Raw genomic sequence first — 109,286 nt, forward strand, 5'->3', positions numbered from 1 at the left:
TGCTCGGGGTCCGGCACGGTGACGGGTGCACCGTCCGCGACGGCGGTCAGGGTGCGGGTACGGACGACGGAACCGGTGTCGAGCTGCACTGAGGTCTCCTTCGTAAGCGTATGACCTACACCTACAGCGTAAGCGTATGTCGTACGCTGTCAATCACCATGCCGCGCCCACGCTCACTCACACCGGACCAACTGGCCACCGCGGCCCTCGCCGTGATCGACCGCGAGGGTCTGCCCGGACTGTCCATGCGCGCCGTCGCCGTCGAACTCGGCATCAGCACCATGGCCCTGTACCGGTACGTCGCGGACCGCGGGGAACTCGAAGCCCTCGTCGTCGAACTCGTCCTCGGCGCCGTCGACAGCACCCCGCCGCCCCTGACCGCCGGGCCCTGGCGCGCCCGCGTCACGCTCCTCGTCGACCGGATGCGGGACACCGTCGGCGCGCACCCCGCCGTGCTGCCGCTCACCATGAGCCACCGGCACCGCTCCCTGGGCGTGATGCGCTGGGGCGAGACCGTCCTCGGCGTGCTCGGCGAGGCGGGGCTCGGGCCCGAAGAGCGGATCATCGCGCTGCGGGCCCTGCTCGCCTACGCGATCGGCGCGATCCAGCAGGAACACCTGGGCGCCCTCTCGGGCGCCGGCACCGCCGCGATCGCCGAACTCCCGGCGGAGGAGTTCCCGTACATGACCGAGGCCGCCCTCGGCGCCCGCTCGCTCACCCCGGACCGCGAGTTCCACGGCGGCCTCGCCCTGCTCCTGGACGGCCTGGGCCGCTGACCCGCCGAAGCGCCGTGTTCCCAGCCTCCGCGCCGTACGGCACACTGGAGGTTTGACCTGAATGAAACGGGGCGCCGCGCGTGAATGGTCCACTCATCGTCCAGAGCGACAAGACCCTCCTTCTCGAAGTCGACCACGAGCTCGCCGGAGCCGCCCGGCGGGCCATCGCTCCCTTCGCAGAGCTGGAGCGGGCCCCCGAGCACATCCACACCTACCGGATCACCCCGCTCGGCCTGTGGAACGCCCGCGCCGCCGGCCACGACGCCGAGCAGGTCGTCGACGCGCTCGTCGAGTACTCCCGCTACCCCGTCCCGCACGCGCTCCTCGTCGACGTCGCCGAGACCATGGCGCGCTACGGCCGCCTGACCCTCTCCAAGCACCCCGTACACGGACTGGTGCTGACGAGCACCGACCGTCCGGTGCTGGAGGAGATCCTGCGGTCCAAGAAGGTCGCCCCGCTCGTCGGCGCGCGGCTCGACGCCGACACCGTGGCCGTGCACCCCTCCGAACGCGGCCAGATCAAGCAGACCCTGCTCAAGCTGGGCTGGCCGGCCGAGGACCTCGCCGGGTACGTGGACGGCGAGGCCCACCCGATCGAACTGGCCGAGGACGGCTGGGCGCTGCGCCCGTACCAGCAGCAGGCCGTCGAGGGCTTCTGGCACGGCGGCTCCGGTGTGGTCGTACTGCCCTGCGGTGCCGGCAAGACACTGGTCGGTGCCGGGGCCATGGCGATGGCCAAGGCGACGACGCTGATCCTGGTGACGAACACCGTCTCGGCCCGCCAGTGGAAGCACGAGCTGGTCAAGCGGACCTCCCTGACCGAGGACGAGATCGGTGAGTACTCCGGCACCCGCAAGGAGATCCGGCCCGTCACCATCGCCACGTACCAGGTCCTGACGACCAAGCGGAAGGGCGTCTACCCGCACCTGGAGCTCTTCGACTCCCGGGACTGGGGCCTGATCGTCTACGACGAGGTGCACCTGCTGCCCGCGCCGGTCTTCAAGTTCACCGCCGACCTGCAGGCGCGGCGCCGGCTCGGCCTGACCGCGACGCTGGTGCGCGAGGACGGACGGGAGTCGGACGTGTTCTCGCTCATCGGGCCGAAGCGGTTCGACGCCCCGTGGAAGGAGATCGAGGCGCAGGGCTACATCGCGCCCGCCGACTGCGTGGAGGTCCGGGTCAATCTGACCGAGTCGGAGCGGCTCGCCTACGCGACCGCCGAGACCGAGGAGAAGTACCGCTTCTGCGCGACGACGGCGACCAAGCGCAAGGTCACCGAGGCGCTCGTCGCCAAGCACCGCGGCGAGCAGACCCTGGTCATCGGGCAGTACATCGACCAGCTCGACGAGCTGGGCGAGCACCTGGACGCCCCCGTCATCAAGGGCGAGACCTCCAACGCGCAGCGCGAGAAGCTCTTCAACGCCTTCCGCGAGGGCGAGATCAGCGTGCTGGTCGTCTCGAAGGTCGCGAACTTCTCCATCGACCTGCCCGAGGCCACCGTCGCCATCCAGGTGTCGGGCACCTTCGGCTCCCGCCAGGAGGAGGCCCAGCGTCTGGGCCGCGTGCTGCGGCCGAAGGCGGACGGCCACGAGGCGCGCTTCTACTCGGTCGTCGCGCGCGACACGATCGACCAGGACTTCGCGGCGCACCGCCAGCGGTTCCTCGCCGAGCAGGGGTACGCCTACCGGATCATGGACGCCGACGAGCTGCTGGCGAGCGACTGACCGCGGCAGGCCCTGGCCGTCAGGACGGCCAGTAAGGGAGCGCACCAGACCCACAGGGGCGGCCAGTCCAGCACGAGGACCCGGGCCGCCTCGGGCAGGTGCCGGGTCCAGAACTCTGCGGAGGCCTCCGGGAGGACCAGCAGCCCGAGCAGGGCGGTACCGGCCGAGGCCGCCAGCGCCGTGAGCCCGGCGCGGACGCGGCGGGTCAGCAGGAGATAGGCGGCGATGGCCGCCGGGGCGAGGGTGATCCCGGCGGCGATGCCCAGCGCGAAGCCCTTGCCGAGCGCCGAACGGGGCCGGGCGAGGTCCCACAGGACCAGGCAGGCGAGCGCCAGGTTGATCTGGCCGGCGAGCGGCCCCTGGAACAGCGGTTGCAGCCACAGTCCGGCGATGGTCGCGGCCAGCACGGGCCCGGGCCGGGACCGCAGTCCCGCGAGGCGGCAGGACAGCGTGATCAGCAGGGCGAGCAGACCGGCGTTGCCGAGGACGAGGACGGCCTTCAGCGCGCCCGTCGGCAGCCATGCGGCCGGTGTGAACAGGATCGCCGCGAAGGGCGGGTACGTGGCGGTCGGCTCCCACTCGGCGGCGGAGAACCCCTGGACCAGAGCGTCGGCCACCGGGATGCGCAGGGCAATGCAGAGCACGCCCAGCATCAGCAGCGAGCCGGTCAGCAGCGCACCGGCGAGGAACGACGGCGAGCGGCTGGGAACGGGGCTCCGGGTCACCCGCGTGACCCTAGTGGATCAGTGGATGCGCTGTGCGGGCCCGGCGGTTCAGTGACGTATGACGCCGGCGTCCTCGGCGTAGTCACCGAGGACGACGACGCTGACGGCGGTCGCCGCGAAGATTTTGACCGCGCGCAGCATGCCGCTGAGGCCGGGGCGCGGGCGTGAGTCGGAGTCGGCGCCGCTGGGACGGCTGCCCTGGGTCGGGTCGAAGGTTGCGGGGCTCATGAATCCATGGTGCGTTTTCGCGCCGGCCCGCACATCGCTCCCGGGAGGGAACTTCACGGCCTCCCGGGTCCTCCTCCCGTCGCATGACACCCCCTAAGGGCCGTACTGGGGTCTGACGCTCCGCGGTATGACACCCGTCCGGATGCATGCGGGCCGAACGGGACCGACGCTGGGAAGGTCCGCGGTACAGGCGACCACGCCGGGGAGTGATCCGCATGACCCACCGTTCCCGGACGCGGCGCCTCGCACTGCTCTGCGCGTCGACAGCCCTGGTCACAGCGGGTCTGCTGCCGTCCGCCGGTGCGTCCGCCGCCCCGGCCCCCGCCTGCGCGGCCGCCAAGCACGGGCTCGCGCTCGCGCCCCCGCCGCCCACGGAACCCGCCGGGAACTGGGTGAAGACCACCGATCCCCCCAGCGGCATCACGGCCGACCTCCCCGGAACGGCCCGGGTCCACAAGTCCTCCGTCCCCGTCGGCGACGAGACGGTCGATTTCCGCGCCTACGGCGTGGAGGTCCCGCAGGACGGCGCCGCCGGCTTCACCGTCCACGACATGCCGGGCGACCGGTTCGCCCTGGAGGACAACCTCAAGGGCTTCCTCATCGCCTACAACCAGCCCGAGGACGACGACGGCACTTTGACCAGCAGCCAGGTCCGCAGGACGACGGCCGACGGCCGCCCGGCCCTCGACGCACGCCTCTCCAGCAGCGGCGGCGGCGCCCCCGAGGCCGGCTTCATCCGCATCGTCTCCGACGACGACCATCTCGTCATGGCGATCACCATCGGTCCCGCGGAGAACCGGAAGACCGTGGAGGAGATGCACGAGCGGCTCGTCTCCTCCCTGCACATCCCGTGATCCGCGCCGCGTAATGCGTTAGCGCGGCTCCGCCCCGGTGGCTAGAATCTCCGCTCTTGCCGCCTCCCACCGTCTCACCGGGGAGAGCCGCCCTCCGGCCGGAAACCGGCGGGCCATCTGTTCCGCACCCAGCAGCTGGAGGCAGTCCCGTGCCCGCGCACGCCCCCGAGACCACGCACGACGACCCGACCGCGCCCGCCGATCCGCTGGGCCGCGAACGCGCCCACCTGACCGCCTCCCGCTCCGCCCTGCGCGCCATGCGCGAGGACGTCGAGGCCCTCGACATCCGCGACGTCACCGCGAACTGGGTCAACGCGATCGTCCTCCAGGCCCAGATCGACGACCGCATCAAGGCTCTCGCCGACCTCGCCCACACCCCGCTCTTCTTCGGCCGTCTGAACTACCTGCACGCACCCGGCGCGGAACTCGCCGAGGGCGCGGAGGGCGAGCAGTTCTACATCGGCCGCCGCCACGTCCACGACGCCGACGGCGACCCGATGGTCATCGACTGGCGCGCGCCCGTCTCCCAGCCGTTCTACCGCGCCTCCAAGACCGACCCGCAGGACATCGCACTGCGCCGCCGCTTCGGCTACACGGGCGGCGAGCTGACGGCGTACGAGGACGAGCACCTGTCCGACCCGGCCGAGGCGGCCGCGGTCAGCAAGCTGCTCCAGCAGGAGATCGAGCGCCCGCGCGTCGGCCCCATGCGGGACATCGTCGCGACGATCCAGCCCGAGCAGGACGAGATCGTGCGTTCCGGCCTGTCCGGTTCCGTCTGCGTGCAGGGCGGCCCCGGCACCGGCAAGACCGCGGTCGGCCTGCACCGCGTCGCGTACCTGCTCTACGCGCACCGCGACCGCCTCGCCCGCACGGGCACGCTCGTCATCGGGCCGAACCGTTCCTTCCTGCACTACATCGAGCAGGTCCTGCCGGCCCTGGGCGAGCTGGAGGTCAAGCAGGCCACCGTCGACGACCTGGTGGCCCAGGACGGCCTGGAGGTATGCGGCACGGATGCCGCCGAAACCGCCGTGGTCAAGGGCGACGCCCGGATGGCGGAGGTACTCGGCCGCGCGGTCCGCTCGCACGTCAGCCGTCCCACGGAGCCGCTGATGGTGGTCCGCGGCTCGCGCCGCTGGCGGGTGCCCGCGTACGAGCTGGAGGAGATGGTCGAGGAACTGCAGAAGCGCGACATCCGCTACGGCGCCGCCCGCGCGGCCCTGCCGCAGCGCATCGCGCACGCGGTGCTCGTACGGATGGAGCAGGCGGGCGAGGCTCCGGACGACCGGGTGCAGGACGCGGTGGCCCGCAACGCGGCGGTGAAGGCGGCGGTCAAGGCGATCTGGCCGGCCGTCGAACCGGCGAAGCTGGTGCTGCGCCTGCTGTCCGACCCCGAGTTCCTCGCGCTGCACGCGGCGGACGTGCTCACCGAGGACGAGCAGAAGCTCCTGCTGTGGCCGAAGCCGTTCCGCAGCGTGAAGTCGGCGAAGTGGTCGGCGGCGGACCTGGTCCTGATCGACGAGGCCACGGACCTGGTGGAGCGGACGCATTCGCTGGGCCACGTGGTCCTCGACGAGGCGCAGGACCTGTCGCCGATGCAGTACCGGGCGGTGGGGCGGCGCTGCACCACCGGCTCGGCGACGGTCCTCGGCGACCTCGCGCAGGGCACCACCCCGTGGGCCACGCGCAGCTGGGACGAGGCCCTCACGCACCTGGGCAAGCCGCAGGCGGTGCTGGAGGAGCTGACGGCGGGCTTCCGCGTGCCGCGCGAGGTGATCGCGTACGCCTCGCGGCTGCTGCCGTCGATCTCCCCGGGCCTGGCGCCGGTCTCCTCGGTCCGCGAGACGCCGGGCTCCCTGCGGATCGCGGAGGCCCGGGCGGACGGCCTGACGGCGGCGGTGGTCGCCGCGTGCCGTGACTCCTTGGCGCACGAGGGATCGATCGGGCTGATCGCGGCGGACGCGCGGATCCCGGTGCTGGCGGATGCCCTGCTGGCAGCCGGGCTGCCGTACCTGTCGCCCGGTGAGGAGACGACCGCGGAGTCCCGGCTGACGCTGGTGCCGGCGTCGCTGGCGAAGGGTCTGGAGTACGACTACGTGGTCCTGGACGAGCCCGCGGCGATCGTGGACGGCGAGCCGGACGAGCGGACGGGCCTGCGCCGCCTCTACGTCTGCCTCACCCGCGCGGTCTCGGGCCTGACGGCCCTCCACTCGGCCCCGCTCCCGACCGCCCTGTCCTGACCTGCGGCCCGCCCTCCTGGGGCTCCGCCCCAGACCCCGCGCCTCAAACGCCGGCGGGGCTGGATTTTCCAGCCCCGCCGGCGTTTGAGGCGCGGGGGTCCGGGGGCGGAGCCCCCGGCAGCGGCGGCGGCGCCGGCCGACAGCCGGACCCCCGTCAGGACAGCGCGGCTCGCCAGTCGGCGACGGCCGCCGCCGAGACCGGTCCGCCCCACCCGGAGGGACGCGCCGCGCCGCCGATGTGGAACGCGTCGATGCCACCGGCGACCAGCACCGGCAGGTGCGACAGCGTCAGCCCGCCGCCCACCAGGATCCGCGCCCCGTACCCCGGCTCACCCCGCCGCGCCGCCTCCGCGAGCAGCACCGGCAGCCCCGCCTCCACCCCGTCCGCCGCGCCCGCCGTCAGGTACGTGTCCAGCCCGGGCAGATCGGCCAGCGCCTTGCGCAGCTGGTCCCGGTCCGCCGCGCGGTCGATCGCCCGGTGGAAGGTCCACCGGCAGCCGTCCAGCTCCGCGACGACCGCCTCGACCGCGGCCAGGTCGGGGGTGCCGTCCGCGTGCAGGAAGCCGAGCACGAACTCCTGCGCGCCCTCCGCCCGCAGCTCCCGCGCCACCCGGACCAGCTCGGACACGTCCCCGGCCGCGAACCCGTCCGTCCTGCGGAGCATCACGCGCAGCGGGATGTCGACCGCCGCCCTGATCGCCGCGAAGGTCTCGCGCGGCGGGGTGAGCCCGTCGGCGGCCATGTCGGTGACCAGCTCGAGTCGGTCCGCCCCACCGGCCTGGGCCGCGACCGCATCCTCCACGTCGAGGGCGATCACCTCCAGGAGCGCACGGTTGCTCATTCGATCCCATCCTTCGAAAACCAGCTCGGGAAAACTGTGGGGAAATAGGTCTAGTCCAATATTCAGAATACGGGGCTCCACCCGCCCTTCACCAGCACAATCACGCCACCCCACAATGTGCCCATGGACACAGGCACCCACCGCAGCGACACCGCCGACCTCCGGGCCCGCTGGCGGGCGACCGTCACCGCCGCCGGCGCCCCCGCCGACCGCGATCCCGCCCCCTACGCCGAGCGCCTCCTCACCGCCTGGGCGGAGCCGCAGCGCCGCTACCACACCACCGCTCACCTGGCCGACGTACTCGCGCGGGTCGACGTACTGGCCCCGCACGCCGCCGATCCCGCCGCCGTGCAGCTCGCCGCCTGGTTCCACGACGCCGTCTACCGCCCCGACCGCTCCGAGAACGAGGAGCGCAGCGCCGCCATGGCCGAGCGCGCCCTCCCCGAGCTCGGCATCGGCCCGGCGCGCACCGCCGAGGTGGCCCGGCTGGTCCGGCTCACCGTCACCCACGACCCCGCCCCCGGTGACACCGACGGCGAGGCGCTCTGCGACGCCGACTTGGCGGTACTGGCCGGGGCCCCCGACGCCTACGCCGCGTACGTCGCCGCCGTCCGCGCCGAGTACGGCTTCGTCCCGGACGACGCCTTCCGCACCGGCCGCGCCGCCGTCCTGCGCCAGCTCCTCGACCTGCCGCGGCTCTTCCGCACCCCCTACGGAGCCGCGCACTGGGAGGCCCCGGCCCGCGCCAACCTGGCCGCCGAGCTCGCCGAGCTCACGCAACACGAATGACACACCCCGGGGAATTTGATCGCGTTCGCGCTGGTTGGTGACAGTCATGCCCGCAGTCGCAGCACGCCCCCGCATGCCCGTCGCCGTCTACGTCCTCGGACTGTCCGTGTTCGCGCTCGGCACCAGCGAATTCATGCTCTCCGGGCTGCTGCCACCCATCGCCGAGGACATGGGCGTCACCATTCCGCAGGCGGGCCTGCTCATATCCGCCTTCGCGATCGGCATGGTCGTCGGAGCCCCGCTGCTGGCCGTAGCCACCTTGCGCCTCCCCCGCCGCACCACCCTCATCTCCCTCATCAGCCTCTTCGGCCTCGGGCAGGTCGCGGGCGCGCTGGCCCCCTCCTACGAGCTCCTCTTCGCCTCCCGCGTGGTCTCCGCACTCGCCTGCGCCGGCTTCTGGGCCGTGGGCGCGGCCGTCGCCATCGCCATGGTCGACAAGGACCAGCGGGCCCGCGCGATGGCCGTCATGATCGGCGGCCTGTCGATCGCGAACGTCCTCGGCGTCCCCGCCGGCGCCTTCCTCGGCGAGCACCTGGGCTGGCGCTCCGCCTTCTGGTCGGTCGGCGCCGCCTCCGCGATCGCGCTCGTCGGCATCCTGGCGCTCATCCCGAAGATCCCGCTGCCCGCCGAGAAGCCCTCGCTCGGGCGCGAGCTGCGCATCTACCGCGACCGCCAGGTATGGCTCGCCATCGGCATCACGGCGCTGGCCGCGGGGGGCGTCTTCTGTGCCTTCAGCTACCTCTCCCCGCTGCTCACGGACGTGGCCGGGCTGGATTCGCAGTGGGTCCCGTGGATCCTCGGCCTCTTCGGCATCGGCGCGCTGGCCGGCACCACCGTCGGCGGCCGGGTCGCCGACGCGCACCTGTTCGGCGTGATGATCTGGGGCGTCACCGCCTCCACCGTCTTCCTCGCCGCGCTCGCCCTGCTGGCCTCCAGCGCCACCGCGGCGGTCGCCCTGGCCTTCCTGCTCGGCTTCTCGGCGTTCTTCACCGCCCCGGCGCTCAACGCCCGCATGTTCAACGTGGCCGGCGCCGCCCCGACCCTGGCCGGTGCCACCACCACGGCCGCGTTCAACCTCGGCAACACCGGTGGTCCCTGGCTCGGCGGCACCGTCATCGACGCGGACCTGGGCTTCGGCGCCACCGCCTGGGCGGGCGCCGCCATGACGGTCACCGCGATCGCCCTCACCGTGATCGCCCTGCGCCTGGACCGCCGTACGCCGCAGCCGGCCACCCGCGTGGTCGCCGCGGGAGGCGCCGCCGCGACCCCCGCCGGGGAACCCGCACGCGCCTGACCCCGGCCCCTGACCCCCGGTCCCGGGCCCCGGTCGCCGCCCCGGACCCGGCTTCCTACGATGGGAACGTCAGCTCGGGGACCGGGGACCGCTCGGGGAAGCGCGTCAGGGGTGATCCTTCATGGGCCGGTACCGGACGCCCACCGTCTTGGCAGCCGCCTCCCTGCTGCTGACCGCGCTGTGCGCGGGCCAGGCCCCCCCGGCCGCCCCGCCGGGCCGGGTCGACATCGACCCGGCGACCGCCGAGCAGCTCGACGACGCGATCACCGCGGCCATGCGCAAGGCCGACATCCCCGGCGTGGGTGTCGGCCTGTGGATCGACGGCGAGGACCCCTACGTGCGCGCCTTCGGCACCGCCGACAAGGCCACCGGCGTCCCCATCAAGACCGACACGCACACCCGCATCGGCAGTGTCACCAAGACCTTCACCGTCACCGCCGTCCTGCAGCTCGTCGACGACGGGAAGGTACGGCTCGACGCGCCGGTCTCGACGTACCTCGACGGCGTGCCCGGCGGCGACAAGATCACCGTCCGGCAGCTCGCCGACATGCGCAGCGGCCTCTACAACTACACCGAGGACCCGCGCCTGCTGGCCACCTACAAGGCCGACCCGCACCGCACCTGGACCCCGCAGGAGCTGCTGGACACCGCTTTCCGGCACCCTGCCAACTTCCCGGCGGGCACGCGCTGGGAGTACTCCAACACCAACACCGTCCTGCTCGGCCTGCTCGTCGAGAAGGTCGGCGGGCAGCCCCTGCACACCTACCTGCAGCAGCACGTCTTCGAACCGGCGGACCTGGGCGCGACCTCGCTGCCGACCGGCGCGGAGATCGCGTCCCCGTACGTGCACGGCTACACGAACTTCACCCCGAACGGCGCGACCGTCGACGCCTCCACCTGGAACCCGTCCTGGGCATGGGCGGCCGGAGCGACGATCTCCACCATGGACGACCTGCACTCCTGGGTCCCGACCCTGGTCACCGGGAAGCTGCCCGACGGCGACCGCCTGCTGGAGCCGGGCACCCAGGCCCAGCGGATGCGCATGCTGCCCACCGGGCACCCCGACATCGGCTACGGGCTCGGCATCGCCGAGCTCGACGGCTGGATCGGCCACAACGGCGAGCTGCCCGGCTACGAGACCATCGCCGTCCGGCTCCCGCAGGAGCGCGCCACGATGGTGATCGTGGTGAACTCCGACGTCGACGGGAAGTTCGGCAGCCTGAGCTCCCTCATCGCCAACACGGTCACCAAGATCGCGACCCCCGAGCACGTCTGGTCGCTCCCGCCTGCGGCCCAGCCCAACGCCGTCCCGGAGTCGTCCGCACCACCGACCCCGGCCCCGAGCCCCGCCCCGAGCTCCTAGGTCCTGTCGTCGAAGTAGCGCCGGTTGTGCCGGGCGCCACGGGCCAAGCGGGACTTTGACGACAGGACCACCTAGGTCGTCTCTTTCGGATCTTGTCGGGCCCGCGCTGCCCGGCACCGCACCTCGCTGCGTTGTCGGGGCTCCCGAGTACGTCCAGTACAAGGGAGCTCCTCCGCCTTGCGATGCACGGCACCGGACAACGCGGGCTCGGCCGACAAGATCCGAAAGAGGCGACCTAGGCCGCCGGCCGGCCCTTGGGGCGGCGCAGGCCCGCCGCGGTGAGGCGGCGGACGAGTTCCTTGCTGCCGATCTCCACAGCCCCCGCGCCGACCGCGTCCGCGTACCGGTACGACGGCACGTCGTAGTGGTCCCGTTCGAAGGCCCTCGGCGGGCAGCCGATGCCCGCCGCGAAGGCGTGCAGCTCCTCGTACGACACGTCGCTGACCAGGTGCGACCACATGCGGCCGTGGCCCGGCCAGGTCGGCGGGTCGATGTATACGGTCACCGGCGGCTCACCGGAGGCCGAAGACGGGACCCAGGCCGCCGATCGCGGCCACCTTCACACCCGCCTCCGAGCACACCCAGTGCGGGTCGGGTCCCAGCTCCGGCTCCACGTCGAGCGCGTGCGGCTCGCCGTGGTTGCAGACCGGGCAGAGCGGCCATCGTCCGTACTTCTCCAGCAGCGCGTCCTTCACGTCCTGGGCGACAAGTCCGGCAAGGTAGTCGACCCCCTCCGGCCACTGCTCCACCCACCACCGGCGGTGCGTGACCGAGTCCTCGACGAGGGAGACGACATCGGCATCGGCGACCTCACCGGCAGCGAGATCGGCGAGAACGAGGGCACGGGCGACGTGCAGCGCCTGTTCCAGGGGGGTCGCGTGGTCCATGCGCCCATTGTGGACCCGCAGGGGCCCGGTGATGAAGGCCCTCTTTCCGGAGGCCCAATGGCGTATTGACCGGAGCCGGCGCTGAAAATAAATTTCAGATGTGAGCCAGAACACGAAGGAAACTTCCAGCCCCGTCAACGGCCCCACCGACGGCCCCGTCAACGGCCCCGCCCCGGCTCCCCCTCCCCACGCCCTCCGGGCCCGGATCCGCAGCCTCGCCCCGTCCCTGCCCCGCTCCGTGCAGGCCGTCGCCGAAGCCGTCGCCGCCGACCCCGCCGCCTGTGCCCGGCTCACCGTCTCCGCCCTCGCCGAGCACACCGGCACCAGCGAGGCCACCGTCGTCCGCACCGCACGCCTCCTCGGCTACCCCGGCTACCGCGACCTGCGCCTCGCGCTCGCCGCCCTCGCCGCCCAGCAGGAATCCGGCACCGCCCCCGCAGTCACCGTCGACATAGCCGTCGACGACCCCCTCGCGGACGTCGTCGCCAAGCTGGCCCACGAGGAGGCGCAGACCCTCACCGACACCGCCGCCGCACTCGACCTCACCCAGCTCGCCGCCGCCGTCACCGCCCTCGCCACCGCCCGCCGCATCGACATCTACGGCGTCGGCGCCTCCGCCCTCGTCGGCCAGGACCTCGCCCAGAAGCTGCTGCGCATCGGCCTCCTCGCCCACGCGCACAGCGACCCGCACCTGGCCGTCACGGGCGCCGTGCAGCTTCGCCCCGGCGATGTCGCCGTCGCGATCACCCACTCCGGCACCACCGGCGACGTGATCGAGCCGCTGCGCGTCGCGTTCGAGCGCGGCGCCACCACCCTCGCCCTCACCGGCCGTCCCACCAGCCCCGTCACCCGCCACGCCGACCTCGTCCTGACCACCTCCGCCGCCCGCGAGACCCACCTGCGCCCGGCCGCCATGTCCAGCAGGACCAGCCAGCTGCTCGTCGTCGACTGCCTCTTCGTCGGCATCGCGCAGCAGACCTACGAGACCGCCGCACCCGCCCTCACCGCCTCCTACGAAGCCCTCGCCCACCGCCGCACGCGCCACCCGCCAGGGAGTCACCGATGACCGCCTACGCAGAACTCCGCGCCCAGCTGGAAACGCTCACCACCGAGGCCTTCCGCCCGGAGCTCGCCGAGATCGACCGGCTGTCCACCCTCGACATCGCCCGCACCATGAACGCCGAGGACGCCACCGTCCCGGCCGCCGTCGCCGGCCGGCTGCCGCAGATCGCCGCCGCCGTCGACGCGATCGCCGAGCGCATGGCCCGCGGCGGCCGGCTCGTCTACGCAGGCGCCGGCACGGCCGGCCGGATGGGCGTCCTGGACGCCAGCGAATGCCCGCCCACCTTCAACACCGACCCGTCCGAGGTCGTCGGCCTGATCGCCGGCGGCCCCTCCGCCATGGTCAAGGCCGTCGAGGGCGCCGAGGACTCCAAGGAGCTGGCCGCCGAGGACCTCACCGCACTGCGGATCGGGCCGGACGACACGGTCGTCGGCATCTCCGCCTCCGGCCGCACCCCGTACGCGATCGGCGCCGTCGAGTCCGCCCGTACCCGCGGCGCGCTCACCGTCGGGCTCTCCTGCAACGCCGGTTCCGCCCTCGCCGCGGCCGCCGACCACGGCATCGAGGTGGTCGTCGGACCCGAACTCCTCACCGGATCCACCCGCCTGAAGGCCGGCACCGCGCAGAAGCTCGTCCTCAACCTCATCTCGACCATCACGATGATCCGCCTCGGGAAGACCTACGGGAACCTCATGGTCGACATGCGCTCCTCGAACGAGAAGCTGCGCGCCCGTGCCCGACGCATCGTGGCGTTGGCCACCGGAGCGCCCGACGAGGAGATCGAGGCGGCCCTCACCGCCACCGGCGGCGAGGTCAAGAACGCCGTCCTCGTCGTCCTCGGCGGAGTCGACGGCCCCACGGCCGCCGAGCTGCTCGCCGCATCGCAGGGCCACCTGCGCGCCGCCCTCGCCCGTACCCGCTGACCCCCGACCCAAGGCGATCCCACATGTCCACTGACAAGAACCGCGCCACCGCCGCCGCGATCCTTCCGCTGGTCGGCGGCCCGGACAACATCATCTCGATCGCGCACTGCATGACCCGCCTGCGCATCTCACTGCGCGACCGCTCGCTGGTCCAGGACGAGGCCCTGCGCGCCCTGCCCGCGGTGCTCGGCGTGGTCGAGGACGACACATACCAGATCGTGCTGGGCCCAGGCGCCGTTGCCCGCGTGACCCCGGAGTTCGAGGCACTCGTCGAGGAGGCCCGTGCCGCCGCACCGGCCGCACCCCCCGCCGGCGGCACCACCGGCCCCACCCCGGCCGGGGCGATCACCGCGGACGGCCTCGCCGCCCACGGCGCGGCGCTGAAGGAGGCTCAGAAGGCGAGGAACGCGACCCCCTTCAAGCTGTTCCTGCGCCGGATCGCGAACATCTTCGTGCCGCTGATCCCGGCACTCATCGGCTGCGGCATCATCGCCGGCCTGAACGGGCTGCTGAACAATCTCGGCTGGGTGCCCGCCGTCGTACCGGCGTTGGCCGCGATCTCGGCGGGCTTCATGTCCCTGATCGCGGTCTTCGTCGGATACAACACGGCCAAGGAGTTCGGCGGCACGCCCATCCTCGGCGGCGCCGTCGCCGCCGTCATCGTCTTCCCCGGCGTCGCGAAGATCGACGCCTTCGGGCTGGAGCTGAAACCCGGCCAGGGCGGCGTCCTCGGCGCGCTCGCCGCCGCCCTCCTCGCCGTGTACGTGGAGAAGTGGTGCCGCACCTGGGTCCCCGAGGCCCTGGACGTCCTCGTCACCCCCACCCTCACCGTGCTGATCTCGGGCCTGGTCACCCTCTTCGGCCTGATGTACCTCGCCGGCGAGGCCTCCACCGCCATCGGCACCTTCGCGAACTGGCTCCTCACCGGCGGCGGCGCCTTTGCCGGCCTGGTCCTCGGCGGCCTCTTCCTCCCCCTCGTGATGCTCGGCCTGCACCAGGCCCTGATCCCCATCCACACCACCCTCATCGAGCAGGACGGCTACACCGTCCTGCTGCCCATCCTCGCCATGGCGGGCGCGGGCCAGGTCGGCGCGGCCATCGCCGTCCACTACCGGCTCCCGCGCAACGGCTCGCTCCGCGCCACCATCAGGTCCGCCCTCCCGGCCGGCTTCCTGGGCATCGGCGAACCGCTGATCTACGGCGTCTCCCTGCCGCTCGGCCGCCCCTTCGTCACCGCCTGCATCGGCGGCGCGGCCGGCGGCGCCTTCGTCGGCCTCTTCCACCAACTGGGCGTCGCCTTCGGCTCCACCGCCATCGGCCCCTCCGGCTGGGCCCTGTTCCCGCTGCTGGACGGCCGGTCGAGCGCCGGTGTCACCCTCGCGATCTACGCGGGCGGCCTGCTGGTCGGCTACCTGGTGGGCTTCGTCGCCACCTACTTCTTCGGCTTCACCCGCCGGATGCTGGCCGACCTCGACACCGACCCGGACACGAACACCGCCCCGGACACCGCGAGCTCTCCCGAAGCGCCCCCGAAGGAACACGTCCCGGCCTAGGACGGCCGCCGCGCGGAGCGCTGGGGTGGGCGGGGCGGCCGCCGCGCGGAGCGCCGGGGTGGGCGGGGCGGCCGCCGCGCGGAGCGCCGGGGTGGGCGGGGCGGCTGCCGGGCCGGTGCCGCCCACCCCCGTGGTCACTGGGCCACGATCTCGTTCACGATCCACTCCCCGAGTTCCACGGTCATGGTGGTGTGGCCCTCGTTGCGGCCGGCGCACAGGAAGGCGTCGAGCGCGCTGTCGTCCGCGGCGATCGGGCGGTACAGCGCCTTCGGGTCGTTGATGTCGCCGGACGCGACGGCGCTGATGGCGGGGATGAAACAGGACGTGGTGATGACGTCCGGGTCGACAGCGTTGCCGAGCAGGGTCATGAGGAGGGCGGCGAGGCCGAAGCTGCCGGTGTCGCCGACCGGGGACTGCATGGTGAACAGACCGCCGGGAGCGCCGTCGATGTCGGGCAGCCCGCTGGTGCGCACCATGGTCGCCTCCTCGCCGGCCTTCTGCAGCCTGGCGACGATCTGGTCACCCTGGGCCTGGATCTTCAGCCAGGTGTCCTTCAGCGTTTCACCGTCGCCCCGCACCGCGATCGCGTCGGCCTCGGCGCCGTTTCCGGCACCGGTGTCCACGCCGTTGGCGACACCGATCTTGCGGACGTTCCGCGGCCACTCCCCGATGTCGTCGAGCTTGCGGAGGAACGCGAGCCGCTCCGATGCCTGCTTCGGCTCGGCGTCGACCTTGCCGATGTGCCACCGGGCCATTTCCTTCGCCGCGGGGCTGTTGAGCAGCCCGGAGAGCTGGCGCAGCACGGGGCCCAGCGTGGGGTTGTCTCCCCACTTGTCCGTCGCGTAGTGGGTGAAGGCCTGGAGGGAGACCGGGAACCACGCTCCCTGGTGGGGGGTGTCGTAGGAGAGGTAGGTGCCGGTCTCGTGGTCCGGGAGGCCGGGGTCGTTCTCCATCCTGGCCAGCGCGTAGCGGGTGATGAGCCCACCCATGCTGAAGCCGCCCACGACCAGCTTCGCGCGACCCACCCGCTCGGCGACGGCCCTGCTGATGCACTCGATCGCGGTCTCGGCGTTGGCCGTGATCGAGGCCGTCCGGTCGTGGTAGCCGAGGATGATCACATCGCGGCCGGTGGCGTGCAGCTCACTGATGAAGCGGTAGTTCCCGTTCTCCTCCAGCCCGTGCCAGAGCTGGTCGATGTTGGTCGATCCACCCGAGAAGCCGTCGGAGAGGATGACGGGCCGAATGAGCTGCCGGCGGTTCAGCGGGCTGTAGTACACCCAGGCCGTGCCGCCCTCCAGGGGCCACTCGTCGTGCGCTTCCGGCGCGGGAGGAAAGGAGGAACGGGCGTGCGGGGAGGCAGGCCCCCAGATGTCAACGACGGTGTTGGACATACTCGGTCGGCTCCTTGCGTAGTCATGGAACCACCGCACGCAGGCACGGTGATCCGGGGCGGGCCGGGAGTTCCTGAGGCCCAGCAGCTCCCTGCCGCCCGGCATCCTCACACCAGGTCACCGACCGCTCCCCGCGCCTCTGACCAGGGAAACCATCCCTCCGAGTGATCATCTTCAGCATTCGGGCGAGGCCCAGAGCACCAAAATCGTTTCGCCATCGGGGAGTTGCCGACCGCCGGAGAGACCCCGAACCCCGGCTGCCATGCTGTGCGGATGCTGCTCCCCGCCGAAGCCGTCGCCGCCACGACCCGCATCGACGTCGTACGCATCACCGCCGGTCCCGAGCACCACGGCGGCCCGATGACCGGGCCCGTCGTGGGGCACTGGGAGGGGCCCGCCGTCGCGGAGATGCTCACGGCCGTACGGAAGATCCCCGCCGCCGACCTCACCCTGTGCGGGTTCGCCCCCGGCTGGGGCCTGCGCGCGTACGCCGACCCGGCCGAGCCGCCCCTGTACGAAGCGGCGTTCTGCTACGGCTGCGACATGGCCTGGCTCTGGGGCCCCCGGGTCCCGGAGCCGCTGCACCGCCAGACCTTCGCCTCGGACTCGCCGTACGCCTTGTTCCTGCGCATGCGCATGCGCGCCGCGGGTCCGCAATGATGCCGACATGATCAACTCCATACCTCCCGTGGTCCCCGCCGGTCGGATGCGCGCCCTGCCGCAGCCCGAGTTCGAGTTGCCGGGCGGCATGCTGCTGCGCCCCTGGGCGGCGTACGACATTCCCGCGCTCGTCGAGTCCTGCCTCGACCCTGACATCCGGCACTGGAACCGGCCCGCCCTCCTCACCCCCGCCGAGGCCGAGGAACGGATCGCCCGCTGGCACGCCCGCTGGCAGGCCGAGGAGGCCGCGATCTGGGCCGTCGCCCCCGCCGCCGGAGGCCCGGCGGTCGGCCTCATCGGCGTCGGCGACCTCGACCTCGCGGGCGGCAGCGGCGAGATCCTCTACTGGCTGCTGCCCGCCGGACGCGGCCGCGGGGTCATGGTGCCGGCCACCGAACGCGTCAGCCGCTGGGCCTTCGAGGACCTGGGCCTGCAGCGCGTACGGATCACCCATTCCGTGGCCAACCCGGCCTCCTGCGCCATCGCGACCAAGGCCGGCTTTCCCCTGGAGGGCACCATGCGCGGAGCCCTCCTGCACGCGGACGGCTGGCACGACGAGCACCTGCACGCCCGCCTGCGCACCGACGCTCCGGCGTAGACCGGTCACTTGGGCGGACTCACGGTCTTCACCGTGGCGCGGGCCTTCTCCAGCAGCTCCTGATAGGGCGTCTGCGCCATGATTCCGCGCACCTGCGAGAGGCCGTACCGCTTGATGGCGTCTTCGTTCGAGAAGGGTTCGTTCGGGTCGAACTCGATCCGCTGCCCGGGTGGTGACACATCCACATTGATGCGCGGCCATTCCTTGTTGGCGACCCTCCACACGGTCACACGCTGCGGACCGCGGGTCGCGTTCAGGATTTCGCTGCTGTTCTCGATCTGCGACCGGTACCGGTACTTCGCACCCGCCGGAGTCCCCTTCTCCGCATCCTTCCTGATCGTCTCGGCTCCCACCCTGGTACGCGCGAAGCCGGCGGACATCGTCATCCTGTCCTTTCTGATCACGTACACCTCGGTCTGGGCCCTGAGCGCCTCGTAGGGACGCTTCTCGGCATTTTCGGGATCCGTGATCTCGACCACGGCGTCCTGCGCCACTTCCTCCCCCGGATTCAGCACTCGGCCGACAGGTGTGACGAACTCTCCGTCGTAGATCAGGTCGAAGGCGGTGGGCTTGATTTCGGGCGGACTGGCCGGCGCACCATGAATCCAGTAGATGCTGCCGAGAACGTAGACGGGCACCTGGCCGGCGTTCTTCACGTACAGATGTACCGTCACGTACATCGGCGCTCCGCTCCTGGCCAGATTCGCCTCCCTGAACTCGGCCCCGCTCTGTATCAGAGGGGTCGTCATATAGGGAACGTAGACTTGCGAATACGCCAGGTTGGAGGCGGCGAGAAGGCTGGAGACGATCACCCCGATCGCGATCGACCTGGGAATGGAGAGGCCCATCCACGCCCGGCACACGTGGAGTTCGGACAGGGCCGCCAAGGACCAGACGCAGAGGGCTATCCCGATCGTGGTGTACCGGTTGAAGTGCTCGCCGATCTGCAGCAGCAGGAGGGAGACGCTGCAGAAGAGGGCGATCAGGACGCCGACCAGAACGGCCACCCCCGAGTAGCACCACCGCCGCTTGCCCCAGTAGTCGACAGCGGCGACGGCGGTACCCAGCTCCACCAACGCCACCGCGACAATGGTGCATCCCGCGATGCGTCCGCCGTAGGTCAGAGCATCGCCGCTGTCCGCGTATCCGATCTTGAAGAGCGGATACGCGGTGGCGAGGAGACCGAGGACCATGAAGAGGCCGGTCGCCCTCCGCAACCCCGCTCGATCCGGCCAGACGGTTCCGTCCTCACCGAGCCAGCGGACGGGATGTCCGTCGGGCACGCCATCACGCCTCAGCACTCTTCGGAGTTCCTTGTCCGACCAGACCTTGCCCGCGAAAATGCCGTCGATCAGAACCTTCCGCAGACCACGGTCATCAGGCGCCCCCACGGTGACCACGGGTGTGTTCGCCATGACACCAGCCTGCCGCTCCTGCGCGGGAAGTGCCTCCGGAGCGCGGACCCGTGAGCACCGCCGCGCCGGGGTGCGCCCCACGCGGCGCAGGGTGAAGCTGGAATCGAGGTGTCGGTGCCCCTCGTCCCCACGGGAGCTTTCATGCGTACACGACTTCTCGGCTTCACCACCGCGGTCGTACTGGCCGTTTTCGGGGCCGCGGTCCCCGCCGCGCAGGCCGCCGTCGTACCGGCGGTCACCGGACCCACTTGCATAAAAGGCCAAGGAACGGTGGAGTACGACTCCACCACGGGCCTGTACACCTGCATAGGCGGCACCTACGACAGCGAGCTCATCACAGCGAAGTGAACACGGGCCGGCCGCGCCTGCGCAGAGGGGATGTCGTCCCCGACCGGGAGCCTCAGGATCCCGCCGACGTGTCCGCCCGGGTCCAGAACTGACGCGGCGCGAACCCGTCGCGCCGCAGCCAGTGCTCGGTATAGACGATCCGCTCGGCCTCGATCACGACGAGCGGCCCCGACTGCGGTTCGTCGAGAGAACGCGACCGCTCGACATGGTCGGACTGCCAGCGGAAGGCCGGCCAGTAGTGCTCGAAATCCGCGTCGCTCTCGGACAGGACGCGAGCCCGGCCGAAGAGCTGGGCGCCTCGGCTGCTGGCCTGCCCGACCAGCGGAGCGAAGATCCCCACCGACACCCTGGGATCCGCGGCAAGGTTCCTCATCTTCGGCGAACCTGCGGCCGTGGAGAACATCACCGCGAAGTCGAGGTGGAAGTACCGCACGGGCGTCGCGAGCGGCCCCTCCGGTCCCGCCGTCGCGAGCACGCACATGTTCTGCGACGACAGCAGGTTGAGTATCCGCTCTTCCAGCCGCTCGCGATCGAGCCGCTGCTTCGGTGACGGGCCGGCCAGCCACGGATTGGTCACAGGCATGATCAATTGTTCCACGCCCTGCTCCGGGGCCCCCGAGCCGGGCGGCCGTGACCGTCGGCAGTGCCGTCGGAACCCGGCGACGAGCACTGCCACGTGAGGTCGGCGAGGTCCCGCCTCCCGCACCGGCTCAGCCGGCGGCGGTCCGCAAGAACCCCTCCAGGTCATCGACGCCGTAGCCGAGCCTCGGCCCCCGCTCGGCGGCCATCAGCAGCAGCTGCCCCACGATCTCGGCGCCCCAGCCGTCGGTACCGTCCTCGGACCACTCCCACAGCTTGTCGATGCCGAGGCCGGTCATGAGCAGGCCGTGTCCGGTACGGATCTCCGCGCACAGCTCCGCCACCGCGTCGAGCAGCTGCCCGCCCGGCCGCTCGCACCGCAGCCCGAAGCACCCGCCGAAGTCCTCGACCGTGCACCCCTGCGGGGGGCTCGCCCGGAGCCCCTCGTACCGCGGATCGTCGAACCCCGGATACCCCTCCAGCGGGCAGTGCACCAGCGTGAACCGCTGCCGCCCGGGCGGTGGAGGAGGCTTCGGATCGCCCGCCTCCGGCCCGCACACCCCGCGCGGCGCGAGTGCCGTCTCCAGGCCCCGCAGCTTCCAGCCGAGCTCGAAGGCGAACTCCGCGGCCGCAACCGACTCGCTCACGCGCCCGCCGCCCGCTCGTGCAGCACGGCGGCGAGCCGGAGCGCGGTGTCCAGGTTGCAGCGGCCGAGGTCGACCAGCGGCAGGCCGTAGGTACCGGCCGCCGAGACCCGCTCCACGTCCAGCGAGGGGAACAGCACCCCGACCCCGGCGAGCGATTCCCGCAGCTGCCGGACGGCCTCCTCGGCCGCCTGCATGCGCTCCTGTGGGGAGAGCACCATGACATGTCACCTTTCCACTCTGAGTACTCGACTTCTCCACACAGAGTGGCGACGCGCTCACTAGCCTTTCAAGTGCGGACCCCGCAACAACCGCACATGTTGCTCAGGGAGTTGCCATGCCACGAAAGAACCTCGACCCCTCCTCGTCACCCCGCGCCCTGTTGGGCGCGGAGCTGCGCGTAGCGCGCGAACGCGTGGGCCTGAGCCAGGCCGAACTCGGCGAACGCCTCTTCGTGAGCGGCTCGTTCATCGGCCAGCTCGAAGCGGGCACCCGACGGATGCACCTCGACTTCGCCCGCCAGATCGACGAGATCCTCGATACGGGAGGCTTCTTCCTCCGCAACTGCGAGGCAGCGGCCGAGTCGAAGTACCCGGACCACTTCGCGGAGGCAGCCGAAGCTGAGGCTCGGGCAAGGGAAATCCGGGAGTACGCCCCGCAGCTGATCCCTGGACTGCTCCAGACGGAGGCTTACGCGCGGGAGGTGTTCCAGGCCGGGCATCCGACTGCAACAGAGGAGAAGATCGACGAACTCGTCACGAACCGACTGGCCCGCGCGGCACTGCTCAACCAGCCAACAACCCCTTTGTTGTGGTGCGTCCTCGACGAGGCGGTGCTGCGCCGCGCCGGGGGCAACCCAGCCGTCCGGGTCGAGGCCCTGCGCCACATCGCAAGTCTGATGCGGGCCCGCCGCATCATCGTTCAGGTATTGCCCTTCAGTGCTGGCTTGCATGCGGCCATGGGGGGCGCCATCAAGTTGATGTCGTTCGACGACGCTCCCCCGCTCTCCTACGTCGAAGGCATGGGAACAGGGCTCCTTTTCGACGATCCGGCGACAGTCGCTCATCACACGCTGACCTACGATCTCCTCACGGCCAACGCGCTTTCCCCGCGGAAGTCCCTGGCCTTGATCGAGTCCGTGGCGGAGGATTACGAACATGACCAGCACGCCTGACTACGACCTGACGACGGCCATCTGGCGCAAATCCAGCTACAGCGACGCAAGCGGCGGCAACTGCCTCGAGGTGGCCGAGGGCCACCCCGACCTCGTGCCCGTCCGGGACTCCAAGCAGCCCGAAGGCCCGCACGTGGTGTTCCACGCGCAGGCCTGGGCCCGGTTCGTCGGGTCGCTCAGAGACCGTTGGTGAACAGCAGCTTGTCGGGGCCGTTGTCGCTGAGGTTCTGGATGACGTCCTCCGTGGCCCCGTTCTTCAGGAAGTCCGCCACCTCGGTCGGGCTCGCCGTGGGGTGCGCGGCCTTGTAGAGGGCCGCCACCCGGCGACGTGCGGCGCGGCCATGGAGGTGCCGCTCAGCGATACGCTGCCGCCGCCCATCCGCGCGGAGATGATGTCCTGGCCGGGGGCGTAGAAGTCGAGGACCTCGCCCCAGTTGGAGAAGTCGGTCTCCTGGTCGAAGCGGTTGGTCGCACCGACCGTCACGACGTTGGAGGTGGACGCCGGCGAGACGCGGCGGGCGTCGATGTTGTCGTTCCCCGCCGCGACGATCGGCAGCACACCCCGGTTGAACAGCGCGTTCGTGGCGGTGTTGACCGGCTCGAACCGGTCGCCGCCGAGCGAGGCGTTCAGGACGGCCGGCTGCCGGGCGTTGTCGGCCACCCACTCCAGACCCGCGATGATCCCCGACCACGGGCCCCGGCCGTCGCAGCCGAGCACCCGGACGCTGACCAGGCTCACCTTGTGCGCCACACCGAAGGTCTCGCCGCCGACCGTACCCGCGACGTGCGTGCCGTGGCCGTTGCAGTCCGCGCCGTTGCGGCCGTCGCCGATCGCGTCGAAGCCGGCACGTGCGCGGCCCCCGAACTCGGTGTGCCTGAAGTCGATGCCGCTGTCGAGGATGTACGCCGTCACGCCCTGGCCGTTGGTGTTGGTGTTGGTGTTGGGGGCTGAACTCGTTGTCGAGCGGCAGGAAGTTCTGGTCGATCCGGTCCAGTCCCCAGGAGTTCGAGGGCGCCTTGGTCGCAACGCCGCTCGCGGGTACCGGCGGGGCGGTCACCAGCACGTCCTGTGCCACGGACTGCACGCCGGCCGTCTGCCGGGCGACCTGCAGCTGCTTCTCGGTGAGCTTCGCGTCGAAGCCGTTCAGCGTCGTCCTGTAGGTGAACTTCGCCTTCACACCGATGGCCGCCGCGACCCTCGCCGGGCTCGCGGTCCTGTCGAGGGTGACGATGCAGCTCTCGGGGATCGCGTTGGAGGACGTGAGCAGCGGCGCCGGGGTCGGTTCCGGGGTGAGGCGAAGGCGGAGGCGGAGGCGAAGGCGGCCGCGACAGGGGTGACGGTGAGGAGAACGCCCGTGGCCGGACGGGCGAGCAGACGCATGGAAGGAGCTCCCTGACGTCCTTCTTGAAAGTCGGCGTGGAGGAGCCGCCCCCGCGACCTGGATTCCTCCGCGGGTGCGGCCCTCCCGTACATCGGATCCGTCCCGGAGAGAACTTGAGCCGCCCGCCCCCGCCTGGCGGACAGTGTGTTGCTTCCGTTGGGGGCGCGTCTCGGACGCTGCAGAAAGGGTCATTCCGTGGTGCCGCCGGGGGTGACGTCCCGAACGGACGACCGCAGGAAGAGCACCCGTACGGGCGGCCCGGGGCCGCCCGTACGGAAGCGGGTCAGAGACCGGCGGTGTAGAGCAGCTTGTTCGGGCTGGCCGGGCTGAGCTTGCTCAGGACGTCCTTGCTGGACTCCTGCTCGATGAACTCGTTGATGTCCTCGGGCGTCGCGGCCGGGTTCTTGGCCTTGTAGAGGACCGCGACACCAGTGACGTGCGGGGCAGCCATCGAGGTGCCGTCGAGGGCCACGCTGCCGCCGCCGAGCTTCGCGGAGACGATGGCGCCGCCGGGCGCGTAGAGGGTCAGGCAACTGCCGTAGTTGGAGAAGTCGCTCTCCTCGTCGTACCGGGTGACCGCCCCGACGGTCAGGACGCGCGAGGCGGACGCCGGCGAGACGTTGCAGGCGTCGCTGGCGGAATTGCCCGCCGCGACGACCGGCAGCACGCCCGCGTCCGTGACCGCGTCGGCGGCGGCGTTCACCGCATCGGACCTTTCACCGCCCAGGGAGGCGTTCAGCACGGCCGGCCGCTTGGCGTTCTTGGCCACCCAGTCCAGCCCCGCGATGATGCCCGACCAGGTGCCCTTGCCGTCACAGCCGAGGACGCGGACGCTGACGAGCTTCGCCTTGCTCGCGACCCCGTACGTCTTGCCCGCCACCGTGCCCGCGACGTGCGTGCCGTGGCCCTGGCAGTCCTGGCCGTTGCGGCCGTCGCCCACGGCGTCGAAGCCGAAGGTGGCACGGCTGGCGTCGGGCCCGCCGAACTCGGTGTGGGCGTAGTCGATGCCCGTGTCGAGGATGTACGCGGTCACCCCGGCGCCATTCCCCTCGGGGGTGAAGTTGTCGTCGAGCGGCAGTTCCTTCTGGTCGATGCGGTCCAGCCCCCACGAGTTCGAGGGTGCACGGGTACCCGGCGCGGTGGCCGGACGCGGCACCGACTGCACCTTCGCGTCCTCCTCGACCGACTTCACCCCCAGGCTGTTGCGGACGATCGTCAGCTGGAGCGGGGTCAGCGGGACGGCGAAGCCGTTGAGCGCCGCGGTGTAGATGAACGTCGCCTTCAGACCCAGCCGCTGGACGACCTTCGCCGCGTCCTGACCCTTCTCCAAGGTCACGATGTACTGACCGGGCACCGCGTTGGCGGCCGTCTTCAGCGGGGCCGGGGTCGGCTCCGGGGCGGCGGCCGAGGCACTACCCGCCGCGAGCGGAGTGACGGTGAGGAGCGCGGCGGCGGCCACACGTGCGAGCAGGCGCATGGAGAGAACTCCCTGACGGGGTGGAGGTTCGGCATGGGGGAGCCGCCCCGCGGCAACGAATGCTCCTGCGGAAGCGGCCCTCACCTCCCATCGGTGCCACCGCTCGGCGGGTTGAATCACCGGCTTCACCTGGATGCCCGTCCGGCAGGCGTCGACGCGCCGTGGCGCGCGCACGGCGCAGAAAGGGTTATCCCGCTGTGCCGTACAGGGCCCGCGCGGCCGGCGGCCCGGTCAGCAAGATCACCCGTACGGTCCGCCCCCGGATCAGGGGGCGCACGGCCGGTGCGCCGCCCGTACCCCCGCCACACCCGCGGGCGTCGTTGACCCGCCCTGCCGCGCGTGATGGCCTCGGGCCATGCGCATCCGTCTGAGCCGAACCCTGACCGTGGCCGTCGCCGTACTGGCCGCCGTCGCCGCCCTGCCGGTGGCCGCGGCCACCGCCGACGTACCGGAACCCGTACCGCACACGGCTCCCGCCGACCACGCCACGTACATCGTCACCGTGCGGGAGGAGGTCGACCCGGCCGAGGTGGCGGACCGGGTCGGTGCCACCCCCGTACACGTCTACCGCATCGTCCTGCACGGCTTCTCCGCCCGGCTGAGCCACGCCCAGGTCAAGGCCCTGCGGGAGATGCAGGACGTCGAGTCCGTGGAGGAGGACGGCCGGGCCATCGGCTTCGGCACCGGCTTCTGAGTCCCCCGCCCTCCTCGCCCGCTTCCCCACCACGGGTCCGTGACCGGGGCCGACCCGAAGGGCGTACTGATGGTCCTGGAGGTGACCTCCCACGACGCGGACACCGACCGGCGGGACCGGGAGGGGAAGCGGGAGGGGTATGCGGCGGCCGGGATCCCGGTCCACCTGCTGATCGACCGGGAGAACTGCACGCTGACGGTCCACAGCGATCCCGACGCCGGCTCGTACCGCCACGGTCCCTCCCTGCCGTACGGGGCCTCCGTGAGCATCCCCGACCCGGTGGACATCACCCTCGACACCGAGCCCCTCAAGGAATTCGCCCGGTGATGGCGCCCGTGAGCAGCGCCGGCCTGCTCACGGAGTCCCGTCAAGCCCCGAATATCCGCGCCGTGACGCGGGCGCCCGCGCGGGGCGCAATGGAGGTCGGCCCCTTCCCCGAAACCGCCAAGGACCGCCCTCATGACCCTCGCCAGGACCCGTCGCATGGCCTTCGTGATCGTCGCCCTGTTCGCCGGTCGACGCGTGGCCGCGTACGCCGACGGCTCGTCGTCAGCCGCCCAGGAACAGGGGGTGTCCGGCTAGGCCGTCTCTTTCGGCTCTTGCCGGGCCTGCGTCGCCCGGCCCGACCGACAAGATCCGAAAGAGACGACCTAGCCCCTGGCCGCCTCGATGAAGGCGCGGATCAGCTCCGGCGACTTCACGCCGCGCTCCCGCTCCACCCCGCTGGACACGTCCACGCCCCAGGCGCCGGTCACCTGGACCGCCTCCCGCACGTTGCCCGGGTTCAGCCCGCCGGCCAGCAGCCAGCGCCCCTCGGGGGCGGTGAAGTCGGCCGATCCCCAGTTCCACGGCTTGCCGGAGCCCGGGTCGGGTGCGTCCAGCAGCAGCAGGTCCTCGCCGTACTCACCGCAGCGCTTCACGTGCTCGGCGGTGGCCCGCAGCAGGGTCCGACCCCCGGCGCGCAGCGCCGCGAAGTCCTCGGGGCCCTCCTCGCCGTGCAGCTGGACGCCCCGCACCCCGCTCTCCTCGGTGAACCGCCGCACCTCGTCGACGGCCTGCCCCCGGAACACCCCGACGGTGAGCACCCCTTCGGGCACCCGCGCGGCCAGCTCACGCGCGGTGGCGGCGTCGACCGTCCGCGGACTCCCGGGCGCGAAGACGAACCCGACGGCATCGGCCCCGGCGGCCACGGCCACGTCGACGTCGTGCGCGGTCTTCAGACCGCAGATCTTGATGAACACGCCAGCCGCATCAGTCATGCGACCAGTCAACCACCCGGGTCACCGTCAATGGCACGGGCTCTTTCATCCCATGGTGTGCAACACGCACCATGCTCGCATTATGTCGTTGACGACATAATGCGGTCCGCCATATGACCGATCTGTACGCCATTGAGGTGGAGCCTGAAGTGCGCACCTGGCTGGAAGGCCTGACCGACAAGCAAAGGTGGAGGAGTACGCGGAACTCCTGGCCAGCTGCGGGACCCGCACTCCCATGCCATTCGCTCGCCCACTCCGCGACGGGGTGTACGAGCTACGGCCCACGCTCGACGGGGTAGCAACACGCATCACCTATTGGTTCGCGCCCGGGCGCCGAATCGTACTGCTCACCGTCCTACAGCCGCGGCAAGGAAGGGAACGCGTCATGAACCACACCCGCTGGAAGCTGGCCCGCGAGAGGACGGCCGCAAAGGGGTACGTCGAGTCGGCCGAGGTGCGGGCCGAGCGGGCGGAGATCCGGCTCGCCATGGCCTTCGCCAGGGCCGTGTACGAGCGGCGCAAGGCCTTGGGGCTGTCCCAGGCACAACTGGCCGAACGGGCCGGGCTCACCCAGGCAAAGATCTCCCGGGTGGAGGGCGCCGACGGGGTGCCGACACTGCCCCTGCTGCGCCGCCTCGCGCACGCACTGGACGCCGGCCTGAGCATCGCCCTCGACGAGGACCACGAAGAGGTCACCTTCGTCGCTCGCCCCGCCGCCTGAGCACGCGCCGCGGAAACGCCCGAGGGCGGCACCCCCGTCGGGGTGCCGCCCTCGTTCGAGAACAGCCGATCAACCAGTGGCCGGAGCCGGGGTCGATCAGAAGTCCATGTCACCACCCGGCATGCCGCCGCCCGCGGGGGCACCGGCCTTCTCGGGCTTGTCGGCGATGACGGCCTCGGTCGTCAGGAACAGCGCGGCGATCGACGCGGCGTTCTGCAGCGCGGAGCGCGTGACCTTCGCCGGGTCGATGATGCCCTCGGCGATCATGTCGACGTACTCGCCGGTCGCGGCGTTGAGGCCGTGACCGATCGGCAGGTTGCGCACCTTCTCGACGACGACGCCACCCTCGAGACCACCGTTGACGGCGATCTGCTTGAGCGGGGCCTCCAGCGCGAGCTTCACGGCGTTGGCGCCGGTCGCCTCGTCACCCTCGAGCTCCAGCTTCTCGAAGACCGCGGAGGCCTGCAGCAGCGCCACGCCACCACCGGCGACGATGCCCTCCTCGACGGCCGCCTTCGCGTTGCGAACGGCGTCCTCGATGCGGTGCTTGCGCTCCTTGAGCTCGACCTCGGTCGCGGCGCCGGCCTTGATGACGGCCACGCCGCCGGCCAGCTTCGCGAGGCGCTCCTGGAGCTTCTCGCGGTCGTAGTCCGAGTCGGAGTTCTCGATCTCGGCGCGGATCTGGTTCACGCGACCGGCGACCTGGTCGCTGTCACCGGCACCGTCGACGATGGTGGTCTCGTCCTTGGTGATGACGACCTTGCGGGCGCGGCCGAGCAGGTCGAGACCGGCGTTCTCCAGCTTGAGGCCGACCTCCTCGGAGATGACCGTGCCGCCCGTGAGGATGGCGATGTCGCCGAGCATGGCCTTGCGGCGGTCACCGAAGCCCGGGGCCTTGACGGCGACGGACTTGAAGGTGCCACGGATCTTGTTGACGACGAGGGTGGAGAGCGCCTCGCCCTCGACGTCCTCGGCGATGATCAGCAGCGGCTTGCCGGACTGCATGACCTTCTCCAGGAGCGGCAGCAGGTCCTTGACCGAGCCGATCTTGGAGTTGACGATCAGGATGTACGGGTCGTCGAGGGACGACTCCATGCGCTCCATGTCGGTGGCGAAGTACGCCGAGATGTAGCCCTTGTCGAAGCGCATGCCCTCGGTGAGCTCGAGCTCCAGACCGAAGGTCTGCGACTCCTCGACGGTGATGACGCCTTCCTTGCCGACCTTGTCCATGGCCTCGGCGATGAGCTCGCCGATCTGGGTGTCGGCGGCGGAGATGGAGGCCGTCGAAGCGATCTGCTCCTTGGTCTCGACATCCTTGGCCTGCGCCAGCAGGGCGGCGGAGACGGCCTCGACGGCCTTCTCGATACCACGCTTGAGGGCCATCGGGTTGGCACCGGCGGCCACGTTGCGCAGGCCCTCGCGGACGAGCGCCTGGGCCAGCACGGTGGCGGTGGTCGTACCGTCGCCGGCGACGTCGTCCGTCTTCTTGGCGACTTCCTTGACCAGCTCGGCGCCGATCTTCTCGTACGGGTCCTCGAGCTCGATCTCCTTGGCGATGGAGACACCATCGTTGGTGATCGTGGGGGCGCCCCACTTCTTCTCAAGGACGACGTTGCGACCCTTGGGGCCAAGGGTGACCTTGACGGCGTCGGCGAGCTGGTTCATCCCACGCTCGAGGCCGCGGCGGGCCTCCTCGTCGAACGCAATGATCTTGGCCATCTGAAGTGGTCCTCCCGGACAGCGGTGGATTGCTCCGGACCGCGCCCGCGCCCGCGACGGACGGCCTGCGTGCCCGGCGGTTCCTTCCCACCGGACCCTGCGGGCCTCACCGACCCGGTCCTCGTTCAGTAGCACTCTCACCGGGAGAGTGCTAACGCCAATGATTAGCACTCGACCCCTCCGAGTGCAAGCGGCTTGGGGCAACGCCCCGCCACTACCGGGCAGACGCACGAGGGGCCCCCATCCCGTGTCCAGGATGTGGGCCCCTCGTGCCGTGCCAGGTCTTCAATGAACTCTGTGCGTCGGTGGTCGATCGCTCCAGGACTAGCCGAGTGCGAGCTTGACCATGTCCGCCTGCGGACCCTTCTGGCCCTGCGAGATCTCGAACTCGACCCGCTGACCCTCTTCAAGGGTGCGGTACCCGTCCATCTGGATGGCGCTGTAGTGGACGAACACATCCGCACCACCGTCGACCGCGATGAAGCCGTAGCCCTTCTCCGCGTTGAACCACTTGACGGTGCCCTGAGCCATGCCTAACTCCCCTATTACTGGCCCTTGCGCAGGAACGCACTTCGCGATCCCGGGTCAGAACTTGCGTCGGAACGCGTCGACCGAGGCTGAATGTATCTGCGCGGATGCTGTCTGCAACAGGTCAATCCGATGAGAATTCTGGACACCGAGAAACATTGAAATAGAGTGAAAATTTGCCATACTCCAGGGCAACTCGGGCCTGACATATCTCGCCAAAGCCCCATACCGCACTTGCACATTGGCCCGATGTCGACCCTCACGCGGCCCGTTCATATGCGGCGGGCAAGAACAGCGGAGGGGACTTCCCCAACCCTACCGTGCCCAATCAAGCAGAATTGCCCCCTCCGCTTTTAGCGGAGGGGGCAATTTCGGTTTGCGCGTGTCACCTAGGAGGTGATCCCGGGGATCCGGGGAATCAGCAACCGCCCGCGACGGCCGGGATGATCGAGACACCGGAGCCGTCCGGCGTCGCCGCCTGCAGCCCGCCCTCGAAGCGCACGTCGTCGTCGTTGACGTAGACGTTCACGAAACGGCGCAGCTTGCCCTGGTCGTCCAGGACGCGCGCGGCGATGCCCGGGTGGCTCTTCTCCAGGGACTCGATGACCTCGGCGAGGTTCGCGCCCTCGGCCGGGACCTCGGCGGCGCCGCCGGTGTAGGTGCGCAGGATGGTGGGGATGCGGACGTTGACGCTCATGGCGCTACTGCCTTTCCGGTAGGGCGGAGGAGAGGGTGTCGGACGGACCCGGTCAGACCAGGCCGGCGGCGCGGAACGCGTCCAGACTCGGGCGGATGGTGGCGGTCTGCCCGCTGTCCGCGGCCACCGCCTCCAGGGTCTTGAGGCCGTCACCGGTGTTGAGGACCACGGTGGTCAGCGTCGGGTCGAGCTGCCCGTTCTCGATCAGCTTCTTCGTCACGCCGACGGTCACGCCGCCCGCGGTCTCGGCGAAGATGCCCTCGGTCTGCGCGAGGATCTTGATCGCCTCGACGACCTGCTCGTCGTTGACGTCCTCGACGAAGCCACCGGTGCGGCGCGCGATGTCCAGGACGTACGGGCCGTCCGCCGGGTTGCCGATCGCGAGGGACTTGGCGATGGTGTTCGGCTTCTGCGGGCGGACCACGTCGTGACCGGCCTTGAAGGCGGTGGACACCGGGGAGCAGCCCTCGGCCTGGGCGCCGAAGATCTTGTACGGCTTGTCCTCGACGAGACCGAGCTTGATCAGCTCCTGCAGACCCTTGTCGATCTTCGTCAGCTGCGAGCCGGACGCGATCGGGATCACCAGCTGGTCGGGCAGCTGCCAGCCGAGCTGCTCGCAGATCTCGTACGCCAGGGTCTTGGAACCCTCGCCGTAGTACGGGCGGAGGTTCACGTTGACGAAGCCCCAGCCCTCGCCCAGCGGGTCGCCGATGAGCTCGGAGCAGAAGCGGTTGACGTCGTCGTAGTTGCCCTCGATGCCGACCAGGTCGCCGCCGTACACGCCGGCCATGACGACCTTGCCCTGCTCCAGGTCGTGCGGGATGAACACGCAGGAGCGGAAGCCGGCCCGGGCGGCCGCGGCGCCGACGGCGCCGGCCAGGTTGCCGGTCGAGGAGCAGGAGAGGGTGGTGAAGCCGAAGGCGCGGGCGGCCTCGACGGCGATGGCCACGACGCGGTCCTTGAAGGAGTGCGTCGGGTTGCCGGAGTCGTCCTTGACGTACAGCTTGCCGGTGACGCCCAGCTCCTTGGCCAGGTTCTGGGCGTCCACGAGCTTGGTGAAGCCCGGGTTCAGGCTCGGCTTGGAGGCGACGTCCGCGGGGACGGGAAGCAGCGGCGCGTAGCGCCAGATGTTGTTCGGGCCGGCCTCGATCGCGGCACGCAGGGCATCGGGGTCACCGGTCGGAAGGTCGTAGGCGACTTCCAGCGGTCCGAAGCACTCGGCGCACGCGAAGATGGGGCCGAGCTCGAAGCGGGTACCGCACTCACGACAGGAAAGGCCGGTGGCAGGTCCGAGATCAACAGAGGTGGCGACAGTCTGTGCAGCCATGATGGCGAGGCCCTTTCTCCTCATCTTCCCCATGGCGCACTTCGCCATGAGACGGAATTGGCACCTTCCCTAGCCGGGGACCTCGCTGACGAGCGCTGCTGCGCGATCGCGAGAACCGACTGGAGGGTTGCCGGGGCTTCAACGGGCCGTGTCCCTCTGCCCCTCTGGATGAGCGGTATGGCACCGGGCGGCGCGCTCTTCGGCGCGCCCGGGCGTTTGTCGCGAGGACCCCCGGCATGCGGTGGTCCTTCGCGTTGTTCAAGACTGTAACCGAAGGGCCGGGCGGTTGAGACAGGCGTCCGAACCTCGAGATGGATCACATACCGGCGAATATCGCCGACACGCAGGGAGTGCTGAGGGTGCTGGAAGAGGTGGAGCGATGGCTGGCCGACCGCTCCTGGTCCGCCGCCGACCGACCGCTCGACCAGCTGCTCGACCGGAAACGGGCGGCCGGGACGACGGTCAGCGTCGTGCTGCCCGCGCTCGACGAGGAGGCGACGGTCGGCGCGATCGTCGAGGTGATCCGGCGTGAGCTGATCGAGTCACTGCCCGTCCCCCTGGTGGACGAGCTGGTCGTCATCGACTCGGGGTCCACCGACCGCACCGCGGAGGTCGCGGCGAAGGCCGGGGCCCGGGTGGTGCACCGCGACGAGGTGCTGCCGCGCATCCCGGCGCTGCCCGGCAAGGGCGAGGTCCTGTGGCGCTCGCTGCTGGCCACCGGCGGGGACATCGTCTGCTTCGTCGACGCCGATCTGCGGGACTTCTCCGCCTCCTTCGTCTCCGGGATCGTCGGCCCGCTGCTGACCGACCCGGACGTGCAGTTCGTCAAGGCGATGTACGACCGCCCGCTCGGCGACGCTCCCGGCCAGGGCGGCCGGGTCACCGAGCTCGTCGCCCGCCCGCTCCTGAACCTGCACTGGCCGCAGCTGGCCGGCTTCGTCCAGCCGCTGGGCGGCGAGTACGCCGTACGCCGCTCCCTGCTGGAACGGCTGCCGTTCCCCGTCGGGTACGGCGTCGAGCTGGGCCTGCTGGTCGACGCCCTGCACACGGTCGGTCTGGACGCGCTGGCCCAGGTGGACGTCGGCGTACGGGTCCACCGCCACCAGGACGGGCAGGCGCTGGGCCGGATGGCCGCGGCGATCTACCGCACCGCCCAGGTACGCCTCTCGCGCGGGCATCTCGTACGGCCCGAGCTGACGCAGTTCGAGCGCGGGCCGGAGGGGTTCGTGCCGCGGACGTACCCGGTGGACACCGAGGAACGGCCGCCGATGGCGGGCATCAAGGAGTACGCACTGCGGCGCGTGGCGTGAGGAAACGTACGGTTTGAGCAGGGGTGGGCCGGGCTAGGTTGGCCGCATGGCTTCCCAGGTGCTCGTTGCAGCGAACCGCGGCCCCCTTTCCTACGCCCTGGCCGAGGACGGAGCGCTCAGCGCCCGGCGCGGCGGGGGCGGTCTCGTCTCCGGACTCTCCACGGCCCTCGCGGAGCAGCCGGAGGCATTGTGGATCTGTGCGGCGCTGTCGGACGCGGACCGTGAGGCGGTCCGCCGGGGTGTGGCCGAGCCGGGCGTCCGGATGCTGGACATCGATCCCAGCATGTACGACGACGCGTACAACGGCATCGCCAACTCCGTGCTCTGGTTCACCCACCACCACCTGTACGACGTCCCGCGCGAGCCGGTCTTCGACGCCGAATTCCGCCGCCGGTGGGAGTCGTACGAGCGCTACAACCAGGCCTTCGCCGAAGCCCTGGCCGAGGAGGCCGCGCAGGGCGCGTCGGTCCTGGTCCAGGACTACCACCTGGCCCTGGTGCCCGGACTGCTGCGGGTGCTCCGGCCCGACCTGCGGATCGCGCACTTCACGCACACCCCGTGGGCCTCGCCCGGCTACCTCGCCATGCTGCCTGACCAGGTGCGCGAGACCCTGCTCTGGGGCATGCTCGGCGCGGACGTGCTCGGCTTCCACACCGAGGCCTGGGCGGCCGAGTTCCTGGGATCGGCGCAGCTGGACGACGCGTGGGGCCGGTCCACGGTGCAGGACGGCTCGGTGGTGGAACACCAGCGGTACTCGGTGTGGCCGGCCCGCACCACCCGGGTGTGCGCGTACCCGCTGGGCGTGGACGGCGACGAGCTGCGGGCGCTGGCGAACCGGCCGGAGGTCAACGACAAGCTGGCGGAGCTGCGGGCGGAGGTCGACGGACTGCGGACGATCGTCCGCGTGGACCGCACCGAACTGTCGAAGAACATCCTGCGCGGCCTGCTGGCCTACCGGGAACTGCTGACCGCGCGCCCCCAGTGGCGCGGCCGGGTGGTCCACCTGGCATCGGCCTACCCGTCGCGGCAGGACCTGCGGGTCTACCGGGAGTACACGGCGGCGGTGGCGGAGCTGGCGGCGGAGATCAACGCGGAGTTCGGCACGGAGGACTGGCAGCCGGTGCTGGTGTCGGTGAAGGACGACTTCGCGCGCTCACTGGCGGCGTACCGGCTGGCGGACGTGGCGCTGGTGAATCCGGTGCGGGACGGGATGAACCTGGTGGCGAAGGAGATCCCGGTGGTGTCGGAGGCGGGCTGCGTGCTGGTGCTGTCCACAGGGGCGGGGGCGTACGAGGAACTCCGCCGGGACGCGGTGACGGTGAACCCGTACGACGTGACGCAGACGGCGGAGGCGCTGCACACGGCGCTGTCGATGCCGGTGGCCGAGCGCGCGGAACGCTGCAAGCGCCTCGCGGCGGCGGCGACGTCCCTTCCCCCGGCCCAGTGGTTCACGGCCCAGCTCTCGGCCCTGACCGACTGACCACCCTGCGGCGCCGCTGCCGGGGCTCCGCCCCGGACCCCGCTCCTCAAACGCCGGAGGGGCTGAAACACAGGCGGCGGCGCCCCCACAGCGGACCGTCAGGGGCGGATGGCCGCGGCCAGGGTGGCCAGGAAGGCGGCGACCGGGCCCGGGCCGGGGAGGACCAGGTCGGCCCGCGCGGCGAGCTCGGGGACCTCCGCGGAGCCACTGCACACCAGCAGCCCCGGCAGGCCGTCCGTACGGCCCTTCTCCACCGCCGCGAACGCCGCCAGGTCACCCAGGTCGTCGCCCGCGTACAGCACCGCCTCTGCGTCCCGCTCCGCCAGGAACTCCGTCAGGGCGACGCCCTTGTCCATGCCGGGCGGCCTCAGCTCCAGCACCGCCCGCCCCGGCTCGACCATCAGCCCGTGCCGCGCCGCCAGCTCGGCCAGGGGTTCGCGCAGCGCCGCGAAGGCCGCCGCCGGATCCTCCGCCCGCCGGGTGTGCACGGCCAGGGCCCGGCCCTTCTCCTCGATCCAGGTGCCGCGCCAGGCCCCGATGGAGTCCAGGAACCCCGGCAGCTCGGCCCGGACCGCCGCCACCCCGGGGTGCTCGGCGGGCGCGTGGACGATGCCGCTGACGGCGTCCCAGCGTTCGGCCCCGTAGTGGCCGAGGACGACCAGGTGCTGCAGGCCGGGGACCCCGGCGAAGCCTCCGTAGCGGACGGCGACGCCCGCAGGCCGTCCGGTGATCACTGCCACCGAGTCGACCTCGGGTGCGAGTGCGGACAGGGCCGGGACGGCTCCGGGGTGGGCTCGGGCCTGGTCCGGGTCCGGGACGATGTCGGCGAGAGTGCCGTCGAAGTCCAGGGCGACCACGGACCGGCGGGGTGCGCGGAGCAGGGCTTCGAGTCCCTCGCGTCCGGCTGCGGTGACGGGCATCGGCAAGTCGTGCGGATGGCTCCCCATACGCACGACCCTAACGGCCCAACGGTGGGACGGCTACGGCTATCGCCGGGCCCGCTGCGCCTCGCGGATCCTGCGCAGCCGGTTCACCGTGCCGGGCGCGTGGGCCAGCGCCCGCGGGTCGTCCATCAGCGCGTTGAGCAGCTGGTAGTAGCGGACGGGGGTCATCCCCAGCCCTTCCCGGATGGCCCGTTCCTTGGCTCCGGGCCCGGGCCAGGTGCGTCCCTCGTACCCGAGCACCGCGGCCTCCGTGGCCGTCAGCTGCCCGTCGTCCGTCATACCGCCAGATTAACGCCGGGCTCTGACACCCGGCCCGCCGGCACCGACCGTGCGCCCAGGCCGGACGCACCGGTCAGCAGTCCCGGCCCGCGCGCCCGGCCCGCGCGCCCCGGTCAGCGCGGCTCCGCCGTCCGGGCCGACGTGGCGATCTCCTCCAGCACCTTCGCCGGCTGTCCGCCCGGCTGGACGGTCTTGCCGATGTTCTGCTTGATGTCCTCGCTGACGCCCGCCCAGGACTTCTTGCCGACCGGGTAGAGCCGCGAGCCGGGCAGCGCCGTCAGGAACGGCTTCAGCTGCGGCGCCGAGCCGCCCGTCGCCGCCTGCTTGGCCTGGTAGCCGCTGGTGGTGGCGGGCAGCAGGTCGTACTTCTCGGTGAAGGCCGTCACGTTCTTCGGCTGGTACAGGAAGTCCAGGAACTTGCCGGACTGCGCGCGGTGGCCGGTCTTGAAGGCCATGACCCAGTCCGCGACGCCCATCGCGGGCTGATCGCTGCCGTCGGAGGTCGGCAGCGGCACCATGCCGAACTTCACGCCCTTGGCCTCGGCCTGCTTGAGCAGCGTCGGGTGCCCGTTGAGCATGCCGACCTCGCCCTTGGTGAAGGCGTCGAAGGCGGCCTGCCGGTCCAGCTTGCCGGGCTCCACGGGGCCGGTCAGCCCCTGGCCGACCATCTTGTCCCGCAGGAACTCCAGCGCCTTGACGTTGGGGGCGGAGTCGATCGCGTACGACTCCTCGTTGTCGGTGTAGCCGCCACCGCCCGCGAGCATCCACATCATGGTCTCGGCCTGCGCCTCCTCGCGGCCCAGCGGCACCGCGAAGGGGGTGGGCACGTTCGCGGCCTTGAGCTTCTTGGCGGCGGCTTCCAGGTCCGCCCAGCTCTTCGGCTGCCAGCCCTTGGCGTCCTTGGCGATCACTCCGGCCTCGGCCAGCAGCTTCTCGTTGTAGAAGAGCAGCCGGGTGCTGGCCACGAAGGGCATGCCGTACTGGACCTGCTTGACCTTGCCGGCGTCGGCGAGCGGGCCGAGGAAGTCGGCCTCGGTCTTCACGGAGAGCAGCTCTTCCGCCGAGTACAGCTTTCCGGCGGCCGCGTAGTCGGAGTAGGCGCCGATCTGGGCGATGTCGGGGGCCTTGCCGGCCTTGACCATGTCGCCGACCTTGGCGTCGACCTCGGACCAGGAGTAGACGCTGACCTCGACGTTTATGCCCGGGTGGTCCTTCTCGAAGGCTTCGGCGAGGCCCTTCCAGTAGGCCTGGGAGGAGTTCTGCGGATTGTCCCCGTAGTCGGCCGCCACGACCCGCAGGGTCACCTCGTTGTCTCCGGTGAGTCCGCCGAGGGCTCCGCAGCCGGTCAGCGTCACGGCGGTCAGGCACAGCACGGCACCGGACGCGGCCAGGCTCAGGTAACGGCCCTTCACAGTTCTCCATCCACCCCTTGTTGTACGTACGATCCACGTAAGGTCTACACCACTTTGGCGGCTCGTCCACATCGGGCTCCCCACCTGGGTTCCGAATTTGTATGGCCGGTCAACAATCTCCCTCATTGGACTAGACCTTTCCCCGCCGAACACGCGAGACTGTCTCTGTGAAATCCGTGAAACACGTCATCGCCCTCGATGTGGGCGGCACCGGGATGAAGGCCGCCCTCGTCGCCGACGACGGCACCCTGCTCCACGAAGCGCGCCGGGCCACCGGCCGCGAGCGGGGCCCCGACGCCGTCGTCGAGACGATCCAGGACTTCGCCGCCGAGCTGCTCGACACCGGCCGGGAGCGCTTCGGACGGCCCGCCTCGGCCGCCGGGGTCGCCGTCCCGGGCATCGTCGACGCCGAGAACGGGATCGCCGTCTACGCGGCGAACCTGGGCTGGCGCGACGTACCGATGCGCGACCTGCTCAGCAGACGCCTCGGCGGCATCCCGGTGGCCCTCGGCCACGACGTGCGCACGGGCGGACTCGCCGAGGGCCGCATCGGCGCAGGCCGCGGCGCCGACCGCTTCCTCTTCGTCCCGCTGGGCACCGGCATCGCCGGAGCCATCGGCATCGCCGGCCGCATCGAGGCCGGTGCCCACGGCTACGCGGGCGAGATCGGGCACATCGTGGTGCGCCCGGGCGGCCCCGCCTGCGGCTGCGGCCAGCACGGCTGCCTGGAGACCCTCGCCTCCGCGGCGGCCGTCAGCCGCGCCTGGGCGGAGGCCTCCGGCGACCCCGCGGCCGACGCCGCGGACTGCGCCAAGGCCGTCGAATCCGGTGACGCGCGCGCCCGGGAGGTCTGGCTCGCCGCCGTCGGCGCCCTCGCCGACGGACTGGTCACCGCCATCACCCTGCTGGACCCCCGCACGCTGATCATCGGTGGCGGGCTGGCGGAGGCCGGGGAAACCTTGTTCACACCACTACGGACGGCCGTGGAGGAGCGCGTGACGTTCCAGCGGCTCCCCCACATCGTTCCGGCTGCCCTCGGGGACACCGCCGGATGCCTGGGCGCAGGGCTGCTCGCCTGGGACCTACTCGCCACGGAGGTACCTGCCTGATGTCCGGAAGCGCACACAGCACTGTTCTTTCCGGCGCCAGGGTGGTGCTGCCCACCGGGACGGTGGCGAGCGGCAGGGTCATCGTCGACGGCGACCGCATCGCCGGCAGCGCCGACGCGGGCACGCGCACCGTCGACCTGTCCGGGCACTGGATCGTCCCCGGCTTCGTCGACATCCACAACCACGGCGGCGGCGGCGCCTCGTTCACCTCCGGCACCGCCGAGGACGTCCTCAAGGGCGTCCGCACCCACCGCGAGCACGGCACCACCACCCTCGTCGCCTCCACCGTCACCGGCGACCTGGACGAACTGGCCCGCCGCGCCGCCCTGCTCGCCGAACTGACGCAAGCGGGCGAGATCGCCGGCATCCACTTCGAGGGGCCGTTCATCAACCCCTGCCGCAAGGGCGCGCACAAGGAGGACCTGCTCCGCGACCCCGACCCGGCCGAGGTCCGCAAGCTGATCGACGCCGCGCACGGCGCCGCCCGCATGTTCACCCTGGCCACCGAACTGCCGGGCGGCCTGGACTCCGTACGGCTGCTCGCCGAGCACGGGGTCATCGCGGCGATCGGCCACACGGACGCCACCTACGAGCAGACGCGCGCCGCCATCGACGCGGGCGCGACCGTGGCCACCCACCTCTTCAACGCGATGCCGCCCCTCGCCCACCGCGAGCCCGGCCCGATCGCCGCGCTGCTGGAGGACGAGCGGATCACCGTCGAGCTCATCAACGACGGCACCCACCTGCACCCGGCGGCCCTCGAACTCGCCTTCCACCACGCGGGCGCGCACCGCGTGGCGCTGATCACCGACGCGATGGACGCGGCCGGCTTCGGCGACGGGACCTACCACCTCGGCCCGCTGGAGGTCGAGGTCAGGCACGGCGTGGCACGGCTGGTGGAGGGCGGCTCCATCGCCGGCTCGACCCTCACCCTGGACACCGCCTTCAAGCGCTCGGTGACCCTCGACAAGCTGCCGGTGGAGTCCGTGGTCCAGGCGATCTCGGCCAATCCCGCCAAGCTGATCGGCCTGTACGACGAGATCGGCTCGCTGGAGCCCGGCAAGTACGCGGACCTCGTCGTCCTGGACGCCGCCTTCGACGTCAAGGGCGTCATGCGCCGCGGCGAATGGATCGTCAGCCCGCCCTCCTGACCGCACATCTGACGGCCGACCGGCCGTAAGCAGGGAGAACGGTCGGCCCGAGGGCTGGGCCGACCGGCTTCCGTTTGGCATGATCCCGGCAGCAACAGACCCGGGAGTGCCCATGATCCTTACCGTGACGCTCAACACCGCGCTCGACGTCACGTACCAAGTGCCACGGCTGCTTCCGCACGCCTCGCACCGGGTCTCCACCGTCTCCGAACGCCCCGGCGGCAAGGGCCTCAACGTCGCGCACGTGCTGGCCGCGATCGGCCACGAGGTGACGGCGACGGGCTTCGCGGGCGGCCCGGTCGGCTCCGTCGTACGGGGTCTGCTGGAGCGGTCCCCGGGCGTGGTGGACGCCCTGGTGCCCTGCGCGGGCAACACCCGCCGCACGGTCGCCGTGGCCGACGCGGCCTCCGGCGACACCACGCAGTTCAACGAGCCCGGCCCGCTGATCACGGCCGCGGAGTGGTCGCGGTTCCTCGCCCGGTACGAGGACCTCGTGTACGGCGCCGACGCCGTCGCCCTGTGCGGCAGCCTCCCGCCCGGAGTGCCGGTGGGCGCGTACGCCCTGCTCGTCCGCTCGGCCCGGGCGGCCGGAGTGCCCGTCCTGCTGGACGCCAGTGGCGAGGCCCTGCGCCGCGGGGTCGCCGCCCGCCCCGAGATCATCAAGCCGAACGCCGCCGAACTGGCCGAGCTCACCGGATCCCGCGACCCGCTCCCCGCCACCCGCGACGCCCGCCGCCGGGGCGCCCACGCGGTGGTCACCTCGCTCGGCCCGGCCGGCCTGCTGGCCGCCACCGCCGAGGGCACCTGGCAGGCGTCCCCGCCGCGCGCCCTGTCCGGCAACCCCACCGGAGCCGGGGACTCCGCGGTGGCCGGCCTGCTGTCGGCGGTGGCGGAGGGCCTCGACTGGCCGGCTCGCCTCTCCCGCGCGGTGGCCCTCTCGGCGGCCACGGTCCTCGCCCCGACGGCAGGAGCGTTCGACGCCGGCGTCTACGAGGAGCTGCGGCACGCCGTACGCGTCCGTGCCGGCGGCTGACGACCCGGCAGGTCCGCCCCGCCCTTCCGCACGCTGCCCTGCGCACAAGGGCCGGCAGGCCCTCCGTACGACGACATCAGGCCCTGCCGCGCGTGCGCGGCAGGGCCTGATGTGCGTGGCCGGGACGTGTGTCCCCGGCGTCAGCGCCTGACGTGGCCCGCAGCCAGCTCCAGCTGGTCGAAGACGACGTCGCACTGGTTGCCGGCCTCGCACGAGATCCTCATCGCGTTCGTGCCCTTCTTGAGGTTGATGAACGCGAAGGTGCGCGTCCATCCCTTGTCCCAGGCGCCGTCCGCAGCCTTCGCGAAGTTGTCCAGGTTCAGCGACTGGTTCGGGCTCTGCCCGTTGACCGTGAGGGTCGCCTTGCCGGGCTTGCCGGGAACGCCGTAGTTGACGAACAGCGTGTATTCGCCGGCCTCCGGCACGTCCACCGTCCAGGTGAGCGCCGCACCCTGCTGGTTGAAGCCGGCGACGTACTGGCCGCCCGAGCTCTTCGAACCGGGCACCGTGTTCTCCAGCCGCGCACCACCGGTCAGCACCATGCCCGCACCGGCGGCCTCGCCCTTCGGCAGCGGGGCCTGCGAGGGCTTGGGGCTGCTCGGGGCCGGGCTGGCCGGGTTCTGCGGGGCCGCGGACTGCTGGCCGCCGTTCGCCGAGGGCTCTTCCTTGCCCTTGTCCTTGTCGCCGAACTGCAGGGCCGCGACGATGCCGATCACGACCACGGCCACCACTGCGACCGCCGCGATCAGCAGACCGCGACGGCTGGAGCTGCCGCCGCCGCGACCGCCGTGACCACCGCCGTGACCGCCCGGGTGCGCGACCGTCTGGGTCTGGTGCTGCGGGGAGTGCGCCTGCTGCGCCGGAACGCCGTAGCCGCCCGCCTGGAGGGCTTCCGGGGACTGGTACTGCGGGTACGGGGTCTGCGGGGTGTTCTGCTGGTGCGGGACGGGGCCGCGCGGGCCGCCGTTCCGCCGGTCCCCGACCGTACGCACCTGGTGGTGCGAGGTGCGCGGGACACCGGGCTGGGGACCGTTGTGACCGCCGCCCGACGCGCCCGGGTAGCCGTATCCACCGCCCGACGCGGGCGGTGTGGCTCCGGCCGCCTGGCCATCCTCGTAGAGGTAGCCGAACGGATCGTCGTCCTCGGGCTTGTTCGCCCCACCGTGCGGGACGTTGTTCGCGGGCGTCGTCATCGCAGGTCACTCCTTTCGACCCCCGGGAGCCTACCCCGAACACGTGCACCCACGGGCGGCAGATCGCCTCAGCCCGCCCTGCGATGGGCCTTCGACCGGGACCTCTTCTCGATATACATCCGCTGATCGGCGGAGCGCAGCACCTCGTCGGCGGACATCCCGCAGCTGGCCCATCCGATGCCGAAACTGGCCCCGACCCGCACCGCACGGCCGTCCACCCTGATCGGCGGGATGATCGCGTTGCGGAGCCGGACCGCGAGGTCGGCGGCGTCCGCCGCGCCGAGGCCGTCGGCCAGGACGACGAATTCATCACCACCCAGCCGGGCGACGGTGTCACCGTCCCTGACGCCGGTCGTCAGCCGCCGGGCGACCTCGATCAGGACCGCGTCGCCCGTGTGGTGCCCGAACCGGTCGTTGATCGACTTGAAGCCGTCGAGGTCGCAGAAGAGGACCGCGAGCCCCTTCGTACCGTCGTCGATGTCGGTCGCGGGCGCCACCGTGTGCACGTGGTGGTCGTACGGGCCGTCCGACGGGGCGGGCGGCGCCCCGGGGAACTCGAAGGGGTCCGCCCCGGCGAAACGGTCTGGGCCGTCGGCGTGAAACCCGTGCTCACCGGCACCACCCGCCTCCGCCCCCACCGGGTGCCCGTCATGCCCCGCGTGGCCGCCGTGAGCCGCGTGGCCGCCGTGCGCCGCGTGGCCGTCGTACCCGTCACGCCCCTCGAAGGCCGCGTCCAGCGCCTCGATCGCGGAGGCCCGTACGGACTGTGGCCTGCGGCACAGCCGCGCGCCGAGCCGGGCCCGCAGCTCGGCGCTGTTGGGCAGGCCGGTCAGCGAGTCGTGGCTGGCGCGGTGGGCGAGCTGGAGCTCGTGCCGCTTGCGCTCCTCGATGTCCTCGACGTGCGTGAGCAGGAACCGGGGCCCGTCGGCGGCGTCGGCGACGACGGAATTGCGCAGCGAGACCCATACATACGTGCCGTCGCGGCGGCCCAGGCGCAGCTCGGCGCGGCCGCCCTCGGCGGACGTGCGCAGCAGGGTGCCGATGTCCTCGGGGTGGACCAGGTCGGAGAAGGAGTAGCGGCGCAGGACGGAGGCGGGGCGGCCGAGCAGCCGGCACAGCGCGTCGTTGGTCCGCAGCAGCCGGCCGTGCTGGTCGCCGCCCATCTCGGCGATGGCCATGCCGCTGGGCGCGTACTCGAAGGCCTGGCGGAACGACTCTTCACTGGCCCGCAGCGCCTGCTGCTCGCGCTCCAGCCGGACGAGGGCGCGCTGCATGTTCGCCCGGAGCCTGGCATTGCTGATGGCAATCGCCGCCTGGAAGGCGTACATCTGGAGCGCTTCGCGGCCCCAGGCTCCCGGCCGGCGGCCGTTGCGCGGTCTGTCCACCGAAATGACACCCAGAAGTTCCCCGCCGGACGCATACATGGGCGCATAGAGCCGGTCCTCGGGATGCCACTCGTCCTCGAAGCGCGGATCGGGGCCGTCGGTGTGCCACTGGGGGACGTCGTCCTCCATGAGGACCCAGCCCTCGGTGTGCGGGATGAACCTGAGTCCGTCCCAGTTCTCACCCATCGTCAGGCGGCGTTCCCAGGAGGCGCGGGAGCCGACCCGGCCGGTGATGAGGGCCTCCGCGGCGGGGTCGCCGGCGAAGGCGGCGACGACGAGATCACCGTCCGGGCGAACGAGGTTGACACAGGCGAGTTCGTAGCCGAGGCCCACGACGATGCCGTCCACGACGGTCTGCAGAGTGTCCGCCAGGCTCCGGGCCGTATTGAGCTCGGCCACCACCCGGTGCAGCTGCCGCAGGGTCGCAAGACGGACGTACGGCTCCGACTCGGTCTCCATTGCTCGCTCTCCCCGAGACCTCGACAGCAACTCCAGGTTTGTCATCGGCGTTTCGTTGCGGTGTCCCGTCCACTGAATCACAGTGAGCTGTGCGCCAGGTACACAGGGTCAACAAATCTTGCCCTCTGTGACTCAAGTCACATCAGGTGAATATCGGTGCGCAGTGGGCTCGTGCACGACTGGGAGCGCTCCCTCTCATTCCCGAGAGCAAACGATACGCCCGGGCCTAGGCCAAGGGGCGGGGACGCGACTCGGACCAGGGCCCGATGTGCGGCGCGGAAGGGCGAGATTAGCGTTTCAGCGTGCTGAAGACGACCCCCGTACCCACCCCGCCCCACGGAAACCCCCATGCTGAGGGAGTGAGCAATGACGAGTTCCGGGCCGCGATGTCCCGGCTGGCGGCGGGCGTGTGCCTGATCACCGCGCACGAGCCCCCGCTGTCGGCCGACGGCCCCCGCGGCGAGGACGTCGGCATGACGGCGACGGCCTTCATGTCCGTCTCCCTGGATCCCCCGCTGGTCCTGGTGAGCCTGCGCGAGGGGTCCCGGATGGACGACCTGCTGGCGGAACAGCCGCTGTGGGCGGTCTCGGTGCTCGCCGACCACCAGCTCCAGGTTGCGGGCCGCTTCGCGATGAAGGGCCGCATCAGCGACCGGCTGCTCTTCGCCGATCTGCCGTACGTACGCGGCGAGGCCTCCGGCGCACCCCTGCTGACCGGCGCCCTGGCCACCCTGGAGTGCCGTACGGAGAACCGCGTCGAGGCGGGCGACCACACCCTGGTCGTCGGCCGGGTCCTGGCGGCCGGCCTGCCGTCCCCCGACTCGCCGCCGCTGACGTACTTCCGCGGGCGCTACCGGCACCTGAGCCAGTAGGGGCCCGCCGGGAGCGGCTACCAGTCCCGGGCCGTGCGGCCGCGCTTGGTCTCGCCCCGCGCCTTCTTCTCGCGCAGCCGGCGCTCATTGATCCCGCGCGGGATCTTCGTCGCCCGGCGCTGCTTCGGCGGCGGCGCCGTCGCCTCGGCCAGCAGCGAGGCCAGCCGGACCAGCGCCATCTCCCGGTTGCGCAGCTGCGAGCGGTGCTCGGAGGCCCGTACGGTCACCACGCCGTCCACCAGCTTCGCCGCGAGGCGCTCCAGCGCCCGCTCCTTCCACACCTCCGGCAGCGCCTTGGTGGCCGCCAGGTCGAACAGCAGCTCCGCGCGCGAGTCCGAGGTGTTCACGTGCTGACCGCCCGGTCCGGAGGATCGCGAAAAGCGCCAGGCGAGCTCTCCCTCGGGGAGCACGACCGAACCGCGGATGACATAAGGACCAGGCATGCCCCTATGATCCGCCCCCGCCCGGGCATCCGTCACCCGCATTTACCGCCCCCGCGCCGGGCCCGCGGAAATTCCCCCGTCACGGACAATTCACGACGGGAACCCGACCGGCCTCTCGTCGCGTTATAGGGGGCAGCGGTAGTTTGACCGCCTGTACGTGCATGTTGGATGAGGAAAGGGACATTCCCATGGCTGTCAGCCTGTCCAAGGGCGGCAACGTCTCGCTCACGAAGGAGGCCCCCGGCCTCGCTGCCGTCACGGTCGGCCTCGGCTGGGACGTCCGTACGACGACCGGTGTCGACTTCGACCTCGACGCCTCGGCGATCGCGGTCAACCCGACGGGCAAGGTCGTCTCCGACGGCCACTTCGTCTTCTTCAACAACAAGTCCACCCCGGACCAGACCATCGTCCACACCGGTGACAACCGCACCGGCGAGGGCGCTGGCGACGACGAGGCCATCAACGTCAACCTCGCCGGCCTGCCGGCCGACGTGGACAAGATCGTCTTCCCCGTCTCCATCTACGACGCCGAGGCCCGCAGCCAGAACTTCGGCCAGGTCCGCAACGCGTACATCCGCGTCGTGAACCAGGCCGGCGGCGCCGAGATCGCCCGCTACGACCTCTCCGAGGACGCGGCGACCGAGACCGCCATGGTCTTCGGCGAGCTCTACCGCAACGGCGCCGAGTGGAAGTTCCGCGCGGTCGGCCAGGGTTACGCCTCCGGCCTCACCGGCATCGCGCAGGACTTCGGCGTCAACGTCTGAGCCTGCGTCAACGGCTGCTCAACAGCAGCGTCGACGCCTGAGGCCGCGACTGCGTCCGGCGGATCCGGCACCTGACGGACCCGCCGGACACCAGCGCCGGCGAAGCCCCCTCCCGGCCGTCCGGGGAGGGGGCTTCGCTACCGTTCGGCAGGTGATCCTCCAACCGCTCGTCCCCGTCGACGGCGCCCTGCCGGGCCCGGTCCTCACCGAGATCGCCGCCCTCTACTCGACGAACCACGCGTTCTTCGAACTCAGCGGGGACTTCCCCGACCCGGACCGCATCACGGTCGAACAGGTCGCCGCCGCCCTCGCCGTGGAACTGGCCCACGACAGCGCCGAGGTGCTCCTCGCCCGCTCCGCCGGCCGCCTCGTCGGTCTGGCCGCCACCCTCGCGCAGGCACCCGCCGCCGACGACCCGGACCCGTGGATCGGCCTGCTGCTCATCGACGCCACCGCGCACCGCGAGGGATACGGCCGCGCCGTCGCCACGCTCGTCGAGGACCGTTTCCGGGCCGCCGGACGCGCGGGCGTCCGGATCGCCGTCCTGGACAACAACCCCAAGGCCCTCGCCTTCTGGCAGTCCCAGGGGTACGTCGCCCTGCGCAGTGCCAAGGACCGCGAGATGGGCCGCGACTGCACCGTGCTGCGCAAGCCGCTCGAAGCCCCGTAGACGTTCGGGCCCCGTAGGCGCGTAGGCCCCGTAGGCCCGGGGAGGGCGGGCGGCCGGCCCGGCGGTCGCGAACGGCCTACTTGGGGCGGGCCTTCCCGTACAGCCACACGTCCCAGACCTTCTTCAGGTCGTGCCCGGTGCTCGCCTCGGCGTAGGCGGTGAAATCGGCCGTGCTCGCGTTCCCGTGCCGGTGGTCGGCGGCCCAGCCGCGCACCAGCGCGAAGAACTTCTCGTCGCCCACCTCCTGGCGGATCCGGTGCAGCACCATCGCGCCGCCGTAGTACACCGGGTCCGCCGAGATGTCCCCGGCCCCGGGCGGGGAGGCCGGCGGGAAGGCGTCCCAGGCGACGCCGGCGTCCTTGTCGACGTCCGTGTCACCGGCCTCGAAGGCCTCGAAGTGCTCCTGCGCCGTGGGCCCGCCGTGGTCCTCGGCCCACAGCCACTCGGCGTAGGTCGCGAAGCCCTCGTTGAGCCACATGTCCTTCCACGACTTCGGCGACACCGAGTCGCCGAACCACTGGTGCGCGAGCTCGTGCACGACGAGCTCCTCCTCCGCGGGCGCACCGGGGAAGACGGGCCGGCCCTGGGTCTCCAGCGCGTAGCCGAGGGTCCCGGCGGGCACCACGATCGCGCCCGCGGTGGCGAACGGGTACGGGCCGAACCGGCCGCTGCCCCACTCCACCATCTCCGGCAGCCGCGCGAGCGGACCCGTGTCCGCGGTCCCCTCCCCGGGCGCCACGGCGCTGTAGAGACCGGTCCCCGAGGGCGTCCGCCCGGTCGTCACCTTGTACGGCCCGATCGCGGCGGTCGCCAGATAGCTCGCCATCGGCTCCGGGCTGTGCCACGCGAAGACGGTCCGCCCGTCCGCGTCCTCGGTACGGGAGCGCAGCTCGCCGTTCGACACGGCCTCGTATCCGCGCGGGACCGTGAAGGTGATGTCGTACGAAGCCTTGTCGCTGGGGTGGTGGTTGCCGGGGAACCACGTCATCGAACCGACCGGCTCGCCGACGGCGACCGCGCCGTCCTCGGTGGTGATCCAGCCCTCCTTGGAGCCGTCCGGATCCTCCAGGGGCTTCGGCTTCCCGCTGTAGTCGATCTCCGTACGGAAGACCTCGCCCTTCTTCAGGTCCTCGGCGGGGCGCACGGTCAGCTCGTTGCCGGTCCGGTTGTACCGGGCCCCCTCGCCCTGGACGGTCACGCCCTCGACGTTCATCCCGCTGAAGTCCAGGTTGAAGGAGCTGAGACCCTGCTCGGCGCGGGCGGTGATCACGGCCGTGCCGTGCAGCTGCCCGTCGGCGGGGTCGTAGTCCAGGTCCAGCGCGTAGTGGTCGACCTGGTATCCGCCGTTCCCCGCCCGCGGGAAGTACGGATCGCGCAGCCCCGACGCACCCGGCCGCCCCTGCACCGTGTCCCCCGTACACCCCGTGGTGAGGGCGAGCAGGGCGGCGACGGCGGGGGCGGCGAGGCGGGAAAGAGCACGGTGTTCCACGCACTCGATCCTAGGCGGGGCGGCCGCGCGGACCACTCGCGCGGACTGCGCGTGCGGACTGCTTGTGCGGACTACTTGTGCGGACTACTTGTTCAGCGCGTCCACGCCCGCCTTGGCGAACTTCTCGTCCAGGTCACCGCTCGGGGCGCCGGCCACACCGATGCCCGCGACGGGCGCGCCGTCCACCTGGACCGGGGTACCGCCGCCGAGGAAGAGGGTGCCGGGGATGTCCTTCAGGTTCGGGGCCTGGGCGAGCCGGCCCGCGAGCACCGAGGTGGGGGCGTTCCAGGACACGGCGGTATAGGCCTTGCGCTGGGCCGACTCGTAGGACTGCGGGCCCGCGCCGTCGCCGCGCAGGGTGACGATGGTGTTGCCGTTGCGGTCGACGACGGCGACGGTCACCTTCTGCTTCTCGGACTCCGCGGCCTTCAGCGCGGCCTGGGCGGCGCGGGTCGCGGCGTCGACCGTGAGGTGCGTCGTGGTGGTGAAGTTCTTGTCGCTCTGACCGTCCTTCTTCCCGGCCACGGAGACCTGGGCGGTCTCGGCGGCGGGGGTCGCGCTGGCGCTCACGGCACCGAAGGCTCCGGCGCCCAGGGCGACGGCAAGGGCGGTACCGGTGAGAACGCGGGTGCGGGTCTTCATCTCTGCTCCTGAGAACGGTGCCGCGGTGACGGCTTCGAGTCGGTCGGTCCGGGCCGGTCGGACCGGCTCCTTCACTGCTCCAAGCCTCGGCCCGAAACCCCCCGCACCCCGTCCCCGTACCGGCTCGCCCCGGCCACCGTTCCGGCTGACCCGAGGGTCATCCGATCGGTCGATGCGGAGCGCCTCCGGCACGGTATTTCCTGGTCAGAGCCGCCTCCACCCCGCAGGGGCCGGGGCGCGGGGTCGAGGCGCAGGTGCCCGCGCAGGTGCCCGCGCAGGTGCCCGCGCAGGTGCCGGGGCCCAGTCCCGGCAACGCCGCCGCGGGCGACAATGAACGCACCCCTCGCACACCAGGAGCAACCGGTGAGCCACCCCGCCCCGCCGCGCGACGACACCCGCACGCTGGCCATGGTCGCGCACACCGCGTTCTTCCTGCTCCTCGGCGCCTCCGTGGTCCGCTTCCTGCTGCGCCATCCCGGCGAACCCCGCACCCCGTGGGTCCTCGCCCTCAGCATCACCCTGGCCCTGCTCTACGTACTCGGCCCCGCGCTCGGCGCCGCCCCCACCGCCCGCCGGCTCCTGTGGCTCGGCCTGGTCGTCACCACCTGGGTGGTCCTGGTCGTCCTCGCGCCGAGCTTCGCCTGGTGCGCCGTGCCGCTGTTCTTCACCGCCCTGCGCACCCTGCCGCCACGCGCCGCCGTCGTGCTCGTCGCCCTCCTCACCGGCTTCGTGGTGATCGCCCAGCTCCAGCTGGCCAAGTCCTTCGACCCCAACCTGCTGCTGGCCCCGCCCGCCGTCGCCGCCCTCGCCACCGCCGTCTTCGTCCACATGGAACGCCAGGCCCAGGCCCAGCGCACACTGATCGACGACCTGATCCGCACCCGCCGGGAGCTCGCAGCCACCGAGCGCCGCGAAGGCACCCTCGCCGAACGGCAGCGGCTGTCCATGGAGATCCACGACACCCTCGCCCAGAACCTGTCCAGCCAGCAGATGCTGCTCCAGGCCGCGGACCGCACCTGGGACAGCGACCCGGCCACCGCCCGCGCGCACGTCCGTACCGCCACCGGCATCGCCGCGCACGGCCTCGCCGAGGCCCGCCGGCTCGTCCACGACCTGGCCCCGCCCGAGCTCGCCGACGGCGCCGGCCTCGCCGACGCCCTGCGCTTCCTGGACGCCGGCCCCGGCATCGAGGTCCGCTTCCACCTCGAAGGCACCCCCGCCCCGCTCCCGGACCGGGTCCAGTCCGCCCTGCTGCGCATAGCCCAGGGCGCGCTGGCCAACGTCCGGGAGCACTCCGGCGCCCGTACGGCCGCACTCACCCTCAGCTTCCTGGGCGACCAGGTCGTCCTGGACATCGCCGACGACGGCCACGGCTTCACCGAGCCCCGCACCGGGACCCGTACCGGCGCCGCAGGACGCGGGCACGGCCTCCCGGCCATGCGGGCCCGCGTCCGCCAGCTCGGCGGCACCCTGACGATCGAATCCACGCCGGGCGAGGGCACCGTCCTCTCCGCGGCCATCCCCCTGGAGCCGGCCCCATGACGACGATCCTCCTCTGCGACGACCACGTGGTGGTCCGCGCCGGACTCCTGGCCCTGCTCGGCAGCGAGCCGGACATCGAGGTCCTCGGCGAGGCGGGCAGCGGTGAGGAAGCGGTCGCCCTCGCCGCCAGGCTCCGCCCCGACGTGGTCCTGATGGACCTCCAGCTGGGCGAGGGCATCGACGGCGTCGAGGCCACCCGCCGCATCACCGCGCTCCCCACGCCCCCGCACGTCCTGGTCCTCACCACCTACGACACCGACGCGGACATCACCCGGGCGATCGGCGCGGGCGCCACCGGCTACCTCCTCAAGGCCGAACGCCCCGAGGAGCTCTTCGCCGCCATCCACTCCGCGGCCCAGGGCCGCACCACGCTGTCCGCGCCGGTGGCCAGCCGCGTCATGGCCCACATGCGCGGCACCCGCCCCACCCTGACCGACCGCGAACTGGACATCCTCGGCCAGCTGGCCCGCGGCCTCGGGAACCGCGACATCGCCCGCGCCCTGTTCATCAGCGAAGCCACGGTCAAGACCCACCTGGGCCGCATCTACGACAAACTCGGCGTCGACACCCGCGCGGGCGCGGTCTCGGTGGCCAAGGAACAGCGCCTCCTGCCGTCCTGACACCGGAGGTGAGCGGCGGCCGGTACCCGTGACACCATCGGAACGTGCTCGACATCGGCTACTCCCTCTCCCGGCGCTTCCCGGACCCCCCGCAGACCGACTACCGCTCCGCGGACGTCCACACCCTGCGGCACGACCTGTTCTGCGGGGACGTCTACCTCGCCGACACCAACGCCGACCGGGAAGTGTCCACAGCCTGGGGATGGGTGCCCGTACTGGACTTCGCCTGGGCGCTGTGCGACATCGTCGAACAGCTCGACAAGGACCCCCGCGGCAACCGCTCCGCCAACCGGCAGTTCGCCGAGCTCGACTTCACCGAGTCCACGGACCGGATGCTCTTCGAGCGCCGCTTCGGCTGGGTCGACGTCGAGGCCGACTGGATGCCGGCCGAGGAGGCCCCGCTGACCTTCAGCCACCGCCTGCTGCGCCGCGAGGCCCGCGACTTCCTGCACGACGTCATCGCGGACCTGATCGACATGCACGACGGCCTCGCCGACAACCCCGCGATCTGGACCCTCCAGGCCCGCTTCCCCCGCGTCCCGGCCTGATCCGCGTACGAATAGACTCGCGCTCTTCGGGCCGGAACGGCCCGGAGTCCCCGTGAGGCACCGCCGACCATGACCGAACCCGACCGCCCCGACGCCGCGTCTTCCGCCACCGCCTCCGCCTCCGCGGCACGGGCCCGGCTCGACCGGGCGCTCGACCAGCTGGGCGTCACCTTCCGGGGGATGTCCGCCCGGGCCGACGAGACCCAGTGCGACTGCCACTGGGGCAGCCCGGAAGAGCTCGCCCTGCTGAAGCTCCCCGGAACGGATCTCGACCTCGACCTCCTGCACCGCACCTGGAGCGCGCCCGACTGGAACGACCACGGCGCAGTGCTGCGGCGCGTCCTGCCGCAGTTCGCCCGCGAACTGACCGGAGGCCTCGGCGAATACGCGTGGAACATCGGCAACATCGGCAACTCGTTCCACCGCGCCGCCTGGCAGCAGTGGCCCGCGCAGCAGAGCGCGGTCGTACGGGAATTCCTGCACGCCTGGTGGGCCCACACCCTCCTCACCCAGGACCCCGCCGTCCCCGCGCACGAACTCCTCCCGCTCTGCGCCGAGGCCTCCGGAGCCATCGGCCCCTGGCTGGCGGTCTGGCGGGACCTCCGCCACCCGGTCGCCGACCAGCACCTCACCAGCACGGTCGACGAGTGGGAACGCGACCTCCTGGAGGACTCGCTCCCCTGGCGCTCATGGCTCGTCTGGTCGGACGAGGAAGCCGAGGAGATCCGTACGGAGCTGACCGCCTGGCTCGCGCGCGAGGCCCCCGACCGCCTCCGAGCCGCCGGCGCCCGCGCAGAGCTCCGGCACGCCGTATGCCTGCTCGGCCTCCCCCACGCCACGCGCTGGAAGGACCTGCACGCACCGCACCACCGCTACCCGTACCCCTACCCCCGGCTCGACCGGCGGGACACCCTCCAAGCCGCCCCCGAGGTCACGCCCGACAGAACCTAGGACACCACCCGCACGCCCAGCTGCGCCGCCAGCGCCGGGGCCAGGTCGAACAGCTGCCCCGGGCTGATGACCGCCCCGGCCAGGGCGTCCACCCCGCGCGCGATCTCCAGCACGGACGCCTCCCGCAGGTCCACGTCCGCCATCCGCACCCCGCTGAAGTCCACCCCCCGCAGCGCGCACTCCCGGAACTCCACACGCTCCAGCACCGCGCCCGCGAAGTCCGGCTCCACCAGCACGCACCCCTCGAAGACCACGTCCTTGAGCCGCGCCTTCCGCAGGTTCAGGTAGTCGATCTTGCCCCCGCGGACCACCACCCGCTCCAGCACCGCCCCGTGCAGCTGCACCCCGCCCAGCCGCGCGTCCACCAGCTCCACGTCCCGCAGCGAGGCCCCCGACAGGTCCGTCCCCACGCCCCGGACCCCCTCCAGCACCGAGTCCAGGATCCGCGCCTTCGCCAGCCCCGCCTCGTCCAGCGCACACCGCCGCACCGCGCAGTCCATGAACCGGGACCCGATCCCCTCCTGCCCCGCCAGGTCGAGGTCCGCGAACTCCAGCCCGTCGTAGTCCCCGTCCGGCTCCAGCTCACCCCCCTCCCACACGGTCAGCCCGGGCAGCCGCAGCTCCGGCCGCCGTGCCGCCTTCACCGTCTGCTCCTGCTGCCCTTTGCGCGCCATGCCCCCATCGTGAACCACCCCACTGACAGCGCTGAGAGCGACCGGCCGCTCTTGACCTCAACCGGACTTGAGGTCACAACCTGGGTCCATGACCACCGACACCGGCATGCGAGCCGTCCGCCTCCACGCCTTCGGCCCCGCCGAGAACCTCTCCTACGAGCTCACGGACACCCCCGTCCCGGCCCCCGGCCAGGTGCGCATCGCCGTTGCCGCCGCCGGCGTCCACCTCCTCGACACCAGCCTCCGCCGGGGCGTCCAGGGCCCTCCCGCCCCGCTTCCCGAGCTCCCCACCGTGCCTGGCCGCGAGGTCGCCGGCACCGTCGACGCCCTCGGCCCCGGCACCGACCCCGCCTGGCTCGGCCGCACCGTCGTCGTCCACCTCGGCTTCGCGCCCGGCGGCTACGCCCAGTACGCCGTCGCCGACGCCGACCGCCTGCACCCCGTACCGGACGGCCTCGACCCCGCCGCGGCCGTCGCCATGATCGGCACCGGCCGCACCACCCTCGGGATCCTGCAGTTCGCCGACCTCGGCCCGGACTCCGTCGCCCTGGTACCCGCCGCCGCGGGCGGCATCGGCACCCTCCTCGTCCAGTACGCGGTGAACGTCGGCGCCACCGTCATCGCCCTCGCCGGCGGCCCCGCCAAGACCGCCCTGGCCGCCGCCAACGGCGCCCACCTCGCCCTCGACTACACCGACCCCACCTGGGCCGACGCCGTACGCGCCCACCACCCCGGCGGAGCCACCGTCCTCTTCGACTCCGTCGGAGGCGAAACCGCCCGAACCGCCCTCGGCCTGCTCGCCCCCGGCGCCCGCCACCTCGTCTTCGGCTGGTCCGGGGGCCCCCTCGACCTCACCGAAGCCGAGCGCGCCGACCTCGACGCCCGCGGCATCACCACCCGCGGCGTCCTCGGCCCCACGATGCTCCAGCAGGTCGGCGCCCCCGACCCGCTGCGCGTCCTGGAGACCCGCGCCCTCGCCGAAGCCGCCGCGGGCCGCCTGCGCCCCGCCCTCACCCGCTACCCGCTCGCCGAGGCCGCCACCGCCCACCACGACCTGGAGACCCGAGCCACCACCGGCAAGGTCGTCCTGGAACCCTGAAGCCGGACGACGCGGGCCCGGCCGAGGGCCCCCTAAACCGCCAGCTCCGCGAGCGGCCCGTCCGTGAGCCGGTACACCGACCACTCCTCCTGCGGCCGCGCGCCCAGGGCCTCGTAGAAGGCGATCGTCGGCGCGTTCCAGTTCAGCACCGACCACTCCAGCCGCTCGTAGCCCCGCTCCACGCACGTCCGCGCCAACTCCCGCAGCAGCGCCTTGCCGTGACCGCCGCCGCGCACGCCGGGCCGTACGTACAGGTCCTCCAGGTAGATCCCGTGCACCCCGCGCCACGTCGAGAAGGAGAGGAACCACACCGCGAAACCGACGACCTCCCCGTCATCCGTCTCCGCGACGTGCGCGAACACCGCCGGGCGCGGACCGAACAGCGCCTCCCGCACCTGCTCCTCGGTGGCCCTCGCCTCGTGCGGCACCTTCTCGTACGCGGCGAGCTCGCGGATCATCGTGTGGATGGCGGGGACATCGGTGATTTCAGCGCTACGGATCATGCCCGCAGCCTAGAACGGCCGCGGATCACCCCTTCAGCAGCACCTCGGCGACCGTCAACTGGTCGTCGTCCAGGCGCTCTTCCCCGTCCTCCACGTCCCACAGGCAGTTCTGCAGCACCCGCCCCAGCGTCCAGGCCCGCGCCCGCTCCCGGTCCAGCCCCGCCGCCTCCGTCAGCAGGTCGAACCGCCACCGCACGTCCCCGGCGCGGAAGTTGTTGATGATCGCCGGCATCAGATCGAACCCCGGATCGCCCGCCAGCGGCTTCGGGTCGATCGCCAGCCACGGCTCCCGGGCGCCGGCCAGCACGTTGTCGTAGTGCAGGTCCCAGTGCAGCAGCCGGTCACCCGGCTCGCCCGCCACCTCCGCGACCGCCGCCGCGCAGTCCTTCAGCAGCCGCCGGTCGCGCTCGTCCACCAGCCGCCCCAGCGCCTGCGGCACCTGAGCCAGCATCCCGGCGGCCATGTCGCCGAGCCCGCGCAGCCCGGCCGGGGCCGGCACCGCGCCGAGCCGCGCCAGCAACTCCCCGACCACCGCCACCGCCGCACGCGCGTCCCGCCGCGCGAGCTCCGCGAGGCCGCGGCCCTCGTCCAGCCGCTCCAGCAGCAGGGTGCCCGTGCCCGCGTCGTGCCGCAGCAGCCGTACGCAGCCGCGCCCGTCCCACGCGCGCAGCGCGACCGGCTCCCCCGCGCTCTCCTCGTCCACCGACACCAGCTTCAGCACGGCGGGGCTCCCGTCGGCCTGCACCACCGGCAGCACCAGGGCCGTCACCCCGTGCATCGCCGGCCCGGTACGAAGCAGCCCCCACTCCTCCAGAAACCGCTCCGCCCGCGCGGGCAGAGCGGCGATGAACTCCCGCCCCGCGTCGCCGTTGAACCCGACCTGCGCCTCGACCAGCCCCTCCGGAATCTCAACCATGCGGTGACCGTAGCGCGGTGCCGGGTGCCCTGCGGGCGGCTCGGCGGTGCCCGTCTGCTCGGGCCTGTCCCGGCCCGGGGGGCGCCTCAAACGCCGGCGGGGCTGGGTGGTGTGGGGCGGTGCCCCGCACGAGAGTCTCCTCGGCTCGGCGCACGCGGGCCCGTCACGGACAGGCGGCCGCGGTCGCGCGCTCGTCCTCCGGGGACCCTCCTGCGTGTCCCCACCCCACGGCAGGACTCCGACCGTGCCAGCCGACAAACCCGCACACCCCAACCCCGCCGGCGATCGAGGCACAGCCCGGCCGAGCCGGGAGCCGCCGAGCGGACCGCACACCCCAGCCCCGCCGGCGTTTGAGGCGCGGCCCGAGGCAGGGGCGGCCCGAGCCACGCATCCCCGAGCAGCCCGCAGGGCCGAGGCGCAACCCCGCCGAGCAGCCCGCAGGGCACTCCGCAGGGCAACGGTCTGGACACCCTTCCCGCGCGAGGTGTACCAACTCCGCATGACGATCAACGGCGGCATCTCCTTCTGGTACGCGAGCGACGACCGCACCGACCCGCCCCGTGCCCCCCTCACCACCGACACCACCGCCGACGTCGTCATCGTCGGCGGCGGCTACACCGGCCTGTGGACGGCCTATTACCTCAAGCGCGCCGCCCCCGGCCTCCGCATCACGCTCCTGGAGCAGAAGTTCTGCGGCTACGGCGCCTCCGGGCGCAACGGCGGCTGGCTCTACAACGGCATCGCCGGCCGCGACCGCTACGCCGCCCTCCACGGCCACCCGGCCGCCCGCCGCCTCCAGCAGGCCATGAACGAGACGGTCACCGAGGTCATCGACGTCGCCGCCAAGGAGGGCATCGACGCCGACATCCACCGCGGCGGCGTCCTCGAAGTCGCCCGCACCCCCGCCCAGCTCAGCCGCCTGCGGGCCTTCCACGCCCACGAGGTCGCCTTCGGCGAGACCGACCGCGAGCTCCTCGACGCCGCCGCCACCCGCGCCCGCATCGACATCGCCGACGCCGTCGGCTCCAGCTGGAGCCCGCACGGCGCCCGCATCCACCCCCTGAAGCTGGCCAAGGGCCTGGCCGCCGCCGTCGAGGCGCTCGGCGTGGTGATCCACGAGTCCACGCCCGTCACCGAGATCGCCCCGGGCCGCGCCGTCACCCCGTACGGCACGGTCCGCGCCCCCCACGTGCTGCGCTGCACGGAGGGCTTCACCGCAGCCCTCAAGGGCCAGAAGCGCTCCTGGCTCCCGATGAACTCCTCCATGATCGTGACCGCGCCCCTCCCGCCCTCGGTCTGGGACCGGCTGGGCTGGTCGGACAGCCCGCTCCTCGGCGACATGGCCCACGCGTACATGTACGCCCAGCGCACCGCCGACGACCGCATCGCGATCGGCGGGCGCGGAGTCCCGTACCGCTTCGGATCGCGCACCGACAACGACGGCCGCACCCAGCCGGCCACCGTCGCAAGCCTGACCGCCCTGTTGACCGCCTTCTTCCCGCAGCTCACCGGTACGGAGATCACGCACGCCTGGTCGGGCGTCCTCGGCGTCCCCCGCGACTGGTGCGCCACCGTCACCCTGGACCGCGCCTCGGGCCTGGGCTGGGCGGGCGGCTACGTCGGCTCCGGCGTCGCCACCTCCAACCTCGCCGCCCGCACCCTGCGCGACCTGGTCCTCGGCGAGTCCACCGAGCTGACCGCCCTCCCCTGGGTGAACCACCGCGTCCGCCGCTGGGAGCCGGAGCCGTTGCGCTGGCTCGGCGTCCAGGCCCTCTACGCCGCCTACCGCGAGGCCGACCGCCGCGAGAGCGCCACCCACCGCCCGACGACGACCCCCCTGGCCCGCCTGGCCGACCGCATCTCGGGCCGCGGCTGACCGCGGGAACGCGGAAACCCCGGCTCAGCGGAGTGAGCCGGGGTTCCGGTGGGGCCCCCTGTCGGATTCGAACCGACGACCTACGCATTACAAGTGCGTTGCTCTGGCCGGACTGAGCTAAGGAGGCGCGGCAGTGCGCGTGTACTGCGCGCGAAGCCGCCATCACTCTACACAGCACGCGATTCCCCGGGCCATCGCATTGAAGCCGCCCACGTGAGCACCGACGCACCCCTCAGGTACTGACAGAAGCCGCTTCGACGGGTAGCGTCGTGCGGAGTCCGATTACTGGACTAGACCTTCCACTCGGATCGTCCGGCACGTTCCTGCCGGTAGAAGGGATTCATCACCATGGCTTCTGTCACTTTCGACAAGGCGACCCGTCTGTACCCCGGCGGCGACAAGCCCGCCGTCGACCAGCTCGAGCTGGAGATCCAGGACGGCGAGTTCCTCGTCCTCGTCGGCCCGTCCGGCTGCGGCAAGTCCACCTCGCTGCGCATGCTCGCCGGCCTGGAGGACGTCAACGGCGGCGCCATCCGCATCGGTGACCGCGACGTCACGCACCTGCCGCCCAAGGACCGGGACATCGCGATGGTGTTCCAGAACTACGCGCTCTACCCGCACATGACCGTCGCCGACAACATGGGCTTCGCGCTCAAGATCGCCGGCGAGGACAAGGCCACCATTCGCAAGAAGGTGGAGGACGCGGCGAAGATGCTCGACCTCACCCAGTACCTGGACCGCAAGCCCAAGGCGCTCTCCGGCGGCCAGCGCCAGCGCGTCGCCATGGGCCGCGCCATCGTGCGCAAGCCCCAGGTGTTCCTCATGGACGAGCCGCTGTCGAACCTCGACGCCAAGCTCCGCGTCTCCACCCGCACGCAGATCGCGGCGCTCCAGCGCGACCTCGGCATCACCACCGTCTACGTCACCCACGACCAGGTCGAGGCCATGACGATGGGCGACCGCGTGGCCGTCCTCAAGGACGGGCTGCTCCAGCAGGTCGACACCCCGCGCAACATGTACGACCGCCCCGCGAACCTCTTCGTCGCCGGCTTCATCGGCTCCCCGGCCATGAACCTGGTCGAGGTCCCGATCACCGACGGCGGCGTGAAGTTCGGCGACAGCGTCGTCCCGGTGTCGCGCGAGGCGCTGTCCGCGGCGGCCGACGCGGGCGACCGCACCGTCATGGTCGGTGTCCGTCCGGAGCACTTCGACGTCGCCGAGACCGGCGGTCTGACCATCGTCGTGAACGTCGTCGAGGAACTCGGCGCCGACGGCTACGTCTACGGCTCCACCGCGACCGCCGAGGGCTCCCAGGACCTCGTGGTCCGCGTGGGCGGCCGCCAGGTCCCGGAGAAGGGCTCCAGCCTCCACGTGGTGCCGCGCGCGGACGAGATCCACGTCTTCTCGACCTCCTCCGGCGAGCGGCTGTCCAACTAGCAGCTCCCGCAGGTTTCAGAGTCGTTGGAGGGGCGCCCCGTCAAGGGGCGCCCCTTCGGCGTCCGTTGTCCGGCCGGGATCCCTCCGGACTGCTTCAGGAACCCCGGCAGACCGGGCCATTCGGCCCCAACCGTCAACCCTTAATTCGAAAAACCACGTCGAACCATCCCCCGACAGGGTGACTAAATGTCGCCAAATCTTCACCGAGCGCTACTCTCGCCCTCGTGACCCACACTGCCCGCCGTATCGGCCGTTCCCTCGCCCTGGTCCTGCCCGTCGTCCTGGTCCTGTCCGGGACCCTCGCGGTCACCATGGTCCCGTGGGCGGACACTTCGTCCTCCCAGGTCCTGACCGCCGCCGCCGAGGACGTCTCCGTCCCCGCGAAGCCGCGCGCCGCGCACGAGGTGCTGCGCGATCAGCTCGTCGGCGAGCTGCAGCAGGGCGGTCAGCCCGACGACGTCCTCACCCACCTCCAGCAGGAGGTGAACCGGCGACCCTCGCTCGCCGAGCACTGCGTGGGGATCGCCCGGGCGCTGGGGCGGGCCGCCGTGGACGCGTACGGCCCGACGAAGGCACAGTCCTTCGCCCGTCCCGTCTGCGACACCTCGTACGCCTCCGGCGTCGCCTCCATGGGCTGACGCACGCCACGTCCCTACGCTGGCCGCCATGACCGACGACCACCGATCCGCTCCGCCCGCTCCCTCCGCAGCCGCGTTCCCCGCCGCCCCCACCCAGGCCGTCGTCCTGGCGGGCGGCCAGGGGTCGCGGCTGCGCCCGTACACGGACGACCGTCCGAAGCCGATGGTCGAGATCCCGGGGACGGGGGTGCCGATCATCGGGCACCAGCTGGCCTGGCTGGCCGCCGAGGGGGTCACGGACGCCGTGGTCTCCTGCGGGCACCTCGCCGAGGTGCTCCAGGAGTGGCTGGCCGGGGCCCGGTTGCCGCTGCGCGTCACCACGGTGGTCGAGGAGGAGCCGCTGGGCCGCGGCGGCGGTCTCAAGTACGCCGCCCGCCGGCTCCCGCACCCCGACCGGGCCTGGTACGCGACGAACGGCGATGTCTGGACCCGCTTCTCGCTCCGCGACATGGCGGCCTTCCACGCCGAGCGGGACGCGGTGGCCACGCTCGCGCTGGCCCGGCCGCGGATCCCGTGGGGAGTCGTGGAGACCAACGAGTTCGGGCACGTGCTGGACTTCATCGAGGCCCCGCCGTCGCCCTACCTCGTCAACGCGGGGGTGTACGTCTTCAGCCCCGAATTCGCCGCACTGCTCCCGGACTTGGGGGATCACGAGCGGACGACGTTCCCGCGTCTGGCCCGTGAGCGACGCCTCGCGGGCTTCCCGCTGCCCCAGGGGGCCTACTGGCGGGCCATCGACACCGCGAAGGACCTCACCGAGGCCGCAAGGGAGTTGGCGGCGCAGACGGGCTCCTGAGGCCCTTCCCGGCCCGCACGCACGCCCGCGCTCCCGCCGCACCGCCCGTACCCCGGGCGCCGCACCGCCCGTACGTGGCGCCCGTACGCACCGCCCGCGCGCCCTGCACACACGGAGGGGCCCGGCACGCTCGTGCGTGCCGGGCCCCGCTTTCCCTGTGCCGGTGTCAGCCGATGAGCCCGCCGATCAGGCCCGGCTGCTTCGGGGCCGGAGCCCCGCCGCTCGTGGTCCCGGCAGAGGACGGCTGCCTCGGCGAGGAGGACTGCCGGGGCGTGGCGCGCGGGGTCTGCTGCTTGCCGGTGGTGCCCCGCGTCGCGGTGGGCGACTCGGAGCGCGTCCCCGAGGTCCCCTTGGAGGGGCTGCCGGACGCGGTCTTCCCGGACTTCGTGGCGGGCTCGGTCGCACTCGCCGAGGGCGACGCCGCCTTGCTCGGCGACTGCGAGGGCTGCCGCTGGCCCGGCTGCTGCTTCGCCGGCGCCTGCGGCAGCGGGCGGCCCGGCAGGTAGTTGCTGGGGGCCTCGCCCGGCCCGGGGACGGTGACGACGGTGGAGGAGCGGACGGCGCCGCCGAGGAGCGAGCCGACGAGCAGGGTGAGTCCGCAGACGACGGTGGCCATGACGGCCCCGCGGCGCAGCACGCGCCGCCGCAGCCGCCAGATCTCGGAGCGCGGCCCGAGGGTCCGCCAGGCCTCGCCGGCGAGGCGCCCGTCGAGGGAGTAGACCGGGGCACCCGCGATGATCAGCGGGCTCCAGGCGGCGAGGTAGATGATGTCGGGCGCGTCGTAGGCCGGGACGGTCTTCCAGCTCACGGTCATCAGCAGCGCTGCGGACAGCAGCGCCCCGAAGCAGGCGGCGAACCGCTGCCACAGGCCGAAGACCGTCAGCACGCCCACGATGACCTGGAGGAAGGCCACGCTCAGTCCCGCGCCGACCGGGTGCGCGAGCGCGAAGTCGCGCAGCGGCTCGGCCAGTGCCCACGGGTTCAGCGTGTGCAGCCAGGTGACCATGGAGCCGCGCTCGCCGCCGTCGAAGTAGACGGGGTCGCACAGCTTGCCCATGCCGGCGTAGATGGAGATGAATCCGAGGAAGACGCGCAGCGGGAGCAGCACGACGCCGAGGTTCATCCGGCGGCCGGGGTAGTACGAGGCCTGCCCGCGCGTGTCGGGGCCGGACCGGCGGGAGTCCGCGCCGGGCCCGGAGCCGGGCGGCCCCTGGTACGGCAGGTCCCGTACGGCGGCCAGCGGACGCGTCTCGGCGGGGTCCCCGTAGCTGCGCTGGCCGATGACGGTCGGCGTGGCGAGGGTGTCCTCGGCGAGGTCGTGGACCATGTCCACGCGCGGGATGACCTGGGTGGCGCCGCCGTCGTACTCGTCGTGTCCGCGCCCGGCCTCGCGGACGGCCTGGAGCAGTCCGCCCATGGCCGCGGCGTCGCCGGCGTCGGACTTGCCGCTCCAGACCACGGGGGCCCGGCGGCGGGTGGCCCCGGCGGCCGCCACCACGGCGCCACCCAGGACGGGTGCGCGGCCGGGGGCCTTCGCGGGCTTGGAACGCGCGCTCGGGCTCGGTGCGAGCCGCACGCGGAAGCTGGCGTGGTTGACGATGACCTGTGCGGGGTCGCACGGCACCTTGACCATGCTCAGCGCGGGCTGGTCGTCGAACCCTGACGTTCTGGTGTCCACACTCATCTAACCGAGTGATCAGTGTTTAGGACACTGCCTTGACGACAGGGATGTGTCCGAGACCCGTCAAGATCAAGCCACCCCGCCCGAATCAGGCGGGGTGACACGCTCACGGGTCACATTCCCTGAGCCAAGTGGATCAGTCGCGCGGAGCTCAGACGCGGCCGCGGGTGGCGCGGCGGCGGGCCGCCTCGTAGAGCACGACGCCCGCGGCGACACCGGCGTTGAGCGACTCGGCGCCGCCCGGCATCGGGATGCGCACGAGGTAGTCGCAGTTCTCGCCGACGAGACGGCCCAGCCCCTTGCCCTCGGAGCCGACGACGATGACGACCGGGCCGCCGAGCACCTCGAGGTCCTGGACCTCGTGGGTGCCCTCGGCCGCGAGGCCGACGACGGTGATGCCGGCCTTCTTGTAGTCCTGGAGGGCGCGGGTCAGGTTGGTGACGCGCGAGACCGGGGTACGGGCGGCGGTGCCGGCCGAGGTCTTCCACGCACCGGCGGTCATGCCGGCGGCGCGGCGCTCGGGGATGACCACGCCGTGGCCGCCGAAGGCGGAGACGGAACGGACGATCGCGCCGAGGTTGCGCGGGTCGGTGACGCCGTCGAGGGCGACGATCAGCGGGTCGTCGCCGTTGTCGTAGGCGGCCGCGGTGAGGTCCTCGGGGTGCGCGTACTCGTACGGCGGGACCTGGAGGACCAGGCCCTGGTGGTTGAGCCCGTTGGTCATGCGGTCGAGCTCGGGGCGCGGGGCTTCCATCAGGTTGATGTTGCCGCGCTCGCCGGCGAGCTGGAGGGCCTCGCGGACGCGCTCGTCGTTGTCGATGAACTGCTGGACGTAGAGCGTGGTGGCCGGGACCCCGTCGCGCAGCGCCTCGAAGACCGGGTTGCGGCCGACCACCATCTCGCTGGTGCCCTTGGGACCGCCGCGGCGCGGGGCCGGGCGGCGCTTGGCGGCCTGCCGGGCCATGGCGTTGCTGATGCGGTTGGCCTTGTGCTTCTTGCGGTCCTCGGCCTTGGGCGTGGGGCCCCTGCCTTCCAGGCCCTTGCGCCGCTGGCCACCGCTGCCGACCGTCGCGCCCTTCTTGTTGGACGTGCGGCGGTTCCTGCGCTGGCTGTTCCCGGCCATGACTTCTACCTGTTTTCGTTGGTGCTGCGATATGTACGTATGAAGAGTGTGCCGCCCGGAGCGCCGGGCAGCACACCAAGTTCAGCTGCTGGGCTCAGCGGGGGCCGAGCGTCCAGCGCGGACCGGTGGGGCTGTCCTCGATGACCAGCCCGGACTGCTGGAGCTGGTCGCGGATCGCGTCGGCGGTCGCCCAGTCCTTGCGGGCCCGTGCGGACTCGCGCTGCTCCAGCACGAGTCGTACGAGGGTGTCCACGGCGCCGTGGAGCTCCTCGCCGCGGTCGGAGCCGTTCCCGCCGTCCCAGTGGGGGTCGAGCGGGTCCAGGCCGAGGACGCCCAGCATGGCCCGTACCTCGGACAGGCGCGCGATGGCCGCGTCCTTGTCGTCGGCGGCGAGCGCGCTGTTGCCCTGGCGGACGGTGGTGTGGACGATGGCGAGCGCCTGCGGGACGCCCAGGTCGTCGTCCATGGCCTCGGCGAAGGCGGGCGGGACCTCGGCCGCCGGCTCGACGGGACCGCCGGCCTTCTCGATGACGCGCTGGTAGAAGCCCTCGATCCGGGCGAAGGCCGATTCGGCCTCGCGCAGCGCGTCCTCGCTGTACTCGATCATCGACCGGTAGTGCGGGGTGCCGAGGTAGTAGCGCAGGACGATCGGGCGCCAGTTCTTGACCATCTCGGAGACGAGGACCGAGTTGCCCAGCGACTTGGACATCTTCTCGCCGGACATCGTGACCCAGGCGTTGTGGACCCAGTACTTCGCGAACTCGTCGCCGAAGGCCTTGGCCTGGGCGATCTCGTTCTCGTGGTGCGGGAAGATCAGGTCGAGCCCGCCGCCGTGGATGTCGAAGGCCTCGCCGAGGTACTTGTGCGCCATGGCCGAGCACTCCAGGTGCCAGCCGGGACGGCCGCGGCCCCACGGGGTCTCCCAGGAGGGCTCGCCGGGCTTGACGGACTTCCACATGGCGAAGTCGCGTGCGTCGCGCTTGCCCGTCTCGCCGGTGCTCTCCGGCTGGCGGATGTTGTCGAGCTCCTGGCGGGAGAGCGAGAGGTAATCGGCGTACGACTTCACGTCGAAGTAGACGTTGCCCTCGGACTCGTAGGCGTGACCGCGCTCGATGAGGCCGCGCATCATCTCGACCATCTCGGTGACGTGGCCGGTGGCACGCGGTTCGTAGGTGGGCGGGAGGCAGCCGAGCGCGGTGTAGCCGTCGTTGAAGGCGCGCTCGTTCTCGTAACCGATGGACCACCACGGGCGGCGCTGCTCGGCGGCCTTCGCGATGATCTTGTCGTCGATGTCCGTGACGTTGCGGATGAAGGTGACCTCGTAGCCCCGGTACTCGAACCAGCGGCGCATCATGTCGAAGTTGAGGCCCGACCGGATGTGCCCGATGTGCGGGGCGGCCTGCACCGTGGCGCCGCACAGGTAGATCGAGACACAGCCCGCGGTGAGCGGGGCGAAGTCGCGGATCTGCCGGGCGCTGGTGTCGTACAGGCGAATAGTCACGGCATCCAGGGTAGTGGCCCTGTAGCAGTGCCCCGCGACCCTTTCGGGACCCGGGGCACCTTTGTTGCCGAAGATGTGCGGCCGCTACGTGCGTTCAGGCCCGGTTCGTCCGGTACACGAGGGCGGTGGCGATGGCGGCGAGCCCTTCGGCACGACCGGTGAGCCCCAGTCCGTCGGTGGTGGTGCCGGACACGGAGACGGGGGCGCCGGCCGCGGCCGCGAGCGCCTTCTGTGCCTCTTCGCGCCGCTTGCCGATCTTCGGGCGTACGCCGATCACCTGGATGGCGATGTTGCCGATCTCGAAACCCTCGGCGCGGACGATGCGGGCCGCCTCCGCCAGAAGGGTGACGCCGGCGGCGCCGGACCACTCGGGGCGGGAGGTGCCGAAGTGCGCGCCGAGGTCACCGACGCCCGCGGCGGAGAAGAGCGCGTCGCAGGCGGCGTGGGCGGCGACGTCACCGTCGGAGTGGCCGGCCAGGCCGTCCTCGCCCTCCCAGAGCAGGCCGGCGCACCACAGCTCGCGGCCGGTCTCGAAGGCGTGGACGTCGGTGCCGATGCCGACGAGCGGGATCAGCGGCGCGGCGGGGGTGGTGGGCTCAGTAGCCATCGGTGGCCCTCCTGCGGGCGAGTACGGCCTCGGCGAGGACCAGGTCGAGCGGACGGGTGACCTTGAAGGCCTCTTCATGGCCCGGGATCACCACGACGGTGACACCCAGCCGTTCCACCATTCCGGCGTCGTCGGTGGCGCCCTCGCCGGCGACGGCGATCTCGGCGTGCGCGCGCAGGAGGGTGGCGAGGTCGAAGCCCTGCGGGGTCTGCACGGCGCGCAGCCGGGCCCGCTCGGGCGTGCCGAGGACCGGCTCGGGTTCGCCGGGCCTGCCGGGCTCGACCTCCTTGACCGTGTCGGCCAGGGGCAGCGCGGGCACCACGGCGGGCGCCCCGTCGCGCACGGCCTCCACGACCGAGTCCACGGTGTCCACGGGGACGAGCGGGCGGGCCGCGTCGTGGATGAGTACGGAGGTGACGTCCGCCGGCAGCGCGTCCAGGCCGGCGCGCACGGACTCCTGGCGGGTCTCCCCGCCGGGGACGACCAGCAGCTCGGTGCGCTCGGGCAGCGCGTGCTCGCCCAGCAGCAGGCGCACCTCGGCGGCCTCGGCGGGCGGGGCGACGACCACGACGAGGGAGACCGCGCGGGAGCGGGCCATCGCGCGTACGGCGTGGATGAGCATCGGGGTACCGCCGAGGGCCCGCAGGGCCTTGGGGGCGCCCGGACCGAGGCGTACCCCCCGGCCGGCGGCCGGGATCACCGCGGCGGTGCGGTGGGGACGCGTTACGTCAGACATTCAGTAGCTCCGAGCCAGGTTTGTGACTTCGGCCGACATGGGTATGGCCTGAAGGGTGCCGGGTGCGACGCCCTCGCCCCTTCCGTGACGACCGGTCGAGCAGGCTGCCCGGGCCCGGCACGCCATCGCGGTGGCGGCGATGGTGGCAATGATGCAGTGGATGCAACAGGTGCAAGAGGTACGGATACAGACATGCCGCAGCGCCCGGCAACAGGCCTCTCGTGGAGGAGAGACCTTGTCATCGGGCACCGCGGCAAGCTGCGCACCAAACTGTGCACGGGGACTCGCGTCAGGACGCGAGCACCTCGTCGAGGAGGGCCTCGGCCTTGTCCTCGTTCGTGTTCTCAGCGAGCGCGAGCTCGCTCACCAGAATCTGGCGCGCCTTCGCGAGCATGCGCTTCTCGCCCGCGGAAAGCCCGCGCTCACGCTCACGACGCCACAGGTCACGCACCACTTCGGCGACCTTGATGACATCGCCAGAAGCGAGCTTCTCCAGATTTGCCTTGTAGCGCCGGGACCAGTTCGTCGGCTCTTCTGCATACGGTGCACGAAGCACCTCGAAGACCCGGTCCAGCCCGTCCTGGCCGACTACGTCGCGAACGCCGACGAACTCCGCATTGTCCGCAGGCACACGAACCGTCAGGTCGCCCTGGGCGACCTTGAGCACCAAGTAGGTCTTGTCCACGCCTTTGATCTGACGAGTCTCAATGGCCTCGATCAGCGCGGCCCCGTGATGGGGATAGACCACGGTGTCGCCAACCTTGAACGTCATGTGACAGGTACCCCTTCCGTGGCTATCCAGGGTAACACGAGAACTGACTGTTATGAATGGCGTTTTCGCAGGTCAGGGCACATCTCGGGGCTTGACAACAGCGACACGAACGTGCTGCGAAGGGCTTCCGGAAGGGGGTATTCGCAGGTCGGGGGCGCTGCGCGGACCAGGCGAAAGGGCCACGCTACACCTGCCCCGCACCTCCATCCGTGTGACGTACGTCCCGATTTGCCGGGTTCCGAGTCGGGAAACCGAACTACTCCGTTGGACTGGCGGCCGCCCGCACCGAGCGCGTTCCGGCCCAATCCTGAATTGATCACGAAGTGGTGTTCGGGGGAATCCGGAAATTGATCAACGGGGGTCCGGCGCACGATATGCGAGCACCACAAGATCGGCTCGGTGAACGGCACAGCGGAATGCAAGATCGCGGGACGCGCCCAGGGTGGCGGCGGCGCTGCGGAGGGTCGGGTGCGGGGGCGGGGCGGCGGCTCGGTAACCTAAGCGCGCTGACACACCCTTAGAGCGGCTTTACCTCGGCCGTTCCAGGGGGTACCGGTACCTCCCAGCGGTAGCGCTGGGCGGAGCCCACCCTCCCTTCCGATCGTCCAAGGAGTTGCCGCCGCCGTGAGCCGCAGCCTTCGACGCGGCGCCCTCGCCGCCACCGCCGTCATGTTCTCGATCGCTTCGCTGGCCGCCTGTGGTGCGGGCAACGATGCGCAGACTCTCCAGATCAAGCCGGACAACGCCGCCGTCACCAAGGGCGAGATCCAGGTCCAGAACGCGCTGGTGATCACCCAGGGCCAGAAGGGCGAGAAGGGTCCCGCGGTCGTCTCCGCGACGGTCTTCAACAACGGCACCAAGGCTCAGACGCTTGACGGCATCACCCTCCCGGGTGGCAAGGGCAAGGTCGTGCTGAAGCCCGCCGAGGGCGCCGGCAAGGTCACCGTGCCGGCCCTCGGCTACGTCGTGATCGGCGGCAAGGGCAACGCCTCCGCCGTGATCGAGGACGGCGCCGCGACCGTCCGGGACGGCGAGGTCCAGAAGGTCCTCTTCCAGCTGAGCAGCACGGGCGGCGTCGAGCTGGAGGCCTTCGTGGTCCCGGCCACCGGTGCGTTCGCGCCGTTCGGCCCGACCGCGGCCCCGGCCCCTGCCGCCTCCCCGTCCGGCTCCCCCTCGGGCACGCCGTCGGGCTCCCCGTCCGGGTCCCCGTCGGGCTCCCCGTCGGCCGGTGCCTCCGGTTCCGCCTCGGGCTCCCCGTCCGGGTCCCCCGCGGCCGGCGCCACCGGCAAGCCGTCGGGCTCCCCCTCGCACAGCGCGGGCCACTGACGTACGCATACGGGAAGGGCCCCCATCCGCATCAGCGGATGGGGGCCCTTCCCGTACTGCACTACGGCGGCCCGGCCCACGGCTCGAACTTGTAGCCGAGACCTCGCACGGTGACCAGGTAGCGCGGCGCGCCCGGGTCCGGCTCGAACCCCGTCCCGCGTGCGCCCCTCGCACGGCGAGGCCCAGGGGGCCTCACCGGCGTCGGGACGCTGCGCCGGCCTCCGGCCGGCCTCGGAGCGCAGGAGCGTCGTCGGCCTACGGCTCGAACTTGTAGCCGAGACCTCGCACGGTGACCAGGTAGCGCGGCGCGCCCGGGTCCGGCTCGATCTTGGCGCGCAGGCGCTTGACGTGGACGTCGAGGGTCTTGGTGTCGCCGACGTAGTCGGCGCCCCAGACCCGGTCGATGAGCTGCATACGGGTCAGCACGCGGCCCGCGTTGCGCAGCAGCATCTCCAGCAGGTCGAACTCCTTCAGCGGGAGGTCCACCTTGCCGCCGGCGACGGTGACCACGTGGCGGTCGACGTCCATCCGTACGGGGCCCGCCTCCAGGGCCGCCGGAGTGACCTCCTCCGGCTCACCGCGGCGGCGCAGGACCGCGCGGATGCGGGCCACCAGCTCGCGGGAGGAGAAGGGCTTCGTGACGTAGTCGTCCGCTCCTATTTCCAGCCCGACGACCTTGTCGATCTCGCTGTCCTTGGCGGTCACCATGATCACGGGGACGTTGGAGCGGCCGCGCAGCTGCCGGCAGACCTCCGTGCCGGGCAGGCCGGGGAGCATCAGGTCGAGGAGGACGAGGTCGGCGCCGTTGCGCTCGAACTCGTCCAGCCCGTCGGGCCCGGTCGCGGCGATGGCGACCTCGAAGCCCTCCTTGCGGAGCATGTAGGACAGGGCGTCGCTGAAGGATTCCTCATCCTCGACGACGAGCACTCGGGTCACGGAAGGACCTCCGGGGCAGGAATGGCTGGAGCGGTTCTGGGTCAGGCAGGGGTCGGGTGGGTACGGGGGGCCGCCGCCGGGGCCGGCGCGGCTGCTTCAGGGAGTCTCAGAGTGAACGTGGAACCCTGGCCCTCCGAGCTCCATACCGACACCTCCCCGCCGTGCGAGGCCGCCACGTGCTTCACGATCGCAAGGCCGAGGCCGGTTCCTCCCGTGGCGCGGGAGCGGGCCGGGTCCACGCGGTAGAAGCGCTCGAAGATGCGCTCGCGGTCCTTTTCCGGGATGCCGATGCCCTGGTCGGTTACGGCGATCTCGATCAAGTCTCCCCCAGGAGCCGTCACCCTGCGTCCGGCGATACCGACGCGGGTGCGGGCGGGGCTGTAGTTGACGGCGTTCTCGACCAGGTTTCCGAGGGCGGCCGCGAGCTGTCCCCGGTTGCCCCATACGCGCAGGTCGGCGGTGCCGCCCGCGGCCATGGTGATCTGCTTGGAGGACGCCGTGTGGCGGCAGCGGTCGATGGCCTCGGCGACCAGCGTGTCCACGCGTACGGGCTCGGCGTCCTCCAGCGGGTCGTCGTTCTGCACCCGGGAGAGGTCGATGAGCTCCTGCACGAGGTTGATCAGCCGGGTGGACTCGATCTGCATGCGGCCGGCGAAACGGCTGACCGCCTCGGGGTCGTCCGCGGCGTCCATGACGGCCTCGGACAGCAGGGAGATCGCCCCGACCGGGGTTTTCAGCTCGTGCGACACGTTGGCCACGAAGTCGCGGCGTACGGCCTCGATGCGGCGGGCCTCGGTGAGGTCCTCGACCAGGAGGAGCACCAGGCGGGAGCCGAGCGGGGCGACGCGCGCCGAGACCGCGAGGGCCTCTCCCCGGCCGGTACCGCGCCGGGGCAGGTCCAGCTCGACCTGGCGTATCTCCCCGTCGCGGCGGGTGTCGCGGGCCATGTGGAGCATGGGCTCGACGGCGAGCTTGCCGCCGCGGACCAGCCCGAGTGCGTACGCCGCCGAACTGGCCTTGACCACCGCGTCGCCCTCGTCCAGTACGACGGCCGAGGAGCGCAGCACCGAGAGGACGGTGTCCACGCCGGGCGGGAGCACGGCATTGATGTCGGGGCGCATGGAGCTCCGGGTGGGGCGGGCCTGGTCGCGCTCGCTCCAGCGGAACGCCAGCATCGCGATCACACCGGTGCACAGACCGGCGATCGCTGCAGCTGCGGCGACCGCCGCGTTCACGTCCATGGATCCAGGTTAAGCAGGCCGGACGACACTTCCACAGCCGTTCGGGTGGCACCTCGAACAGTCGTCGCCCAGAGTTCACCCTGGCGACGGGGTTGATTCACTTGTGGTGCCGGAGTCGGACGCGTTTGCGGCTCACCGTGTCAACGTGGGGCCGGAAGCCGCCCCAGGCCCGCCCCCGGGCAGTGCTCGCTGCAGTAGGCAGTAGTAGGTCGAGAGAGGGACACGAGACATGCGCGACGCGTACCACGAGGAACTGGACTCGATCGGAGAAGGCCTGGTCGAGATGGCCCGGCTCGTCGGTTCCGCGATCGGGCGGGCCACGACGTCCATGCTCGACGCCGACCTGAAGCTCGCCGAGAGCGTCATCGCCGCCGACCAGAAGGTCGACGACCTCCAGCACGACCTGGAGGCCCGCGCCATCGCCCTGCTGGCCCGCCAGCAGCCGGTCGCCACCGACCTGCGCATCGTGGTGACCTCGCTGCGCATGAGCGCCGACCTGGAGCGCAGCGGCGACCTGGCCCAGCACGTGGCGAAGCTCGCCCGGCTGCGCTTCCCGGACACGGCCGTGCCGCGGGACCTGCACGCCACCATGCTGGAGATGGGGCAGCTGGCGCAGCGCCTGATGGCGAAGGCCGCCGAGGTCATCATCACGAAGGACGTCGACCTGGCGCTCCAGCTGGAGCAGGACGACGACGAGATGGACCAGCTGCACCGCACGCTGTTCCAGCACCTGATGGACGACCGCTGGAAGCACGGCATCGAGACGGCGGTGGACGTGACGCTGCTGGGCCGCTACTACGAGCGCTTCGCCGACCACGCGGTGTCGGTGGCCAAGCGCGTGGTCTACCTGGTGACGGGTGAGCACGCGGACGACCTCCAGCAGCCGACCCAGGTCGACGGCGTCTGACACCGGCCCCTGCGCCGGGGGCGACGCCGAGCCCCAATGCGCCGTTGACGCGCCCGTGGCGCTGGGCATGAATGAGGGCGAGGGCGGTCGTCGTACGAAGTCCCGTATGCCGCGGGGCACCGCCTCTACGAGGAGGAACCATGCCCGATTCCCCCGTCCCCATCACCCCGGAGCAGGAGCAGCTGCCGAGGCCGGAGCCGTTGCGGCTGCCGCTGCTCGCGGCCTGCGGGTGCGGCTCCGGCTGCGGCTGCGGCTGCCAGTCCGGCGCCCCCTGCCAGTGCGGCGGCTGATCGCCTCCGCCGGCTCCACGCGCACGACGGGCCCCGTCCGAGTCCCTCGGCCGGGGCCTTTCGCATGCGCGGGCGGCCGCCTCCGCCGCCGTCGCCCTCGAGACCTGCGACGACCGGGCCGTCCCACGGGCGCCCACCTGCCGGAGGCGCGCCTACCTCAGGAGCCAGTGCTTCGTCAGTTCCATGACCTCCGCGCGCGTGTGCGCGCCGTGGTCGACGGCGATGAAGTGCTCGCCGATCCGCAGCGAGTAGGCGAGCAGGCAGCGGACCTCGACGTCGCCCTCGTCGGTGCAGATGGCGCGGAACAGCGAACGCAGGTAGTCCATGCGCCGGTTGTCGGTACGCCGCAGCCGCCGTGCGACGTCCTCGTCGCGGCGGGCCCAGTCGCGGATGGCGAGCTCGGCCGTCGTGCCCCTGACCGGTCCGTCGGCCGACGAGGCTATCTCGAAGAGCCGCTCCAGCCTGGCGCGCGCGTCTCCCCCGCCGCTCTCGACCTGCTCGATGACGGCCTCGGCGACCTCGTGCTCCCAGGTGTCGAGCATCTCGGTGAGCAGCGCGCCGCGGCTGCCGAAGTACCCGTAGAAGCCGCCCTTGCTGACGCCGAGCGCCTGCGCGAGCGACTCGACGCGGACGGCGTCGGGACCGCCGGCGGCCAGCGCCCGCAGCCCTTCCTCGATCCACTTGACGCGCGGTGTGCGGGTCGCGCCCATGGTGTGCTCCTCCTCACAGGACTCTCCTTCTATACGGTGCCGTATAGATGAGTGCTAGCCTCGATCTATACGGCATCGTATAGATAGGGGCCGATCAGTGAGACTCCCCAAGACCGCGCACACCTCGCTCCCCTGGCGGATCCACGAGATCGCCGGCGACTTCCAGGTGGAGGACGTGTGGGCGCTACCGACCCCGGGCGGGCCCGATGACCTCGCGCGCCTGGTGCACCAGTTCGCGGCCGGCACCGGGGACCCCGTCCCCTCCCCCGTGGCGCGCGTCCTCTTCGCCGTCCGCTGGAAGCTCGGCAAGCTGCTCGGCTGGGACAAGGAGGACGGCGGGCTCGGCGCCCGGGTCCCGACCCTGCGCGACCGCCTGCCGGCCGACCTCCGCGAGGGCGAGCGGGGCCCCGACCTGCGGTCGGCGCCGTTCACCTCCGTCTACCAGACCCACGACGAGTGGGTGGCGGAGACCGCGAACCGGACCATGCACGGGGCGCTGCACATCGGCTGGGTCCCGGACGGCAACGGCGGCTACCACGGCCAGATGACGGTCCTGGTGAAGCCGAACGGCCGCCTGGGCGCCTTCTACATGCTGGGCATCAAGCCCTTCCGCTACCTCGGGGTCTACCCGGCGCTGCTCCGCTCGATCGGCCGCGAATGGCGCGAGAACGCACCCACCGCCGGCCCCTGAGGGGGCGGGCACCGCGACACCCCCGCCTGCGGGGAGAATCGCGGCGCCCACTGGCACGTGCGGGGTCAGTCCTGGAGGAAGTAGCCGCTCACGTCCGCGACGACATCCACGGATCCCTCGTGGTTGTAGATGGTCACCGCGTCGGCCCAGACGTGACCACCGCAGTAGTTCAGCTCGGGAACCTGGCCGGTCACCGCGTTCGCGATGGTCTGCCCGGCGGTGAAGTTGAGGTTGGAGTACTCCGGCCACATGCCCTGGTAGCGGTCGCAGCCCGAGCTGGGGGCGGCCGACAGGTGGCTGCCGGCCGTGCCGTTGGTCGCAGTGACGTTCATGGTCACGCCGGTGACCCCGAACGGGGGGATGCCGTGCTTCCACGAGTTGGGCTGGATGTCCAGCTCCTTGTGCTCGCCGAGCGGCTTGCCCGGGGCCTCACGGGTGTCCAGGACCCGGGTGGGGCCGGTCGGGACGAACTTCGCACCGGTGTCGGAGTAGTAGCCGCTGATGTCGGCGACCAGCCCGACCGTCCCGGAGTGGTTGTAGAACTCGACCTTGCCGTCGGCCCCGACCGGGACGGTGACCTGGTTGGGGACCGTCTGGCCGGCCGTGAAGTTGAGGTTGGAGGCGGTCGGCCGCGCGGCACCGTGCGGGTAGGCGGTGACGAAGCTGCTCGCGGTCGGGTTGGTGGCGGTGACGTTCAGGGTGACCGCCCTGGCGCCGGGGTACTTGCCGGCGACGTCCAGGGTGATGGTCCCGCCCGACCCGACCGGTCCGAACGGCCGCTCCGGGGTGCCCGGGTTCAGCCAGGGGTTGCGGGTGTCCATCAGCCGCTTCGGGCTGACCCCGGTGAAGCGCAGCCCGGAGTCGCCCTCCAGGTAGTAGCCGCTGATGTCGGCGATCAGGTCGACCGTTCCGGAGTGGTTGTAGAGGTCGACCGTGCCGTCGGCCCCGACCGGGACGGTGACCTGGTTGGGGACGGTCCGCCCCGCGGTGAAGTTGAGGTTGGAGGCGGTCGGCCGCGCGGCACCGTGCGGGTGGGCCGTGACGAAGCTGCCCGCGGTCGGGTTGGTGGCCGTCACGTTCAGGACCACCGCGGTGACCCCGGCGGCGGGCACCCCGGCGCGGCCCGCGACCTTGAGGTTCACCGACCGGCCGGAACCGACCTTGGCCGCCGGTGCGCCGACGCCGCTACGGGTGTCCAGCAGCCGGTTGGGCGTCACCGGAACGAAGGTGCCGGGAGTGCCGAAGGTGACCGGCTTGGTGCCGGCGCGCCCGTAGTAGTCGAACGTGATCGGCATCGGGGTGGGGTCGTAGCCGGAGCCAGTGGCCTGCAGCTGGGCCTTCAGCTCGGCGCCGCCCTCCCGGGGCGCGCCGGACAGCTGGAGGAACACGCCCGTGCAGTTGTTGGTGCAGGCCGGGATCCGCACCGTCATCGCACCGTCCCGGTGGACCGTCCAGCGGCGCACGGTCCAGTCCTCGCCGAACTCGGTGGCGGAGAAGTTGGTGCGGACCAGCAGCATCTGGGCGAGCTGCTGCGCGGAGTACCCCGAGGCGGCCACCGTCTCGGCGGGGAGCGCCAGCCGCAGGTCCGTGCCGGTCCAGTTCTTGCCGGAGTCGGGGCTGGTGAAGTTGATCCAGCAGGCTGACCCGGCGTCCTCGCCGCCCGGCACCTTCACGGGTGTCTCCGCCGGGTCGAACAGCGACCCGCCCGAGCCGTTCATGCAGAAGTTCCAGAGCTTGGGCAGCTTGTCGTCGGCCAGTGCGCTCTGGAACGGCAGCAGTCCGGAGAGCAGCAGCGCCCCGGCGGTCGCGGCCAGGGCGCGGTGGGTCGTTCGCATGTGGATTCCCCCCGAAAACGCGACCGGCTCCCCCTGAGCCGATCTTCAGGAAATCCTAAGCGCCCACGGCAGACAAAAGCCCCTGACCGGCACCGTTCGGGCAGGTCAGGGGCTTGGTCGCGCTGCTTGCTTCTGCCTACTTCTTCTTGCCCTGGTTCTTGACTGCCTCGATGGCGGCCGCCGCGGCGTCCGGGTCGAGGTAGGTGCCGCCCGGGTTCAGGGGCTTGAAGTCGGCGTCCAGTTCGTAGACGAGCGGGATGCCGGTCGGGATGTTCAGGCCCGTGATGTCGGCGTCGGAGATGCCGTCGAGGTGCTTGACCAGACCGCGCAGAGAGTTGCCGTGCGCGGCGACCAGGACCGTGCGGCCCGCGAGCAGGTCCGGGACGATGCCGTCGTACCAGTACGGCAGCATGCGCTCGACGACGTCCTTGAGGCACTCGGTGCGCGGGCGCAGCTCGTTCGGGATCGACGCGTAGCGCGGGTCCTCGGACTGCGAGAACTCCGTACCGTCCTCCAGGACCGGCGGCGGGGTGTCGTAGGAGCGGCGCCACAGCATGAACTGCTCCTCGCCGAACTCCGCGAGGGTCTGCGCCTTGTCCTTGCCCTGGAGCGCACCGTAGTGGCGCTCGTTCAGGCGCCAGGAGCGGTGCACCGGGATCCAGTGGCGGTCGGCGGCCTCCAGCGCGAGCTGCGCCGTGCGGATGGCGCGCTTCTGCAGGGAGGTGTGCAGAACGTCGGGCAGCAGGCCGGCGTCCTTGAGCAGCTCACCGCCGCGGACCGCCTCCTTTTCGCCCTTCTCGGTGAGGTTGACGTCCACCCAGCCGGTGAACAGGTTCTTCGCGTTCCAGTCGCTCTCGCCGTGGCGGAGGAGGATCAGCTTGTACGGTGCGTCGGCCATGCGCACGAGCCTAGTGGACGCCCCCTGGAGCTCGCGCGCGGTGCCCGGTCCCGCCGGATTGACGGCACGCGTCAATCGAGTGGCGCCCAGATCCCCGCCACTCGTAATGTGCACCGCGTACGAGTGATGCTTACACCGCCGGGGGGATCCTTCATGTCCGCTGCCCGTTTGGCACAAGCCGCCCGGGAGAGCGTCTCGGGGCTGCCCCGGGCCTTCTGGTGGCTCTGGGCGAGCACCCTGGTGAACCGGCTCGGTGCCTTCGTCGCCACCTTCATGACGCTGTACCTGACCCTGGACCGGGGCTACTCGGCCTCCTTCGCCGGACTCGTGGTCGCCCTCCACGGTCTCGGCGGTGTGATCTCCTCCCTCGTCGCCGGTGTGATGACCGACCGGCTGGGGCGCCGCCCCACGATGCTCGCGGCCCAGGCCTCGACCGCGTTCTCGGTGGCACTGCTCGGCTTCATGGAACACCCGGCGGCGATCGCGGCCGTGGCCCTGCTGGTCGGTATGACCTCGAACGCCTCCCGGCCGGCGGTCGCGGCGATGATGGCGGACATCGTCCGCCCCGAGGACCGCGTACGGGCCTTCGCGCTCAACTACTGGGCCATCAACCTCGGCTTCGCCGTCAGCGCGATGGCGGCGGGCCTGATCGCGGAGTACAGCTACCTGGCCGGCTTCCTGGGTGAGGCGGCGCTGACGCTGGCCTGCGCGGTGCTGGTCTTCGTGAAGGTGCCCGAGTCCCGGCCCGAGGGCGCGCCGGCCGATGCGGGCGAGGGGGCCGCGGCGGAGCCCGCGATCGGGCTCGGGACGGTGCTGCGCGACGGGCGGTTCATGGGCGTCGTCGGGCTGTCGTTCCTGATCTCGCTGATCTTCACACAGGGGTCGGTCGGCCTGCCGGTCGCCATGGGCGCCGCCGGCTTCTCGCCCGGGGACTACGGACTGGTCGTCGCCGTGAACGGACTGCTGATCGTGCTGCTGCAGATCCCGGTCACCCGGTTCATCGAGCACCGCGACCCGCAGAGGCTGCTGGTGATCTCGGCGCTGCTGGCGGGGTACGGGTTCGCGCTGACGGCCTTCGCCGGGCCGCTGTGGGCGTACGCGCTGACGGTGTGCGTGTGGACGCTCGCGGAGATCGTGAACTCGCCCACCCAGATGAGCCTGGTCGTGCGGCTCTCGCCGGTGCACGGCCGCGGGCGCTACCAGGGCGTCTACTCGATGTCCTGGTCGGTGGCCGCGCTGGTGGCGCCGCTGATGGCGGGCGTCCTGATCGACCGGCTCGGGGCCGGCTGGCTGTGGGGGGCGACGGGCGTGCTGGGCACGGTGGCGGCGGCCGGCTACTGGCTGCTGATGCGCAGCCTCCCCGAGAGTGCTGTGGGTGTGGCTGCCGGGGCGCGCGTGCCGACGGACGCGGCCGGGGTGTCCGCCGACGCGGCGGGCGAGGCCGGGGCGGCGGCGAAGCCCTCGGCGGCGGCCGGCGTGGCCTAAGGGCTGTCCCGTAATCCGCGGTGGGTCAGCGCACGGCGTCAGATGCGGTGCATCGCAAGGCGGAGGGTCGTGCTCATACCGGGTGTATTCGGGCGATCCGACAACGCAGCGAGGTGCCGTAGCTGGCGTCGTGCGCCCGCCGGGGATTACGGGACAGCCCTTAGGTCCTGTCGTCAGAGTCCCGCCCGGCCCGCGGCGCCCGGACCCGCCCGGACCCGGACGGGGCTACGACGGCTGCGTCAGGTGCTTGAACGCGTCGAGGTTGAAGGTCGGCTCGCCGCGCGAGACCCGCCATGCGTACTCGCGCCGGATCGCACTCGCGAAGCCCAGCTCCAGCAGGGTGTTGAAGGAGCCGTCCGCCGCCTCCAGGACCGTGCCGAGCAGCCGGTCCAGCTCGTCCGGGTCGACGACGGACAGGGGGAGCCGCGCCGTGAGGTAGATGTCGCCGAGGCGGTCCACCGCGTACGCCATGCCGTACAGCTTGAGATTGCGCTCCAGCAGCCAGCGGTGGACGCCCGCCTCGTTCTCGTCGGGGTGCCGGATCACGAAGGCGTTGACCGACAGCGAATGCCGGCCGATCTTGAGCGAGCAGGTGGTGCTCAGCTTGCGGGTGCCGGGGAGCTGGACGACGTAGGACCCCGGCTCGGGGCTCTCCCAGCTCAGCTCCGCGGCGGTGAGCGCGCTCTCGATGATCTCGGCGGTGTCAGCCATGGTGGGAGCGTACGCGACGACGATGATCATGCATGGCCGCGGTGTAGACGTCGGCCGTGCCGCTCGCAGCGGTGTCCCAGCCGAAGAACTGCGCGTGCCGCGCCGCCTCGGCGCCCATCCGGTCCGCGAGCCCGGGCTCGTCCACGAAGCGCCGCAGCTCCCGCGCGTAGTCCACCGGGTCGTGCCCGGGTACGAGGATCCCCGTGACCCCGTCGTTGACGGCGACGGGCAGTCCGCCGACCTCGGCGGCGAGCACCGGCGTACCGGCGGCCTGGGCCTCTATCGCGACGAGGCCGAAGGACTCGCTGTAGGAGGGCATGACCAGGACGGACGCCGCCCGGAACCAGTCCGCGAGCCCGTCCTGCGCGACCGGCGGGTGGAAGTGCACGAGGTCGGCGATCCCGAGCTTCGCGGCGAGCTTCTGCAGCCCCTCCGGTTTGGCGAGGCCGCTGCCGCTGGGACCGCCGACGACGGGGACGAAGAGGCGGCGGCGCAGCGACGGGTCCCGGTCGACCATGACCGCGGTGGCGCGCAGCAGGATGTCGGGGGCCTTCAGCGGCTGGATCCGCCCGGCGAAGAGGGGGATGACCGCGTCCTGCGGCAGGCCGAGGCGGGCACGGGCGGCGGCCCGCCCGTCGCCGACCGTGAAGCGGTCGAGGTTCACGCCGGGGTGGACGACGGCCACCTTGCCGGGGTCCGCCTCGTAGTGCCGGACGAGCTCGTCGGCCTCCTCGGCGGTGTTCGCGATGAGCCGGTCGGCGGCGGCCACGATCTGGGTCTCGCCTATGACGCGGGCGGCGGGCTCGGGCGTGTCCCCCTCGGCCATCGCCGCGTTCTTGACCTTCGCCATGGTGTGCATGGCGTGCACGAGCGGGACGCCCCAGCGTTCGGCGGCGAGCCAGCCCACGTGGCCGGAGAGCCAGTAGTGGGAGTGGACGAGGTCGTAGTAGCCGGGGCGGTGGCCGGCCCAGGCCTGCATGACGCCGTGGGTGAAGGCGCACAGCTGGGCCGGGAGCTCCTCCTTGGCGAGGCCTTCGTACGGGCCCGCGTCCACGTGCCGTACGAGGACCCCGGGGGCCAGCTCGACCACGGGCGGCAGCCCGCCGGTGGTGGCCCGGGTGAAGATCTCGACCTCGATGTTGATCGCGGCGAGCCGCTTGGCCAGCTCCACGATGTAGACGTTCATTCCGCCGGCGTCGCCGGTGCCGGGCTGGTGCAGCGGTGAGGTGTGCACGCTGAGCATGGCCACGCGGCGCGGCTTGCGGTGGTGGCCGACGGCCGGCAGGCGCAGCCGGGGCGGGTCGTGGCGGGTGGCACGGGCGGCAGCGAGTCGACCACTGAGGCGGGACACGTACTGGCTCAAGGGACCAGTCCTCTCGGCTCGGACGGCGCGCGCACGACGCTCGGACGGCATGCCGGACGGCATGACGGCGGGAGCGCGGAAGGCGCCCTGCAAGGAGTGCAACCCGGATGGCCGTGCCCCGCATTCCGGGGTGTCCGTTTTTCCTGGAGGTTTCCTCCTCTTCAGTGGTGCGTCAGGGGTGCGGCAGTGGTCCGTCGCACGGTTTTCATGGTGTGCGTACCCTCCGCTTACCCTCGGCTCATGGCCTCCCGCAGTACCCCGCCCCCCAGCCGCGCGCCCGGCCGCCCCGTGGGCTCGGTGACCCGCGGAACGACCAATCCGAACCGATTGCGCCGAATGGACCGCTGGATCGCGGCCACCCACGGGGCCGCGCTGCGGCGCGCGGAGGCACCGGTCGCCGTCGATCTCGGCTACGGGGCCGCGCCCTGGACCGCGGTCGAGCTGCTGGCGCGGCTGCGGGACGCGGCTCCGCGGGTACGGGTGGTCGGCATCGAGATCGAGCCGGCGCGGGTGGCGGGGGCGAAGCCGTACGAGCGGGAGGGGCTGAGCTTTCGGCACGGCGGCTTCGAGGTGCCACTGGACGGCGGGGCCCGCCCGGCGCTGATCCGCGCGGCGAACGTTCTGCGCCAGTACGACGAGGAGCAGGTCACGGAGGTCTGGGCGCGGCTGTGCGCACGGCTGGCCCCGGACGGGCTGCTGGTGGAGGGGACCTGCGACGAGATCGGGCGGCGGCACGTGTGGGTGGCACTGGGTCCGGAGGGGGCGCGCACGGTGACCTTCGCGACCCGGCTGGGGTCCCTGGAGCGTCCGTCCGACCTGGCGGAGCGGCTGCCGAAGGCGCTGATCCACCGGAACGTGCCGGGCGAGCCGGTGCACGCGTTCCTGCGCGACTTCGACCGGGCGTGGGCCGCGGCGGCTCCGTACGCCTCGTACGGGGCGCGGCAGCGCTGGATCCGGACGGCACGGGCCCTGGCCGGCGACTGGCCGCTGGTGGACGGGCCGCGGCGGTGGCGGCAGGGGGAACTGACGCTGCCCTGGGAGGCGTTGCGCCCGGTGGGGTGAAGTGGCGTGAATGCGGTGTTCCGGGGAACCGGTGACGGGGGTGGGCCGTTGAGCTGTGCGGGGCTGGGGGCGGGCGTCCGTTGGGGCGGACAAGATCGGAACGCCGTCCACAAGGGTGTTGGATTTCATCGACTCGTGGCACCATCCCGATGGCAGTGAGAAGTTACTGATGAATAGTCAGATCTGATACGGGATCTGGCTCGGGTGCCTGGGGGGACCATGGGAGCCGTAAGGCGACGGCGAGGCGCAAGCTCACTCGTGCTGCTCTGCACGATGGCGATACTGACGGCGCCGGGCCTCGCGACGGGCCTGGCCCACGCGGCACCGGTGGCACCGGCCGCGCCCGCCGCTCCGGCGGCTCCGCTGCCCGAGCCGGGCGCGAAGTCCCTGGAGCAGGTCCGCAAGGAGATCGAGGAGCTGTACCGGCAGGCGGGCACCGCCACGGACGCCTACAACCTCGCCGAGGCCGAGACCAAGGCCCAGTCGGACAAGATCGTCGAGATTGCCAATCTCATCGTCGCCGGCAAGGAGAAGATCTCCACCCTGAAGAACCGGGCCGGCGCCGCCGCTCGCGCCCAGTACCGCTCGGGCGGCTTGCCGCCGGGCGCGCGGCTGGCCCTGAGCGACGACCCGAACGAGTTCCTCGACGGGGCCGGCCGGCTGCGGCAGGGCGAGAAGGCCACCTCGGGCCTGATCTCCGAACTGGACCGCACCCAGCAGGACTTGGTGGACTACGCCCAGGAGGCGAACGAGCGCTGGGCCACCCTGGAGGCCAACCGGGTCAAGCAGGAGGGCGCCAAGAAGCAGATCGAGGAGAAGATCAAGGCTGCGGAGGGGCTGGAGAGCAAGCTGGAGGCCGAGGAGAAGGCCAAGCTGATCCAGCTGGAGCACGAAGCCCAGTACAGGGCGCAGACGGCGTGGCTGTCGACGGGCGCGATGAAGGACGTCAAGGGCTCGGCGACCGACGCGGGCAAGCGGGCCGTGCAGTTCGCCACCGCCCAGATCGGCAAGCCGTACCGCTGGGGCGCGACGGGTCCGGGCTCGTTCGACTGCTCCGGCCTGACCTCCCAGGCCTGGCTGGCGGCCGGCCGGGGCATCCCGCGCACCTCGCAGGAGCAGCTGCGGCTGCTGCCGAAGGTCGCGCTGAAGGACATGCGCCCGGGCGATCTGATCATCTACTTCGACGACGCGACCCACGTCGGCATGTACGTCGGCGACGGCGCGATGGTCCACGCCCCGCGGCCCGGCCGGGACGTGACGATGGCGGGCGCGGGCTCGATGCCGATCAAGGCAGTGGTCCGCCCCGACGCGTAAGCCCCTGCGGGGTTGCCCGGCACACGGGGGCGGGATGCCGGGCCGGTGCGTGCGCGGGCGCGCAGGCGGGCACGCATGCGCAGGCGTGCCCGGGCGCGCCACGGCCCGGCATCCCGCCCCCGTCCCGCCTGCGCCCCCGGCCTTGCCTCCGCCTTCGCCCCCGGTCCGGCCTGCGCCCCGCCGCCGGGGCGCAGCGATCCGCGACCGGTCCGAAGCGGAGGGAACCCGCAGCGGCCGGGACACGTCTCGCTGGACGGGACGAAACGCCGCCCCGCCGTGACCTTTGTCATCCAGTGAGGCCGTTTTTCCCCCGCGATAACCGCATATGACGGAGGCCTTCGCCAAGAACGGCATTCCGTTTGCCGGGCAGGGACCGCTAGGGTCTGCCGGACGAGCGCACCCTCGGGGGGAGGGAAGGAACCGGAGACGATGCCCGTACCCGTACCGCGGCAGAGGGACACCCCGGCCACGGAGAGCGGTCAGGCCGTTCTGCACACCGCCGCCCCGGCCCCGGCCGCCACGGGCGTCGCGCAGGCGACCCCTCACGCCACCGCGCTGACCCTCCTCGTCATCGAGGACGATCCGGCCGGCGGTCTCACCGTCCCCGAGATCCTCGACGCCGACGGCCACCGCATCCGGCTCCGCACCGCCCGCAACCTCACCGAGGCCGAGCGGCTGCTCACGCCCGACGTGAACTGCATCCTGCTGGACCTGTCCCTCCCGGACACCAGCGCCCGTACGCCGGGAGCCGCGGCCAACGGCACGGTCAACGGCACCGCCGGCGGCACGGGCAACGGCACGGCCACCGCCACCGCCGTGGACCGGCTGGTCGCCCTCCGCCAGGTCCTGCGCATCGCCCCGCGCCACGCCGTCCTCGTGCTCACCGACGAGGACGACGCCGAGCGCGCGGCCGAGGCCGTCCGCGTCGGCGCCCAGGACTTCCTCTTCCGGGACGAGCTGGACGGCCGGCTGCTGAGCCGCGCCATCCGCTACGCCGTGGAGAGAAAACGGGCGGACATCGCCCAGTACAAGCTTGCAGAATCGAAACTGCGCGCCCAGGAGAACGCCCGGCTGGAACGCGGTCTGCTCCCGACCCCGCTGCTGGAGGGCTCCGACCTCCGCTTCGCGGCCCGCTACCGCCCCGGCCGCAGCCGGGCCCTGCTCGGCGGTGACTTCTACGACACCGTCCGCACCCCCGACGGCACCGTCCACGCCATGATCGGCGACGTCTGCGGCCACGGCCCCGACGAGGCCGCCCTCGGCGTCGAGCTCCGCATCGCCTGGCGCGCCCTGACCCTGGCCGGCCTCTGCGGCGACGACCTGCTGGCCACCCTCCAGGAGGTCCTGGAGGTGGAGCGGCCGTGCGAGGAGATCTTCGCGACGCTGTGCACGGTCGACATCGCCCCGGACGGACGCCGCGCCGGCCTGTGCCTGGCCGGCCATCCGGCACCCCTGATCTCCCGGCCGGGCCGCCGTGCGCAGCTGCTCCCGTACGAGAACAGCGGCCCGGCCCTCGGGCTGCTGCCGAGGGCCCGCTGGCCGCGCCGCCAGGTGGAGCTCGGCGGCAGCTGGAGCCTGATGCTCTACACCGACGGCCTGATCGAGGGCCACATCGGCGAGGGCAAGGAACGCCTGGGCCAGGACGGGATGGTCGACATGATCAACCGCCACCTGGACCGCGGTCTGAGCGGTGAGGCCCTGCTGGAGGCCTCCGTCACCGAGGCGCGCCGGCTCAACGGCGGCGAGCTCACCGACGACGTGGCCGTGGTCCTGCTCTCCCGCGCCGAGGGCTGAGCCCGGCCGGGGCTCCGGTCACCGGCCGCCGTTGTAGGGCCCGTACGGCCCGTCACTGCTGCTGCCGCCGCGCCGGCCGCCCCCGCCCGAGACCTGCTTGAGGGCAGGGCGCACGTCGACGAAGAACACGATGGTCGCGACGAGGCCGGCGATCTGCAGGAACAGCATTCCCAGGAAGAAGTCCACGGCCACGGTGACGCCGAGGATGACCAGCCAGAAGGTCTTGCTCTGCTTGCCGGCCGCCCGGTACGCGTCCTCCCGCGCCACCAGCGCGAACACGAAGGCCACAACGGCGAGCACCAGCATGGCGAGCCCGAGGAACGGGATCACCCCTCGATCGAACCCTTCCATCAACATCGCTTCGACCGCCTTCTCAGCTTCCGCTTCGCACTTTCGGTGCCACCCGACTCCACGCTACCGGCACGGGCCCTTTCATGAACCACAACGGGCCGGGCACCTGAAGGGTGCCCGGCCCGCCGTCGCTCATGCGGTTGCGCTTCAGCTCGCGTCGTCCGCCGTGACCGCGACCTTCTTGGCCGTGCTCTTGCGCGCGGGGGACTTCTTCGCGACGGGCTTCTCGTCGGCGGCGGCCTCGGCCACCGGCTCCGACGCCGGCTCCGCCCCGGCCTGCGTCCCCGTCTCGGGCTCGACGGCCACGGCGATGTCGACGATCTCCGCGGAGACCTCGCCGCGCCAGCTGCGCACGGCCTGCTCGCCGTGCACGGCGACCTTGTCGTACGTCTCCTTGGCGCGCACCGCGTACTCGGCGGCCACGCCGACACCGCGCAGGGCCAGGTCCTGGGCGGTCTCCCCGAGCTTCTTCGGGTCGATCGCGCCGAGCACCTCGGCGACCTTGGCGGTGACCGCGTCCTGAACGGCCTTCGGGTCCGTGTTCTTCACGGCCTCGATGCGCGCGGGGGCCTCGGCACGCAGCTGCTCGATCAGGTCGGGCACCTTCTTGGCCTGCTGCACGGCCAGGTCGGCGGTGCCTGCGGCGAAGTAGAGGGGAGTGGGGTCGGTGAGGGTCTTCTTCAGGTCATCGGCGATGGCCATGTGCTGGTCCTCCCGGATCAACTTCAGTTCGTCTTCGACGGCATCTCGTCGGCGGGCGCATCGAGCGCGTTCTCCTTGCGGAACGACTCGTAGATCTGGAGCAGCACCTGCTTCTGCCGCTCGTTGATGGACGGGTCGGCGAGTATGACGGCCCGCGTCTCCACCTCGTCCGGGTCCCGTTCGTCCAGGATCCCGGCCTGCACGTACAGCGTCTCCGCGGAGATCCGCAGCGCCTTGGCCAGCTGCTGCAGGATGTCCGCGCTCGGCTTGCGCAGCCCGCGCTCGATCTGGCTCAGGTACGGATTCGACACCCCCGCCTGCTCGGCCAGCTGGCGCAGCGAGAGCTGGGCCTGCCGACGCTGCTCACGGAGGTACTCGCCGAGATTTCCGACGTTGAGCGATGCCATGCTGAGATCCTGCCCGACTCTGCTAACTATTGCAAGCGTGCTGCTTGCAACATCTCCCACCGGCGGGCCGGGTCAGGCCCGGCCGATCACCACCGTCGCGTACAGCTCCTGCGACGTGACCGCCCGGACCGTCAGACCCGCCGAGGCCAGGGCCGAGGCCGTCGACGGGGACTGGCGGGCGCTCGTCTCGATCAGCAGGTGACCCCCCGGAGCCAGCCAGGGCAGGGCGCCCGCCGCCACCCGGCGGTGGACGTCCAGACCGTCGGCCCCGCCGTCCAGCGAGACCAGCGGCTCGTGCTCCCGCGCCTCCGACGGCATCAGGCCGATCTCCTCCGTCGGCACGTACGGGGCGTTGACCACCAGCACGTCCACCCGGCCGCGCAGCGACGACGGGAGCGCGGCGTACAGGTCGCCCTCCCACACCCGGCCGCCGTACGCGGCCACGTTGCGCCGCGCGTACACCAGCGCCGCCGGGTCGATGTCCGCCGCGTGCAGCTCCACGCCGCCCGTCAGCTGCGCGGCCACCGCCGCGCCCAGGGCCCCGACCCCGCAGCACAGGTCCAGCACCACCGGGCCGGGCGGGGCCAGCGCCACCGCCTCCTGCACCAGGAACTCGGTGCGCCGGCGCGGTACGAAGGCCCCCGCGCCGACCTCCATGCGCAGCCCGCAGAACTCCGCCCAGCCGACGACGTGTTCCAGCGGTTCGCCGCCCACCCGGCGGGCCAGCAGCTCCGCCAGGTGGTCCGCGCCGGTGGCGGCCCCGGTCAGGAGCTCGGCCTCCTCCTCCGCGAACACGCAGCCCGCCGCGCGCAGGGATTCCACAAGTGATGTCACAGAGTTCGGTCCTCGGTACTCGGTACTCGGTCTTCGGCCTGAGCCGATGGGTGCGCAGTCGTCCGGGACGGTCAGAAGACGTCCGGGCACCACGGGCGGCGCGCGGTACGGAACACCGCGTCGGCCAGCGCCACCGCGCCCGGCCGCTCCTCGCCCACCCGGCCCAGCGCCGCCAGCCGCGCCGCCGAGGTGTCCCCCAGGTACAGGGAGCCCAGCGCGCCCGCGTCCAGCCGCAGGTCCGCCGCCTCCTCCGTCCGCCCGCAGGTGCCGGCACCCGCGTCCAGCCGGTAGCGGCCCGCCGCCGGCCCCGCCTCGTCCGTGACCTCCAGGACGAGCGCCCCGGGCACCTCGTAGGTCCGCGCGCCCAGCGCCCGTACGACGTCCAGCACCCGCACCCACAGGAAGTCCGCAGCGGAGACGACCCGCGCCGACCGCGGGTCGGGCAGCAGCTGCGGGACGAGGTCGTCGGGGGCCCGGTAGCCGGTGCGGACCTTCTGCACCCAGTCGATGGAACACAGGAACTGCCACAGCGCCCGCTCCGCCTGCGGGGTGACCGCCAGCAGGTCCACGACCTGCACGGTGTTCTGCGGCACCTTCGCGTCCGCCCAGTGGTCGTCGGCGGTGTAGACGGCGAGACCGGTCACTTCCCCCTCCGCCGTCCGGTACACGGCGTGGAACTTTCCCTTGTAGGGGCGGTAGGACCACTCCTCCAGACCGGTCGCCAGGCTCCACCAGCGCTCGTCCCGGTTCACGACCCCGGGTGTGACCGCCCGCAGCCGCTCGTGCAGCCCGGGCCCCACCCGACGCACGTCCTCGACGTCCACCAGCTCGATCCGCCCGCCGTCCACGGGCGCCGACAGCCTCCGGTCCAGCCCGGTGCGCGGTACGTCGATCTCCCACTCCACGAGCGAGGTGGCGGGCCCGAAACCGTACCGCCCGTAGATCGGGTACTCGGCGGCGATCAGCGTCGCCAGGGCATCGCCGCGCGCCGCGGCCGCGGCGAACTCGGCGGCCATCATCCGCGTCAGCAGACCCTGGCGGCGATGGGTGGGCAGCACGCCCACACTGGAGATCGCGGTGGCGGGGACGGCCGCCCCGCCCGGCACGGTCAGCTCCTGCGGGAACGAACGCAGCGCGGCCACGCACCGGCCGCTGTCGGGGTCGAACGCTCCCTGCATGCGGGAGAAGTCGCTGTACTTGGCCCTCTGGGCGATGTCGGAGTCGGTGACCCGGGCCACGGTGAGGAAGCCGGTGTGCACCGCGCGCACCCAATCGGGGAGTTCGGATTCGGCGATCGGCCGGACGTCAGCACTCATAGCCGCCCACGCTAATCTCCCGACCGCCGCCGGTCGCCCGAATTTCTACGCCAGCAGGTCGTCCACCTGCGCCTCGCCCTCGCGGTACCGCCGGGTGATCTCCGCGCTGCAGTCGTCCACCGTGCGCTGGAGCTGCTGGCGGCGGCGCGAGACCTGCTGCTCGTAGCGCACCAGCCGCGCCATCCCGTCGTGCAGTTCGCCGTCCGTACGGGCGCCCAGGTCCGAGAGCTCCACGTCGGACAGCATCTCGGCCGCCAGCAGCCGGTACTCCTCGCTGTGCGGGGTACCGAGCGTGACGTGCCGGGCCGAGGCGCTGCGGCTGGAGGGGGCGTCGGCGAGGATCACCGAGAGCCGGTCCACCACCGGCGTCTCGGGGTCCGTCCGCCGGGCCAGCTCCGCGCGCAGGATGTCGATGCGGCCCTGGAGCAGTCTGCGCACATAGCTCAGATCGGCCTCGTCGCGCTGCGCGTCGCGGCGCAGCGCGCGCAGTTCCGGCAGCCCGAGGGCAGTGGTCGGGGCCTGCGGCCCCTGCGTCTCGGCCGTGCGCTGCGCGGGCGGTCGGACCGCGGCAGCTGCGACGGAGGCGGGTGATGCAGGTACGGAGGTACCAGAAGTGTTCATGCGTTCGGGTCCGTCCCCTCGACCGGTGCGGCGTACCCGCACCGCCTGCGTGCATCGTGCCACTCTCCGTGGTCCCCGTGCAGTCCCACTCCACCCGATCGGCCCCGGACGGGTGCAAGCCTGATACACAGGTGGTATGCGAGCAGTGGTGCAGAGGGTCGACGGCGCGAGCGTCGTCGTGGACGGCGAGACCGTGGGCGAGATCGTCGGCGAGGGGCTGTGCGTGCTGGTGGGGGTGACCCACGACGACACCCCGGAGAAGGCGGCGGTGCTGGCGCGCAAGCTGTGGTCCGTACGGATCCTGGAGGGCGAGAAGTCCTGCAGCGACAACGGCGCCCCGCTGCTGGTCATCTCCCAGTTCACGCTCTACGGCGACGCCCGCAAGGGCCGCCGGCCCACCTGGAACGCGGCCGCTCCCGGCCCGGTGGCCGAACCGCTGGTCGACGAGATCGTGGCGCAGCTGCGCGCGCTCGGCGCGACGGTTGAGACGGGCCGGTTCGGCGCGGACATGAGGGTCTCGCTGACCAATCACGGCCCGTTCACCATCGTCATCGACGTCTAGGACGTCCCGGCTCCGGAGCTAACGGGCTACGGGGCTACGACGATCTCCTGCGCGGCGGCCGTCTTCCCGGCCAGCAGCGGCGCGTCGACCGGCACGTTGCGCTTGACCAGGGCGAGCGCGATCGGGCCCAGCTCGTGGTGGCGGACGGCGGTGGTCACGAAGCCCAGCTGGCGGCCCTCCTCCCCGTCCGCGGCGAGCCGCAGCGGGGTGCCGTGCGCCGGGAGCAGCACCTCCGAGCCGTCCAGGTGCAGGAAGACCAGACGGCGCGGGGGCTTCCCCAGGTTGTGGACGCGGGCCACCGTCTCCTGGCCGCGGTAGCAGCCCTTCTGCAGGTGCACGGCGGTGCCGATCCAGCCCAGCTCGTGCGGAATGGTGCGGTGGTCGGTCTCCAGGCCGAGCCGCGGCCGGTGCGCCTCGACGCGCAGGGCCTCGTACGCGAGGAGTCCGGCGGCGGGGCCGTGCCCGGCCGCGAAGGCCTCCAGTTCGGCGCGGGGCAGGAAGACGTCACGGCCGTGCGCGGTCTCCCGTACGACGTGCTCCTTGGCGACCTCGGCGATGGAGCCGGCCGGCAGGTGCACGACCGCGAACTCCTCGGTGCGGTCCGTGACTTCGACGCGGTAGAAGAACTTCATGGACTCCAGGTAGGCGATCAGGTCGCCCTGGGTGCCCGGCTCCACGTGCGCCCACGTGGTCTCGCCGTCGTCCACGAGGTACAGCGCGTGCTCGATGTGGCCGTTCGCGGAGAGGATCAGCGCCTCGGTGGCCTGCCCGGCGGGCAGCTCGGTGAGGTGCTGGGTGAGCAGCAGGTGCAGCCAGCTCAGGCGCTCCGGCCCGGTGACGGTGACGACTCCGCGGTGCGAGAGGTCGACGAAGCCGCGCCCTTCCGCGAGGGCGCGCTGTTCGCCGTACAGCTCGCCGTAGTGGGCGGCGACGCCCTCGTCACGGCCTTCGGCCGGTACGGCGCCGGGGAGATGGAGCAAGGGGCTGCTGGTCATGGGACCAAGCGTACGACCCTGCTAGGGGGTGTCGGCACGCTGCTTGGCGGCGCACTTGCGGCACAGACCGAAGATCGCGAAGTGCTTCATGTCGGTCTCGAAGCCGAAGGCGGTGCGGAGCTTCGCCGTGAACTCGGCGGCGACGTCCACGTCCGCCTCGATGACCTCGGAGCAGTCCCGGCAGACCAGGTGGATGTGGTGGTGCCGGTCGGCGAGGTGGTAGGTGGGCGCCCCGTGCCCGAGGTGGGCGTGCGAGACCAGCTTCAGCTCCTCCAGGAGCTCCAGCGTGCGGTAGACGGTGGAGATGTTGACCCCGGAGGCGGTCTTGCGCACCTCGACGAGGATCTCGTCCGGGGTGGCGTGCTCCAGGGCGTCGACCGCTTCGAGCACGAGCTGGCGCTGCGGTGTCAGCCGGTATCCGCGCTGCCGCAGGTCGCTCTTCCAGTCAGAGCTTTCGGTGTCCACGCTGCTCCCCACCCGGCCAGTGTATGCGCGCGAAGGGGACCGCGGGCTGTCCCGCGGTCCCCTTTCGCACAGCCTTGCGTACGTGCGTACGGCCTGTGGATCAGCGGAAGAAGGCGATGCCGTCGTCCGGCATGTCCGGGAGGTTGCGCGCCATCTCGGCGACCTCCTCGGGCGTGACGACCTTCTTGAGCTGGGCCGACATGTACGGGCGCAGCTCGACGTCGGGCGTGGCCTTCTCGCCGACCCACATGAGGTCGCTCTTCACGTAGCCGTAGAGCCGCTTGCCGCCGCTGTACGGGCCGGAGGCAGCGGTGCGGGCGACGGCGTCGGTGACCAGGTCGATCTGGGGCTTCTGGTCGGCGAGCTCGCCGTACCAGACCTCGACGACGCCCTGGTCGCGGACCATGACGATCTCGACCTTGCGGTCCTTGTCGATGCGCCAGTAACCCGACTCCGACTCCAGCGGGCGCACCTTGTTGCCCTCGGCGTCGAGGACCCAGGTGTGGGAGGTGTACTCCAGGAAGTCCCGGCCGTCGTGGCTGAAGACGACCTCCTGGCCGAAGTTGCACTTCTCCTCACCGGGGAAGTCGAAGACTCCCGCACCCTCCCAGTTGCCGAGGAGGAAGGCGAGCGGGACGAGGCCCGGGTTCAGGTCGGACGGGATCTGGATCATGAATGGCTGCTCAGGCGATCTGTGGGAGGGGTTCCGGGGCGGTCAGTCGGCTGGGCCGAGGCTCAGCGCTGACCCTGGTACAGCTTCTTGACGGCCAGGCCGGTGAAGGCCATGACGCCGACGCAGACCAGGACCAGCAGGGAGGTGAAGACTGCCTCAAGCACGGGGTGCTCCTCGGAATCGTTTCGGGGCTGTACGGGGCCGGTCCCCAAGCCTACTGGCCCGGGGACCGGCACACGCGGTGAGGTGGGCCGCACCCGTGCGCCCGCCGGTGCCCGGCCGGGGCCGGGCACCGTGGCACGGCCCCGGCGGTCAGCTCAGGAGCTGGCCCTGCAGCAGCACGGTCTGGTGGAAGGGGACGGGGGCCACCTCGCCCTTGCGGGTCTGGACGACCATGCCCAGGATGTCACCCGCCTGGAGGCAGCCGATCTTGGTCTGCTCGTCGCCGAGGACGGGCGGGACCTCCTGGTACACGGTGACCTCGCGCTCGCCGATCACGCCCGACCCCGGGAATCCCATCGGGAGGCTGCTGGCCTGCGTGTTCTTGGCCTTGTTCCAGACGTCGTCCAGGTCCAGGGCCGAGACGCCGTCCAGCGGCGCGTTGAACGTGCAGCCCTTGAAGGCGTCCACGAAGCCCGACGCGTGGAAGCGCAGCAGGTACACGTGGGTACGCGTGCCGTCCGCCATGGTCCAGCCGCGCCCGGTGATCTGGCGCAGCCCGTCCCATTCGAGCTGCTGCTTCAGCTTCTCGCGGGCCTCGGGGGTGTACTCCTCCAGGAAGGCGTCGACCGACACCGCCCCGCCCTTGTCCGCCTTGAACGCGTCGTCGGTCTTCGCGCCCTCGGGCGCGGGCAGGAGCAGGCCGGAGAGCACCGCGTAGTGCGTCTCGTCCTTGTTGTCCGGGCCCTGGGGCACGGGGGCGCCCGCGGGCAGCGCGGGCCTGGAGAGCGCCGGGAACGTCCAGCGGCCGTCGCTCTCGGTGGACAGGCCGGGGATGTCGGTGCGCTCGGTCCGGGTGATCCCGTACGCGACGCCCGCGCCGACGACGGCGAAGACGGCGACGGCGGCGGTCCAGCGCAGTGCGGCGAACAGCCGGCGGCGGTCCTTGGGCAGGGCTTCCGGGGCCGCCCCGGGGCCGGGCGCCGGCGCGTCCTCGACCGCGGCCGCGGCCTCCGGACCCGCGGCCGCGGCCGCGGCCGCGGCCGCGGGGGTCGCGTCGATGGTGTTCTGCTCGCTCACGCGGACTCTCCGGGGGACTTGAGGTGGTTCAGCTGTTCCTTGAACAGGGCCGCTGCGTCATTGGGCAGGAAGTCCCCGGACCCGTACACCCGGAAGCTCACCATCACGTCGCCCTGGACGGCCAGGCAGTCGAGGGCGTCGATCTTCTCGTCCTTCTCCCGGATGAGGGGGGTCAGCATGCACTTGGCGTCCGGGAAGCCGTCCACCTTGGGCGCCTTCCCGTCGGCGTCGACGAGCGAGAGGATCTTCTTGCTGAACTCGCCGAACTGGGCGAGCTGCTGGGGATCCGCCTGCATGAGCTGGATCTCGACCACCGACGCGCCGGCGCCGTGGCGCCTGGCGTAGCTGCGTCCGGCCACCCCCTTGAGCTTCAGACCGGAGAGGGCCTTGTCGCGCTCCGCGCGCTCGTCGCCGGAGAGACCCGTGTGGTCCTCCTTGGCGATCTGCAGGGCCCGCTCGCCCGAGATGAAGTAGTTGTTGCCCTCGGCGTCGACGTCGGGGCCGAGCCAGTAGTCCTTGGGGAGCGGCAGCAGCTTGCTCTGGAGCTCGTTGGCCGGTACGGACGGCGCCTCGCCCGCCTCGGCGACGGGTGCGTCCTCGGCCAGCCAGTAGCGGGTGGGCGCGGTCCGGTCGGCATCGCCGAGTGCGGCCGCGGCCCCCAGGCCGGCGCCCACGAGGACGACGGCGCCCACGGCGGCGGCCACCAGCCGGACGGTCCGACGGTTCGCCCTGCGCGCGGGCGCGGGCTCCTGGACGGCCTCAGGGGCGACGACCGGGGCCACGGCGGCCTCGGGCACGACGGGCTCGGGCGCAATCGGCTCCGCCGCCACGGCCTCGGGCACAACGGCCGGGGCCACAGCGGGCTCGGGCACGGCCTGCTCAGCCGCCACGGGCTCGGGAGCGACGGCTTCCGGCGCCGCACCCTCGGGCACGACGGCTTCCGGCGCCACGGCTTCCGGCGCCACGGCTTCGGGCGCCACGGCTTCGGGCGCCACGGCTTCGGGCGCCGCCGCCTCCGGCACGGCCGGCTCTGCGGGCACGGCCGGCTCCGGCGTGCCGGCCTTCACGGCGTCGGTCACGTTCTGCCGCTCGCTCACAGCCGCTCCATCTGTCGCTTGGCCAGCTCGGCGACGGCGTTCGCGTCGACCTTGCCGCGGTTGTTCGTGAACTTGAGGTGCATGACGATGTCGCCGCGGCGGACGATCGCGGTGCCGTGGCGGAGCGGGTGGTAGCCGGGCTTCTCGTCGGCTTCGGAGTCGATCCACAGCTGGCCGAAGTCATCGGGAACGCCCGGAACCTCCCGGCCGTTGTTGCCCGCGAACTTCTTCGTCGGCATGTAGCTGTTCACACCCGCCTGGAATTCTTCGGCCCCCCTGCGGTTCCGGAACTGGAGCAGGGTGATCTCGACGAAGTCCCGGTCGTCCACGGACCAGTGCACGGAGGCGATCCGCCGGACGCCGTCGGCGATGATGCCGCCGACCCCACCGGACGGTTTCGCGAAGTGGTCGATGGAGAACTCGTCCGGGGACTGCGGGCCCGAGAAGACGTTCTGGGCTCCGCCGGGGACCTCCACCAGCTTCTTGACGAGGTCCTCGTCCGCCTTGTGCCAGCGGTTGGCGTTGATCGAGCGCAGGGTCGTCGTGTCGTTGACCGCCAGCGGCTTCGGGCCCTTCACGTCCTGCTGCGCCAGCGGCGCCAGGGGGGTGGGCTCGCGGTGGTACTGGACCGCGTAGCCGGTGACCGTACCGGCGAGCACGCCGAGCACGGCCGCGCCCGCGATCAGGATCGTCGTACGGCCCCGCCCCCGGCGGGGACGCGGGGCCGGAGCGTCGGCCGGCGCATCCGGGGAGTCGGCGGATTCCGGAGCATCCGGAACGTGCGGATCTGCCCCGGCCTCCCCCGTGTTCCGCTGCTCAGGGATGGTCTGTTCGTGTTCCAAAAGGGTCCCCCACAAGCCTGGTGGCGCGGGTTGCTTACCCGCGCGTACCCCATGACCCGTACCGGAGGAGGGCAGTTGTACGAATGTGGATCACATTCTCGTCTCGCGGCGTTTCAGTCCTCGTGGCGCCGCTTCCCGTCCAGCTCGTCCCACCACTCGTCGGACTTCGGATCGCCCGAGGGGTCGTCCCACCAGCGGTCGTCCGGGCCGCGCCGGTTGGCGATCATCGCGGCGACCGGCGGAATGACCATCGCGACCACGCACATGGCCACCGCGGCCTCGACCGACCACAGGCGCACGACGGCCCAGGCGGAGACGAAGAGGACCAGGCATCCGCCCATCAGCAGGAAGTAGGCGCGTCGGCGCCGGGCGTACATGCCTCCAGCGTAGGTCCGCCGCCCCCGGGCGCAAGACGTCCGGACGGGCGCGGACCCGTCCGGACGGCACGAAGGGCCGCACCCCGTTCCAGTGGCGTCCAACCCCCGGGGGTGCGGCCCTTCGGCCGTTCTTTCAGGCGATCACCTGTGCGGTGCTCAGACCGCGATCGCCACGTCCGTCACGCCGCCGGCCTCGGCGACCACCACGGCACGGTCCGCCTGGGCACCCGGGACGAGCGCGCGCAGCGTCCAGGAGCCGGTGGCGGCGTAGAAGCGGAACTGGCCGGTCGCCGAGGTCGGGACCTCGGCCGTGAACTCACCGGTCGAGTCCAGCAGGCGGACGTAGCCGGACACCGGCTCGCCGTCCTTGGTGATCTGACCCTGGATGGCGGTCTCACCGGGCTTCAGCGTCGCGAGGTCGGGCCCGCCGATCTGTGCTCCACACATGTTCTCTGTCCTGTCCTAGAGAGGTCGTACTACGAGGGCGTCGCGTGCCCGGTCGTCTGGTTACTTGTTGGGGCCGAGCTCGATCGGCACGCCCACGAGCGAGCCGTACTCGGTCCACGAACCGTCGTAGTTCTTGACGTTCTCCTGGCCCAGGAGCTCGTGCAGCACGAACCACGTGAGCGCGGAGCGCTCACCGATGCGGCAGTAGGCGATGGTGTCCTTCGCCAGATCGACCTGCTCCGCCTCGTAGAGGGCGGTCAGCTCGTCGTCCGACTTGAAGGTGCCGTCGTCGTTGGCGTTCTTCGACCACGGGATGTTGCGGGCGCTCGGCACGTGGCCGGGGCGCTGCGACTGCTCCTGCGGGAGGTGGGCCGGGGCGAGCAGCTTGCCGGAGAACTCGTCGGGCGAACGGACGTCGACCAGGTTCAGGGAGCCGATCGCGGCCACGACGTCGTCGCGGAAGGCGCGGATGGAGGTGTCCTGGGCCTTGGCCTTGTACTCGGTGGCCGGGCGGTTCGGGACGTCCTTGCCGTCGACCAGGTCGCGGGAGTCGAGCTCCCACTTCTTGCGGCCGCCGTCGAGGAGCTTCACGTCCTGGTGACCGTAGAGCTTGAAGTACCAGTAGGCGTAGGACGCGAACCAGTTGTTGTTGCCGCCGTAGAGGACGACGGTGTCGTCGTTGGAGATGCCCTTGGCGGAGAGGAGCTTCTCGAAGCCCTCCTGGTCCACGAAGTCGCGGCGGACCGGGTCCTGGAGGTCGCTCTTCCAGTCGATCCGGACGGCGTTGGTGATGTGGTTCTTGTCGTACGCGGACGTGTCCTCGTCCACCTCGACGATGACGACATTGGCGTCGTTCAGGTGGGCCTCGACCCAGTCGGCGTCTACGAGGACGTCGCTGCGGCTCATGGTGTTCTCCTCCGGGGCAGTGTGCGGCGGGGCTGTGCGGGTGACGCGGTGCTGCGTGCCTGCGGGTGCGCTCGAGGTCCTGCGCGGGGAGGCGTCAGGGGATCAGGAGGCTTCTGGTGCGGTCACGCGGGAAGGGCCGTGGGGCCGTCGTCCGGTCGATGGAGCGGATGCGCTCACAGGTCACATGGATCGACAGAGCATGGCGGCGACGCGACACAGGTCTACTGCCCGTCGCTTCGTGAGGTCCGCCTGCTGATGCTTCATAGCCATGGATCGTAGGGACGAATCGGCCGCCCTGTCACCGGCGTGTCATATACCGAGACAGGATCGTCCGAATATTGGGATCCGAGTGCCCCGGGCGGCCGCCGCGCCGCCCCCGGGACCCGTTGTGCGGCCCGTCCTTCTGCGGATCGGACCGCACCGTCTCACGATCCGGCCACCACCACGTTCGAGCCGCCCAGCGTGAGGTGCACACCGGCCTCGTCCGAGGTCAGGGACGACAGCTGGAGTCCGGCCGGCATGCCGCTGCCGAGATCGCGGTCGAAGTCGGTCTTCTTGCGGATCGTCTTCTCGACCAGCGGAACGCTCCCGCCGGGCACCTCGTCGGCGCGCACCCGGACGATCTTCCCGCCCTTTCCGCCCGGCGCGTCCTGGAGGGTGATGGTCGCCACCACGCTGTGCGTCAGGGTCTTGCCGAGGAGGTCCACGGACGCGGTGACCTTCACCTTGCCCGGCGCCCCGCCGTAGGCGAGGGTCGCGCCGCTCTGCGAGGCCGCCGTCAGGTCCGCGTACGTGATGAGCGCGCTGCCCTCGGCCCGCTGGGCGGTGCCGCCGCTGTAGTCACCGTCCAGCGTCACGCTGCGGAAGCTCGCGTCCAGCTCGGAGAGCCGGGTCTTGCGGCCCTCGGCGGCGATCTCGACGCCCCGCAGCTTCAGGTCGACCCGGTCCAGCTCGCGGCCGGCCAGCTGGGTGAGGAAGGGGAATCCGTGGATCTCCACCTCCGAGGAGCCGGCCAGGCCCTGCCGCGCCTGTATTCGCTCGGCCAGCTGGTTCTCGGCATAGCCGGACGCCCAGCGGTCCACGCCCACGAACAGGGCTCCCAGCACCACTCCGATGATCACAACGACGCGCAGGAAACGCACGTTCCCTCCCCCTACTAATCGGTACGTGCGCTCTAGTTGACCATGCCCCTCGTCGGGGAGGGATCAGCCCACCACCCTGCCGATCAGGTACACGGCGGGGGCGGCCGCCGCGAGCGGCAGCGCGACACCGGCCGTCATGTGCACGAACTTCGACGGGTAGTCGTACGCCGCCACGCGCAGCCCGACCAGCGCGCACACGCCGGCGACGAGACCGATGAGGGCCCCGCCCACGCCGACCGAGGTCATACCGCCGACCGCGATGCCGGCGCCGGCGGCCGCGGCCAGCGAGACGCCGACCGACGGGGCGGTGGGCAGCGGCAGCGCACGCGTGAAGACGGCGACCGCGACGGCCGCGGCGCCGACCGTGGCGGCGGCGGAATCGGCCGCCAGGTAGCCGGCGCAGATGATGGCGAGCGCGGCCGAGGCCACGGAGGCCATCAGGCCGTACATCCGCTCGTCGGGATCGGCGTGGCTGCGCAGCTGGAGGACGAGCGTGAGCAGCACCCAGGCGCCGAGGGTGCCCACGATCGCGCCGGGTCCGTACGGGGAGTCCACGGCGAGCACGGCCACGTCGGCGACGACGGCTCCGGCGAAGGCGAGGGCGATGCCCTGGCGGGCCGGCCACATGCCGTTGAGGCGGAACCAGCCGGCCGCGGTGAGGCCCTGGAGGGCGATCAGCGGCAGGAGCAGGGCGTACTGCCCGAGGGCGGCGGCCACGGCGAGCAGCAGTCCGAGGACGGCGGTGATTATGGCGGGCTGCGGTCCGGGATCGATGATCGGCGAGCGGCCCTCGGCACGGGCCTGGGCCGGGTCGACGGCGCGCACGGTGTTGCCGGCGAGGGTCGGCTGGGACCAGGAGGCGATCTCCTGCGGCTCGCCGGGGACCTCGGCTGGGTCCGCGCCCGGGGCGGAGGCCGCGGCTTGGGGCGGGAGGTACGCGGTCTGCTCGGCGGCGGACACGTCCGTCACCGGCGGCAGGTACGCGGTCTGCTCGACCGGCGGCTGCTGGTGCTGCTGGTGCTGCGGCGGCTGCTGCTCGTGCTCGGGGCCCGGGTACGGCGGCAGATAGGCCGTCTCGGCGCCCTGCGGCCAGTCCTGGACCGGAGCCGCGGCGGGAGTCAGGGCCTGTCCCTGGGCCTGGGCCTCGTCCCGGAACCAGCCCTCCGGAGCCACCGGCTGCTGGAGCTGCGGCGGCTGCTGCTCGTGCTCGGGGCCCGGGTACGGCGGCAGATAGGCCGTCTCGGCACCCTGCGGCCAGTCCTGGACCGGAGCCGCAGCGGGAGTCAGGGCCTGTCCCTGGGCCTGTCCCTGGGCCTGGCCCTCGTCCCGGAACCAGCCCTCCGGAGCCACCGGCTGGTACGGGTCCGGTGCGGGTGCCTGCGCCTGAGCCTGCGCCTGGGCGTAGCCGTCCGGCCAGGGGCCCGGGGCCGCCGGGGCCTCCTCCCGGTACCAGCTCTCGGGCGCGACCGGCTGCCCGGGCACCGCACCCAGCGGCGGGTGCACCGGCTGGTAGCTGGTGTCCCAGGTGTCGGACTGCCAGGTCTGGGTCCCGTACGGATCCTGCTGCTGTTGCTGTTGCTGCTGCTGCGCGTACTGCTGTCGCTGCTGCTCTTCAGGCGTGCTCATCGGCTCCCGCTCACCCGCCCGCGAACGGCGGAAGCACCTCTACGGTGCCGCCCTCGGTCAGCGGGACGGAATCGTGCGGGCGCTTGCCCACAGGCTCGTCATTCACGAGGAAGGAGCAGCGCAGCAGGACCCGGGTCAGCTCCCCGGGGTGGCGTTCCCGCACGGCGTCGAGCGCCTCGGCCAGTGTGCCCGCCGAGTACGGCTCCTCCGCCGTCTTGGCCGCGGCCTTGGCCGCCGCCCAGTAGCGGATGGTTCCGGTTGCCACTGCAGCTCCTATCGTCGGCTCTCTACCGTCGGCCTCCATGATGGCCCCTCCCACCCCTGACCCCGGCGTGCCCCGACGCGCCGGGTGTGCGCCCGGGGACCGGCGGTACCTCTCGGCGGGCCGCCGATCCGGTGAAACCCGCCCCCAACCAGGGCGGCAGCGTGGGATGAACCACAGAAGCGGAAGAGGAAGAAGCCTCTGCCACGAAAGCGCGGGTGGGCTATTCTGCTTGGCGAGAGGATCCGGGCAATGTTGCCCCCGGGTCCTTTTGTGCTTTCAGAACGTTGAACGAACCGAGAACAGTGGTATCCATGCGGACCCCAGGGCGCGGGGACCGCCGGACACCGGGCAAGCCGTACGAAGCAGTACCGCGCACGTCCTCGACGGGACCGAGGAGGAACCGACGTGATGGACCAGCGAACCGTGCACCACCGTCCGACCCGGGCAGGTGGTCGGTCGTGAGCTCACTCCTGCTGCTCACCAACGCCCTGCAGCCGTCCACCGAGGTGCTCCCCGCACTCGGCCTGCTGCTGCACAACGTCCGGGTGGCCCCGGCCGAGGGCCCCGCCCTGGTGGACACCCCGGGAGCCGATGTCATCCTCGTGGACGGCCGCCGCGACCTGCCGCAGGTGCGGTCGCTGTGCCAGCTGCTCCGCTCCACCGGACCCGGCTGTCCGTTGATCCTCGTCGTCACCGAGGGCGGCCTCGCGGCCGTCACCGCCGACTGGGGCATCGACGACGTCCTGCTGGACACCGCCGGCCCGGCCGAGGTCGAGGCGCGGCTGCGGCTGGCCACCGGCCGCCAGCAGCTGGGCTCGGACGATTCCCCGATGGAGATCCGCAACGGCGACCTGTCGGTGGACGAGGCGACCTACTCCGCCAAGCTCAAGGGGCGGGTGCTCGACCTCACCTTCAAGGAGTTCGAGCTGCTCAAGTACCTCGCCCAGCACCCGGGCCGGGTCTTCACGCGCGCCCAGCTGCTGCAGGAGGTCTGGGGCTACGACTACTTCGGCGGCACCCGGACCGTCGACGTGCACGTACGGCGGCTGCGCGCGAAACTCGGCCCCGAGCACGAGTCCCTGATCGGCACGGTCCGCAACGTCGGCTACCGCTTCGTCACGCCGGAGAAGGTCGAGCGGGCGGCGGCGGAGGCCGCGGCGCAGGCGGCGGCCAAGACGGCCGCGCAGGCCGCGGCGCGGACGACCGCGCAGCAGGACCCGGCCGTCACCCGATCGGCCGAAGATCCTGTGAGCATCCACTCGGCAGGACGCCCTGCCCAGAGGTAGGTCACCCCGCGTAGACTGCCGCGCGTGGCCAAGGTGACGCGGGATGACGTGGCACGACTTGCGGGTACGTCTACCGCCGTCGTGAGCTACGTCATCAACAACGGACCCCGGCCGGTCGCCCCGGCCACGCGCGAGCGTGTCCTCGCCGCGATCAAGGACCTGGGCTACCGCCCGGACCGGGTCGCCCAGGCGATGGCGTCGCGGCGCACGGACCTCATAGGCATGATCGTCCCCGACGCGCGTCAGCCGTTCTTCGCGGAGATGGCGCACGCGGTCGAGCAGGCCGCCGCCGAGCGCGGGAAGATGGTGCTCGTCGGCAATTCCGACTACCGCACCGAGCGCGAGGTCCACTACCTGCGGGCCTTCCTCGGCATGCGGGTCTCCGGCCTGATCCTGGTCAGCCAGGGCATGAGCGAGCAGGCCGCCAGCGAGATCGAGGCCTGGGACGCCCGGGTCGTGCTGCTGCACGAGCGCCCGGAGGCGATCGACGACGTCGCCGTCGTCACGGACGACATCGGCGGCGCCCAGCTCGCCACCCGCCACCTGCTGGAGCACGGGCACGAGTACGTGGCCTGCATCGGCGGCGTCGAGAACACCCCGTCGGTCGGCGACCCGGTCGCCGACCACGTCGAGGGCTGGCGGCGGGCCATGCAGGAGTCCGGCCGCTCGGTGGAGGGCCGGCTCATCGAGGCCCCCTACAACCGCTACGACGCGTACACGGTCGCCCTGGAGGTCCTGGCCCGGCCCGACCGCCCGACCGCCATCTTCTGCGCCACGGACGACCAGGCCATCGGCGTGCTGCGTGCCGCGCGCGAGCTGCGCATCGACGTGCCGGGGGAACTGGCCGTCGCGGGCTTCGACGACGTCAAGGAAGCCGCCCTCACGGACCCGCCGCTGACCACGATCGCCTCGGACCGCCCGGCGATGGCCCGCGCGGCCGTGGACCTGGTGCTGGACGACGGCCTGCGCGTGGCCGGCTCACGTCGGGAACGGCTGAAGCAGTTCCCCTCCGCCCTGGTGATCCGCCGCTCCTGCGGCTGCCGCTGATCCCGCGCGGTCACGCGGTCACGCGTCGAGGGTGCACGGCATCAGCAGGGAGAAGGCGTCCTCGGTGCCCCGGCGCAGGAGCACCAGCGGGGCCTTGGGGCCGACGTACTCCAGCAGCATGTCCTCCCCGGCGGCGAGCGCGTCGAGGAGGAGGGCGGGGTTGACCCCCACCCGGTCGCCGTCGAGGTCCGCGTCGGCGGCGCAGGCGTCGTCGGCGACGGTCACCGTGTCCGTCAGGACCAGGACGCACCTTTCGCCGCCCTGAGCGGCAAGGGCCCGTCGCAGGGCCGGTACGTCCAGGGCGATGCGGCGCCCCTCGGGCAGCTGCATCAGGCGGCGGTAGTCGGGGAACTCCTCGCCGAGGCCCCGCCCGGCCACCCGGCGGCCCTCGGTCTCCAGCTCGACCCCGTCCCCGTCCACGGTCAGGACGGCCGTGGAGCCGTCGCCCAGCAGGGCCCGCATCGCGTCCACGAGCGGGGCGGGCACGGTCAGCTGCACCCGCTCGCCGCCGTGGCCGGTGGTGGACGCGCGGGCCACGGCCATCCGGTAGCGGTCGGTGGCCACGAGGTGCAGGCCCGTCCCCTCCGCGTCGAAGAGGATCCCGCCGAGCACCGGCAGTTCGGGGTCGCCGCCGACGGCGAAGCGTACGGCGTCCAGTGCGGCCGCGAACTCCGCGGCGGGCAGGGTCAGCCGGGCGGTGCGGGTGGTGGTGGTCATGGTGTTCTCCTTGGGTCCCAGTAGCGCGCGTACCGTGGCGAGCGCTCCGCGCGCATCGGCGAGTTCGCGTTCGAGCCGCCGCAGGTGGGCGTCCAGCAGGCGGGGCACCAGGCCGGTGTCGCCGCCGGACCAGCCCGCCAGCACGAGCCGGATGTCCGCGAGCGGCATCCCCGCCTGCCGGAGCCGGGCCAGCAGCCGGGCCTCGTCGAGCTGCTCGGGCGCGTACCAGCGGTATCCCGTCGCCGGGTCCACCCGGGCGGGCACCAGGACGCCCGCGCGGTCGTAGAACCGCAGGGCGCTCACGCCCAGTCCGCTGTCGCGGCCCGTCTCACCAATGCTGTGCATCTCGCTCTCCACACCCGTGACTCTGGGACCTCCACCAGGTCGAGGGTCAAGGCCGGTTCTCATATCGCGCATACGCGGTTCTGTCGGGCTTCTCAGGCCCGGCTCAGGAAGCTCTCATCATCGGCGGGAAGAGTCACTGTCATGACCGACAGCTTCCGCCGCGAAGGCGAGTACCCGCAGGAGAACAGCCCGGCCCGGCACGCGCCGTTCGGCGAGGACTGGCAGCGCGGGCGCGACCGTCTGGCGCACGAGACCGGGGTCGGCACCGGTACGGGAACCGGGGCCGGAACCGGTGCCGGGGCCGCGGCCTACCCGCCGCCGCCCTCCTACCCGCCCGCCGCCCCCGGCTGGCACGAGGCGCACCAGCCGCCGGTCATCCGCGGCGAGACGGTTCCGGCGGCCGCGGGCGGAGCCGGCGTGGGCGGCCGGGGCGAGGACGGCGGCCCGCGCCAGCCCGCCCACGCCGCGCCCCCCGCACCGCGCGCCAAGCGGCCCGTCGCCCTGCTGGCCGCGGTCGCACTCGCCGCAGCCCTGGTCGGCGGCGGCACCGCGGCCGCCGTCCAGCAGCTGATGGACCGGCAGGCCACCGCCGCGGTCGGCGGCGTCAACGGCACCAACGTCGCGCAGTCCGGCAATGGCACCGTCTCCGGAGTCGCCGAGCAGGTCAGCCCCTCGGTCGTCCGTATCGACGTCCGCACCGGCTCCGGCCAGGGCACCGGCTCCGGCGTCGTGATCACCGCCGACGGCGAGATCGTCACCAACAACCACGTGGTGAGCGGCGCCGCCGAAATCCAGGTGACCATGAGCAACGGCAAGAAGTACTCCGCCAAGATCGTCGGCACGGACCCCGACAAGGACCTGGCCCTGATCAAGCTCCAGGGCGCGTCCGGGCTGAAGCCCGCCAGGCTCGGCGACTCCGGCGGCGTCAAGGTCGGCGACCAGGTCGTCGCCATCGGCTCCCCCGACGGCCTCACCGGCACCGTCACCAGCGGCATCGTCTCCGCCCTGAACCGCGAGGTGAAGGTGCCGAAGTCCGAGCAGCAGTCCCCCCGGGGCCGGCAGCAGGACGGGGACAGCTGGCCGTTCTCCTTCGGCGGCCGCCAGTTCAACGGGGACACCGGCTCCGACACCACCTCGTACAAGGCCCTCCAGACGGACGCCTCCCTCAACCCCGGCAACTCCGGCGGCGCCCTGGTCAACATGAACGGCGAGATCGTGGGCATGCCCTCCGCGATCTACTCTCCCGCCTCCGGCAATTCCGCCGCCGGCAGCGTCGGCCTCGGCTTCGCCATCCCGGTGAACACGATCAAGGCCGACCTGGACTCCCTCCGCAAGGGCGGCCCCGGCGGGGCCGGCTCCCCGGACACCGGCACCGGCGGCGGATCCGCCGCCGACGGCTTCGGCACCGTCTTCTAGGCGGACGGGACCCGGCCCGCCCGTGCGAGGCTGGAAGCGCCGTCACCCGCCGCACACCGCGGCCGGCCAACACACCCGGGAGACCCATCCATGAACCCCGCCGAAGGCGAAGCGCGGATCCTCGTCGTCGACGACGAACCGGCCGTACGCGAGGCCCTGCGCCGCAGTCTCGCCTTCGAGGGGTACGCCGTGCAGACCGCCGTCGACGGGCTCGACGCCCTCGACCGGGCGGCCTCGTACGCCCCCGACCTGATCGTCCTGGACATCCAGATGCCCCGGATGGACGGGCTGACGGCGGCCCGCCGGCTGCGGGCCTCCGGCAGCGTCACACCGATCCTGATGCTCACCGCCCGCGACACCGTCGGCGACCGCGTCACCGGCCTCGACGCGGGCGCCGACGACTACCTCGTCAAGCCGTTCGAGCTCGACGAGCTCTTCGCCCGCGTCCGCGCCCTGCTGCGCCGCAGCTCCTACGCGACCTTGCAGGCGGGCACCGAGACCCGGGAGGACGCGCTCACCTTCGGCGACCTGCGCATGGACCTCGCGACCCGCGAGGTCACCCGGGCCGGACGGCCGGTGGAACTGACCCGGACCGAGTTCACGCTGCTGGAGATGTTCCTGGCGCACCCGCGCCAGGTTCTGACCCGCGAGCAGATCCTCAAGACCGTCTGGGGCTTCGACTTCGAACCCAGCTCCAACTCCCTGGACGTGTACGTGATGTACCTGCGCCGCAAGACCGAGGCGGGCGGCGAGCCCCGTCTCGTCCACACCGTGCGCGGGGTCGGCTACGCCCTGCGGGCCGGCGAGAGCGGGCCCGAGTGAGCCCGGCCGCCAGATTCCGCGCGCTGCCGCTGCGCTCGCGGCTCGCGCTGCTGGTCACGGTGGCCGTGGCGCTCGCCGTCGCGGGCGTGGCGGCGGTGTCGTGGGTGATGGTCCGCACCCAGCTGAGCGAACAGCTGGACAGCTCGCTGCGCGCCACCGACGCCGCGGCCCAGGCCAACCAGGTCTACGCCAAGCTGCGCTGCGTCCCCGGCCCGCCCCTGCCGGACCAGGCGGCCAACAACCTCAGCGCGCAGGTGCAGATCGTGCTGCCGGACGGCGGCCACTGCTGGGTCGACGGCAACAACACCCTGAAGGTCACCGCGATCGACCTGGAGGTCGCCCAGCGACGCCGGGGCCCCGTTCTCTACGACGCGACCACCTCCAACGGCATCCCCGTCCGCGTCTACACGCAGCCCGCCCTCGTGGGCAGCCAGCCCGCCGCACTGTCCGTGGCCAAGCCGCTCGCCGACATCGACAAACCCCTGTCCACCCTGGCCTGGGTGCTGCTCCTGGTCTGCGGCATCGGGGTCGTCGGCGCGGGCGCCGCCGGCCTGTGGGTGGCCCGGACCGGGCTCCAGCCGGTCGACGAACTGACCGACGCCGTCGAGCACATCGCCCGTACCGAGGACCTCACCGTCCGGATCCCCGACGAGGGCGACGACGAGATCGCCCGCCTGTCCCGGTCCTTCAACTCGATGACGGCGGCCCTCGCCTCCTCCCAGGACCGGCAGGCCCAGCTGATCGCGGACGCCGGGCACGAGCTGCGCACCCCGCTGACCTCCCTGCGCACCAACATCGAGCTCCTCGCGCGCAGCGAGGAGACCGGCCGGGCCATCCCTCCCGACGACCGGCGCGAGCTGCTCGCCTCGGTCAAGGCGCAGATGACGGAACTGGCCTCGCTCATCGGCGACCTGCAGGAGCTGTCCCGGCCGGACGCGGCCTCCCCCGGCCCGCTCGGCGTGGTCGCCCTGCACGAGATCACCGGCGCCGCGCTGTCCCGGGCCCGGCTGCGCGGTCCTGAGCTCCGCTTCGACTCGGACCTGCGGCCCTGGTACGTCCGGGGCGAGGCGGCGGCGCTGGAGCGGGCGGTGGTCAACGTCCTGGACAACGCGGTGAAGTTCAGCCCGCCCGGCGGCACCGTCGAGGTGACCCTGCGGGCGGGCCGGCTGACCGTACGGGACCACGGTCCGGGCATCCCGGCCGAGGACCTGCCGCACGTCTTCGAACGGTTCTGGCGGTCCCCGTCGGCCCGCGCCCTGCCCGGCAGCGGGCTGGGACTGTCGATCGTGGCCCGTACGGTCGCGCGCGCGGGCGGCAGCGCCGAACTGCGGGCGGCGGCCGACGGCGGCCCGGGCACGGAGGCGGTGCTCCGGATCCCGGGGGCGCCGGCGCCGCCGCCCTCCGATCCGTCAGTTGTGCCGGATCAGTGAGGTGACGAGGCCGGAGCGGGTGTTCGGGAAGTCCATCGGGACAATGCCGAGCCCGGTCCGGCCCGACATCTCCGCGCCGTCGACGAAGCCGTGCACCTGCGGGTTGAGGCGGTCGGAGTTCCAGCGCGGCGGCATGTACGCCGAGGTGCTGACGTAGTTGACGAAGAGCTTGCCGGGCTGCTGGACGGCCCTGCGGAAGTGATTCTCGATCTTGCCGCGCTTGGCGAAGGGCTCGGCGTTCCAGTCGTCCTGAATGTCGAAGACATTGCCGTCTCCGTAGCGCAGCCCCGGCAGGCCGCCGTTGTCGGCGAGCAGGACCACCTTCCCGCGGGCCTGTCCCAGAGAGGGCAGGGAGTCCGCGATCCGGAACAGCGGCCGCCAGCCGCGGTTGTTCAGGTAGTCGTCGAAAACGGCGCGGAAGGTGGCGTCGCTCTCCCCGGAGTACTCCTGCTTGACGCGCATCAGGACGGTCTCGGAGGGGTGCGCGGCGAGGAAGTTCCAGCAGGCGACGAGGACGTCCCCGAACATCAGGTTCTGGTAGAAGGACCCGTGGTGGATCGCGAAGGATCCGCCGGTGACGCGGCAGCGGACGTCCAGGAAGCGGATCCCGGCGTCGAGCTGCTCGGTGATCGAGGTGTTCTGGCAGGCGACGTAGAGCCCGCCGTGGCGGGCGCCGGAGTCGTGGGTGCCGGGGATGGTCATCCGCTGCAGGGCGGTGGAGTCGCCGAGGCCGGCCATCCAGTCCTGGGTGCCGAGGGCCGCCGCGGCGGCCGGTGCGGATGCGACCCCCAGTCCGGCGGCCGCTCCCGCGGCCAGTGCTCCGGCCAGGAAAGCCCGCCGGCCCATGCCCGTGCCGGTACGCGGGCCCGTGACCGTGCCCGGGCCCGTGCCTGTTCTCGTGCTCGTGCCCGTGACCGTGCCTGTGCTCGTGCCCGTGACCATGCCCGCCCCTTCGCCGACCCGGTGATGGCCGGATTATGGCGTGCACACGTCACAGTTACTACCCGTCGGTAGCAGTCAGTCTTCGAGCAACCCGACCATCTCGCGCAGCCCCCGGAGCAGCTCCCGGCCGTCCGGAGCCTGCTCCGGATCGGTCAGGGTCTGCACCATCACCCCGCTCAACAGTGCGATGTGCATCGAGCCGAGTGCGCGTACGTCCTCCTGCGACACCTCCGACTCCGGCACCCCGCGCAGCGCGGCGGCCACCATCCGGCGGTTGCGGCGCTGGCCCTCGGCCAGGATCGCGAGCAGCTCGGGCGAGGACTGCGCGTGCACGAAGGCCTCGACGGAGGCCAGCCACAGCCAGCGCATCTCGCCGAAGTCCCGGATCTTGCGGTCCCAGGTGTCGGCGTAGCGCTCCCCCGCACTCCCCCCCTCCCCTGCGAGCCGGCCGGAGCCCGCGGCCCACTCCTCCATCGCGGCGAACAGCGCCTGGTTGAGCAGCGCCTCGCGCGACCCGAAGTGGTAGCCGATCGCGGCCATGCTCACCTCCGCGGCCGTGGCGATGTCGCGCACGGTCGTGCGCAGGTAACCCTTCTCCTCCAGGCAGCGCCGGGCTCCGGCCAGCAGGTCCTCGCGATTTCCCATGCCGGGATCGTATCCACCGCCCACTTGGGCAAGCGCGCAAGACAAGCGTATTGCGCGCTTGCCCAAATCCTGACAGGGTGGAGCCGTCAGAAAGACCCCACGGCCAACGGGAGGCAGGAACACATGCGCCACGAGCTGAAGACCGAGAACCGGACCCTCTCCTACCTGGACTTCGGCGGCACCGGCCGACCGCTCCTCGCCCTGCACGGCGGCATGTCCGAAGCCCTCGCCTTCACCGGCCTCGCCGCCGCCCTCGGCGAGGACTGGCGGGTCATCGCCCCCGACCAGCGCGGCCACGGGGACTCCGACCGCGCCCCCGACTACCGCCGCGAGGGCTACGTACGCGACGCCGTCGCCCTGCTCGACCACCTGGGCCTGGACGCCCCCGTCGCCGTGCTCGGCCACTCCCTCGGCGGACTCAACGCCTACCACCTGGCCGCCGCTCACCCCCACCGGGTCTCGGCCCTCGTCAATGTCGACACCTCCGTGGAGGTGCACCCCGCCGAGTCCGACTGGTTCGGCTTCCTGCGCGGCCTCCCGTACACCGCGCCCACCCGCGAGGAGCTCATCGCCGCCGCCGGAGCGGCCGAGGAACTCGTCGCCCCGGGACTGCGCCCACTGCCCGGCGGCGCGGGCTGGCGCATGGCGTTCCACCCGCAGGACATGCTCGACTCCATCGAGGAGTGCCGCGGCGACCACTGGGACACCTGGCTCGCGAGCGACTGCCCGGCCCTGCTGATCCACGGCACCCACAGCCATGCCCTCCCGCGGGCGACCGCCGAGGCGATGGCGGCCCGGCGGCCGAAGACCTCGTACACGCCCCTCGACGGCGACCACTTCGTGCCGTTCACGGACCCGGCGGGATTCCACGCGGCCGTCGGAGCGTTCCTCGCCACCCTCTGATCCACGCGCCACGGGGCCCGGGGAAAGGCCGAAGGGGCGGCGGGCCATGGCCCGCCGCCCCTTCAGGGGTACCGCACGAAGTGCTACTTGACGACGGTGATCCGGTTCGCCGCCGGCGGGGCGATCGGGGACTGCGCCGAGGAGTTCTTCGTCAGGTAGGCGTTGAAGCAGTCCAGGTCGGACGCGCCCACCAGCTTGTTCTTGTGCTCCTTCAGGACGGTGAAGCCGTCACCGCCGCCCGCGAGGAACTCGTTCATCGCGACCCGGTAGGTCTTGGCCGGGTCGATCGGAGCACCGTTGAGCCGCACCGAGTCGACGACGATGCGGTCCGCGCCCGCCTTCGTCATGTCCAGGGTGTAGGTGAAGCCCTTCGACACCTGCAGGATCTTCGGGCTCACCCCGTTGACCGGTCCGCTGACCTGCTGCTGGAGCGCGGTGACCAGCTGCGCGCCGGTCAGGTCCACGATGTTCATCATGTTGGTGAACGGCTGGACCGTGAAGGACTCGCCGTACGTCACGACGCCGTCGCCCTCGCCACCCGAGGCCTTGTAGGCGAGGTCCGAACGGATGCCGCCCGGGTTCATGATGGCCAGCTGCGCGCCGCCCTTGTCCGCCGGGGCGAGCGCCTCGAGCTGCGCGTCGGCGATCAGGTCGCCGAGCGGCTTCTCGGGCTCCGCCGAGCCGCGGCCCGGGATGTCCGCCGAGATGAAGCCCTGCGGGCGGTTGGCGATCGGGGCCGCGAGGGTGTTCCAGCGCTGGAGCAGCTCGGTCATGTCCGGGGCCTTGGGCTGGTCCCGGGTGACGACCTTGTTGACCGGCTTGGGCGAGCTGACCGGCGTACGGACGATGTCCTTGGTCTGCCGGTCGTAGGTGAGCGTGGTGTCCGTGAACAGACGGCCGATGGAGGCCGCCGAGGTCACCGCGCGCGGGTTGCCCGCCGGGTCGGGGATGTTGCAGGCGTACGCCTGGTGCGTGTGGCCCGTGACCAGCGCGTCGACCTTGGAGTCGACGTTCTTGGCGATGTCCACGATCGCGCCCGAGATGCCGGCGCCGGCGCCCGGGACGTCACAGTCGTAGTTGTACGCGCCGTTGGCGGGCAGACCGCCCTCGTGGATCAGCGCGACGATCGACTTCACGCCCTGCTTGTTCAGCTCGGCGGCGTACTTGTTGATCGTCTCGATCTCGTCGCCGAACTTGAGGCCCTTGACGCCCTCGGCGGTCACGACGTCCGGAGTGCCCTCCAGGGTGACGCCGATGAAGCCGATCTTCACGTCCCCCTTCTTCCAGACGTAGGTGGGCGACATCAGCGGACGCTTGGTCTTCTCGTCCGTGACGTTGGCGGCGAGGTACTGGAACTCGGCGCCCGTGAAGTCCTTGCCGTACTCGAAGCAGCCCTCGACCGGGTGGCAGCCGCCGTACGCCATGCGGCGCAGCTCGGTCTTGCCCTCGTCGAACTCGTGGTTGCCGACGCTGGAGACGTTCAGGCCCAGCTTGTTCAGCGCCTCGATGCTCGGCTCGTCGTGGAAGAGCCCGGACAGCATCGGGCTGCCGCCGATCATGTCACCGGCCGCGGCCGTGACGGAGTACTCGTGGCCCTTGCGGGCCTCACGCAGGCTGGTCGCGAGGTACTCGACCCCGCCCGCGGGTATGGCCTTGGTGGTGCCGTCGGCCTGACGCTCGGTCACGGTGCCGGAGGAGCCCTGCGGGGGCTCCAGCGTGCCGTGGAAGTCGTTGAACGACAGCATCTGCACATCGACGGTCCGGCTCTTGGCCGCACC

115 protein-coding genes, 1 tRNA gene, 2 pseudogenes and 1 riboswitch (2 of these 119 cut by a window edge) are annotated in these 109,286 nt (G+C 71.9%); of the genes and pseudogenes, 51 read left to right on the forward strand and 67 right to left on the reverse strand.

The window, feature by feature from the left end:
* A protein-coding gene (locus tag OG753_RS19855) for a peroxiredoxin-like family protein (RefSeq protein WP_405789427.1) crosses the window boundary here: on the reverse strand, positions 1-89 show its 5' portion. It extends 472 nt beyond the left edge of the window; the window shows 89 of its 561 coding nt (coding positions 1-89); its start codon is at positions 87-89; its stop codon lies beyond the left edge, outside the window.
* A 69-nt stretch (positions 90-158) separates the two neighbouring features.
* Here OG753_RS19855 and OG753_RS19860 point away from each other — a divergent pair, with 69 nt between their 5' ends.
* Together OG753_RS19860 and OG753_RS19865 are read left to right on the forward strand one after the other, a co-directional pair.
* Positions 159-776 carry a TetR/AcrR family transcriptional regulator gene (locus OG753_RS19860; protein WP_405789429.1) on the forward strand — a complete coding sequence of 206 codons (618 nt, stop codon included), beginning with the start codon at positions 159-161 and terminating at the stop codon, positions 774-776.
* Positions 777-856: 80 nt separating this feature from the next.
* Positions 857-2,500, forward strand: a complete 1,644-nt coding sequence (locus OG753_RS19865; RefSeq protein WP_189735079.1) for a DNA repair helicase XPB — start codon at positions 857-859, stop codon at positions 2,498-2,500.
* Here the strand turns inward: OG753_RS19865 and OG753_RS19870 are convergent.
* Entirely contained in the window at positions 2,458-3,225 is a 768-nt protein-coding gene (locus tag OG753_RS19870) for a glycosyltransferase 87 family protein (RefSeq protein ID WP_327263105.1), read from the reverse strand. The genes OG753_RS19865 and OG753_RS19870 overlap by 43 nt on opposite strands.
* Before the next feature lie 48 nt (positions 3,226-3,273).
* On the reverse strand, positions 3,274-3,453 hold the full coding sequence (locus tag OG753_RS19875) for a hypothetical protein (protein WP_405789430.1): 180 nt from the start codon (positions 3,451-3,453) through the stop codon (positions 3,274-3,276).
* Between the two features lie 215 nt (positions 3,454-3,668).
* Between OG753_RS19875 and OG753_RS19880 the strand changes: the two genes are divergently transcribed.
* Both OG753_RS19880 and OG753_RS19885 read left to right on the forward strand, forming a co-directional pair.
* Positions 3,669-4,307, forward strand: a complete 639-nt coding sequence (locus OG753_RS19880; protein ID WP_405789431.1) for a hypothetical protein — start codon at positions 3,669-3,671, stop codon at positions 4,305-4,307.
* A gap of 257 nt (positions 4,308-4,564) precedes the next feature.
* Positions 4,565-6,544 carry a HelD family protein gene (locus OG753_RS19885; protein ID WP_405792734.1) on the forward strand — a complete coding sequence of 660 codons (1,980 nt, stop codon included), beginning with the start codon at positions 4,565-4,567 and terminating at the stop codon, positions 6,542-6,544.
* A 154-nt stretch (positions 6,545-6,698) separates the two neighbouring features.
* Here the strand turns inward: OG753_RS19885 and OG753_RS19890 are convergent, their stop codons facing one another.
* Positions 6,699-7,385, reverse strand: a complete 687-nt coding sequence (locus OG753_RS19890) for a copper homeostasis protein CutC (RefSeq protein WP_327263109.1) — start codon at positions 7,383-7,385, stop codon at positions 6,699-6,701.
* 123 nt (positions 7,386-7,508) lie between these two features.
* On the opposite strand from OG753_RS19890, the gene OG753_RS19895 reads away from it, so the two are divergent.
* The 3 genes from OG753_RS19895 to OG753_RS19905 all read left to right on the forward strand — a co-directional run bounded on the left by OG753_RS19895 (position 7,509) and on the right by OG753_RS19905 (position 10,831).
* Positions 7,509-8,174, forward strand: a complete 666-nt coding sequence (locus OG753_RS19895) for a hypothetical protein (RefSeq protein ID WP_327263110.1) — start codon at positions 7,509-7,511, stop codon at positions 8,172-8,174.
* A gap of 73 nt (positions 8,175-8,247) precedes the next feature.
* Positions 8,248-9,468: a Cmx/CmrA family chloramphenicol efflux MFS transporter gene (locus OG753_RS19900; protein WP_327266830.1), complete on the forward strand. Its 1,221-nt coding sequence runs from the start codon at positions 8,248-8,250 to the stop codon at positions 9,466-9,468.
* 148 nt (positions 9,469-9,616) lie between these two features.
* The gene (locus OG753_RS19905; RefSeq protein ID WP_327263111.1) at positions 9,617-10,831 is read left to right on the forward strand and encodes a serine hydrolase domain-containing protein; all 1,215 of its coding nucleotides are present in this window, start codon (positions 9,617-9,619) and stop codon (positions 10,829-10,831) included.
* A gap of 235 nt (positions 10,832-11,066) precedes the next feature.
* On the opposite strand, the gene OG753_RS19910 is transcribed toward OG753_RS19905, so the two are convergent.
* Positions 11,067-11,336: a DUF4031 domain-containing protein gene (locus OG753_RS19910; protein WP_030387344.1), complete on the reverse strand. Its 270-nt coding sequence runs from the start codon at positions 11,334-11,336 to the stop codon at positions 11,067-11,069.
* A 7-nt stretch (positions 11,337-11,343) separates the two neighbouring features.
* Complete coding sequence (locus OG753_RS19915) at positions 11,344-11,718, reverse strand: hypothetical protein (RefSeq protein WP_030727652.1); 375 nt, start codon at positions 11,716-11,718, stop codon at positions 11,344-11,346.
* Positions 11,719-11,923: 205 nt separating this feature from the next.
* Between OG753_RS19915 and OG753_RS19920 the strand changes: the two genes are divergently transcribed.
* The 3 genes from OG753_RS19920 to OG753_RS19930 are packed head-to-tail and all read left to right on the forward strand — an operon-like array spanning position 11,924 to position 15,257.
* Complete coding sequence (locus tag OG753_RS19920; RefSeq protein ID WP_327266831.1) at positions 11,924-12,784, forward strand: SIS domain-containing protein; 861 nt, start codon at positions 11,924-11,926, stop codon at positions 12,782-12,784.
* Positions 12,781-13,704, forward strand: a complete 924-nt coding sequence (gene murQ, locus OG753_RS19925) for an N-acetylmuramic acid 6-phosphate etherase (RefSeq protein WP_405789433.1) — start codon at positions 12,781-12,783, stop codon at positions 13,702-13,704. The genes OG753_RS19920 and murQ overlap by 4 nt, the downstream gene beginning before the upstream one ends.
* Before the next feature lie 23 nt (positions 13,705-13,727).
* On the forward strand, positions 13,728-15,257 hold the full coding sequence (locus tag OG753_RS19930) for a PTS transporter subunit EIIC (RefSeq protein ID WP_405789435.1): 1,530 nt from the start codon (positions 13,728-13,730) through the stop codon (positions 15,255-15,257).
* Between the two features lie 134 nt (positions 15,258-15,391).
* On the opposite strand, the gene OG753_RS19935 is transcribed toward OG753_RS19930, so the two are convergent.
* Positions 15,392-16,648: a hypothetical protein gene (locus OG753_RS19935; RefSeq protein ID WP_327263114.1), complete on the reverse strand. Its 1,257-nt coding sequence runs from the start codon at positions 16,646-16,648 to the stop codon at positions 15,392-15,394.
* 273 nt (positions 16,649-16,921) lie between these two features.
* Between OG753_RS19935 and OG753_RS19940 the strand changes: the two genes are divergently transcribed.
* Entirely contained in the window at positions 16,922-17,308 is a 387-nt protein-coding gene (locus OG753_RS19940) for a hypothetical protein (RefSeq protein ID WP_405789437.1), read from the forward strand.
* A 7-nt stretch (positions 17,309-17,315) separates the two neighbouring features.
* Positions 17,316-17,906 (forward strand): GNAT family protein, encoded by a 591-nt coding sequence (locus tag OG753_RS19945; RefSeq protein WP_327263116.1) that lies wholly within the window; start codon positions 17,316-17,318, stop codon positions 17,904-17,906.
* 5 nt (positions 17,907-17,911) lie between these two features.
* Here OG753_RS19945 and OG753_RS19950 read toward each other — a convergent pair whose 3' ends face one another.
* From OG753_RS19950 to OG753_RS19965, 4 genes are all read right to left on the reverse strand, one after another.
* Positions 17,912-19,321, reverse strand: coding sequence for a hypothetical protein (locus tag OG753_RS19950; RefSeq protein WP_327263117.1), 1,410 nt, complete (start codon positions 19,319-19,321; stop codon positions 17,912-17,914).
* Positions 19,322-19,721: 400 nt separating this feature from the next.
* Positions 19,722-20,252 (reverse strand): pyridoxamine 5'-phosphate oxidase family protein, encoded by a 531-nt coding sequence (locus OG753_RS19955; RefSeq protein WP_383193515.1) that lies wholly within the window; start codon positions 20,250-20,252, stop codon positions 19,722-19,724.
* 127 nt (positions 20,253-20,379) lie between these two features.
* Entirely contained in the window at positions 20,380-20,895 is a 516-nt protein-coding gene (locus tag OG753_RS19960) for an amidase (RefSeq protein WP_405789439.1), read from the reverse strand.
* Positions 20,892-21,113 (reverse strand): hypothetical protein, encoded by a 222-nt coding sequence (locus tag OG753_RS19965; RefSeq protein ID WP_327263120.1) that lies wholly within the window; start codon positions 21,111-21,113, stop codon positions 20,892-20,894. Before OG753_RS19965 ends, OG753_RS19960 begins: the two co-directional genes overlap by 4 nt.
* 116 nt (positions 21,114-21,229) lie before the next feature.
* Here OG753_RS19965 and OG753_RS19970 point away from each other — a divergent pair, with 116 nt between their 5' ends.
* Both OG753_RS19970 and OG753_RS19975 read left to right on the forward strand, forming a co-directional pair.
* Positions 21,230-22,066 carry a helix-turn-helix transcriptional regulator gene (locus tag OG753_RS19970; RefSeq protein ID WP_327263121.1) on the forward strand — a complete coding sequence of 279 codons (837 nt, stop codon included), beginning with the start codon at positions 21,230-21,232 and terminating at the stop codon, positions 22,064-22,066.
* Positions 22,050-22,259 carry a DUF397 domain-containing protein gene (locus OG753_RS19975; RefSeq protein WP_405789442.1) on the forward strand — a complete coding sequence of 70 codons (210 nt, stop codon included), beginning with the start codon at positions 22,050-22,052 and terminating at the stop codon, positions 22,257-22,259. Before OG753_RS19970 ends, OG753_RS19975 begins: the two co-directional genes overlap by 17 nt.
* A gap of 63 nt (positions 22,260-22,322) precedes the next feature.
* Here OG753_RS19975 and OG753_RS19980 read toward each other — a convergent pair whose 3' ends face one another.
* The 3 genes and pseudogenes from OG753_RS19980 to OG753_RS19990 all read right to left on the reverse strand — a co-directional run bounded on the left by OG753_RS19980 (position 22,323) and on the right by OG753_RS19990 (position 24,925).
* The gene (locus OG753_RS19980) at positions 22,323-22,979 is read right to left on the reverse strand and encodes a S8 family peptidase (protein ID WP_405789444.1); all 657 of its coding nucleotides are present in this window, start codon (positions 22,977-22,979) and stop codon (positions 22,323-22,325) included.
* Positions 22,980-23,175: 196 nt separating this feature from the next.
* Positions 23,176-23,640: pseudogene (locus tag OG753_RS19985) on the reverse strand (hypothetical protein); the annotation flags it as partial.
* Positions 23,641-23,731: 91 nt separating this feature from the next.
* Positions 23,732-24,925: a S8 family serine peptidase gene (locus OG753_RS19990; protein WP_405789445.1), complete on the reverse strand. Its 1,194-nt coding sequence runs from the start codon at positions 24,923-24,925 to the stop codon at positions 23,732-23,734.
* Positions 24,926-25,280: 355 nt separating this feature from the next.
* Between OG753_RS19990 and OG753_RS19995 the strand changes: the two genes are divergently transcribed.
* The 3 genes from OG753_RS19995 (at position 25,281) to OG753_RS20005 (ending at position 26,201) form a co-directional block, all read left to right on the forward strand.
* Positions 25,281-25,619: a protease inhibitor I9 family protein gene (locus OG753_RS19995; RefSeq protein WP_327263125.1), complete on the forward strand. Its 339-nt coding sequence runs from the start codon at positions 25,281-25,283 to the stop codon at positions 25,617-25,619.
* A 39-nt stretch (positions 25,620-25,658) separates the two neighbouring features.
* Entirely contained in the window at positions 25,659-25,946 is a 288-nt protein-coding gene (locus OG753_RS20000) for a Uma2 family endonuclease (RefSeq protein WP_405789448.1), read from the forward strand.
* 132 nt (positions 25,947-26,078) lie between these two features.
* Complete coding sequence (locus OG753_RS20005) at positions 26,079-26,201, forward strand: hypothetical protein (RefSeq protein WP_405789450.1); 123 nt, start codon at positions 26,079-26,081, stop codon at positions 26,199-26,201.
* Positions 26,202-26,269: 68 nt separating this feature from the next.
* Here the strand turns inward: OG753_RS20005 and OG753_RS20010 are convergent, their stop codons facing one another.
* Positions 26,270-26,878, reverse strand: coding sequence for a phosphoribosylanthranilate isomerase (locus tag OG753_RS20010; protein ID WP_327263127.1), 609 nt, complete (start codon positions 26,876-26,878; stop codon positions 26,270-26,272).
* 187 nt (positions 26,879-27,065) lie between these two features.
* Here OG753_RS20010 and OG753_RS20015 point away from each other — a divergent pair.
* Positions 27,066-27,179, forward strand: a pseudogene (locus OG753_RS20015) (type II toxin-antitoxin system RelE/ParE family toxin); the annotation flags it as partial.
* Positions 27,180-27,263: 84 nt separating this feature from the next.
* On the forward strand, positions 27,264-27,599 hold the full coding sequence (locus OG753_RS20020) for a helix-turn-helix domain-containing protein (protein WP_405792737.1): 336 nt from the start codon (positions 27,264-27,266) through the stop codon (positions 27,597-27,599).
* A 96-nt stretch (positions 27,600-27,695) separates the two neighbouring features.
* Here the strand turns inward: OG753_RS20020 and groL are convergent, their stop codons facing one another.
* The 4 genes from groL to thrC form a co-directional block, all read right to left on the reverse strand.
* A complete protein-coding gene (gene groL, locus OG753_RS20025; protein ID WP_033223630.1) occupies positions 27,696-29,318 on the reverse strand; it encodes a chaperonin GroEL in 1,623 nt (540 codons plus the stop codon).
* A gap of 324 nt (positions 29,319-29,642) precedes the next feature.
* Positions 29,643-29,849, reverse strand: a complete 207-nt coding sequence (locus tag OG753_RS20030) for a cold-shock protein (protein WP_030009783.1) — start codon at positions 29,847-29,849, stop codon at positions 29,643-29,645.
* 415 nt (positions 29,850-30,264) lie between these two features.
* Positions 30,265-30,543 carry a MoaD/ThiS family protein gene (locus tag OG753_RS20035; protein WP_327263129.1) on the reverse strand — a complete coding sequence of 93 codons (279 nt, stop codon included), beginning with the start codon at positions 30,541-30,543 and terminating at the stop codon, positions 30,265-30,267.
* 52 nt (positions 30,544-30,595) lie between these two features.
* Complete coding sequence (gene thrC, locus OG753_RS20040) at positions 30,596-31,870, reverse strand: threonine synthase (protein ID WP_327263130.1); 1,275 nt, start codon at positions 31,868-31,870, stop codon at positions 30,596-30,598.
* A 17-nt stretch (positions 31,871-31,887) separates the two neighbouring features.
* Positions 31,888-32,045: riboswitch (SAM riboswitch) on the reverse strand.
* A 184-nt stretch (positions 32,046-32,229) separates the two neighbouring features.
* On the opposite strand from thrC, the gene OG753_RS20045 reads away from it, so the two are divergent.
* Complete coding sequence (locus OG753_RS20045; protein WP_327266833.1) at positions 32,230-33,180, forward strand: glucosyl-3-phosphoglycerate synthase; 951 nt, start codon at positions 32,230-32,232, stop codon at positions 33,178-33,180.
* Positions 33,181-33,226: 46 nt separating this feature from the next.
* A complete protein-coding gene (locus OG753_RS20050) occupies positions 33,227-34,660 on the forward strand; it encodes a trehalose-6-phosphate synthase (protein ID WP_405789453.1) in 1,434 nt (477 codons plus the stop codon).
* Positions 34,661-34,758: 98 nt separating this feature from the next.
* On the opposite strand, the gene otsB is transcribed toward OG753_RS20050, so the two are convergent.
* The 3 genes from otsB to OG753_RS20065 all read right to left on the reverse strand — a co-directional run bounded on the left by otsB (position 34,759) and on the right by OG753_RS20065 (position 37,295).
* Positions 34,759-35,607 (reverse strand): trehalose-phosphatase, encoded by an 849-nt coding sequence (gene otsB / locus OG753_RS20055; protein ID WP_405789455.1) that lies wholly within the window; start codon positions 35,605-35,607, stop codon positions 34,759-34,761.
* 39 nt (positions 35,608-35,646) lie between these two features.
* Complete coding sequence (locus OG753_RS20060) at positions 35,647-35,883, reverse strand: DUF3263 domain-containing protein (protein ID WP_327263133.1); 237 nt, start codon at positions 35,881-35,883, stop codon at positions 35,647-35,649.
* Between the two features lie 113 nt (positions 35,884-35,996).
* Positions 35,997-37,295, reverse strand: a complete 1,299-nt coding sequence (locus OG753_RS20065; RefSeq protein ID WP_405789457.1) for an extracellular solute-binding protein — start codon at positions 37,293-37,295, stop codon at positions 35,997-35,999.
* A gap of 176 nt (positions 37,296-37,471) precedes the next feature.
* On the opposite strand from OG753_RS20065, the gene OG753_RS20070 reads away from it, so the two are divergent.
* The 3 genes from OG753_RS20070 to OG753_RS20080 all read left to right on the forward strand — a co-directional run bounded on the left by OG753_RS20070 (position 37,472) and on the right by OG753_RS20080 (position 40,588).
* Positions 37,472-38,404 (forward strand): ROK family protein, encoded by a 933-nt coding sequence (locus OG753_RS20070; protein ID WP_327266834.1) that lies wholly within the window; start codon positions 37,472-37,474, stop codon positions 38,402-38,404.
* Positions 38,404-39,555 carry an N-acetylglucosamine-6-phosphate deacetylase gene (gene nagA, locus OG753_RS20075; RefSeq protein ID WP_327263135.1) on the forward strand — a complete coding sequence of 384 codons (1,152 nt, stop codon included), beginning with the start codon at positions 38,404-38,406 and terminating at the stop codon, positions 39,553-39,555. The genes OG753_RS20070 and nagA overlap by 1 nt, the downstream gene beginning before the upstream one ends.
* Before the next feature lie 112 nt (positions 39,556-39,667).
* Complete coding sequence (locus tag OG753_RS20080; RefSeq protein ID WP_405789459.1) at positions 39,668-40,588, forward strand: 1-phosphofructokinase family hexose kinase; 921 nt, start codon at positions 39,668-39,670, stop codon at positions 40,586-40,588.
* A gap of 140 nt (positions 40,589-40,728) precedes the next feature.
* On the opposite strand, the gene OG753_RS20085 is transcribed toward OG753_RS20080, so the two are convergent.
* Positions 40,729-41,781 (reverse strand): CBM35 domain-containing protein, encoded by a 1,053-nt coding sequence (locus OG753_RS20085; RefSeq protein ID WP_327263137.1) that lies wholly within the window; start codon positions 41,779-41,781, stop codon positions 40,729-40,731.
* Between the two features lie 68 nt (positions 41,782-41,849).
* Positions 41,850-43,625: a diguanylate cyclase CdgB gene (gene cdgB, locus OG753_RS20090; protein WP_327263138.1), complete on the reverse strand. Its 1,776-nt coding sequence runs from the start codon at positions 43,623-43,625 to the stop codon at positions 41,850-41,852.
* Positions 43,626-43,927: 302 nt separating this feature from the next.
* On the opposite strand from cdgB, the gene OG753_RS20095 reads away from it, so the two are divergent.
* Positions 43,928-44,497 carry a flavin reductase family protein gene (locus OG753_RS20095; RefSeq protein WP_383200829.1) on the forward strand — a complete coding sequence of 190 codons (570 nt, stop codon included), beginning with the start codon at positions 43,928-43,930 and terminating at the stop codon, positions 44,495-44,497.
* A 17-nt stretch (positions 44,498-44,514) separates the two neighbouring features.
* Here OG753_RS20095 and arfB read toward each other — a convergent pair whose 3' ends face one another.
* Entirely contained in the window at positions 44,515-44,940 is a 426-nt protein-coding gene (arfB, locus tag OG753_RS20100; RefSeq protein WP_327263140.1) for an alternative ribosome rescue aminoacyl-tRNA hydrolase ArfB, read from the reverse strand.
* 188 nt (positions 44,941-45,128) lie between these two features.
* Here arfB and OG753_RS20105 point away from each other — a divergent pair, with 188 nt between their 5' ends.
* Both OG753_RS20105 and OG753_RS20110 read left to right on the forward strand, forming a co-directional pair.
* Entirely contained in the window at positions 45,129-45,704 is a 576-nt protein-coding gene (locus OG753_RS20105) for a TerD family protein (RefSeq protein ID WP_030718836.1), read from the forward strand.
* 151 nt (positions 45,705-45,855) lie between these two features.
* Positions 45,856-46,374, forward strand: coding sequence for a GNAT family N-acetyltransferase (locus OG753_RS20110; protein ID WP_327263141.1), 519 nt, complete (start codon positions 45,856-45,858; stop codon positions 46,372-46,374).
* Between the two features lie 76 nt (positions 46,375-46,450).
* On the opposite strand, the gene OG753_RS20115 is transcribed toward OG753_RS20110, so the two are convergent.
* Positions 46,451-47,863 carry a M1 family metallopeptidase gene (locus OG753_RS20115; protein WP_405789461.1) on the reverse strand — a complete coding sequence of 471 codons (1,413 nt, stop codon included), beginning with the start codon at positions 47,861-47,863 and terminating at the stop codon, positions 46,451-46,453.
* 84 nt (positions 47,864-47,947) lie between these two features.
* Complete coding sequence (locus tag OG753_RS20120; RefSeq protein ID WP_327263143.1) at positions 47,948-48,505, reverse strand: heme-binding protein; 558 nt, start codon at positions 48,503-48,505, stop codon at positions 47,948-47,950.
* Between the two features lie 330 nt (positions 48,506-48,835).
* Between OG753_RS20120 and OG753_RS20125 the strand changes: the two genes are divergently transcribed.
* From OG753_RS20125 to OG753_RS20140, 4 genes are all read left to right on the forward strand, one after another.
* Positions 48,836-50,047, forward strand: coding sequence for a sensor histidine kinase (locus OG753_RS20125; RefSeq protein WP_405789463.1), 1,212 nt, complete (start codon positions 48,836-48,838; stop codon positions 50,045-50,047).
* A complete protein-coding gene (locus OG753_RS20130) occupies positions 50,044-50,667 on the forward strand; it encodes a response regulator (RefSeq protein WP_383203537.1) in 624 nt (207 codons plus the stop codon). Before OG753_RS20125 ends, OG753_RS20130 begins: the two co-directional genes overlap by 4 nt.
* Before the next feature lie 44 nt (positions 50,668-50,711).
* The gene (locus OG753_RS20135) at positions 50,712-51,215 is read left to right on the forward strand and encodes a hypothetical protein (protein WP_327263145.1); all 504 of its coding nucleotides are present in this window, start codon (positions 50,712-50,714) and stop codon (positions 51,213-51,215) included.
* A gap of 69 nt (positions 51,216-51,284) precedes the next feature.
* Positions 51,285-52,166 carry a hypothetical protein gene (locus tag OG753_RS20140; RefSeq protein WP_405789464.1) on the forward strand — a complete coding sequence of 294 codons (882 nt, stop codon included), beginning with the start codon at positions 51,285-51,287 and terminating at the stop codon, positions 52,164-52,166.
* On the opposite strand, the gene OG753_RS20145 is transcribed toward OG753_RS20140, so the two are convergent.
* Complete coding sequence (locus OG753_RS20145) at positions 52,163-52,840, reverse strand: pentapeptide repeat-containing protein (protein ID WP_405789466.1); 678 nt, start codon at positions 52,838-52,840, stop codon at positions 52,163-52,165. The two genes, OG753_RS20140 and OG753_RS20145, sit on opposite strands and share 4 nt — an antisense overlap.
* A gap of 106 nt (positions 52,841-52,946) precedes the next feature.
* On the opposite strand from OG753_RS20145, the gene OG753_RS20150 reads away from it, so the two are divergent.
* Positions 52,947-53,939, forward strand: a complete 993-nt coding sequence (locus OG753_RS20150; RefSeq protein WP_327266836.1) for a zinc-binding dehydrogenase — start codon at positions 52,947-52,949, stop codon at positions 53,937-53,939.
* A gap of 32 nt (positions 53,940-53,971) precedes the next feature.
* On the opposite strand, the gene OG753_RS20155 is transcribed toward OG753_RS20150, so the two are convergent.
* Positions 53,972-54,442, reverse strand: coding sequence for a GNAT family N-acetyltransferase (locus OG753_RS20155; protein WP_405789468.1), 471 nt, complete (start codon positions 54,440-54,442; stop codon positions 53,972-53,974).
* Positions 54,443-54,467: 25 nt separating this feature from the next.
* Positions 54,468-55,358 (reverse strand): aminoglycoside phosphotransferase family protein, encoded by an 891-nt coding sequence (locus OG753_RS20160; protein ID WP_327263149.1) that lies wholly within the window; start codon positions 55,356-55,358, stop codon positions 54,468-54,470.
* Positions 55,359-55,857: 499 nt separating this feature from the next.
* Between OG753_RS20160 and OG753_RS20165 the strand changes: the two genes are divergently transcribed.
* On the forward strand, positions 55,858-57,234 hold the full coding sequence (locus tag OG753_RS20165) for an NAD(P)/FAD-dependent oxidoreductase (protein ID WP_405789470.1): 1,377 nt from the start codon (positions 55,858-55,860) through the stop codon (positions 57,232-57,234).
* Between the two features lie 49 nt (positions 57,235-57,283).
* Here OG753_RS20165 and OG753_RS20170 read toward each other — a convergent pair.
* Positions 57,284-57,361: transfer RNA gene (locus tag OG753_RS20170), tRNA-Thr, on the reverse strand.
* A 221-nt stretch (positions 57,362-57,582) separates the two neighbouring features.
* Between OG753_RS20170 and OG753_RS20175 the strand changes: the two genes are divergently transcribed.
* The 3 genes from OG753_RS20175 to OG753_RS20185 all read left to right on the forward strand — a co-directional run bounded on the left by OG753_RS20175 (position 57,583) and on the right by OG753_RS20185 (position 60,105).
* A complete protein-coding gene (locus tag OG753_RS20175) occupies positions 57,583-58,671 on the forward strand; it encodes a sn-glycerol-3-phosphate ABC transporter ATP-binding protein UgpC (protein WP_327263151.1) in 1,089 nt (362 codons plus the stop codon).
* A 224-nt stretch (positions 58,672-58,895) separates the two neighbouring features.
* Positions 58,896-59,309: a hypothetical protein gene (locus OG753_RS20180; protein WP_327263152.1), complete on the forward strand. Its 414-nt coding sequence runs from the start codon at positions 58,896-58,898 to the stop codon at positions 59,307-59,309.
* 28 nt (positions 59,310-59,337) lie between these two features.
* A complete protein-coding gene (locus OG753_RS20185; protein ID WP_327263153.1) occupies positions 59,338-60,105 on the forward strand; it encodes a nucleotidyltransferase family protein in 768 nt (255 codons plus the stop codon).
* A gap of 166 nt (positions 60,106-60,271) precedes the next feature.
* Here OG753_RS20185 and OG753_RS20190 read toward each other — a convergent pair whose 3' ends face one another.
* The 6 genes from OG753_RS20190 to OG753_RS20215 form a co-directional block, all read right to left on the reverse strand.
* Complete coding sequence (locus tag OG753_RS20190) at positions 60,272-61,789, reverse strand: DoxX family protein (RefSeq protein ID WP_327263154.1); 1,518 nt, start codon at positions 61,787-61,789, stop codon at positions 60,272-60,274.
* Positions 61,790-61,937: 148 nt separating this feature from the next.
* A complete protein-coding gene (gene rlmB, locus OG753_RS20195) occupies positions 61,938-62,909 on the reverse strand; it encodes a 23S rRNA (guanosine(2251)-2'-O)-methyltransferase RlmB (protein WP_327263155.1) in 972 nt (323 codons plus the stop codon).
* A gap of 94 nt (positions 62,910-63,003) precedes the next feature.
* Complete coding sequence (gene cysS / locus OG753_RS20200; protein ID WP_405789473.1) at positions 63,004-64,410, reverse strand: cysteine--tRNA ligase; 1,407 nt, start codon at positions 64,408-64,410, stop codon at positions 63,004-63,006.
* Between the two features lie 94 nt (positions 64,411-64,504).
* The gene (ispF, locus tag OG753_RS20205; RefSeq protein ID WP_327263157.1) at positions 64,505-65,017 is read right to left on the reverse strand and encodes a 2-C-methyl-D-erythritol 2,4-cyclodiphosphate synthase; all 513 of its coding nucleotides are present in this window, start codon (positions 65,015-65,017) and stop codon (positions 64,505-64,507) included.
* A complete protein-coding gene (gene ispD, locus OG753_RS20210) occupies positions 65,007-65,753 on the reverse strand; it encodes a 2-C-methyl-D-erythritol 4-phosphate cytidylyltransferase (protein WP_327263158.1) in 747 nt (248 codons plus the stop codon). Before ispD ends, ispF begins: the two co-directional genes overlap by 11 nt.
* A 289-nt stretch (positions 65,754-66,042) precedes the next feature.
* A complete protein-coding gene (locus tag OG753_RS20215) occupies positions 66,043-66,525 on the reverse strand; it encodes a CarD family transcriptional regulator (RefSeq protein WP_003953493.1) in 483 nt (160 codons plus the stop codon).
* 624 nt (positions 66,526-67,149) lie between these two features.
* Here OG753_RS20215 and OG753_RS20220 point away from each other — a divergent pair.
* Complete coding sequence (locus OG753_RS20220; RefSeq protein WP_405789475.1) at positions 67,150-67,851, forward strand: DUF461 domain-containing protein; 702 nt, start codon at positions 67,150-67,152, stop codon at positions 67,849-67,851.
* Positions 67,852-68,106: 255 nt separating this feature from the next.
* Here OG753_RS20220 and OG753_RS20225 read toward each other — a convergent pair whose 3' ends face one another.
* Positions 68,107-68,787, reverse strand: a complete 681-nt coding sequence (locus OG753_RS20225) for a response regulator transcription factor (protein ID WP_030387286.1) — start codon at positions 68,785-68,787, stop codon at positions 68,107-68,109.
* Between the two features lie 41 nt (positions 68,788-68,828).
* Positions 68,829-70,028 (reverse strand): ATP-binding protein, encoded by a 1,200-nt coding sequence (locus OG753_RS20230; protein WP_327263160.1) that lies wholly within the window; start codon positions 70,026-70,028, stop codon positions 68,829-68,831.
* 229 nt (positions 70,029-70,257) lie between these two features.
* Between OG753_RS20230 and phoU the strand changes: the two genes are divergently transcribed.
* Together phoU and OG753_RS20240 are read left to right on the forward strand one after the other, a co-directional pair.
* A complete protein-coding gene (gene phoU, locus OG753_RS20235) occupies positions 70,258-70,935 on the forward strand; it encodes a phosphate signaling complex protein PhoU (RefSeq protein WP_327263161.1) in 678 nt (225 codons plus the stop codon).
* Between the two features lie 140 nt (positions 70,936-71,075).
* Positions 71,076-71,225 (forward strand): hypothetical protein, encoded by a 150-nt coding sequence (locus OG753_RS20240; RefSeq protein ID WP_327263162.1) that lies wholly within the window; start codon positions 71,076-71,078, stop codon positions 71,223-71,225.
* A gap of 152 nt (positions 71,226-71,377) precedes the next feature.
* Here the strand turns inward: OG753_RS20240 and OG753_RS20245 are convergent, their stop codons facing one another.
* Positions 71,378-71,935 carry a TetR/AcrR family transcriptional regulator gene (locus tag OG753_RS20245; protein WP_405789478.1) on the reverse strand — a complete coding sequence of 186 codons (558 nt, stop codon included), beginning with the start codon at positions 71,933-71,935 and terminating at the stop codon, positions 71,378-71,380.
* A 97-nt stretch (positions 71,936-72,032) separates the two neighbouring features.
* Here OG753_RS20245 and OG753_RS20250 point away from each other — a divergent pair, with 97 nt between their 5' ends.
* Positions 72,033-72,626, forward strand: a complete 594-nt coding sequence (locus tag OG753_RS20250; RefSeq protein WP_405789480.1) for a DUF2867 domain-containing protein — start codon at positions 72,033-72,035, stop codon at positions 72,624-72,626.
* A gap of 65 nt (positions 72,627-72,691) precedes the next feature.
* Here OG753_RS20250 and OG753_RS20255 read toward each other — a convergent pair whose 3' ends face one another.
* Both OG753_RS20255 and OG753_RS20260 read right to left on the reverse strand, forming a co-directional pair.
* Entirely contained in the window at positions 72,692-74,461 is a 1,770-nt protein-coding gene (locus tag OG753_RS20255; protein WP_405789482.1) for a hypothetical protein, read from the reverse strand.
* Positions 74,462-74,597: 136 nt separating this feature from the next.
* Positions 74,598-75,359 carry a phosphoglyceromutase gene (locus tag OG753_RS20260; RefSeq protein ID WP_109780007.1) on the reverse strand — a complete coding sequence of 254 codons (762 nt, stop codon included), beginning with the start codon at positions 75,357-75,359 and terminating at the stop codon, positions 74,598-74,600.
* 153 nt (positions 75,360-75,512) lie between these two features.
* Between OG753_RS20260 and OG753_RS20265 the strand changes: the two genes are divergently transcribed.
* The gene (locus tag OG753_RS20265; RefSeq protein WP_405789484.1) at positions 75,513-76,844 is read left to right on the forward strand and encodes an MDR family MFS transporter; all 1,332 of its coding nucleotides are present in this window, start codon (positions 75,513-75,515) and stop codon (positions 76,842-76,844) included.
* A 225-nt stretch (positions 76,845-77,069) separates the two neighbouring features.
* Here the strand turns inward: OG753_RS20265 and OG753_RS20270 are convergent, their stop codons facing one another.
* Both OG753_RS20270 and mshA read right to left on the reverse strand, forming a co-directional pair.
* Complete coding sequence (locus OG753_RS20270; protein ID WP_405789486.1) at positions 77,070-77,555, reverse strand: YbjN domain-containing protein; 486 nt, start codon at positions 77,553-77,555, stop codon at positions 77,070-77,072.
* Complete coding sequence (gene mshA, locus OG753_RS20275; RefSeq protein ID WP_383200777.1) at positions 77,548-78,918, reverse strand: D-inositol-3-phosphate glycosyltransferase; 1,371 nt, start codon at positions 78,916-78,918, stop codon at positions 77,548-77,550. The genes OG753_RS20270 and mshA overlap by 8 nt, the downstream gene beginning before the upstream one ends.
* 240 nt (positions 78,919-79,158) lie before the next feature.
* On the opposite strand from mshA, the gene OG753_RS20280 reads away from it, so the two are divergent.
* The 3 genes from OG753_RS20280 (at position 79,159) to OG753_RS20290 (ending at position 83,088) form a co-directional block, all read left to right on the forward strand.
* A complete protein-coding gene (locus OG753_RS20280) occupies positions 79,159-79,980 on the forward strand; it encodes a class I SAM-dependent methyltransferase (protein WP_327263169.1) in 822 nt (273 codons plus the stop codon).
* Between the two features lie 273 nt (positions 79,981-80,253).
* The gene (locus tag OG753_RS20285; RefSeq protein WP_405789489.1) at positions 80,254-81,294 is read left to right on the forward strand and encodes an NlpC/P60 family protein; all 1,041 of its coding nucleotides are present in this window, start codon (positions 80,254-80,256) and stop codon (positions 81,292-81,294) included.
* Between the two features lie 429 nt (positions 81,295-81,723).
* Complete coding sequence (locus OG753_RS20290; protein WP_327263171.1) at positions 81,724-83,088, forward strand: fused response regulator/phosphatase; 1,365 nt, start codon at positions 81,724-81,726, stop codon at positions 83,086-83,088.
* Positions 83,089-83,106: 18 nt separating this feature from the next.
* Here the strand turns inward: OG753_RS20290 and OG753_RS20295 are convergent, their stop codons facing one another.
* The 6 genes from OG753_RS20295 to OG753_RS20320 form a co-directional block, all read right to left on the reverse strand.
* Positions 83,107-83,445 carry a DUF2516 family protein gene (locus tag OG753_RS20295; RefSeq protein WP_327263172.1) on the reverse strand — a complete coding sequence of 113 codons (339 nt, stop codon included), beginning with the start codon at positions 83,443-83,445 and terminating at the stop codon, positions 83,107-83,109.
* A 141-nt stretch (positions 83,446-83,586) separates the two neighbouring features.
* A complete protein-coding gene (locus tag OG753_RS20300; protein ID WP_405789491.1) occupies positions 83,587-84,141 on the reverse strand; it encodes a hypothetical protein in 555 nt (184 codons plus the stop codon).
* Between the two features lie 23 nt (positions 84,142-84,164).
* Positions 84,165-84,548 carry a helix-turn-helix domain-containing protein gene (locus tag OG753_RS20305; protein WP_301369610.1) on the reverse strand — a complete coding sequence of 128 codons (384 nt, stop codon included), beginning with the start codon at positions 84,546-84,548 and terminating at the stop codon, positions 84,165-84,167.
* Between the two features lie 72 nt (positions 84,549-84,620).
* Complete coding sequence (locus OG753_RS20310; protein ID WP_405789493.1) at positions 84,621-85,382, reverse strand: putative protein N(5)-glutamine methyltransferase; 762 nt, start codon at positions 85,380-85,382, stop codon at positions 84,621-84,623.
* 71 nt (positions 85,383-85,453) lie between these two features.
* Positions 85,454-86,698 carry a GNAT family N-acetyltransferase gene (locus OG753_RS20315; protein ID WP_405789495.1) on the reverse strand — a complete coding sequence of 415 codons (1,245 nt, stop codon included), beginning with the start codon at positions 86,696-86,698 and terminating at the stop codon, positions 85,454-85,456.
* Between the two features lie 45 nt (positions 86,699-86,743).
* Positions 86,744-87,319, reverse strand: a complete 576-nt coding sequence (locus OG753_RS20320; RefSeq protein WP_327263176.1) for an AmfC protein — start codon at positions 87,317-87,319, stop codon at positions 86,744-86,746.
* A 136-nt stretch (positions 87,320-87,455) separates the two neighbouring features.
* Between OG753_RS20320 and dtd the strand changes: the two genes are divergently transcribed.
* The gene (gene dtd / locus OG753_RS20325) at positions 87,456-87,881 is read left to right on the forward strand and encodes a D-aminoacyl-tRNA deacylase (protein ID WP_327263177.1); all 426 of its coding nucleotides are present in this window, start codon (positions 87,456-87,458) and stop codon (positions 87,879-87,881) included.
* A 26-nt stretch (positions 87,882-87,907) separates the two neighbouring features.
* On the opposite strand, the gene OG753_RS20330 is transcribed toward dtd, so the two are convergent.
* The 13 genes from OG753_RS20330 to OG753_RS20390 all read right to left on the reverse strand — a co-directional run bounded on the left by OG753_RS20330 (position 87,908) and on the right by OG753_RS20390 (position 97,955).
* On the reverse strand, positions 87,908-88,876 hold the full coding sequence (locus tag OG753_RS20330; RefSeq protein WP_327263178.1) for a folate-binding protein: 969 nt from the start codon (positions 88,874-88,876) through the stop codon (positions 87,908-87,910).
* Between the two features lie 21 nt (positions 88,877-88,897).
* On the reverse strand, positions 88,898-89,353 hold the full coding sequence (locus OG753_RS20335) for a Fur family transcriptional regulator (protein ID WP_327263179.1): 456 nt from the start codon (positions 89,351-89,353) through the stop codon (positions 88,898-88,900).
* Positions 89,354-89,441: 88 nt separating this feature from the next.
* Complete coding sequence (locus OG753_RS20340; protein WP_030659031.1) at positions 89,442-90,014, reverse strand: FABP family protein; 573 nt, start codon at positions 90,012-90,014, stop codon at positions 89,442-89,444.
* A gap of 312 nt (positions 90,015-90,326) precedes the next feature.
* The gene (locus OG753_RS20345) at positions 90,327-91,253 is read right to left on the reverse strand and encodes a hypothetical protein (protein WP_405789499.1); all 927 of its coding nucleotides are present in this window, start codon (positions 91,251-91,253) and stop codon (positions 90,327-90,329) included.
* A complete protein-coding gene (locus tag OG753_RS20350) occupies positions 91,250-92,350 on the reverse strand; it encodes a hypothetical protein (protein ID WP_405789500.1) in 1,101 nt (366 codons plus the stop codon). Before OG753_RS20350 ends, OG753_RS20345 begins: the two co-directional genes overlap by 4 nt.
* Positions 92,347-93,192, reverse strand: coding sequence for a hypothetical protein (locus OG753_RS20355; RefSeq protein ID WP_327263182.1), 846 nt, complete (start codon positions 93,190-93,192; stop codon positions 92,347-92,349). The genes OG753_RS20350 and OG753_RS20355 overlap by 4 nt, the downstream gene beginning before the upstream one ends.
* 113 nt (positions 93,193-93,305) lie before the next feature.
* Positions 93,306-93,569: a DUF3099 domain-containing protein gene (locus OG753_RS20360; RefSeq protein ID WP_052875676.1), complete on the reverse strand. Its 264-nt coding sequence runs from the start codon at positions 93,567-93,569 to the stop codon at positions 93,306-93,308.
* 156 nt (positions 93,570-93,725) lie between these two features.
* A complete protein-coding gene (locus OG753_RS20365) occupies positions 93,726-94,016 on the reverse strand; it encodes a DUF1416 domain-containing protein (protein ID WP_030011783.1) in 291 nt (96 codons plus the stop codon).
* Positions 94,017-94,076: 60 nt separating this feature from the next.
* Positions 94,077-94,922: a sulfurtransferase gene (locus OG753_RS20370; RefSeq protein ID WP_030387261.1), complete on the reverse strand. Its 846-nt coding sequence runs from the start codon at positions 94,920-94,922 to the stop codon at positions 94,077-94,079.
* A 180-nt stretch (positions 94,923-95,102) separates the two neighbouring features.
* The gene (locus tag OG753_RS20375; protein ID WP_350875872.1) at positions 95,103-95,192 is read right to left on the reverse strand and encodes an Ms5788A family Cys-rich leader peptide; all 90 of its coding nucleotides are present in this window, start codon (positions 95,190-95,192) and stop codon (positions 95,103-95,105) included.
* 155 nt (positions 95,193-95,347) lie between these two features.
* Entirely contained in the window at positions 95,348-96,064 is a 717-nt protein-coding gene (locus OG753_RS20380) for a DUF2993 domain-containing protein (RefSeq protein ID WP_327263183.1), read from the reverse strand.
* Positions 96,065-96,127: 63 nt separating this feature from the next.
* On the reverse strand, positions 96,128-97,690 hold the full coding sequence (locus tag OG753_RS20385) for a hypothetical protein (RefSeq protein WP_405789504.1): 1,563 nt from the start codon (positions 97,688-97,690) through the stop codon (positions 96,128-96,130).
* 10 nt (positions 97,691-97,700) lie between these two features.
* On the reverse strand, positions 97,701-97,955 hold the full coding sequence (locus OG753_RS20390) for a MoaD/ThiS family protein (RefSeq protein WP_030387258.1): 255 nt from the start codon (positions 97,953-97,955) through the stop codon (positions 97,701-97,703).
* Between the two features lie 458 nt (positions 97,956-98,413).
* On the opposite strand from OG753_RS20390, the gene OG753_RS20395 reads away from it, so the two are divergent.
* A complete protein-coding gene (locus tag OG753_RS20395; RefSeq protein ID WP_327263185.1) occupies positions 98,414-99,241 on the forward strand; it encodes a response regulator transcription factor in 828 nt (275 codons plus the stop codon).
* Between the two features lie 24 nt (positions 99,242-99,265).
* Complete coding sequence (locus OG753_RS20400) at positions 99,266-100,288, forward strand: LacI family DNA-binding transcriptional regulator (protein WP_327263186.1); 1,023 nt, start codon at positions 99,266-99,268, stop codon at positions 100,286-100,288.
* A gap of 18 nt (positions 100,289-100,306) precedes the next feature.
* Here OG753_RS20400 and OG753_RS20405 read toward each other — a convergent pair whose 3' ends face one another.
* Positions 100,307-101,350 (reverse strand): MerR family transcriptional regulator, encoded by a 1,044-nt coding sequence (locus OG753_RS20405; RefSeq protein WP_405789506.1) that lies wholly within the window; start codon positions 101,348-101,350, stop codon positions 100,307-100,309.
* Positions 101,351-101,491: 141 nt separating this feature from the next.
* On the opposite strand from OG753_RS20405, the gene OG753_RS20410 reads away from it, so the two are divergent.
* The 3 genes from OG753_RS20410 to OG753_RS20420 all read left to right on the forward strand — a co-directional run bounded on the left by OG753_RS20410 (position 101,492) and on the right by OG753_RS20420 (position 105,018).
* A complete protein-coding gene (locus tag OG753_RS20410) occupies positions 101,492-102,766 on the forward strand; it encodes a S1C family serine protease (RefSeq protein WP_405789508.1) in 1,275 nt (424 codons plus the stop codon).
* A gap of 90 nt (positions 102,767-102,856) precedes the next feature.
* On the forward strand, positions 102,857-103,588 hold the full coding sequence (locus tag OG753_RS20415; RefSeq protein WP_327263189.1) for a response regulator transcription factor: 732 nt from the start codon (positions 102,857-102,859) through the stop codon (positions 103,586-103,588).
* Positions 103,585-105,018: a sensor histidine kinase gene (locus tag OG753_RS20420; protein ID WP_405789510.1), complete on the forward strand. Its 1,434-nt coding sequence runs from the start codon at positions 103,585-103,587 to the stop codon at positions 105,016-105,018. The genes OG753_RS20415 and OG753_RS20420 overlap by 4 nt, the downstream gene beginning before the upstream one ends.
* Here the strand turns inward: OG753_RS20420 and OG753_RS20425 are convergent.
* Both OG753_RS20425 and OG753_RS20430 read right to left on the reverse strand, forming a co-directional pair.
* Positions 104,998-105,864, reverse strand: coding sequence for a phosphatidylinositol-specific phospholipase C (locus tag OG753_RS20425; RefSeq protein WP_327266838.1), 867 nt, complete (start codon positions 105,862-105,864; stop codon positions 104,998-105,000). The two genes, OG753_RS20420 and OG753_RS20425, sit on opposite strands and share 21 nt — an antisense overlap.
* 171 nt (positions 105,865-106,035) lie before the next feature.
* Positions 106,036-106,605 (reverse strand): TetR/AcrR family transcriptional regulator, encoded by a 570-nt coding sequence (locus OG753_RS20430; RefSeq protein WP_405789511.1) that lies wholly within the window; start codon positions 106,603-106,605, stop codon positions 106,036-106,038.
* A 123-nt stretch (positions 106,606-106,728) separates the two neighbouring features.
* Here OG753_RS20430 and OG753_RS20435 point away from each other — a divergent pair, with 123 nt between their 5' ends.
* A complete protein-coding gene (locus OG753_RS20435) occupies positions 106,729-107,508 on the forward strand; it encodes an alpha/beta hydrolase (protein WP_327263192.1) in 780 nt (259 codons plus the stop codon).
* Between the two features lie 83 nt (positions 107,509-107,591).
* Here OG753_RS20435 and OG753_RS20440 read toward each other — a convergent pair whose 3' ends face one another.
* On the reverse strand, positions 107,592-109,286 hold the 3' portion of the coding sequence (locus tag OG753_RS20440) for a bifunctional metallophosphatase/5'-nucleotidase (protein WP_327263193.1). It continues 123 nt past the right edge of the window; 1,695 of the gene's 1,818 nt are visible here — the last part of the coding sequence; its start codon lies off the right edge, out of view; the stop codon is at positions 107,592-107,594.

This window comes from Streptomyces sp. NBC_00029 (assembly GCF_045160505.1).
Taxonomy (GTDB): Bacteria; Actinomycetota; Actinomycetes; order Streptomycetales; family Streptomycetaceae; genus Streptomyces.

What these genes read in the sequence shown, in the direction of transcription:
- OG753_RS20290 (WP_327263171.1), top strand. Translation starts at nt 81,724, where the DNA reads ATGCCCGTACCCGTACCGCGGCAGAGGGACACCCCGGCCACGGAGAGC.
- OG753_RS20190 (WP_327263154.1), bottom strand. Translation starts at nt 61,789, where the DNA reads ATGAGTGTGGACACCAGAACGTCAGGGTTCGACGACCAGCCCGCGCTG.
- OG753_RS20010 (WP_327263127.1), bottom strand. Translation starts at nt 26,878, where the DNA reads ATGACTGATGCGGCTGGCGTGTTCATCAAGATCTGCGGTCTGAAGACC.
- OG753_RS20130 (WP_383203537.1), top strand. Translation starts at nt 50,044, where the DNA reads ATGACGACGATCCTCCTCTGCGACGACCACGTGGTGGTCCGCGCCGGA.
- OG753_RS19970 (WP_327263121.1), top strand. Translation starts at nt 21,230, where the DNA reads ATGCCACGAAAGAACCTCGACCCCTCCTCGTCACCCCGCGCCCTGTTG.
- OG753_RS20160 (WP_327263149.1), bottom strand. Translation starts at nt 55,358, where the DNA reads ATGGTTGAGATTCCGGAGGGGCTGGTCGAGGCGCAGGTCGGGTTCAAC.
- cdgB (WP_327263138.1), bottom strand. Translation starts at nt 43,625, where the DNA reads ATGGAGACCGAGTCGGAGCCGTACGTCCGTCTTGCGACCCTGCGGCAG.
- OG753_RS19875 (WP_405789430.1), bottom strand. Translation starts at nt 3,453, where the DNA reads ATGAGCCCCGCAACCTTCGACCCGACCCAGGGCAGCCGTCCCAGCGGC.
- OG753_RS20415 (WP_327263189.1), top strand. Translation starts at nt 102,857, where the DNA reads ATGAACCCCGCCGAAGGCGAAGCGCGGATCCTCGTCGTCGACGACGAA.
- OG753_RS20060 (WP_327263133.1), bottom strand. Translation starts at nt 35,883, where the DNA reads ATGACGGACGACGGGCAGCTGACGGCCACGGAGGCCGCGGTGCTCGGG.
- OG753_RS19965 (WP_327263120.1), bottom strand. Translation starts at nt 21,113, where the DNA reads ATGGTGCTCTCCCCACAGGAGCGCATGCAGGCGGCCGAGGAGGCCGTC.
- thrC (WP_327263130.1), bottom strand. Translation starts at nt 31,870, where the DNA reads ATGGCTGCACAGACTGTCGCCACCTCTGTTGATCTCGGACCTGCCACC.
- OG753_RS20375 (WP_350875872.1), bottom strand. Translation starts at nt 95,192, where the DNA reads ATGGCTATGAAGCATCAGCAGGCGGACCTCACGAAGCGACGGGCAGTA.
- OG753_RS20260 (WP_109780007.1), bottom strand. Translation starts at nt 75,359, where the DNA reads ATGGCCGACGCACCGTACAAGCTGATCCTCCTCCGCCACGGCGAGAGC.
- OG753_RS19995 (WP_327263125.1), top strand. Translation starts at nt 25,281, where the DNA reads ATGCGCATCCGTCTGAGCCGAACCCTGACCGTGGCCGTCGCCGTACTG.
- OG753_RS20165 (WP_405789470.1), top strand. Translation starts at nt 55,858, where the DNA reads ATGACGATCAACGGCGGCATCTCCTTCTGGTACGCGAGCGACGACCGC.
- OG753_RS19860 (WP_405789429.1), top strand. Translation starts at nt 159, where the DNA reads ATGCCGCGCCCACGCTCACTCACACCGGACCAACTGGCCACCGCGGCC.
- OG753_RS20320 (WP_327263176.1), bottom strand. Translation starts at nt 87,319, where the DNA reads ATGAACACTTCTGGTACCTCCGTACCTGCATCACCCGCCTCCGTCGCA.
- OG753_RS20240 (WP_327263162.1), top strand. Translation starts at nt 71,076, where the DNA reads ATGCCCGATTCCCCCGTCCCCATCACCCCGGAGCAGGAGCAGCTGCCG.
- OG753_RS20125 (WP_405789463.1), top strand. Translation starts at nt 48,836, where the DNA reads ATGAACGCACCCCTCGCACACCAGGAGCAACCGGTGAGCCACCCCGCC.
- OG753_RS20035 (WP_327263129.1), bottom strand. Translation starts at nt 30,543, where the DNA reads ATGAGCGTCAACGTCCGCATCCCCACCATCCTGCGCACCTACACCGGC.
- phoU (WP_327263161.1), top strand. Translation starts at nt 70,258, where the DNA reads ATGCGCGACGCGTACCACGAGGAACTGGACTCGATCGGAGAAGGCCTG.
- murQ (WP_405789433.1), top strand. Translation starts at nt 12,781, where the DNA reads ATGACCGCCTACGCAGAACTCCGCGCCCAGCTGGAAACGCTCACCACC.
- nagA (WP_327263135.1), top strand. Translation starts at nt 38,404, where the DNA reads ATGTCCGGAAGCGCACACAGCACTGTTCTTTCCGGCGCCAGGGTGGTG.
- OG753_RS19900 (WP_327266830.1), top strand. Translation starts at nt 8,248, where the DNA reads ATGCCCGTCGCCGTCTACGTCCTCGGACTGTCCGTGTTCGCGCTCGGC.
- otsB (WP_405789455.1), bottom strand. Translation starts at nt 35,607, where the DNA reads ATGGGGAGCCATCCGCACGACTTGCCGATGCCCGTCACCGCAGCCGGA.
- OG753_RS20430 (WP_405789511.1), bottom strand. Translation starts at nt 106,605, where the DNA reads ATGGGAAATCGCGAGGACCTGCTGGCCGGAGCCCGGCGCTGCCTGGAG.
- OG753_RS19915 (WP_030727652.1), bottom strand. Translation starts at nt 11,718, where the DNA reads ATGGACCACGCGACCCCCCTGGAACAGGCGCTGCACGTCGCCCGTGCC.
- OG753_RS20245 (WP_405789478.1), bottom strand. Translation starts at nt 71,935, where the DNA reads ATGGGCGCGACCCGCACACCGCGCGTCAAGTGGATCGAGGAAGGGCTG.
- OG753_RS20295 (WP_327263172.1), bottom strand. Translation starts at nt 83,445, where the DNA reads ATGTTGATGGAAGGGTTCGATCGAGGGGTGATCCCGTTCCTCGGGCTC.
- arfB (WP_327263140.1), bottom strand. Translation starts at nt 44,940, where the DNA reads ATGCCTGGTCCTTATGTCATCCGCGGTTCGGTCGTGCTCCCCGAGGGA.
- OG753_RS20425 (WP_327266838.1), bottom strand. Translation starts at nt 105,864, where the DNA reads ATGGGCCGGCGGGCTTTCCTGGCCGGAGCACTGGCCGCGGGAGCGGCC.
- OG753_RS19885 (WP_405792734.1), top strand. Translation starts at nt 4,565, where the DNA reads ATGCGCGAGGACGTCGAGGCCCTCGACATCCGCGACGTCACCGCGAAC.
- OG753_RS19880 (WP_405789431.1), top strand. Translation starts at nt 3,669, where the DNA reads ATGACCCACCGTTCCCGGACGCGGCGCCTCGCACTGCTCTGCGCGTCG.
- OG753_RS20270 (WP_405789486.1), bottom strand. Translation starts at nt 77,555, where the DNA reads ATGGCTGACACCGCCGAGATCATCGAGAGCGCGCTCACCGCCGCGGAG.
- OG753_RS20330 (WP_327263178.1), bottom strand. Translation starts at nt 88,876, where the DNA reads ATGACCAGCAGCCCCTTGCTCCATCTCCCCGGCGCCGTACCGGCCGAA.
- dtd (WP_327263177.1), top strand. Translation starts at nt 87,456, where the DNA reads ATGCGAGCAGTGGTGCAGAGGGTCGACGGCGCGAGCGTCGTCGTGGAC.
- ispD (WP_327263158.1), bottom strand. Translation starts at nt 65,753, where the DNA reads ATGTCTGACGTAACGCGTCCCCACCGCACCGCCGCGGTGATCCCGGCC.
- groL (WP_033223630.1), bottom strand. Translation starts at nt 29,318, where the DNA reads ATGGCCAAGATCATTGCGTTCGACGAGGAGGCCCGCCGCGGCCTCGAG.
- OG753_RS20370 (WP_030387261.1), bottom strand. Translation starts at nt 94,922, where the DNA reads ATGAGCCGCAGCGACGTCCTCGTAGACGCCGACTGGGTCGAGGCCCAC.
- rlmB (WP_327263155.1), bottom strand. Translation starts at nt 62,909, where the DNA reads ATGGCCGGGAACAGCCAGCGCAGGAACCGCCGCACGTCCAACAAGAAG.
- OG753_RS20020 (WP_405792737.1), top strand. Translation starts at nt 27,264, where the DNA reads ATGAACCACACCCGCTGGAAGCTGGCCCGCGAGAGGACGGCCGCAAAG.
- OG753_RS20285 (WP_405789489.1), top strand. Translation starts at nt 80,254, where the DNA reads ATGGCGATACTGACGGCGCCGGGCCTCGCGACGGGCCTGGCCCACGCG.
- OG753_RS20005 (WP_405789450.1), top strand. Translation starts at nt 26,079, where the DNA reads ATGACCCTCGCCAGGACCCGTCGCATGGCCTTCGTGATCGTCGCCCTG.
- OG753_RS19945 (WP_327263116.1), top strand. Translation starts at nt 17,316, where the DNA reads ATGATCAACTCCATACCTCCCGTGGTCCCCGCCGGTCGGATGCGCGCC.
- OG753_RS19975 (WP_405789442.1), top strand. Translation starts at nt 22,050, where the DNA reads ATGACCAGCACGCCTGACTACGACCTGACGACGGCCATCTGGCGCAAA.
- OG753_RS20185 (WP_327263153.1), top strand. Translation starts at nt 59,338, where the DNA reads ATGACCGACGACCACCGATCCGCTCCGCCCGCTCCCTCCGCAGCCGCG.
- OG753_RS20315 (WP_405789495.1), bottom strand. Translation starts at nt 86,698, where the DNA reads ATGAGTGCTGACGTCCGGCCGATCGCCGAATCCGAACTCCCCGATTGG.
- OG753_RS20255 (WP_405789482.1), bottom strand. Translation starts at nt 74,461, where the DNA reads ATGCGAACGACCCACCGCGCCCTGGCCGCGACCGCCGGGGCGCTGCTG.
- OG753_RS19930 (WP_405789435.1), top strand. Translation starts at nt 13,728, where the DNA reads ATGTCCACTGACAAGAACCGCGCCACCGCCGCCGCGATCCTTCCGCTG.
- OG753_RS20150 (WP_327266836.1), top strand. Translation starts at nt 52,947, where the DNA reads ATGCGAGCCGTCCGCCTCCACGCCTTCGGCCCCGCCGAGAACCTCTCC.
- OG753_RS20405 (WP_405789506.1), bottom strand. Translation starts at nt 101,350, where the DNA reads ATGCACAGCATTGGTGAGACGGGCCGCGACAGCGGACTGGGCGTGAGC.
- OG753_RS20305 (WP_301369610.1), bottom strand. Translation starts at nt 84,548, where the DNA reads ATGGCATCGCTCAACGTCGGAAATCTCGGCGAGTACCTCCGTGAGCAG.
- OG753_RS20140 (WP_405789464.1), top strand. Translation starts at nt 51,285, where the DNA reads ATGACCGAACCCGACCGCCCCGACGCCGCGTCTTCCGCCACCGCCTCC.
- OG753_RS19990 (WP_405789445.1), bottom strand. Translation starts at nt 24,925, where the DNA reads ATGCGCCTGCTCGCACGTGTGGCCGCCGCCGCGCTCCTCACCGTCACT.
- OG753_RS20105 (WP_030718836.1), top strand. Translation starts at nt 45,129, where the DNA reads ATGGCTGTCAGCCTGTCCAAGGGCGGCAACGTCTCGCTCACGAAGGAG.
- OG753_RS20410 (WP_405789508.1), top strand. Translation starts at nt 101,492, where the DNA reads ATGACCGACAGCTTCCGCCGCGAAGGCGAGTACCCGCAGGAGAACAGC.
- OG753_RS19935 (WP_327263114.1), bottom strand. Translation starts at nt 16,648, where the DNA reads ATGTCCAACACCGTCGTTGACATCTGGGGGCCTGCCTCCCCGCACGCC.
- OG753_RS20030 (WP_030009783.1), bottom strand. Translation starts at nt 29,849, where the DNA reads ATGGCTCAGGGCACCGTCAAGTGGTTCAACGCGGAGAAGGGCTACGGC.
- OG753_RS20365 (WP_030011783.1), bottom strand. Translation starts at nt 94,016, where the DNA reads ATGTGTGGAGCACAGATCGGCGGGCCCGACCTCGCGACGCTGAAGCCC.
- OG753_RS20175 (WP_327263151.1), top strand. Translation starts at nt 57,583, where the DNA reads ATGGCTTCTGTCACTTTCGACAAGGCGACCCGTCTGTACCCCGGCGGC.
- OG753_RS20265 (WP_405789484.1), top strand. Translation starts at nt 75,513, where the DNA reads ATGTCCGCTGCCCGTTTGGCACAAGCCGCCCGGGAGAGCGTCTCGGGG.
- OG753_RS20120 (WP_327263143.1), bottom strand. Translation starts at nt 48,505, where the DNA reads ATGAAGACCCGCACCCGCGTTCTCACCGGTACCGCCCTTGCCGTCGCC.
- OG753_RS20085 (WP_327263137.1), bottom strand. Translation starts at nt 41,781, where the DNA reads ATGACGACGCCCGCGAACAACGTCCCGCACGGTGGGGCGAACAAGCCC.
- OG753_RS19890 (WP_327263109.1), bottom strand. Translation starts at nt 7,385, where the DNA reads ATGAGCAACCGTGCGCTCCTGGAGGTGATCGCCCTCGACGTGGAGGAT.
- OG753_RS19955 (WP_383193515.1), bottom strand. Translation starts at nt 20,252, where the DNA reads ATGCCTGTGACCAATCCGTGGCTGGCCGGCCCGTCACCGAAGCAGCGG.
- OG753_RS20155 (WP_405789468.1), bottom strand. Translation starts at nt 54,442, where the DNA reads ATGATCCGTAGCGCTGAAATCACCGATGTCCCCGCCATCCACACGATG.
- OG753_RS19950 (WP_327263117.1), bottom strand. Translation starts at nt 19,321, where the DNA reads ATGGCGAACACACCCGTGGTCACCGTGGGGGCGCCTGATGACCGTGGT.
- OG753_RS20215 (WP_003953493.1), bottom strand. Translation starts at nt 66,525, where the DNA reads ATGACGTTCAAGGTTGGCGACACCGTGGTCTATCCCCATCACGGGGCC.
- OG753_RS20280 (WP_327263169.1), top strand. Translation starts at nt 79,159, where the DNA reads ATGGCCTCCCGCAGTACCCCGCCCCCCAGCCGCGCGCCCGGCCGCCCC.
- OG753_RS20050 (WP_405789453.1), top strand. Translation starts at nt 33,227, where the DNA reads ATGGCTTCCCAGGTGCTCGTTGCAGCGAACCGCGGCCCCCTTTCCTAC.
- ispF (WP_327263157.1), bottom strand. Translation starts at nt 65,017, where the DNA reads ATGGCTACTGAGCCCACCACCCCCGCCGCGCCGCTGATCCCGCTCGTC.
- OG753_RS20360 (WP_052875676.1), bottom strand. Translation starts at nt 93,569, where the DNA reads ATGTACGCCCGGCGCCGACGCGCCTACTTCCTGCTGATGGGCGGATGC.
- OG753_RS20230 (WP_327263160.1), bottom strand. Translation starts at nt 70,028, where the DNA reads ATGGACGTGAACGCGGCGGTCGCCGCAGCTGCAGCGATCGCCGGTCTG.
- OG753_RS20080 (WP_405789459.1), top strand. Translation starts at nt 39,668, where the DNA reads ATGATCCTTACCGTGACGCTCAACACCGCGCTCGACGTCACGTACCAA.
- OG753_RS20435 (WP_327263192.1), top strand. Translation starts at nt 106,729, where the DNA reads ATGCGCCACGAGCTGAAGACCGAGAACCGGACCCTCTCCTACCTGGAC.
- OG753_RS20385 (WP_405789504.1), bottom strand. Translation starts at nt 97,690, where the DNA reads ATGAGCACGCCTGAAGAGCAGCAGCGACAGCAGTACGCGCAGCAGCAG.
- OG753_RS20145 (WP_405789466.1), bottom strand. Translation starts at nt 52,840, where the DNA reads ATGGCGCGCAAAGGGCAGCAGGAGCAGACGGTGAAGGCGGCACGGCGG.
- OG753_RS19895 (WP_327263110.1), top strand. Translation starts at nt 7,509, where the DNA reads ATGGACACAGGCACCCACCGCAGCGACACCGCCGACCTCCGGGCCCGC.
- OG753_RS20300 (WP_405789491.1), bottom strand. Translation starts at nt 84,141, where the DNA reads ATGGCCATCGCCGATGACCTGAAGAAGACCCTCACCGACCCCACTCCC.
- OG753_RS20340 (WP_030659031.1), bottom strand. Translation starts at nt 90,014, where the DNA reads ATGATCCAGATCCCGTCCGACCTGAACCCGGGCCTCGTCCCGCTCGCC.
- OG753_RS19940 (WP_405789437.1), top strand. Translation starts at nt 16,922, where the DNA reads ATGCTGCTCCCCGCCGAAGCCGTCGCCGCCACGACCCGCATCGACGTC.